This window comes from Pseudomonas sp. URMO17WK12:I12, assembly GCF_000514395.1.
In the GTDB taxonomy this organism is placed as follows: domain Bacteria; phylum Pseudomonadota; class Gammaproteobacteria; order Pseudomonadales; family Pseudomonadaceae; genus Aquipseudomonas; species Aquipseudomonas mucoides.
Genome location: NZ_AZVV01000011.1, coordinates 114,574 through 228,205 on the forward strand (window position 1 = coordinate 114,574; position 113,632 = coordinate 228,205).

At 60.2% G+C, this 113,632-nt stretch carries 107 protein-coding genes and 1 pseudogene (1 of these 108 cut by a window edge); 51 read left to right on the forward strand and 57 right to left on the reverse strand.

The window, feature by feature from the left end:
- Positions 1–21: 21 nt before the first annotated feature.
- Positions 22–798 (reverse strand): ferredoxin--NADP reductase, encoded by a 777-nt coding sequence (locus D882_RS0116295; protein ID WP_027924226.1) that lies wholly within the window; start codon positions 796–798, stop codon positions 22–24.
- A gap of 343 nt (positions 799–1,141) precedes the next feature.
- Here D882_RS0116295 and D882_RS0116300 point away from each other — a divergent pair, with 343 nt between their 5' ends.
- Together D882_RS0116300 and D882_RS0116305 are read left to right on the forward strand one after the other, a co-directional pair.
- Positions 1,142–1,852: an autoinducer binding domain-containing protein gene (locus D882_RS0116300; protein WP_027924227.1), complete on the forward strand. Its 711-nt coding sequence runs from the start codon at positions 1,142–1,144 to the stop codon at positions 1,850–1,852.
- A gap of 177 nt (positions 1,853–2,029) precedes the next feature.
- On the forward strand, positions 2,030–3,154 hold the full coding sequence (locus D882_RS0116305) for a class I SAM-dependent methyltransferase (RefSeq protein ID WP_027924228.1): 1,125 nt from the start codon (positions 2,030–2,032) through the stop codon (positions 3,152–3,154).
- Positions 3,155–3,225: 71 nt separating this feature from the next.
- Here D882_RS0116305 and D882_RS1000000132100 read toward each other — a convergent pair whose 3' ends face one another.
- From D882_RS1000000132100 to D882_RS0116320, 3 genes are all read right to left on the reverse strand, one after another.
- Positions 3,226–3,393, reverse strand: a complete 168-nt coding sequence (locus D882_RS1000000132100) for a DUF2474 domain-containing protein (RefSeq protein ID WP_081743969.1) — start codon at positions 3,391–3,393, stop codon at positions 3,226–3,228.
- 70 nt (positions 3,394–3,463) lie between these two features.
- Entirely contained in the window at positions 3,464–4,471 is a 1,008-nt protein-coding gene (gene cydB, locus D882_RS0116315) for a cytochrome d ubiquinol oxidase subunit II (RefSeq protein ID WP_027924229.1), read from the reverse strand.
- Between the two features lie 3 nt (positions 4,472–4,474).
- A complete protein-coding gene (locus D882_RS0116320) occupies positions 4,475–5,911 on the reverse strand; it encodes a cytochrome ubiquinol oxidase subunit I (RefSeq protein WP_027924230.1) in 1,437 nt (478 codons plus the stop codon).
- Between the two features lie 484 nt (positions 5,912–6,395).
- Between D882_RS0116320 and D882_RS0116325 the strand changes: the two genes are divergently transcribed.
- The 3 genes and pseudogenes from D882_RS0116325 to D882_RS0116330 all read left to right on the forward strand — a co-directional run bounded on the left by D882_RS0116325 (position 6,396) and on the right by D882_RS0116330 (position 8,299).
- Positions 6,396–7,634, forward strand: a complete 1,239-nt coding sequence (locus tag D882_RS0116325) for an MFS transporter (protein ID WP_027924231.1) — start codon at positions 6,396–6,398, stop codon at positions 7,632–7,634.
- 84 nt (positions 7,635–7,718) lie between these two features.
- A pseudogene (locus D882_RS1000000132105) lies at positions 7,719–7,998 on the forward strand (type II toxin-antitoxin system RelE/ParE family toxin).
- 13 nt (positions 7,999–8,011) lie between these two features.
- Positions 8,012–8,299, forward strand: a complete 288-nt coding sequence (locus tag D882_RS0116330) for a HigA family addiction module antitoxin (RefSeq protein WP_027924232.1) — start codon at positions 8,012–8,014, stop codon at positions 8,297–8,299.
- A gap of 7 nt (positions 8,300–8,306) precedes the next feature.
- Here the strand turns inward: D882_RS0116330 and D882_RS0116335 are convergent, their stop codons facing one another.
- Positions 8,307–8,858 carry a DJ-1 family glyoxalase III gene (locus D882_RS0116335; protein WP_027924233.1) on the reverse strand — a complete coding sequence of 184 codons (552 nt, stop codon included), beginning with the start codon at positions 8,856–8,858 and terminating at the stop codon, positions 8,307–8,309.
- Between the two features lie 67 nt (positions 8,859–8,925).
- On the reverse strand, positions 8,926–9,384 hold the full coding sequence (locus D882_RS0116340) for a DUF4879 domain-containing protein (RefSeq protein WP_027924234.1): 459 nt from the start codon (positions 9,382–9,384) through the stop codon (positions 8,926–8,928).
- Between the two features lie 214 nt (positions 9,385–9,598).
- On the opposite strand from D882_RS0116340, the gene D882_RS0116345 reads away from it, so the two are divergent.
- Together D882_RS0116345 and trmA are read left to right on the forward strand one after the other, a co-directional pair.
- On the forward strand, positions 9,599–10,894 hold the full coding sequence (locus tag D882_RS0116345; protein WP_027924235.1) for an NCS2 family permease: 1,296 nt from the start codon (positions 9,599–9,601) through the stop codon (positions 10,892–10,894).
- Positions 10,891–11,970 carry a tRNA (uridine(54)-C5)-methyltransferase TrmA gene (gene trmA / locus D882_RS0116350; RefSeq protein WP_027924236.1) on the forward strand — a complete coding sequence of 360 codons (1,080 nt, stop codon included), beginning with the start codon at positions 10,891–10,893 and terminating at the stop codon, positions 11,968–11,970. The genes D882_RS0116345 and trmA overlap by 4 nt, the downstream gene beginning before the upstream one ends.
- Before the next feature lie 54 nt (positions 11,971–12,024).
- Here trmA and D882_RS0116355 read toward each other — a convergent pair whose 3' ends face one another.
- On the reverse strand, positions 12,025–12,471 hold the full coding sequence (locus D882_RS0116355; protein ID WP_027924237.1) for a DUF2442 domain-containing protein: 447 nt from the start codon (positions 12,469–12,471) through the stop codon (positions 12,025–12,027).
- Positions 12,468–12,896: a hypothetical protein gene (locus D882_RS0116360; protein ID WP_027924238.1), complete on the reverse strand. Its 429-nt coding sequence runs from the start codon at positions 12,894–12,896 to the stop codon at positions 12,468–12,470. The genes D882_RS0116355 and D882_RS0116360 overlap by 4 nt, the downstream gene beginning before the upstream one ends.
- A 267-nt stretch (positions 12,897–13,163) precedes the next feature.
- On the opposite strand from D882_RS0116360, the gene D882_RS0116365 reads away from it, so the two are divergent.
- The 3 genes from D882_RS0116365 (at position 13,164) to D882_RS0116375 (ending at position 15,517) form a co-directional block, all read left to right on the forward strand.
- Positions 13,164–14,075, forward strand: a complete 912-nt coding sequence (locus D882_RS0116365) for a LysR family transcriptional regulator (RefSeq protein WP_027924239.1) — start codon at positions 13,164–13,166, stop codon at positions 14,073–14,075.
- Positions 14,076–14,216: 141 nt separating this feature from the next.
- A complete protein-coding gene (gene aroQ / locus D882_RS0116370; RefSeq protein ID WP_027924240.1) occupies positions 14,217–14,657 on the forward strand; it encodes a type II 3-dehydroquinate dehydratase in 441 nt (146 codons plus the stop codon).
- 5 nt (positions 14,658–14,662) lie between these two features.
- Positions 14,663–15,517, forward strand: a complete 855-nt coding sequence (locus D882_RS0116375) for a shikimate dehydrogenase (RefSeq protein WP_027924241.1) — start codon at positions 14,663–14,665, stop codon at positions 15,515–15,517.
- Positions 15,518–15,566: 49 nt separating this feature from the next.
- On the opposite strand, the gene D882_RS0116380 is transcribed toward D882_RS0116375, so the two are convergent.
- The gene (locus tag D882_RS0116380; RefSeq protein WP_027924242.1) at positions 15,567–16,244 is read right to left on the reverse strand and encodes a TetR/AcrR family transcriptional regulator; all 678 of its coding nucleotides are present in this window, start codon (positions 16,242–16,244) and stop codon (positions 15,567–15,569) included.
- A gap of 102 nt (positions 16,245–16,346) precedes the next feature.
- Positions 16,347–18,248: a 3-dehydroshikimate dehydratase QuiC gene (quiC, locus tag D882_RS0116385; RefSeq protein WP_027924243.1), complete on the reverse strand. Its 1,902-nt coding sequence runs from the start codon at positions 18,246–18,248 to the stop codon at positions 16,347–16,349.
- A gap of 339 nt (positions 18,249–18,587) precedes the next feature.
- Between quiC and D882_RS0116390 the strand changes: the two genes are divergently transcribed.
- Positions 18,588–19,904, forward strand: coding sequence for an MFS transporter (locus D882_RS0116390; RefSeq protein WP_228758936.1), 1,317 nt, complete (start codon positions 18,588–18,590; stop codon positions 19,902–19,904).
- A gap of 49 nt (positions 19,905–19,953) precedes the next feature.
- Here D882_RS0116390 and D882_RS0116395 read toward each other — a convergent pair whose 3' ends face one another.
- Positions 19,954–20,832: a DMT family transporter gene (locus tag D882_RS0116395; RefSeq protein WP_027924245.1), complete on the reverse strand. Its 879-nt coding sequence runs from the start codon at positions 20,830–20,832 to the stop codon at positions 19,954–19,956.
- Between the two features lie 119 nt (positions 20,833–20,951).
- Positions 20,952–21,728: an IclR family transcriptional regulator gene (locus tag D882_RS0116400; protein WP_027924246.1), complete on the reverse strand. Its 777-nt coding sequence runs from the start codon at positions 21,726–21,728 to the stop codon at positions 20,952–20,954.
- A 251-nt stretch (positions 21,729–21,979) separates the two neighbouring features.
- Here D882_RS0116400 and D882_RS0116405 point away from each other — a divergent pair, with 251 nt between their 5' ends.
- Both D882_RS0116405 and D882_RS0116410 read left to right on the forward strand, forming a co-directional pair.
- Positions 21,980–22,873, forward strand: coding sequence for a neutral zinc metallopeptidase (locus tag D882_RS0116405; RefSeq protein WP_027924247.1), 894 nt, complete (start codon positions 21,980–21,982; stop codon positions 22,871–22,873).
- Positions 22,874–23,833 (forward strand): hypothetical protein, encoded by a 960-nt coding sequence (locus D882_RS0116410; protein ID WP_027924248.1) that lies wholly within the window; start codon positions 22,874–22,876, stop codon positions 23,831–23,833.
- Positions 23,834–23,960: 127 nt separating this feature from the next.
- On the opposite strand, the gene D882_RS0116415 is transcribed toward D882_RS0116410, so the two are convergent.
- The 3 genes from D882_RS0116415 to D882_RS0116425 all read right to left on the reverse strand — a co-directional run bounded on the left by D882_RS0116415 (position 23,961) and on the right by D882_RS0116425 (position 26,099).
- On the reverse strand, positions 23,961–24,554 hold the full coding sequence (locus D882_RS0116415) for an HAD family hydrolase (protein ID WP_027924249.1): 594 nt from the start codon (positions 24,552–24,554) through the stop codon (positions 23,961–23,963).
- A complete protein-coding gene (tesB, locus tag D882_RS0116420) occupies positions 24,551–25,420 on the reverse strand; it encodes an acyl-CoA thioesterase II (RefSeq protein ID WP_027924250.1) in 870 nt (289 codons plus the stop codon). The genes D882_RS0116415 and tesB overlap by 4 nt, the downstream gene beginning before the upstream one ends.
- 109 nt (positions 25,421–25,529) lie before the next feature.
- On the reverse strand, positions 25,530–26,099 hold the full coding sequence (locus tag D882_RS0116425; protein WP_027924251.1) for a GNAT family N-acetyltransferase: 570 nt from the start codon (positions 26,097–26,099) through the stop codon (positions 25,530–25,532).
- 74 nt (positions 26,100–26,173) lie between these two features.
- Between D882_RS0116425 and D882_RS0116430 the strand changes: the two genes are divergently transcribed.
- Both D882_RS0116430 and D882_RS0116435 read left to right on the forward strand, forming a co-directional pair.
- On the forward strand, positions 26,174–27,094 hold the full coding sequence (locus tag D882_RS0116430) for a histone deacetylase (RefSeq protein ID WP_027924252.1): 921 nt from the start codon (positions 26,174–26,176) through the stop codon (positions 27,092–27,094).
- Positions 27,095–27,374: 280 nt separating this feature from the next.
- The gene (locus tag D882_RS0116435) at positions 27,375–28,622 is read left to right on the forward strand and encodes a TIGR03862 family flavoprotein (protein WP_177327615.1); all 1,248 of its coding nucleotides are present in this window, start codon (positions 27,375–27,377) and stop codon (positions 28,620–28,622) included.
- Between the two features lie 62 nt (positions 28,623–28,684).
- Here the strand turns inward: D882_RS0116435 and D882_RS0116440 are convergent, their stop codons facing one another.
- Positions 28,685–30,019 (reverse strand): DEAD/DEAH box helicase, encoded by a 1,335-nt coding sequence (locus D882_RS0116440; RefSeq protein ID WP_027924254.1) that lies wholly within the window; start codon positions 30,017–30,019, stop codon positions 28,685–28,687.
- Positions 30,020–30,097: 78 nt separating this feature from the next.
- Positions 30,098–31,024, reverse strand: a complete 927-nt coding sequence (yedA, locus tag D882_RS0116445; protein WP_027924255.1) for a drug/metabolite exporter YedA — start codon at positions 31,022–31,024, stop codon at positions 30,098–30,100.
- A gap of 163 nt (positions 31,025–31,187) precedes the next feature.
- Between yedA and D882_RS0116450 the strand changes: the two genes are divergently transcribed.
- Entirely contained in the window at positions 31,188–31,646 is a 459-nt protein-coding gene (locus tag D882_RS0116450) for an Lrp/AsnC family transcriptional regulator (RefSeq protein WP_027924256.1), read from the forward strand.
- A 123-nt stretch (positions 31,647–31,769) separates the two neighbouring features.
- Here D882_RS0116450 and D882_RS0116455 read toward each other — a convergent pair whose 3' ends face one another.
- The 3 genes from D882_RS0116455 to D882_RS0116465 all read right to left on the reverse strand — a co-directional run bounded on the left by D882_RS0116455 (position 31,770) and on the right by D882_RS0116465 (position 33,786).
- A complete protein-coding gene (locus tag D882_RS0116455) occupies positions 31,770–32,381 on the reverse strand; it encodes a PolC-type DNA polymerase III (protein WP_027924257.1) in 612 nt (203 codons plus the stop codon).
- 22 nt (positions 32,382–32,403) lie between these two features.
- Positions 32,404–32,883: an NYN domain-containing protein gene (locus D882_RS0116460; protein WP_007990686.1), complete on the reverse strand. Its 480-nt coding sequence runs from the start codon at positions 32,881–32,883 to the stop codon at positions 32,404–32,406.
- 138 nt (positions 32,884–33,021) lie between these two features.
- On the reverse strand, positions 33,022–33,786 hold the full coding sequence (locus D882_RS0116465) for a DUF2076 domain-containing protein (protein ID WP_027924258.1): 765 nt from the start codon (positions 33,784–33,786) through the stop codon (positions 33,022–33,024).
- 179 nt (positions 33,787–33,965) lie between these two features.
- Here D882_RS0116465 and D882_RS0116470 point away from each other — a divergent pair, with 179 nt between their 5' ends.
- Together D882_RS0116470 and D882_RS0116475 are read left to right on the forward strand one after the other, a co-directional pair.
- Complete coding sequence (locus D882_RS0116470) at positions 33,966–34,640, forward strand: YciC family protein (protein WP_027924259.1); 675 nt, start codon at positions 33,966–33,968, stop codon at positions 34,638–34,640.
- A 66-nt stretch (positions 34,641–34,706) separates the two neighbouring features.
- On the forward strand, positions 34,707–35,783 hold the full coding sequence (locus D882_RS0116475) for an endonuclease/exonuclease/phosphatase family protein (protein ID WP_027924260.1): 1,077 nt from the start codon (positions 34,707–34,709) through the stop codon (positions 35,781–35,783).
- Positions 35,784–35,905: 122 nt separating this feature from the next.
- Here the strand turns inward: D882_RS0116475 and D882_RS0116480 are convergent, their stop codons facing one another.
- From D882_RS0116480 to D882_RS0116500, 5 genes are all read right to left on the reverse strand, one after another.
- Positions 35,906–36,742 carry an ABC transporter ATP-binding protein gene (locus D882_RS0116480; protein ID WP_027924261.1) on the reverse strand — a complete coding sequence of 279 codons (837 nt, stop codon included), beginning with the start codon at positions 36,740–36,742 and terminating at the stop codon, positions 35,906–35,908.
- The gene (locus D882_RS0116485; protein ID WP_027924262.1) at positions 36,730–37,533 is read right to left on the reverse strand and encodes an ABC transporter permease; all 804 of its coding nucleotides are present in this window, start codon (positions 37,531–37,533) and stop codon (positions 36,730–36,732) included. The genes D882_RS0116480 and D882_RS0116485 overlap by 13 nt, the downstream gene beginning before the upstream one ends.
- A gap of 9 nt (positions 37,534–37,542) precedes the next feature.
- Positions 37,543–38,529 carry an ABC transporter substrate-binding protein gene (locus D882_RS0116490; RefSeq protein WP_027924263.1) on the reverse strand — a complete coding sequence of 329 codons (987 nt, stop codon included), beginning with the start codon at positions 38,527–38,529 and terminating at the stop codon, positions 37,543–37,545.
- A 394-nt stretch (positions 38,530–38,923) separates the two neighbouring features.
- Positions 38,924–40,294 (reverse strand): aspartate aminotransferase family protein, encoded by a 1,371-nt coding sequence (locus tag D882_RS0116495; protein ID WP_027924264.1) that lies wholly within the window; start codon positions 40,292–40,294, stop codon positions 38,924–38,926.
- 31 nt (positions 40,295–40,325) lie between these two features.
- On the reverse strand, positions 40,326–41,819 hold the full coding sequence (locus tag D882_RS0116500) for an aldehyde dehydrogenase (RefSeq protein ID WP_027924265.1): 1,494 nt from the start codon (positions 41,817–41,819) through the stop codon (positions 40,326–40,328).
- Positions 41,820–42,044: 225 nt separating this feature from the next.
- On the opposite strand from D882_RS0116500, the gene D882_RS0116505 reads away from it, so the two are divergent.
- Positions 42,045–42,965 (forward strand): LysR substrate-binding domain-containing protein, encoded by a 921-nt coding sequence (locus D882_RS0116505; RefSeq protein WP_027924266.1) that lies wholly within the window; start codon positions 42,045–42,047, stop codon positions 42,963–42,965.
- A gap of 170 nt (positions 42,966–43,135) precedes the next feature.
- Here D882_RS0116505 and hrpB read toward each other — a convergent pair whose 3' ends face one another.
- Complete coding sequence (gene hrpB / locus D882_RS0116510; RefSeq protein ID WP_027924267.1) at positions 43,136–45,652, reverse strand: ATP-dependent helicase HrpB; 2,517 nt, start codon at positions 45,650–45,652, stop codon at positions 43,136–43,138.
- 361 nt (positions 45,653–46,013) lie between these two features.
- Between hrpB and D882_RS0116515 the strand changes: the two genes are divergently transcribed.
- Together D882_RS0116515 and D882_RS0116520 are read left to right on the forward strand one after the other, a co-directional pair.
- Positions 46,014–46,433, forward strand: a complete 420-nt coding sequence (locus D882_RS0116515; RefSeq protein ID WP_027924268.1) for a hypothetical protein — start codon at positions 46,014–46,016, stop codon at positions 46,431–46,433.
- A gap of 29 nt (positions 46,434–46,462) precedes the next feature.
- The gene (locus tag D882_RS0116520; RefSeq protein ID WP_027924269.1) at positions 46,463–47,368 is read left to right on the forward strand and encodes a cation diffusion facilitator family transporter; all 906 of its coding nucleotides are present in this window, start codon (positions 46,463–46,465) and stop codon (positions 47,366–47,368) included.
- Here the strand turns inward: D882_RS0116520 and D882_RS0116525 are convergent.
- Positions 47,353–48,417, reverse strand: coding sequence for a DUF6515 family protein (locus tag D882_RS0116525; RefSeq protein WP_027924270.1), 1,065 nt, complete (start codon positions 48,415–48,417; stop codon positions 47,353–47,355). The genes D882_RS0116520 and D882_RS0116525 overlap by 16 nt on opposite strands.
- A gap of 435 nt (positions 48,418–48,852) precedes the next feature.
- On the opposite strand from D882_RS0116525, the gene D882_RS0116530 reads away from it, so the two are divergent.
- Positions 48,853–49,332: an Lrp/AsnC family transcriptional regulator gene (locus D882_RS0116530; RefSeq protein WP_007894448.1), complete on the forward strand. Its 480-nt coding sequence runs from the start codon at positions 48,853–48,855 to the stop codon at positions 49,330–49,332.
- A 200-nt stretch (positions 49,333–49,532) separates the two neighbouring features.
- Positions 49,533–49,742 (forward strand): DUF2788 domain-containing protein, encoded by a 210-nt coding sequence (locus D882_RS0116535; protein ID WP_027924271.1) that lies wholly within the window; start codon positions 49,533–49,535, stop codon positions 49,740–49,742.
- On the opposite strand, the gene D882_RS0116540 is transcribed toward D882_RS0116535, so the two are convergent.
- The 4 genes from D882_RS0116540 to D882_RS0116555 all read right to left on the reverse strand — a co-directional run bounded on the left by D882_RS0116540 (position 49,737) and on the right by D882_RS0116555 (position 56,153).
- A complete protein-coding gene (locus tag D882_RS0116540) occupies positions 49,737–50,372 on the reverse strand; it encodes a pseudouridine synthase (RefSeq protein WP_027924272.1) in 636 nt (211 codons plus the stop codon). The two genes, D882_RS0116535 and D882_RS0116540, sit on opposite strands and share 6 nt — an antisense overlap.
- Before the next feature lie 68 nt (positions 50,373–50,440).
- Positions 50,441–51,940, reverse strand: a complete 1,500-nt coding sequence (gene amn, locus D882_RS0116545) for an AMP nucleosidase (RefSeq protein ID WP_172825928.1) — start codon at positions 51,938–51,940, stop codon at positions 50,441–50,443.
- A 104-nt stretch (positions 51,941–52,044) separates the two neighbouring features.
- Positions 52,045–53,694, reverse strand: a complete 1,650-nt coding sequence (locus D882_RS0116550; protein WP_027924274.1) for an acyl-CoA dehydrogenase family protein — start codon at positions 53,692–53,694, stop codon at positions 52,045–52,047.
- A gap of 74 nt (positions 53,695–53,768) precedes the next feature.
- Positions 53,769–56,153, reverse strand: coding sequence for a hybrid sensor histidine kinase/response regulator (locus D882_RS0116555; protein WP_027924275.1), 2,385 nt, complete (start codon positions 56,151–56,153; stop codon positions 53,769–53,771).
- A gap of 325 nt (positions 56,154–56,478) precedes the next feature.
- Here D882_RS0116555 and D882_RS0116560 point away from each other — a divergent pair, with 325 nt between their 5' ends.
- The 4 genes from D882_RS0116560 (at position 56,479) to D882_RS0116575 (ending at position 60,011) form a co-directional block, all read left to right on the forward strand.
- The gene (locus D882_RS0116560; RefSeq protein ID WP_027924276.1) at positions 56,479–57,276 is read left to right on the forward strand and encodes a hydroxymethylpyrimidine/phosphomethylpyrimidine kinase; all 798 of its coding nucleotides are present in this window, start codon (positions 56,479–56,481) and stop codon (positions 57,274–57,276) included.
- Between the two features lie 32 nt (positions 57,277–57,308).
- Entirely contained in the window at positions 57,309–57,932 is a 624-nt protein-coding gene (gene thiE, locus D882_RS0116565) for a thiamine phosphate synthase (RefSeq protein WP_027924277.1), read from the forward strand.
- Positions 57,933–57,947: 15 nt separating this feature from the next.
- The gene (gene hemL / locus D882_RS0116570) at positions 57,948–59,231 is read left to right on the forward strand and encodes a glutamate-1-semialdehyde 2,1-aminomutase (protein WP_027924278.1); all 1,284 of its coding nucleotides are present in this window, start codon (positions 57,948–57,950) and stop codon (positions 59,229–59,231) included.
- Positions 59,232–59,456: 225 nt separating this feature from the next.
- Complete coding sequence (locus D882_RS0116575; RefSeq protein ID WP_027924279.1) at positions 59,457–60,011, forward strand: tetratricopeptide repeat protein; 555 nt, start codon at positions 59,457–59,459, stop codon at positions 60,009–60,011.
- Positions 60,012–60,075: 64 nt separating this feature from the next.
- Here the strand turns inward: D882_RS0116575 and D882_RS0116580 are convergent, their stop codons facing one another.
- Positions 60,076–60,405 (reverse strand): DUF1820 family protein, encoded by a 330-nt coding sequence (locus D882_RS0116580; protein WP_007894425.1) that lies wholly within the window; start codon positions 60,403–60,405, stop codon positions 60,076–60,078.
- 134 nt (positions 60,406–60,539) lie between these two features.
- Here D882_RS0116580 and miaB point away from each other — a divergent pair, with 134 nt between their 5' ends.
- The 5 genes from miaB to lnt all read left to right on the forward strand — a co-directional run bounded on the left by miaB (position 60,540) and on the right by lnt (position 65,880).
- A complete protein-coding gene (gene miaB / locus D882_RS0116585) occupies positions 60,540–61,868 on the forward strand; it encodes a tRNA (N6-isopentenyl adenosine(37)-C2)-methylthiotransferase MiaB (protein ID WP_032833561.1) in 1,329 nt (442 codons plus the stop codon).
- Positions 61,869–62,011: 143 nt separating this feature from the next.
- Positions 62,012–63,016 (forward strand): PhoH family protein, encoded by a 1,005-nt coding sequence (locus tag D882_RS0116590; protein ID WP_027924281.1) that lies wholly within the window; start codon positions 62,012–62,014, stop codon positions 63,014–63,016.
- A complete protein-coding gene (gene ybeY, locus D882_RS0116595) occupies positions 63,009–63,503 on the forward strand; it encodes an rRNA maturation RNase YbeY (protein WP_027924282.1) in 495 nt (164 codons plus the stop codon). Before D882_RS0116590 ends, ybeY begins: the two co-directional genes overlap by 8 nt.
- A gap of 5 nt (positions 63,504–63,508) precedes the next feature.
- Positions 63,509–64,348, forward strand: coding sequence for an HlyC/CorC family transporter (locus D882_RS0116600; protein WP_027924283.1), 840 nt, complete (start codon positions 63,509–63,511; stop codon positions 64,346–64,348).
- Positions 64,349–64,356: 8 nt separating this feature from the next.
- Entirely contained in the window at positions 64,357–65,880 is a 1,524-nt protein-coding gene (gene lnt / locus D882_RS0116605) for an apolipoprotein N-acyltransferase (RefSeq protein WP_027924284.1), read from the forward strand.
- 40 nt (positions 65,881–65,920) lie between these two features.
- Here the strand turns inward: lnt and D882_RS0116610 are convergent, their stop codons facing one another.
- Together D882_RS0116610 and D882_RS0116615 are read right to left on the reverse strand one after the other, a co-directional pair.
- A complete protein-coding gene (locus D882_RS0116610) occupies positions 65,921–66,682 on the reverse strand; it encodes a YdcF family protein (RefSeq protein ID WP_027924285.1) in 762 nt (253 codons plus the stop codon).
- 116 nt (positions 66,683–66,798) lie between these two features.
- Positions 66,799–67,119, reverse strand: coding sequence for a hypothetical protein (locus D882_RS0116615; protein WP_027924286.1), 321 nt, complete (start codon positions 67,117–67,119; stop codon positions 66,799–66,801).
- 279 nt (positions 67,120–67,398) lie between these two features.
- On the opposite strand from D882_RS0116615, the gene leuS reads away from it, so the two are divergent.
- The 5 genes from leuS (at position 67,399) to D882_RS0116640 (ending at position 73,465) form a co-directional block, all read left to right on the forward strand.
- Entirely contained in the window at positions 67,399–70,005 is a 2,607-nt protein-coding gene (gene leuS / locus D882_RS0116620) for a leucine--tRNA ligase (protein ID WP_027924287.1), read from the forward strand.
- A gap of 88 nt (positions 70,006–70,093) precedes the next feature.
- The gene (gene lptE / locus D882_RS0116625) at positions 70,094–70,699 is read left to right on the forward strand and encodes an LPS assembly lipoprotein LptE (protein ID WP_027924288.1); all 606 of its coding nucleotides are present in this window, start codon (positions 70,094–70,096) and stop codon (positions 70,697–70,699) included.
- A gap of 39 nt (positions 70,700–70,738) precedes the next feature.
- A complete protein-coding gene (gene holA, locus D882_RS0116630; RefSeq protein WP_027924289.1) occupies positions 70,739–71,776 on the forward strand; it encodes a DNA polymerase III subunit delta in 1,038 nt (345 codons plus the stop codon).
- 140 nt (positions 71,777–71,916) lie between these two features.
- On the forward strand, positions 71,917–72,081 hold the full coding sequence (arfA, locus tag D882_RS0116635) for an alternative ribosome rescue factor ArfA (RefSeq protein WP_003176285.1): 165 nt from the start codon (positions 71,917–71,919) through the stop codon (positions 72,079–72,081).
- A gap of 61 nt (positions 72,082–72,142) precedes the next feature.
- The gene (locus tag D882_RS0116640; RefSeq protein ID WP_027924290.1) at positions 72,143–73,465 is read left to right on the forward strand and encodes a lytic murein transglycosylase; all 1,323 of its coding nucleotides are present in this window, start codon (positions 72,143–72,145) and stop codon (positions 73,463–73,465) included.
- 130 nt (positions 73,466–73,595) lie between these two features.
- On the opposite strand, the gene D882_RS0116645 is transcribed toward D882_RS0116640, so the two are convergent.
- The 13 genes from D882_RS0116645 to D882_RS0116705 all read right to left on the reverse strand — a co-directional run bounded on the left by D882_RS0116645 (position 73,596) and on the right by D882_RS0116705 (position 86,326).
- Positions 73,596–74,546 carry an LD-carboxypeptidase gene (locus tag D882_RS0116645; protein ID WP_027924291.1) on the reverse strand — a complete coding sequence of 317 codons (951 nt, stop codon included), beginning with the start codon at positions 74,544–74,546 and terminating at the stop codon, positions 73,596–73,598.
- 175 nt (positions 74,547–74,721) lie between these two features.
- The gene (gene lipA, locus D882_RS0116650; RefSeq protein WP_027924292.1) at positions 74,722–75,747 is read right to left on the reverse strand and encodes a lipoyl synthase; all 1,026 of its coding nucleotides are present in this window, start codon (positions 75,745–75,747) and stop codon (positions 74,722–74,724) included.
- 1 nt (position 75,748) lies between these two features.
- Positions 75,749–76,396, reverse strand: coding sequence for a lipoyl(octanoyl) transferase LipB (gene lipB, locus D882_RS0116655; protein WP_027924293.1), 648 nt, complete (start codon positions 76,394–76,396; stop codon positions 75,749–75,751).
- Positions 76,396–76,671: a DUF493 domain-containing protein gene (locus D882_RS0116660; protein ID WP_027924294.1), complete on the reverse strand. Its 276-nt coding sequence runs from the start codon at positions 76,669–76,671 to the stop codon at positions 76,396–76,398. The genes lipB and D882_RS0116660 overlap by 1 nt, the downstream gene beginning before the upstream one ends.
- Positions 76,672–76,758: 87 nt before the next feature.
- On the reverse strand, positions 76,759–77,916 hold the full coding sequence (locus tag D882_RS0116665; protein ID WP_027924295.1) for a D-alanyl-D-alanine carboxypeptidase family protein: 1,158 nt from the start codon (positions 77,914–77,916) through the stop codon (positions 76,759–76,761).
- A 322-nt stretch (positions 77,917–78,238) separates the two neighbouring features.
- Entirely contained in the window at positions 78,239–79,252 is a 1,014-nt protein-coding gene (locus D882_RS0116670; protein WP_027924296.1) for a septal ring lytic transglycosylase RlpA family protein, read from the reverse strand.
- Positions 79,252–80,262 carry a lytic murein transglycosylase B gene (gene mltB, locus D882_RS0116675; RefSeq protein WP_027924297.1) on the reverse strand — a complete coding sequence of 337 codons (1,011 nt, stop codon included), beginning with the start codon at positions 80,260–80,262 and terminating at the stop codon, positions 79,252–79,254. Before mltB ends, D882_RS0116670 begins: the two co-directional genes overlap by 1 nt.
- 17 nt (positions 80,263–80,279) lie before the next feature.
- Entirely contained in the window at positions 80,280–81,383 is a 1,104-nt protein-coding gene (gene rodA, locus D882_RS0116680) for a rod shape-determining protein RodA (RefSeq protein ID WP_050590204.1), read from the reverse strand.
- 31 nt (positions 81,384–81,414) lie between these two features.
- Positions 81,415–83,310 (reverse strand): penicillin-binding protein 2, encoded by a 1,896-nt coding sequence (gene mrdA / locus D882_RS0116685; protein WP_027924299.1) that lies wholly within the window; start codon positions 83,308–83,310, stop codon positions 81,415–81,417.
- 10 nt (positions 83,311–83,320) lie between these two features.
- Entirely contained in the window at positions 83,321–83,788 is a 468-nt protein-coding gene (gene rlmH / locus D882_RS0116690) for a 23S rRNA (pseudouridine(1915)-N(3))-methyltransferase RlmH (RefSeq protein WP_007937439.1), read from the reverse strand.
- 9 nt (positions 83,789–83,797) lie between these two features.
- Positions 83,798–84,292 carry a ribosome silencing factor gene (rsfS, locus tag D882_RS0116695; RefSeq protein ID WP_027924300.1) on the reverse strand — a complete coding sequence of 165 codons (495 nt, stop codon included), beginning with the start codon at positions 84,290–84,292 and terminating at the stop codon, positions 83,798–83,800.
- Between the two features lie 71 nt (positions 84,293–84,363).
- Complete coding sequence (gene nadD / locus D882_RS0116700) at positions 84,364–85,053, reverse strand: nicotinate-nucleotide adenylyltransferase (RefSeq protein ID WP_027924301.1); 690 nt, start codon at positions 85,051–85,053, stop codon at positions 84,364–84,366.
- Between the two features lies 1 nt (position 85,054).
- Positions 85,055–86,326 carry a glutamate-5-semialdehyde dehydrogenase gene (locus D882_RS0116705; protein ID WP_027924302.1) on the reverse strand — a complete coding sequence of 424 codons (1,272 nt, stop codon included), beginning with the start codon at positions 86,324–86,326 and terminating at the stop codon, positions 85,055–85,057.
- Positions 86,327–86,515: 189 nt separating this feature from the next.
- Between D882_RS0116705 and D882_RS0116710 the strand changes: the two genes are divergently transcribed.
- Complete coding sequence (locus D882_RS0116710; RefSeq protein WP_027924303.1) at positions 86,516–87,214, forward strand: DNA-3-methyladenine glycosylase; 699 nt, start codon at positions 86,516–86,518, stop codon at positions 87,212–87,214.
- A gap of 179 nt (positions 87,215–87,393) precedes the next feature.
- Positions 87,394–88,710: a bifunctional DedA family/phosphatase PAP2 family protein gene (locus D882_RS0116715; RefSeq protein ID WP_027924304.1), complete on the forward strand. Its 1,317-nt coding sequence runs from the start codon at positions 87,394–87,396 to the stop codon at positions 88,708–88,710.
- A 41-nt stretch (positions 88,711–88,751) separates the two neighbouring features.
- Here the strand turns inward: D882_RS0116715 and D882_RS0116720 are convergent, their stop codons facing one another.
- Genes D882_RS0116720 through D882_RS0116730 form a run of 3 tightly spaced genes read right to left on the reverse strand, consistent with a single transcriptional unit; the run spans position 88,752 to position 90,428 of the window.
- Positions 88,752–89,342 carry an LON peptidase substrate-binding domain-containing protein gene (locus tag D882_RS0116720; protein ID WP_027924305.1) on the reverse strand — a complete coding sequence of 197 codons (591 nt, stop codon included), beginning with the start codon at positions 89,340–89,342 and terminating at the stop codon, positions 88,752–88,754.
- A 10-nt stretch (positions 89,343–89,352) separates the two neighbouring features.
- Entirely contained in the window at positions 89,353–90,063 is a 711-nt protein-coding gene (locus tag D882_RS0116725) for an LrgB family protein (protein ID WP_172825967.1), read from the reverse strand.
- Positions 90,064–90,065: 2 nt separating this feature from the next.
- Complete coding sequence (locus D882_RS0116730) at positions 90,066–90,428, reverse strand: CidA/LrgA family protein (protein WP_027924307.1); 363 nt, start codon at positions 90,426–90,428, stop codon at positions 90,066–90,068.
- A gap of 195 nt (positions 90,429–90,623) precedes the next feature.
- Here D882_RS0116730 and D882_RS0116735 point away from each other — a divergent pair, with 195 nt between their 5' ends.
- The 3 genes from D882_RS0116735 (at position 90,624) to D882_RS0116745 (ending at position 93,568) form a co-directional block, all read left to right on the forward strand.
- Positions 90,624–91,079 carry a MaoC family dehydratase gene (locus D882_RS0116735; protein ID WP_027924308.1) on the forward strand — a complete coding sequence of 152 codons (456 nt, stop codon included), beginning with the start codon at positions 90,624–90,626 and terminating at the stop codon, positions 91,077–91,079.
- Between the two features lie 101 nt (positions 91,080–91,180).
- Positions 91,181–92,899, forward strand: coding sequence for a C13 family peptidase (locus tag D882_RS0116740; protein ID WP_027924309.1), 1,719 nt, complete (start codon positions 91,181–91,183; stop codon positions 92,897–92,899).
- 27 nt (positions 92,900–92,926) lie between these two features.
- The gene (locus D882_RS0116745; protein ID WP_027924310.1) at positions 92,927–93,568 is read left to right on the forward strand and encodes an oxidoreductase; all 642 of its coding nucleotides are present in this window, start codon (positions 92,927–92,929) and stop codon (positions 93,566–93,568) included.
- Between the two features lie 39 nt (positions 93,569–93,607).
- On the opposite strand, the gene D882_RS0116750 is transcribed toward D882_RS0116745, so the two are convergent.
- The 4 genes from D882_RS0116750 to D882_RS0116765 all read right to left on the reverse strand — a co-directional run bounded on the left by D882_RS0116750 (position 93,608) and on the right by D882_RS0116765 (position 97,965).
- Positions 93,608–93,892 carry a YceK/YidQ family lipoprotein gene (locus D882_RS0116750; RefSeq protein ID WP_027924311.1) on the reverse strand — a complete coding sequence of 95 codons (285 nt, stop codon included), beginning with the start codon at positions 93,890–93,892 and terminating at the stop codon, positions 93,608–93,610.
- Positions 93,885–94,517: a flavin prenyltransferase UbiX gene (ubiX, locus tag D882_RS0116755; RefSeq protein WP_027924312.1), complete on the reverse strand. Its 633-nt coding sequence runs from the start codon at positions 94,515–94,517 to the stop codon at positions 93,885–93,887. Before ubiX ends, D882_RS0116750 begins: the two co-directional genes overlap by 8 nt.
- Positions 94,514–95,863 (reverse strand): UDP-N-acetylmuramate:L-alanyl-gamma-D-glutamyl-meso-diaminopimelate ligase, encoded by a 1,350-nt coding sequence (mpl, locus tag D882_RS0116760; protein WP_027924313.1) that lies wholly within the window; start codon positions 95,861–95,863, stop codon positions 94,514–94,516. The genes ubiX and mpl overlap by 4 nt, the downstream gene beginning before the upstream one ends.
- A 188-nt stretch (positions 95,864–96,051) precedes the next feature.
- Positions 96,052–97,965 carry a sigma-54-dependent Fis family transcriptional regulator gene (locus tag D882_RS0116765; protein ID WP_027924314.1) on the reverse strand — a complete coding sequence of 638 codons (1,914 nt, stop codon included), beginning with the start codon at positions 97,963–97,965 and terminating at the stop codon, positions 96,052–96,054.
- A gap of 423 nt (positions 97,966–98,388) precedes the next feature.
- On the opposite strand from D882_RS0116765, the gene D882_RS0116770 reads away from it, so the two are divergent.
- From D882_RS0116770 to D882_RS0116810, 9 genes are all read left to right on the forward strand, one after another.
- Complete coding sequence (locus D882_RS0116770; protein WP_027924315.1) at positions 98,389–99,909, forward strand: aldehyde dehydrogenase family protein; 1,521 nt, start codon at positions 98,389–98,391, stop codon at positions 99,907–99,909.
- A gap of 265 nt (positions 99,910–100,174) precedes the next feature.
- Positions 100,175–101,545, forward strand: a complete 1,371-nt coding sequence (gene eat / locus D882_RS0116775) for an ethanolamine permease (protein ID WP_027924316.1) — start codon at positions 100,175–100,177, stop codon at positions 101,543–101,545.
- A gap of 137 nt (positions 101,546–101,682) precedes the next feature.
- Positions 101,683–103,077: an ethanolamine ammonia-lyase subunit EutB gene (locus D882_RS0116780; RefSeq protein ID WP_027924317.1), complete on the forward strand. Its 1,395-nt coding sequence runs from the start codon at positions 101,683–101,685 to the stop codon at positions 103,075–103,077.
- Positions 103,078–103,085: 8 nt separating this feature from the next.
- Complete coding sequence (eutC, locus tag D882_RS0116785; RefSeq protein WP_177327617.1) at positions 103,086–103,910, forward strand: ethanolamine ammonia-lyase subunit EutC; 825 nt, start codon at positions 103,086–103,088, stop codon at positions 103,908–103,910.
- A 115-nt stretch (positions 103,911–104,025) separates the two neighbouring features.
- Positions 104,026–104,487, forward strand: a complete 462-nt coding sequence (locus tag D882_RS0116790; RefSeq protein WP_027924319.1) for an N-acetyltransferase — start codon at positions 104,026–104,028, stop codon at positions 104,485–104,487.
- 223 nt (positions 104,488–104,710) lie between these two features.
- Complete coding sequence (locus tag D882_RS0116795; protein WP_027924320.1) at positions 104,711–105,367, forward strand: DedA family protein; 657 nt, start codon at positions 104,711–104,713, stop codon at positions 105,365–105,367.
- Positions 105,368–105,373: 6 nt separating this feature from the next.
- A complete protein-coding gene (locus D882_RS0116800; protein ID WP_027924321.1) occupies positions 105,374–106,186 on the forward strand; it encodes a zinc-dependent peptidase in 813 nt (270 codons plus the stop codon).
- Between the two features lie 113 nt (positions 106,187–106,299).
- Positions 106,300–106,827: an inorganic diphosphatase gene (gene ppa / locus D882_RS0116805; RefSeq protein ID WP_027924322.1), complete on the forward strand. Its 528-nt coding sequence runs from the start codon at positions 106,300–106,302 to the stop codon at positions 106,825–106,827.
- 229 nt (positions 106,828–107,056) lie between these two features.
- Positions 107,057–107,803, forward strand: a complete 747-nt coding sequence (locus D882_RS0116810) for a S24 family peptidase (protein WP_027924323.1) — start codon at positions 107,057–107,059, stop codon at positions 107,801–107,803.
- Positions 107,804–108,184: 381 nt separating this feature from the next.
- Here D882_RS0116810 and D882_RS0116815 read toward each other — a convergent pair whose 3' ends face one another.
- The 3 genes in view from D882_RS0116815 to D882_RS01000000131175 are tightly spaced (at most 3 nt apart) and all read right to left on the reverse strand, a layout consistent with a single transcriptional unit that may run on beyond the window.
- Entirely contained in the window at positions 108,185–109,000 is an 816-nt protein-coding gene (locus tag D882_RS0116815; RefSeq protein WP_027924324.1) for a YfaP family protein, read from the reverse strand.
- A gap of 3 nt (positions 109,001–109,003) precedes the next feature.
- A complete protein-coding gene (locus tag D882_RS0116820; RefSeq protein WP_027924325.1) occupies positions 109,004–110,623 on the reverse strand; it encodes a DUF2300 domain-containing protein in 1,620 nt (539 codons plus the stop codon).
- A gap of 1 nt (position 110,624) precedes the next feature.
- Positions 110,625–113,632: the 3' portion of an alpha-2-macroglobulin gene (locus D882_RS01000000131175; protein ID WP_032833559.1), read on the reverse strand. 1,558 nt of this gene lie beyond the right edge of the window; only the last 3,008 of its 4,566 coding nucleotides appear in the window; its start codon lies off the right edge, out of view; the stop codon is at positions 110,625–110,627.

The following is a 113,632-nucleotide window of genomic DNA, read 5'->3' on the forward strand; positions in this document are numbered from 1 at the left end:
CGCCCTTGAGGCGCCGTTTTTTTACCAGAAGTTTTCCACCGCCACCTGGCCTGGGCGTCGGCTGAGGCTCAGGTGCATGTCCCGCTGCTTGAGCAGCTTGCGCGTGTCATCAATCATCTGCGGATTACCGCAGAGCATGACCCGCGAATGCTCGGGCGTCAGCGCCACGCCTGCTGCCCGCTCCAGTTCGCCATTTTCAATCAGCGTGGTGATTCGTCCGTTCAGGGCGCCTGGGTGTTGTTCGCGAGTGACGGTGGCGATGAACTGCAATTTGTGAGCGTTTTCGGCCAGATAATCGCGCTGTCCCAACTCGGCGATCAACGCCTGATACGCCAATTCCCGGGCCTCACGCACGCTGTAGACGAGGATAATGCGTTCGTATTTCTCCCACACTTCGAAGTCCTGCAGGATCGACAGGAACGGGGCAATGCCGGTGCCTGTGGATAACAACCAGAGGTCACGTCCATCGACAAAGCGGTCCGGGGTCAAATAACCAAAGGCCTGGCGGTCCACCAGCAACGTATCACCCACCTTCAGTCGACTCAGCTCGCTGGTGAACTCACCGCCTGGCACCACGATGGAGAAGAACTCGAGAAATTCGTCATGGGGTGACGACACCATTGAATAGGCTCGCCAGACCGTAGTGCCATCGGCCTTGGTGACACCTAGCCGGGCGAACTGCCCGGCCCTGAAGCGAAAGCCCGGATCTCTCGTGGCTCGCAGCGTAAACAGGTTTGGGGTCAACGGCTGGACGTCGAGCAAGGTTTGGCGAGTGTATTTTTCGGCACTGGCGGTCATGGGACGCTCCATTGAACTGATATCACCAGTGTCGCGCAAAGCAGGCGATGTAAACACCGACGATTTGTAGTGTCTTTGGTATTAGATCCATCGTTAGTTGTACAGCTGCTTTTATATTGTCGATGACATGACTAAAACTTGTACAAAAAACAATGCATAGAATGATATACGCCCCGCGAAAAGAGTTTCATGAGCCTGAGCAGCTAAGAACCAGATATGCACTTTCGATAATGTTAAAGAGCAAAAAAATTGCAGCACATTTGTAGGATTACTCCTACACTCTGGGCGTGTTGGATCCTGGATCCAATTTGCACCCCCAAGATAGCCGCATGGAGTTGCTGCAATGAAGATGTGGAAGGAGTCACAGCTAAAACAGATACTTGAAGCCAAGGAAGTTAAGCCCGCCTATGAGACTTCGCTCATACTGGCTCAGGATCTTGGCTTCAATTTCTGTGCTTTTTCAATTACATCCCCCGCAGTTTTGCTTAATCATGACACGGTAAGTTTTAACAATTACCCCGTCGATTGGAACACGGCATATGAACATGACCAATTAGGTGACACAGACCCAATACTGGCTCATTGCAATCATTCAGAGTTGCCAATTCTTTGGGAGGATGAGCTCTTCTCAAAGGTCCCTCAGCTGAGGCAGGCGCAAAAACAACAAGGCTTGCAGTATGGTTGGTCACAATCGATTCATGACGACAGCGGTTTGCGCAGCATGTTTAGCCTGGCCAGAAGCAACAGCCCGATCACTGCCGATGAATGGTATGCACATCTGGCCTACGCCATTTTAATCAACCGCCATTTGCATGGGCTCGTGGCAAAAAAGCTGGATCACCGCCTGGCGATTGCATGCACACCCCGGTTGTCGACGCGTGAAATCGAAATCATGAAATTGTCGGCCGACGGCAAGACGGCCTATGAATGTTCCAAAATCCTGAGCATCAGTGAACGCACCATCAATTATCATGTGCAAAGCTGCATCCATAAATTTGGGGTGAACAACAAGATTGCAGCCGTGATAAAGGCTGTGAGGGTCGGCGCTATCTGAATCCATTCAGTACGAAGAAAACCCACGGGTAATCCAGCCGAAAAAAACGTACCATTTGCGGCCCCCTGAGTGATGTCGTATATAACTTCACGACGCCGTGCACTCGGCCGGTCCCGCCAGCTACAACGCCTCCGGCCGTGGGACACCACACCCGTTGACTACCCAGAGCCCCGCCTCATGCCCCTGCTCGAAACACCCTTCGCCCAACTCGACCTGATCCGTCAGCCAGAACAGCAGAACGAACCGCTGCAAGCGTTCGATGCCGCCGACGAATACCTGCTCAACCACCTGGCCGAACAACAGCCCTCGGCCGAAACTCGGGTACTGGTGTTGAACGACAGTTTTGGTGCATTGGCCGCCAGCCTCGCGGGCAAGGTCCGGGTGATCAGCAGTGGTGATTCGTTCCTCGCCTTTCAGGGACTGGAAAAAAATCTGATCCGTAACGGCCAGGCGTTTGACGCCGTACCGAGCGTGCCCGCCAGCGACGTGTTCAGCGGCCCGTTTGACCGGGTATTGATCCGGGTGCCGAAAACCCTGGCGTTGCTGGAAGAACAACTGATTCGCCTGCAAGGCCAACTGGCGCCAGGCGCGCAGGTGATTGCCGCGGCGATGATCAAGCACCTGCCACGTGCTGCCGGTGATCTGCTGGAACGCTACGTCGGCCCGGTACAGGCCTCCCTGGCAGTGAAAAAGGCCCGGCTATTGATCGCCACACCTGAAGCAAAAGACCCGGTCGTGTCCCCCTACCCTTCGCGCTATCAGCTTGATGAGCCGGCCATTGAACTGCTGAACCACGCCAATGTGTTCTGCCGCGAAGGGCTGGACATCGGCACCCGGGCCTTTCTGCCGCACCTGCCAAAAAACCTCGGCACCGCGCGAGTCGCCGATCTCGGTTGCGGTAACGGCGTGTTGGCCATTGCCAGTGCGCTGCAAAACCCCGAGGCGCAGTACACGCTGGTGGACGAGTCGTTCATGGCGGTTCAATCGGCTGCCGAAAACTGGCGCGCGGCGCTGGGCGACAGAGCGGTCATTGTGCGGGCCGGCGACGGGCTGGCCGGGCAGGAAGCTCAATCCCTGGACGTGGTGTTGTGCAATCCGCCGTTCCATCAACAACAGGTCGTCGGCGACTTTCTCGCCTGGCGCATGTTCCAGCAGGCCCGCGAGGCGCTAGTGGTGGGTGGCGCGCTGTATATCGTCGGCAATCGTCACCTGGGTTACCACAGCAAGCTCGCACGGCTGTTCCGCGGCGTCGAACAAGTGGCTGCCACGCCAAAATTCGTGATTCTCAAAGCCCGCAAATAAACCGGGGCAAAAAAAACCCTCCGCGCAGGAGGGTTGTGAATCCGTGCCTCCAAGGCGACGGGATGGGATCTTCAGTGTGTAGTCAGGCCTGCCGCATTCATGAACATGCGCATCAGACTGGCCACGATAAACAGGGCGCCGACGCTACCGACCCAGATCAGGACCAGCCATCCAAGCCGCTGCAACAGCGGTTTTTTTTCGGCTTCTTCAATGTCGTGCAGGGAATGTTTACCGGTCATTACAACAATCCTCAGGTAGATCGATGGCGCCAGTGAGGGCGCCATCGCGAGCACGCTCGCTCCTACAGTGTCAGTGATAACCGTCTTCGTGGGTGACCTTGCCGCGGAACACGTAGTAGCTCCAGAAGGTGTAGCCCAGGATGAACGGGATGATGAACAGCGTGCCCACCAGCATGAAGCCCTGACTTTGCGGCGGTGCGGCGGCGTCCCAGATCGAGATCGACGGTGGCACGATGTTCGGCCACAGGCTGATGCCCAGACCGCTATAGCCGAGGAAGATCAGCACCAGCGTCAGCAGGAACGGCGTGTAGTGCGCATTGCGGGCGACGGCGCGGATCAAGCCATACATGGTCACCAGCACCAGAATCGGCACCGGCATGAACCAGAACAGATTGGGCAGCGTGAACCAGCGGGCGGCGATTTCAGCGTGGGCCAAGGGTGTCCAGATGCTGACAATACCGATCACCGCCAACACCACGAAGGCCAGCGGCCGTGCCAGGTTGTGCATTTGCTCTTGCAGCTTGCCCTCGGTCTTCATGATCAACCACGTGCAACCAAGCAGTGCATACGCCACCACCAGTGCCACGCCGCAGAACAGAGTGAACGGTGTCAGCCAGTCCAGCGAACCACCGGCAAACTGGCGATTGACCACCGGCAATCCATCAATGAAGGCGCCCAACGCCACCCCCTGAAAGAAGGTCGCGGTGAGGGAGCCTCCGATGAAAGCCTTGTCCCAGAGGTGGCGCTTGTGGTCCTTGGCCTTGAAGCGAAACTCAAAAGCCACGCCCCGGAAGATCAGCCCGATCAGCATCAGGATCAGCGGCAGGTACAACGCCGAAAGCACCACCGAATAGGCCAGCGGGAAGGCACCAAACAACGCGGCGCCGCCCAGTACCAGCCAGGTTTCGTTACCGTCCCAGACCGGGGCGACCGTGTTCATCATCACATCACGGTCGGTCTTGCCCGGGATGAACGGGAAGAGAATCCCGATCCCCAGGTCGAAGCCGTCCATGACCACGTACATCATGATGCCGAAGATGATAATCACGGCCCAGATCAGCGGAAGATCAATACCCATGACTCAAATCTCCTTGGTCAGGCTGTGGTCACTGTCGGCGTCATCATCGTCAGCGGCGGACAGCGGACGGGCCGGTGTGCGTTTCTTGCCAGGCCCACCTTCGCTGGTTTCCTTGCCTTCGTCGATCTTCGGCCCTTTGCGCACTAGGCGCATCATGTAGCCCAGGCCGGCACCGAACAGCGCGAAATACACCACCACAAACAGAATCAACGTGATGCTCATCTGCATGAAACTATGGTTGGAAGAAGCATCCGCCGTGCGCATCAGTCCGTAGACCACCCACGGCTGACGGCCGATTTCAGTGGTAAACCAACCCGCGAGGATCGCGATCAGGCCCGACGGCCCCATCCACAACGCCAGGTAAAGGAACGGTCGCGAGGTATAGAGCTTGTCGCGCTTGCGCAGCCACAGGCTCCACAACCCGGTGAATATCATCAGGAAACCCAGGCCGACCATGATCCGGAACGACCAGAACACGATGGTCGAATTGGGCCGGTCTTCAGGCGGGAATTCCTTGAGCGCAGGGACTTGTTTGTCCAGCGAGTGGGTGAGGATCAGGCTGCCCAGATACGGAATCTCGACGGCAAATCGGGTTTTCTCGGCTTTCATGTCCGGCCAGCCGAACAGGATCAACGGGGTCGGTTCGTCGCCGATGTTTTCCCAATGACCTTCGATCGCGGCAATTTTCGCCGGCTGATGCTTGAGCGTGTTGAGGCCGTGGAAGTCACCGATGACCGCCTGAATCGGCGCAACGATCAAGGCCATCCACATGGCCATCGACAACATGGTGCGGATCGCCGGGTTGTCCTTGCCGCGCAGCAAGTGCCAGGCCGCCGAAGAGCCGACGAAGAAGGCGGTGGCAACGAACGCCGCCGTCGCCATGTGCATCAGGCGGTACGGGAACGAAGGGTTGAAGATCACCGCCAGCCAGTCGGTGGGGATCACCTGACCGTTAACGATTTCGAAACCCTGCGGCGTCTGCATCCAGCTGTTCGAGGCGAGGATCCAGAAGGTCGAGATCAGCGTGCCAATAGCCACCATGACCGTGGCAAAGAAGTGCAGCTTGCGCCCGACCTTGTTCCAGCCAAACAGCATGACCCCAAGGAAACCGGCTTCGAGGAAGAACGCCGTCAACACCTCGTAGGTCAGCAACGGCCCGGTAACCGATCCGGCAAAGTCCGAAAAACGGCTCCAGTTGGTGCCGAACTGATACGCCATCACCAGCCCGGAGACCACCCCCATGCCGAAATTGACGGCAAAGATCTTCGACCAGAAGTGATACAGGTCGCGGTAGGTGTCGTTATGGGTTTTCAGCCACAGACCTTCGAGTACCGCCAGGTAACTCGCCAGGCCAATGGTGATGGCCGGGAACAGGATGTGAAACGAGATGGTAAACGCGAACTGCATTCGGGCGAGATCAAGTGCCTCTAAACCGAACATAAGTCTTCCTCTGTCAGTTAATACGGCTGCTGGCTGGAAGCCTGCACCCAACGGCCCCCACGGGTATGGAGTGCGGCGAATTCGAATTCGTTCTTTTTATTGAAAGCCTCACAACGCAGGGAAGTCTGGCCTGATGGCCGCCGGATCAATTCCTGGTGGGGTTTTGATCTGGATCAATCAACGTTGAAAGAGTAGTCCCATTTCCGGGGATGAACCGCGTGGTCTTTTGCCGCGTGACAAGTTGCCTCATGGCTATCGTTACAGGCAGATACATTTCCCCTGCGGGAGCGAGCTTGCTCGCGAAGCGCGTGTGCCAGGCAGCTCGGTATCGAGGGATAGGCCGCCATCGCGAGCAGCCTGCTCCCACAGAGGAATCAGGTGTTTTTACGATCGATGTCTAGCTAAGTATATTTTCTGCGGCTGCAACTTCTGGTTACAGGTTGGTGATAACCTCGCCCTTCCCCTCTCCCAGATTTCCCCGCAGATGCCCAGCCAAGAGCCCTTGCTGTTACGTCATCACCGCCCCTTCATCGCGTTCTGGCTGGCTCGGGTGTTTACCGCCAGCGGTTTTCAGATGCTCACCGTGGCCATTGGCTGGAACCTGTACCAGTTAACCGGCAACGTGCTCGATCTGGGCCTGGTGGGGTTGGTGGAATTTGCCCCGCGCGTGCTGTTCATGCTGCACACGGGGCACGTCGCGGACCGCTATGACCGGCGCAAAGTCGCGGCGATCTGCCAGTCGCTGCAAGCGTTGATCGCCCTGTCGCTGGCCATCGGCAGCGCCACCGATCATGTCACCCGGGAAATGATCTTCATCCTCGCGTTCTTGCTCGGTGCTGCGCGCTCCTTCGAAATGCCCACCACTCAAGCCCTGTTGCCGAGCATCGTGCCCAGCGCGCTGTTTCCCCGTGCGGTGGCCGCCGCGCAATCCGCGCAGCAGTCAGCCACTATCGTCGCCCCGGCGCTCGGCGGTTTGCTCTACGCCTTCGGCAGCGTCTGGGTGTATGGCCCGACCGTAATCCTCTACATCGTTGCCTGCGGGTTGATGCTCAACTTGCCGGCCCGGCAAACGCCGTTGAACAAGGGCAAGGCGACGCTGGATTCGCTGCTGGCGGGTATCCGCTTCATTCGCAGTCGCCCGGACATTCTCGGGGCAATTTCTCTGGACCTGTTTGCGGTCTTGCTCGGCGGCGCGACGGCGCTGCTGCCGGTGTTTGCCAAGGACATCCTGCTGACCGGCCCGTGGGGGCTTGGCCTGCTGCGGTCTGCGCCGGCCGTCGGCGCGCTGTTGATGTCGCTGTTCCTGGCGCGGTTTGCGGTTGAGCGCAACGTCGGACGGGTGATGTTCACCGCCGTCGGTGTGTTCGGCGTCGCCACCATCGCCTTCGGCCTGTCGACCTCGTTCTGGTTCTCGCTTGCAGTGCTGGTGGTGCTGGGCGCGGCCGACATGATCAGCATGGTGATCCGCGCCTCGTTCGTGCAGCTGGAAACCCCGGACGAAATGCGCGGCCGGGTCAGCGCCGTGAACGGCCTGTTCATCGGTGCGTCAAATCAGTTGGGCGAATTCGAATCCGGGCTGACCGCCCACTGGTTCGGTACCGTGCCGGCGGTGGTCATGGGCGGGATCGGCACGCTGGTGGTAACCGGGGCCTGGGTGAAACTGTTCCCGACCTTGGCCAATCGCGACCGCATGCATGTGCCGCTGGAGGAAGTGAAGGTCTGAAGCAGGTGCCTGGCACAAATTTGCCGACCAGGTGCACTATATAGATACCGCAACAGGTGTAATGTATCGCCTTACACTTGCCCCATGATCAAATCCTTTCGGCACAAGGGCCTTCGTGGCCTCTATGAAACAGGTTCGACTCGAGGGATTCGTGTAGACCATGCAAAGCGTCTGTCTCGGATACTTCAGTTCATGGACCGCGCAACGCTACCCGGCGATCTAGACCTTCCGGGATGGCGACTGCATCCACTCAGAGGAGAGTTGGCCGAATTCTGGTCGCTGAGTTGTTTCAGGGAACTGGCGAGTTGTTTTTCGGTTTATCGGTTCAGATATCGAACTGGTCGACTATCTGGACTACCACTGACAGGAGGCAGGCAATGCCCATGCACAACCCGCCACACCCTGGCGAAACACTCTTGATGGATGTGTTACCCGAACTCGGCATCAGCGTCACGGAACTCGCCCGCCATCTGGGTTTTGCACGACCGCACCTTTCTCGGGTTCTGCATGGCCACGCCCCGATCAGTCCGGATCTGGCCGTGCGTCTGGAGCGGGCGGGGATTGGCAAGGCTCGCATGTGGCTAGGGATTCAGACTGATTACGATCTCTGGCAAGCAGAACAGCGCGAACAGCCGGCGATCAAGCCCATCGCCATCCACGCCTGACATATCCTCACGCCAGCATCTCCCCCGCCACCGCCATGCGCGTGGCCTTGCCGCAGAGTTGTTCCACCAGCGTCAGGGCAAATGCCAAAGCGGCCCCGGAACCCTGGGCGGTCACGCAGTTGCCGTCGACCACCACCGGTTGGTCGATGAAGTTGCAACCTGACAACTGATGACTGGCGGAGGGCAGGCAGGTCATGCGTCGCTGACGCAATACGCCGAAGTGCTGCAGCGCGACCGCCGGGGCTTCAGCGATGCCGGCGAACAGGCGCCCGGCGGCGGCCTGATCCTTGATCAGTTGTTGCAGGGGTTGATGGGCCGCCAGGTGTTGCGCGCCCACGGCGCCGCCCGGAAGGGCGATCAGGTCGAACGGCTGGGCCAGCAAGTCCACCAGCATGGCATCGGCCGTCAGCCGGGTTCCACGGGCGCAGGTGAGCATGCGCCGCCCCTCGATGCTGGCCACCACCACTTCAACGTTGGCGCGGCGCAACACATCGATCAGGGTCACTGTTTGCAGGTCGTCGATGCCCTCGGCGAGGGTAATCAAAGCTCTAAAGGTCATGGGGACAGTCCACAGGGTGATCTTTAAAGCGTAGTCAGCTTTCCTGACGCTTGTTCGAGTGCAGCCGTTACTTGATGTAAAGCTGGGTCGACATCTTATCGCTCGGCGCATTAATCGAGGTGTTGCTGAACGTGAAGGTCCCGTCCTGCTTGCCCGCAAGATTGAAGATATACAGATAACCGACCGTTTTTGCCCCGGGTGTGCAATCAGTCAGGTTGCCGGTCTGAAAGGCACATACCGGCGACCGGGTGCCGTCCACTTCAAAACCATCCAGCGCGACATGTGGACTATTACTGCCGTAACCGATTTCCAGCACATAGACCTTGATGCTCGGACCACTATGATCGCAACGCGTCTCGGTCTGCCCTTCGGCAATGTTTTCAAAGCCACAGACCGGCGATTCAACCTTAACCACTTTCAACTGGCTCAATCGCGGCGCCATCGCAGCCGAGGCGTTTTGTGCCCCCAGCAACAAGGCCATCACGACGCCAATGACGGCAATCACACGCGTTTTCATGCAATACATAACGACCCCCAAAACCAGCGCGCAGTATGGCTCACTTCGCTTGACGGCAAAACATCGACGACGATCGCAGCCATCAGCAGCCATAACCCCACGCGGCTGGTATGATGCGCGGCTTTTTCCGGCCCACAGTAATTTCCCAGGCGCGTTCAGTGGTCTGTGCTTTGCTGTTGAGGTCGATACATTCACGGCGCCGGGCGCGCCACGGGGAGCAGACATGCTGGAAAGGCTGTTTCAACTCAAGGCACACAACACCAACGTGCGGACCGAGATTCTGGCGGGCGTCACGACTTTCTTGGCCATGGCCTACATTCTGTTCGTCAACCCGAGCATTCTCGGCGAAACCGGCATGGACAAGGGCGCGGTGTTCGTCGCCACCTGTCTGGCCGCGGCGATTGGTTCCACGATCATGGGCCTGATCGCCAACTACCCGATCGCGCTGGCGCCGGGCATGGGCTTGAACGCCTTCTTCACCTATACCGTGGTCCTGCACATGGGCCACACCTGGCAAGTGGCGCTGGGTGCGGTGTTTATCTCGGCGGTGTGCTTCTTCATGCTGTCGATCTTCCGTATCCGTGAATGGATCATCAACAGCATCCCGCTGCCGTTGCGCTCGGCGATTGCCGCCGGTATCGGCCTGTTCCTGGCGCTGATTGCCCTGCACAACGCCGGCATCGTGGTCAGCAACCCGGCGACCATGGTCGGCCTCGGTGATCTGAAACAACCAGCCCCGATCCTCGCGACCCTGGGTTTTGCCCTGATCGTTGCCCTCGAAGCCCTGGCCGTACGCGGCGCCGTGCTGATCGGCATTCTGGCGGTGACCATCATTTCGATCTTGATGGGCTTCACCCCTTTCGGCGGCGTGATGTCGATGCCACCGTCGCTGGCCCCAACCTTCATGCAACTGGACATCAAAGGCGCACTGGACATCGGTCTGGTCAGCGTGATTTTCGCTTTCCTGTTTGTCGATCTGTTCGACAACTCCGGCACTCTGATCGGCGTCGCCAAACGCGCCGGCCTGATGGACAAGAACGGCCACATGCCGAAAATGGGTCGCGCCCTGATCGCCGACAGCACCGCGGCCATGGCCGGTTCGCTGCTGGGCACCTCGACCACCACCAGCTACATCGAGTCCGCAGCCGGCGTGAGTGCGGGCGGCCGCACCGGCCTGACCGCCGTCGTGGTGGCGATCCTGTTCCTGCTGGCACTGTTTTTCTCGCCATTGGCGTCCAGCGTCCCGGCCTTCGCCACGGCACCGGCACTGCTGTTCGTCGCCGTACTGATGACCTCCGGCCTGGCCGAAATAGACTGGGACGACATCACCGTTGCCGCACCGGTGGTGATCACCGCGCTGGCCATGCCGTTCACTTATTCGATCGCTAATGGCATCGCCTTCGGTTTCATTTCCTGGACCGCCATCAAGCTGATGTCCGGTCGTGGCCGTGAGCTGAACCCGGCGCTGGTGATCCTGTCGATTCTGTTCGTGATCAAGTTGGGTTGGTTCAACGCATGACTTTTGATTCCCAGGCCTACGCCGTTCAGCTCGAAGAAAAGGTCACGCGCCTGCGTGACCTCCTGGCCCCGTTCGATGCGCCAGAACCTGCGGTGTACGACTCTCCGCTGCAAAACTTCCGCCTGCGCGCTGAATTCCGCCTGTGGCGTGAAGGTGGTGAGCGGCACTACGCGATGTTTTCCCAGGAAGACAAACGTACGCCGATCCTGATCGAAGAGTTTCCGATCGCCAGCCTGCGCATCAACGAACTGATGCCGAAGCTCAAAGCCGCCTGGAAAGCCAGTGCGGCCCTGAGCCACAAGTTGTTCCAGGTGGAGTTCCTGACCACCCTGGCCGGCGATGCGATGATCACCCTGTGCTATCACCGCCCGCTGGACGAGCACTGGCATGCAGCGGCCACGAAACTGGCCACGGACCTGAACGTGAGCATCATCGGTCGCTCAAAAGGCAAACGCGAAGTGATCGGTCACGATTACGTGGTTGAGCAGCTCGAAGTCGGCGGCCGTACTTTCAGCTATCGCCAGCCGGAAGGCGCATTCACCCAGCCCAACGGCACCGTGAACCGGAAGATGCTCAACTGGGCTTACGACGCTTTGGGTGATCGCCCGGACGACTTGCTCGAACTGTACTGCGGCAACGGCAACTTCACCCTGCCGCTCGCGACCCGCGTACGCAAAGTGCTGGCCACCGAAATCAGCAAGACCTCGGTCAATGCAGCGCTGAGCAACCTCAGCGAAAACGCGGTGGATAACGTCACCCTGGTGCGACTCTCCGCCGAAGAGCTGACCGAAGCGCTGAACGAAGTCCGCCCGTTCCGCCGCCTGCATGGTATCGACCTCAAGAGCTACGAGTTCGGTAGCGTGTTCGTCGACCCGCCCCGCGCCGGCATGGACCCGGACACCTGCGAGCTGACCCGACGTTTCGACAACATCCTCTACATTTCCTGCAACCCGGAAACACTGGCGGCGAACATCGCCCAGTTGCACGACACGCATCGCATCACTCAGTGCGCGATGTTTGACCAGTTCCCGTGGACCCATCACATGGAATCCGGGGTGTTGTTGACCCGTCGTTGAGAGCTGTTGCCGATACAAATGAGCCGTCATGACGACGGCTTTTTTGTAGGCGAATCAAAGTGCCGCATCTACCTTGCGCGGTCGCCCCCCCTTTTTGCCATTGGCCCGCGCAGCCTCGGCCTTGGCGACGCTGCTCTGGCGCCCATTGCGTGAGGCGATGACTGAAGACGCCATGTCCATCAATGGCTTGCTCGCTGAAATCAGGCCGGCGATTGACACCTGCAAATCACTGCCTTCATGGCAGAGCGCGGTTCCCGCAAAGCCAACCCTCAAGTCGGCGAAATCCTCATCGTCAAAGCCATCAAACTCCGGGTAGTTCTTCGCCGGCAGGAGCACGCCACTACCGTCCTCAAAACTGATGACCAGGCAATGTCCGGTCCAGCTCACGGCTCTCGCATTCAAACCGCTGCGACGGCTCAACTCGCCTCGCTCAATGGCCTGTTCCAATGTTTCTTCGGTGACGGGGCGATCCGCCTGAATGCTCGCCTGTATGGTTTTCATAATTCGATTTCCACTCCCTCGGCAGCCCCCGTCAGGGATAACAGCGTCTTGTTAACTTCGGGCTCGTAACTGGCCGAGCCAATCAGGTAAGTCGTGCTGGCGAGTCGTTTCATCACGACCACTTCATTGCTCTCCCAATCCCACAACTGATTATCGAGGCAGGCGGTGCACAATTTTCGCCACCAGAGGCCACGCGCTCGCTGTAAATGCGCCGGTTGCCGCAGCGCCTGGCGCAATCCTTCCAGCACTGCTGAAGGGGGGCGCTGCGGATGAGGAACGACGTCCCAAAGCTCCACGCCGTTGTGCCAGAAACTGAATTTGAAGCGTGCGCTCCATGTCTGTGCATCGACATGGACATGCGGCGGGCAATGTTGATCGCGCAACATGATGACCAATGAAAAGTCCTTAAAGCGACATACGTTCATGCAACCCATCCGTTAGGTTATAGAGTGCAAAGATTCTCCATTCCTTGAAGAACCCGGCAATTGGCGATTGATCCGTTTGACGATCGACTCGGTTTTGAGCCTAGCCCTTGAACGTTTTTTGACTCGCCTATGACGGCGGCAAAATAGTAAGCAATCCTTTCACTGCTCTCACAAAAAAAAGCCGCCTACGCCGGTCAAGCACTGCCACGGCGATTTCATCTACAGTGACGCCATTCAGTCCTCATTTGATCCCCGGTGTAATCAATCATGCAGCGTGTCTTCGATGATCTTCAGTTGGGCAGCATCGAGCTGTTTTGCCTCGCCGCCGAGGCCGGCAGCTTTACGGCCGCCGCACTGGTGGCGGGCGTGACACCAGCCGCGGTCAGCCGCTCGGTATCGCGCATGGAAGAGCGTCTGGGCGTGCGGCTGTTTGCGCGTACCACCCGCAGTGTGAAGTTGACCGACAGCGGTCGTCGTTACTACGAAGAATGTCGTCAGGCTCTGGCGCAGCTGGTCGAGGCTCAGCGCGAGGTCATGGGCCAGCAGCAGCAACCGTCTGGCACCTTGCGCATCAGCATTCCCACGACGTATGCGCACCACCGGATCTTGCCGTTGCTGCCAGCCTTTCGGGCGCGTTTTCCCGACGTGAAGGTCGAGTCGCACATCAGCAATCGCAATATTGATTTCGTCGGCGAAGGTTACGACATGGCGATTCGCGTACGGGCCATTCCGGACTCCGGCCTGATCGCCCGGCATCTGGAGGACGCCGCGCTGGTGATGATTGCCAGTCCCGATTACCTCAAGCGTGCAGGTGTCCCCCAAACACTCGAAGACTTGGCGCAGCACGAATGCATCCAATACGAACTGCCCAGCAGCGGTCGGCGGATCGCCTGGCTGTTCAATGACAACGGCACACCTCGGGAGATTCTGGCCGAGGGCAGTCTCAGTTGCTCTGACGATGTGCTGGGTGGCGTGACCCTGGCCAAACACGGGGCGGGGTTGTTTCAGACGTACCGGTTTATCGTCGAAAACGAACTGGCCGATGGCTCGCTGGTGGAAGTATTGAAGCCTTACAGCGGCCGCTCGCGACCGTTCACGTTGCTGTATCCCCAAAGCCGTCATGTGCCCCTGAGGTTGCGCGCCTTTATCGATTTCCTGGTGGAGCATCTGCCGCGATAAACAGCGAAATCGTCCGATCACCGCACACAAATCCCCTTCGAGACGTCTCTTCAATTGACCTAATTAACCAGCTAGTACAATTTGTCTCCACAGGCTGAAACCTAGAGCCGATTCCAAAAATAATAAGTGGAGAGACCCTCGATGCCCCCTATCGTTCTGGTGCTCAACGGCCCGAACCTGAACCTGCTCGGCACCCGTGAACCGGCGACTTATGGCCACGAAACCCTGGCAGACATTTCGGCGCTGTGCGCACGCTCTGCTGAAGAATTCGGCCTGGCCGTGGAGTTCCGCCAGACCAACCACGAAGGTGAATTGCTCGACTGGATTCACGCCGCTCGCGGTCGTTGCGCCGGGATTGTCATCAATCCAGCCGCGTGGACCCACACCTCGGTGGCGATTCGCGACGCCCTCGTCGCCAGCGAACTGCCCGTGATCGAAGTCCACCTGTCGAACGTCCATGCTCGCGAGCCTTTCCGGCATCACTCGTTTGTCTCGGCCATCGCCACCGCGGTGATGGCCGGTTTCGGCAGCCACGGCTATCGCCTGGCGCTGGAACATTTCAGTCTGAAATTGAAGGGGTGAGCACGATGGCTCAGCACAACACTGTATTGGCCGGGCTGATCGGCGCCGGGATTCAAGCCTCGCGCACACCGGCGCTGCACGAGCACGAAGGCGAAGCGCAGGGCATGCGCTACCTCTATCGCCTGATCGACCTGGATCAATTGAAGCTCGACAGCAGTGCCCTGCCCGACCTGTTGATGGCGGCCGAACGAATGAACTTCACCGGGCTGAACATCACCTTCCCGTGCAAGCAGGCGATCATCCCGTTGCTTGACGAACTGTCGCCGGAAGCCCGCGGCATCGGCGCGGTGAACACGGTGGTGTTGAAGGACGGTAAACGCATCGGCCATAACACCGATTGCCTGGGTTTTGCCGAAGGATTTCGCCGTGGCTTGAAGGACGCTGCCCGTGAGCGCGTCGTACAAATGGGCGCTGGTGGCGCCGGCGCGGCAGTGGCCCACGCGTTGTTGAGCGAAGGCGTACAACTGCTGAGTATTTTTGACGTGGAGCCAAGCCGCGCGCAGGCGCTGGCAGACAATCTCAATCAACACTTCGGGGCTGGCCGGGCGGTGGCCGGGCACGATCTGCCGAGCACGTTGAGCCTGGCTGATGGTTTGGTAAACACCACGCCCATGGGCATGAAAAAACTGCCGGGCATGCCAGTGCCGGTCGAGTTGCTTCGCTCAACCTTGTGGGTGGCGGAGATCGTTTACTTCCCGCTGGAAACCGAACTGCTGCGCAACGCCCGCGCGCTCGGTTGCCGCACGCTGGACGGCGGCAACATGGCGGTGTTTCAGGCGGTGAAGGCGTTTGAATTGTTCAGCAACGTGGTGCCGGATGCGCAGCGAATGCTCGCGCACTTTCAGAGCATGAACGACTGAGGGGATGCGGTGAGGGGCTGCAGTGAAGGGAAAGCCCCCTCACCTGATATCAGGCTTGCAAGTAACGCAACACCGACTCGCAAATCATCGCACGATGCCTCTGCTTGATGGCTTCGTCCGGCAAATCGATCTGGAAGATCTCCCCGAAGGTATGACGGTTCGACACGCGATAGAAGCAGAACGAACTGATCAGCAGATGCACATCCAGCGCCACTAGCCCTGCACGGAACAAACCCTCCTCGGCACCGCGACGCAGAATTTCGCCCAGTGCGTCGAGAATCGTATTGTTCATGGCCTTGATCGCATCGGAGCGCTTCACGTATTCGGCATTGTGAATGTTCTCGATGCTGACGATACGCACGAAATCGACGTTGTGATCGTGGTGGTCGAAGGTGAACTCCACCAGGCGACGAATCGCCTCCACCGGCCCCAGTTCGGTCAGGTGCAAGCGGTTTTCAGTGTTGCGAATATCACCGTAGAGCTTTTCCAGCACCTCGACGTAGAGCTGTTCCTTACTGCCGAAGTAGTAATAGATCATGCGTTTGGAGGTGTGGATACGCTCGGCGATTGCATCGACTCGAGCACCGGAAAGCCCCTGTTGGACGAACTCGACAATCGCCTCTTGAAGGATATTCTCGCGGGTCTTTTCCGGGTTGTTTTTGCGGCTCTTGCGGGGCTCGGCGATCAGTTCGGCGGGCACTGCGGAGCGTTCTGAAGTCATTGTCATTGCGGGCTCACGGCCATCACTGCACAAGCTGGCGATTATGGGCCGCTGCGCACAGTGAAGGAAGCCGCGCGGCAGCGGTTTGTCCCGGCGTTTACGATTTTGCTACAACTTGGCCTGACGAATGGCACCGCTGCGGGATTTGGCCATCGCTGCCAGTCGAACCGCGACGTTGGCCGCGCCATAACCGGCATAGCCGTTTTTGCGCTGAATGATTTCAAAGAAAAACCGCCCTTCGAACGGCTCGGTGTACACATGAAACAGTTCGCCACCCAGCGCATCGCGGTCGTACAGCACGTTGAAATACGCCAGCTCGCTGAGGAACTCGTCATCGAAGTCGAACCGCGCGGCGAGGTCATCGTAGTAATTGAGCGGGATGTCCAGCAACGGCACGCCCGCCTCTTTCGCACGGCTGACTTGCGCAAAGATGTCATCGCAATCAAACGCGATGTGATGCACACCGGAGCCGCGATAACTCGACAGCGCGTGTGAGATCGCGGTGTTGCGGTTCTCGGAAATGTTCAACGGCAAGCGAATAGAACTGTCGCGGCTGCGCAGTGCGCGGCTTTTTACCAGGCCATACGGGTCGGGCAGAACCACTTCGTCATCGGCTTCGAAATCCAGCAGGCTCTTATAGAACAGCACCCAACTGTCGAGGCTGTCGGCCGGCAATGCCATGGCCATGTGGTCGATACGCTTGAGGCCACCGCTGGCCACCGCCGCTGGGTTCAGATTGAAGTCGGTGCCGTAGACGTCGGCCTGCTGATCCACCAAATAGATCAGGCTACCGTCCGGTGCGCGCACCGCCGCCAATTCCAGTTCATTGGGCCCGACCAGCCCACGATACGGCTGGCCTTTATAAGCCACAGCTCGGGCTAGCGCGCTGCTGCTGTCCTTGACCCGCACGGCGGTGGCGCACAGCGAGGGGCCATGCGCTTCGAAAAAACTGTGGGCAAACGAATACGGTTCGGAGTTGAGGATCAGGTTGATATCGCCCTGACGCAGCAGGCTTACGCTCTTGGAGCGATGCTGCCCGGCCTTGACGAAACCCAGCCGCTCAAGCCAATGGGAGAGCTTGGCGCCGAGGCTTTCATCCACGGCAAATTCGAGAAATTCGATGCCGTTGTATTCGCTGGCCGTGGGTGTCTCGAACAGGATGTCGAGGCTGGGTGCCGGTTGAGCTTCCTGCGCCAGGCGTTGGCGGGTTTTCTCTTCCAGGTACAGCAACGAACGCAAACCGTCGGCGGCGTTGGCCCGGGGTGGCGCGGCACGGAAACCGTCGTTGAAGATTTCCAGCGACAGCGGGCCGGTGTAGCCACTCTTGATAATCGGCGCGAGGAACCCCGACAGATCAAATTCGCCCTGGCCCGGGAAGCAGCGGAAATGCCGGCTCCACTCCAGCACGTCCATGGCGAGGATCGGTGCGTCGGCCATTTGCACGAAGAAGATCTTGTCGCCCGGAATCTCGGCGATGGCGCTCGGATCGCCCTTGAGCGACAGGGTGTGAAAGCTATCGAGCAAGACACCGAGGCTCGGATGATCGGCTTGGCGGACGATGTTCCACACCTGTTGATAAGTGTTCACATGCCGGCCCCAGGCCAGCGCTTCATAACCGATTCGCAGACCGCGCGCACCGGCGTTTTCGGCCAGCAGGCGCAGGTCATCGACGAGGATTTGTTCATCACCGATGGAATCGGCAGATGCATTGCTGCAGACCAGCACCAGGTCAGTGCCCAGTTCCTGCATCAAGTCAAATTTGCGCTCGGCGCGTTCCAGATTGCGCGAAAGCCGATCACGGCGGCATCCCTCAAAATCCCGGAAGGGTTGGAACAGCGTGATCGCGATCCCGAGATCGGCGCACATCTGTTTGATTTCCCGTGGGCTACCGTCGTAGTAGAGAAGGTCGTTCTCGAAAATCTCCACCCCGTCAAAACCGGCGGCGGCAATGGCTTCGAGTTTTTCCGGCAGGGTACCGCTCAAGGACACGGTGGCAATGGAACGCTGCATGTTTCGACTCCCGGTGGTGGAGACAGTCTTGTTATCGAGATCGCACGCTTCGCTTTATGTCGCCGCAGGCTTCGCCAGCTGCTACAGGGTCTGCGTTTAGCTTGTGGGGAATTATTGGCTGGACGAACTCGCACAGCAATTTAAAGTGTACTACCCGGTTAGTTTTGTGTTCGATTATCGAACACAATGGCCATTGGTGAATTGACGATTTTTTGTCCACTGCGCAACATCGACTCCACATTGAGACCGGTCATGCATCGTCGGGCTCGGTTACCAAAGACACAGAACACCACATAAAAATAATCGGTGGACTACATGACTCCTTCTCAAAGTTCTCCCATGGAGCACGCCTCCATGACTCCTGCCAGCGGCGGCATCGGCGACAAGATCCGCGGCGCCATGGCGGTCGGCAAAACCCGTTGGGGCATGCTGGCGCTGGTGTTTTTCGCGACAACCCTGAACTACATCGATCGCGCCGCCCTCGGCGTCATGCAGCCCATCCTCGCCAAGGAAATGAGCTGGACGGCGATGGACTACGCCAACATCAACTTCTGGTTTCAGGTCGGCTACGCGATCGGTTTCGTGCTGCAAGGCCGGTTGATCGACCGGGTCGGCGTCAAGCGCGTGTTCTTCTGCGCCGTGCTGCTCTGGAGCATCGCTACCGGTGCCCACGGCCTCGCGACGTCGGCGGTAGGCTTCATGGTCTGCCGATTCATCCTTGGCTTGACCGAAGCCGCCAACTACCCGGCCTGCGTGAAGACCACGCGGCTGTGGTTCCCGGCCGGCGAACGCGCCGTGGCCACCGGCATCTTCAACGCCGGGACCAACGTCGGCGCGATGTTCACCCCGATGTTGCTGCCACTGATCCTGCACGTATGGGGCTGGCAGGCCGCGTTCCTGTGCATGTCGGCACTGGGCGGGATCTGGTTGCTGTTCTGGGGTTTGAAATACTTCAACCCGGAAGATCATCCGAGCGTCAAACAATCGGAACTGGACTACATCCAGAACGAAGTCGAACCGGAACAAGCCCGCGTGCCGTTCTCGAAAATCCTGCGCATGCGCGGCACCTGGGCCTTCGCCCTCGCCTACTCAATGACCGCGCCGGTGTTCTGGTTCTACTTGTACTGGTTGCCGCCATTCCTCAATCAGCAATACAACCTGGGGATCAACGTGACCCAGATGGGGATTCCGCTGATCATCATCTACCTGACCGCCGACTTCGGCAGCGTCGGTGGCGGGATCCTCTCCTCGTTCCTGATCGGTCGCGGGGTCAATCCGATCAAGGCGCGGCTGATGTCGATGTTCCTGTTTGCCTGCTGCATCGTCGGCGTGATCATGGCGGCGGGTTCGAGCAGTCTGTGGGTCGCGGTGTTCGCCATCTCCCTGGCCATCGGCGCGCACCAGGCCTGGACCGCGAACATCTGGAGCCTGGTCATGGACTACACGCCTAAACACATGATGAGCACAGTGTTCGGTTTTGGCGGCATGTGCGCAGCCATCGGCGGGATGTTCATGACGCAGTTGGTCGGCCACATCCTGACCGTCACCCACAACAACTACACCGTGCTGTTCACCCTGATTCCGGCGATGTACTTCATTGCCCTCACCTGGATGTACTTCATGGCACCGCGCAAGATTCCTGCCGTCACCGAGTAATTGCCCTTCCCCCGGCAGGCCTGATTCCAGGCCTGCCTTTTTGTTTGTCCTACCGACGACTCTGTTGCCACGCCGCCGCCAACCCGCTGCAGCAAATCACCGCGATCCCGACCACCGTGGTCAGGGTCGGCGTGTGGGCAAACAGCAGCCAGCCCAGCAGACCGGCAAACACAATCTGGCAATAACCGAACGGCGCCAGCAACGCCGGCGCGGCGTAGCGAAACGCCTGAGTCAGAAACAAGTGAGCCGTCATCCCGCACGCGCCCAGCGCCACCATCATCAGTCCATGCCCAAGGCTCGGCACTTGCCAGAAGAACGGCACCAGCGCGCTCATCACCAGGGTGTTGCACAGGCCGGCGAAAAAGTTGCTGGTGGTCGGGCTGTCGATGTTGCTGAGCTTGCGGGTGAGCAATTGATAGAAGCAGAAAAACAACGCTGAGCAGAGCGGCAGCAGCACCGCGGGTGTGAACAGATCACCGCCGGGGTGGACGATGATCAACACGCCGGCAAATCCGCAAATCACCGCGATCCATTGGCCACGGGTGACGTGTTCCTTCAGCAACGGCACCGACAGCGCCGTGACCAGCACCGGCGCAAGAAAGTTGACCGCCGTGGCTTCAGCCAAGGGGATGTATTGCAAACCCGTGGTGAAAAACAGACTGGTGCCCAACAGGCACAACGCCCGCATCACTTGCAGCCATGGCCGTTTGGTTCGCAGCACGCGCAATCCGGATTGCGGCAGGAAAATTCCCGCCATCAACAAGGTGTGAACCACATAGCGAGCCCAGACCACCATGACGATCGGATAGAAACCGGAGAGGTATTTGGACAGGGCATCGTGACTGGAGAAAAGAAAGGTGGCGACGACGATCAGCAAAATCCCTTTGAAGGGCTGGTTTACGCCGGAGAGCGGAGTGCTGACGGTCATGGGGTTCCCTTGTGCCTGGCGAATTCCAATAATTTAGAACCTGGTTCCAGATTCCCATACAAGCATAGGCCGAAAGTGTTCGAACATCGCACGGTTTCCGGACGAACAGACATCCCAAATCAGCTGAACAACTCTGAAGCAAGGCTCGCCGCCGACAACTCTTCGGCATACCTCAACAACAGCGGCGCCAATTCATGCAACCGTGCGCCCGGCATACGCGCACTGGGCCCGGCGATGCTCAGCACCCCCATCACCCGCCCCTCGCTCGGGTGCCGCACTACGGCAGCGATCGCCGAGGTGCCCACCGCCGAACTCTCTTCAACCCAGGCATAACCCTGCTCGCGCGCCAGACGCAAACGCTCCAGCAGTTCAATGTTGGATCGCGGCGCATTCGGCCCCAGGTCTTTGGGCCGCTCACCGCCCTGGCGTTCGACCAGCGACAACGCCTCGGCATCGCTCATGCACGCCAGCCACGCGTGGCCCGACGCGGTGTAGAACAAGGGCGCATCGCGGCCCATGTCCGGGTCGTAACGCAGGCCGGACCGGGCACCTTGCGACTTGGCGATCCAGACCTGCCGCTCGCCTTCAATGACGCCAAGGCGCACCAGTTCGCCGGTCTCCTGCGCGAGGCGATCCAGCACTGGCTGCACGATATCGGCGCCGCTGCCCGAGAGATAACGAAACCCCATCGCCACCAGTTTGGTGGTCAGGTGATAGCGCAGGTTCTCTGGATTTTGTCGCACATAGCCCAGCCGTATCAGCTCGGCAAGCAAGCGGTGGGTCGCGCTTTTCGGGATGTCCAGTTGTTCCGCCAGCGCCTGCATCGGCACACCGCGAGGGTCACTGGTAAGGCTTTCCAGCACACTGAAAACACGTTCGATCTGACTGCCGGCCATGGGAGGTTCCACACACAATTTGCCTGATTCTAGAAGACGAACCCGGTAATGCGAAATCTGGAACTCGACGATAGACAGGTTGATTCGATAAAAACCCGGCGCCTGACGGAATTCGATAGGGAGTCCACGTTCATACAAGTCTGGAATACGGCTGGCGATTGCCGGCAATAGCCGAAACCCGGACGATCGGACTGGCGCCGCTCCGCCACACCAGCAACACTCATTCCCACGGACAATCAGAGGATTCCCACATGCTATGGAAAAAAGGCCGACGCAGCGACAACGTGGTGGACGCCCGTGGTGATGATGTCGGCGGCGGTGGCGGCGGGATGCGTTTTGGTGGCGGCAAGGGCCTGAGCCTGACCGCGATCATCCTGATTGTCGGGATTGGCTGGATCACCGGCCAGGATCCGATGCAGATCCTCGGACAACTCACCGGCCAAATGAGCGAGCAGTCGGCGCCCGCCACTAATCAAACGCGCAAGGCGCCACCGGCCAATGATGAAGGTGCCGAATTCGTGCGCTCGATCCTCGGCGATACCGAAGACACCTGGGGCCAGATTTTCCAGCAGGCCGGTAAGCAATATAAGAACCCGACCCTGGTGCTGTTCAGCAATCGCGTCAATTCCGCCTGCGGTCTGGCAACGTCGGCGACCGGTCCGTTCTATTGCCCGGCCGACCAGAAAGTCTACCTGGACATGGCATTCTTCCAGGAAATGTCACAACGTTTCTCCGCCGCCGGTGACTTCGCCCAGGCCTACGTGATCGCTCACGAAGTCGGACACCACGTTCAGACTTTACTCGGCGTATCGGCGAAAATTCAGACCGCTCGCGCCCAAGGCCGCCAAATGGAAGGCGACGGGGGGTTACTCGTGCGTCAGGAACTTCAGGCCGATTGCCTGGCCGGAGTCTGGGCCAACAATGCACAAAAGCGTCTGAACTGGCTGGAACCAGGCGACATCGAAGAAGCCCTGAACGCCGCCAATGCCATCGGCGACGACCGCTTGCAACAGCAAGGTCAGGGGCGCGTGGTACCGGACTCGTTTACCCATGGAACGTCAGCGCAAAGGGTGCGCTGGTTTAAAACCGGATTTGCACAAGGCCAGGTGGGCCAGTGCGATACCTTTGCGGCGAAAAACCTGTAAATGAATAAGTGGCTGTTAGCTGTACTGTTTACCTGCGCAAGTACCCAAGCCGCCGAACATGCGGTCAAAGAACTCAGCCCCGGCCGGCTGTTGCTCAAAGAAGGCGAGATGGCGGTGAGCCTCGGCGCCGCGCCGGCCAAAATCGAACGCGTGCTGATCATCATCCACGGCCGTCTGCGCAACGCTGGAACCTACCGCCAGAGCGCCGAGCAGGCGGCTGAACTGGCAGGACAAAGCCAGACCACGCTGGTCATCGCCCCACAGTTTCTCAATGAAACCGATGTCGCCCTGCACCCCGTGGCGGACAGCGTCTTGCGCTGGCAGGGCGACGACTGGATGGCCGGCGGTTTATCCACAGCCCCGTTTGCACTGAGTTCCTTTGGGGCGCTGGATCAGATCATTGCGAGAGTCAGCGACCGCCAACAGTTTCCGGACGTGAAACAAATCGTCATCGCCGGTCACTCCGGGGGGGCCCAGGTGGTTCAACGCTATGCCTTGCTGGCTCACGATCAACCCGCGCTTAGCGCTGCCGGCGTGAAAGTCCTTTATGTGGTCGCCAACCCCTCCTCGTACGCGTATTTCGATGAGCGACGGCCCGTGGCGTTCGATCACGCGAAATGCCCTGGTTTCAACCGCTGGAAATATGGCCTGACGGATTTGCCCCTTTATGCCAGTGGGCAAACGGCACCACAGATTGAAGGCAACTATGTCAAACGTGACGTGACGTATCTGCTCGGGCAGCAAGACACCGACCCGCAGCAACCGGCGCTGGACAAGGGGTGCGAGGCTGAAGCCCAGGGCACTAACCGGCTGGCTCGCGGGCATTTTTACTTTGATTATTTGCTGCGTCGTAATCCGCGAGGGGTGAACCAGCGGCTGGTGGAAGTGCCGGGGGTTGGGCATAACGGGCAGGGGATGTTGACGTCGCCGGAGGGGCAGAAGGCTTTGTTTGGGCAGTGAGTTTTTTGATGCCTGAACGGACGCTTTCGCGAGCAGGCTAACTCCTACAGTAGATCTCTAGCGGACACAGTTTTTTTGTATTCCATAGCGATCCCCTGTGGGAGTGAGCCTGCTCGCGAAGGGGCCCTCAAGCCAACAACATTTCCCGCAATGCCACACAGTCCGCCGCATGCCAATCCGTCAGTTCCGGCCACGGGTTATCCGGTAAATTCACCAACACCGTTCGCGCCCCCGCCGCGCGACCACAATCCAGATCAAAGCGGTAATCACCGACCATCACCATCTCGCTCGCTGGCACGTTCCAGGCCTCTGCCAATTTCAGCAAGCCACCGGGATGCGGCTTGGGCGGTGCTTCATCACGCCCCAGCACATCCTCCACGGCGAAACAGTCGGCCAGGCCGATGGCCTCCAGCGTCACATGCGCCAGCTCCCGGGCATTGCGCGTGAGAATGCCCAGGCGATAACCGCGCCCGGCCAACTCACGCACCAGCTCTACCGCACCGGGTGCCGGTTTCGACCCCAGTGCCAGATCACGTTCGTGCTCCAGCAGCCACGCATGTTTAGCCGCCGCTTCATCGGCCGGCAATGCGGCGAGGTGGGTCAGGATGTCGTCTTCGGCCGGGATCGCCAATGCCACGCGAATCGCCGCAAAGTCGTGCACAGCCACCGTCAGGGTGCCGTCCATGTCGAACACCCAATGACGCACCTCGGCCAGGCTCATGCCCAATCCTTGCGATGACGAATCAGGCCTTCCTGAGTGACCGAGGCCACCAGTTGTCCAGCACGGTTGAACACGCTGCCACGGTTAAAACCACGGGAATTACCGGCCCAAGGGCTGTCCATCGCATAGAGCAACCAGTCATCGGCGCGCAGATCCTGATGGAACCACAGCGCGTGATCGAGGCTGGCGACCTGCATGTCCTTGTTCCAGACCGTTTTGCCATGGGGCTGCATCGAAGTCACCAGCAGACCGAAGTCGGACGCATAGGCCAGCAAGTATTTGTGCAGCGCCGGCGAGTCGGCCAGGGCACCGTCGGCACGAAACCAGACGTACTTGACCGGGTCAGAGGGCAGCGGGTTGTAGGGATCTTTTTCGGTCACCGGGCGGAATTCGATCGGTTTCGGGCACAGCAGTTTTTCGCGCATGTGCTCAGGGATCAGGTGCGCATGCTGCTGGGTGAGTTCCAGTTCCGAAGGCAGGTTTTCCGGTCCGACCACAACCGGCATTTGGGCCTGGTGTTCAAAGCCTTTTTCGTCGTACTGGAACGAGGCGCTGCAGGTAAAAATCGGATTGCCCTTCTGGATCGCCGTCACCCGTCGCGTGCTGAAACTGCCGCCGTCGCGCACCCGATCCACCTGATAAACCACAGGCAATGCTGAATCGCCCGGACGCAGGAAATACCCGTGCATGGAATGCACATGCCGCGCTTCTTCTACCGTCTGACTGGCTGCCGACAGCGACTGACCGATCACCTGACCGCCGAACAACTGGCGAAAACCCAGGTCCTGGCTGCGGCCACGGAACAGGTTTTCTTCGATCGGTTCCAGGGTCAACAGGTCGACCAGATCATCCAACACTTGGCTCATTCAGGCTCTCCTCACGCAAAACATTGCCGCGCAGTCTTGGCTGCGACGGTCGATTCAGTTTCTGGCCAGGGCCAATAAGATGGGGGCCATTGTAAACGTCCGCGGCGGCTTATCCATGCAAGGTTTGCAGCCATTGTTCACGGGTGATGCGGTACAGCACATGGTGACGCAGGGGATGGCCGGCGGCGAGCTTCGGATGCTCGAAGTCATCGGCTGAATCATGGTGCATGCCGATCGCCTGCATGACTTTCTCGGAAGGCGTGTTGGATTGCGTGGTGAAGGACACGACTTCGGTCAGCCCCAACCGGTCAAACCCGCAACGCAGAGCGGTCCACGCGGCTTCACTGGCATACCCCAGGCCCCAATGCTCGCGGGCCAGGCGCCAGCCGATTTCGGTCGCCGGGGTGAATGGCGCATCGAAGCCCACCACACCCAGCCCGGTAAACCCGATGAACTGGCCGGTGTCCTTGCGTTGCAGCGCCCAGAGGCCGAAACCATGCTCGGCAAAATGCCCGCGAATGCGCCCGATCAGCGAGGCACTTTCCAGACGACTCAACGGCGCCGGAAAATAACGCATCACCTGTGGATCGGCACACATCGCCGCAAATTCCGGCAAATCCTCGTCGCGCCACTGCCGCAACAGCAGTCGCGCACTTTCGAGTTGCAGTATTGGCTCCATTGCGTTCCCCCGTTTCCATGCCGCAAGTCTACATCGCTGGTAGGATCCTTCTCTCATTCCTACATGAAATCATCATGCCGCTGCCGCTGATTTATCACGAAGACTACAGCCCCGAGTTTCCGGCGGACCACCGCTTCCCCATGGACAAGTTTCGCCTGTTGCGCGATCACCTGGTGGACAGCGGCCTGACCCGGGACGCCGATCTGCTGCGCCCGGAGCTCTGCCCCCCGGAGATTCTCGCCCTCGCCCATGACGCTGCCTATATCGAACGTTATATGAGTGGCGAGTTGTCCCGTGAAGACCAGCGGCGTCTCGGCCTGCCCTGGAGCGAAGCCCTGGCCCGGCGCACGGTGCGCGCGGTCGGCGGGTCGTTGCTGGCGGCGGAGCAGGCGCTGCAACACGGTTTGGCCTGTCACCTGGCCGGCGGCACCCATCACGCGCATTACGACTACCCGGCGGGCTTCTGCATCTTCAATGACCTGGCCGTGATCAGCCATTACCTGCTGGAAAGTGGCCGGGTGAATCGGGTGTTGATCTTCGATTGCGACGTGCATCAGGGCGACGGGACTGCGCGGATCCTGCACAACACCCCGGACGCGGTGACCGTTTCCCTGCACTGCGAAAAGAATTTTCCTGCACGCAAAGCCGAAAGTGACTGGGACATCCCGTTGCCCAAGGGCATGGGCGACACCGACTACCTGAAAGTGGTCGACGATGCGCTCAACTATTTGCTGCCGCTCTATCAACCGGACCTGGTGTTGTATGACGCCGGGGTCGATGTGCACAAGGACGACGCCCTGGGTTACTTGAAACTGACGGACGAAGGCGTGGCGGCGCGTGATGAAAGCGTGATGCGCCATTGCCTGGGCCGGGATATTCCAGTGGTCGGGGTGATTGGCGGCGGTTACAGCAAGGACCGCAAGGCGTTGGCGCGGCGGCACGGGATTCTGCATCACAGCGCGCAACGGGTGTGGCAGTCATCAGGTTGTCATTGAACCGTGAGTGTTTACCCACAATGCCTGTGGAACTGCCTGTGGATAACCTGAGTGAAACGGCCTACAGCCCTTACGGCGCATAGCCTACACTGCGGTGGTTGTTTTTTAACCAGGTCCTGAACACATAACAAATCCCCTCTGGGAGCGAGCTTGCTCGCGATAGCGGATTATCAGTAAACACTACGCTGACTGACCCATCGCTATCGCGAGCAAGCTCGCTCCCACAGGGATCTGTGCTGGTAGAATGCGCCGCTTATCCCGCCAAACCGCAGCGCACTCCATGACCCGATCCTCCACCGCCCTCCCCCCTCACGTCGCCATCATCGGTGGTGGCCCCGCCGGCCTGATGGCGGCTGAAGTGTTGAGCCAGGCCGGGATCAAGGTCGACCTGTACGACGGCATGCCCTCGGTGGGCCGCAAATTCCTGCTGGCCGGGGTTGGCGGCATGAACATCACCCACTCCGAAGCCTACCCGGCGTTTCTCTCGCGTTACGCCGAGCGCGCGCCACAGATTGCACCGCTACTGCGCGCCTTTGGCGCCGACGCGCTGTGCCAGTGGATTCATGACCTGGGCATCGAAACTTTTGTCGGCAGTTCCGGCCGGGTGTTCCCGACCGACATGAAAGCCGCGCCCTTGCTGCGTGCCTGGCTCAAACGCCTGCGCGACGCTGGCGTAGTTATCCACACCCGCCACCGCTGGCTCGGCTGGAATGCCGACGGCAGCCTGAAACTGTCGAGCCCCGACGGTGAAAAAAGCCTGACACCGGACGCCACCCTGCTGGCCCTCGGCGGCGGCAGTTGGTCGCGGCTCGGTTCGGATGGCGCGTGGAGGCTGCCGCTGGAACAACGCGGTGTAGGACTTGCGCCGTTGCAACCGAGTAATTGCGGCTTCGAGGTGCAGGCCTGGAGCGAATTGATGGTCAGTAAATTCGCCGGCGCGCCGCTGAAAAACATCGCTATCGGCCTCAATGACGGCGTGCCGCGGCTCGGGGAATGCGTGATCACCGCGACCGGGATTGAAGGCAGTCTGATTTACGCCTTGTCGGCTCCGATCCGTGAGGCGATCAACCTCAACGGTTCCGCGACCATTCATCTGGACCTGCTGCCGGGCAAGCCTGTGGATAAAGTGCAGGCCGCGCTGAGCAAACCTCGCGGTTCACGCTCGATGTCCAAACACCTGCACAGTCAGCTGGGCCTTGATGGCGTGAAAGCCGCGTTGCTGCGCGAGCTGACACCGGCCGATTGCTTCAGCGACCCGGCGTTGCTGGCCAAAGCGATCAAGGCACTGCCGCTGACGCTGGTGAAAACCCGCCCGCTGGACGAAGCCATCAGCAGCGCCGGTGGTGTGACGTTCGAGTCGATGGATGAACGCTTGATGCTCAAGCAATTGCCTGGCGTGTTTTGCGCGGGGGAGATGCTGGATTGGGAAGCGCCGACGGGCGGCTATCTGCTGACCGCGTGTTTCGCCAGTGGGCGTGCGGCGGGGATGGGGATGGTGGAATGGCTCAGAAGCAGCGCCAAGTTTTAGCTACAAGCTGCAAGTTAATGGCTTTTAACTTGCAGCTTGTAGCTTGCAACTTATAGCTGCTGTTAAGGCTTACGCTTGCGCGGTCCAGTGTTGAACACCGGCACTTTACGCACTGGCTTGATCGAAGGCTCCGGCGCCGAAGCATCCCCGCTCTCGACCCACTTGCCCAAATTGCGTTTACCGCCACTGGAAGTCTTCGGTTTCTTCGGCTTTTTCGGTTTTTTCACCACCTGACCGCTGGCATCGGTGTCCGGCACGCGGTGCTCAGGTTCGAAGTCATGCTCCATCTGCCGAGGCAAAGTCTGACGGGTCAACGTCTCGATGGCCGACAGCAGATTCACTTCATCGGCGCACACCAGCGAAATCGCCTGCCCGGTGTTACCCGCACGGCCGGTACGCCCGATGCGGTGGATGTAATCCTCGGCCACGATCGGCAGGTCGAAGTTGACCACCAGCGGCAAATCTTCGATGTCCAGACCACGGGCCGCGACGTCAGTGGCGACCAGGATCTGCACTTCACTGGCCTTGAAACGGTCCAGTGCGCGCTGACGCGTCGCCTGCGGTTTGTCGCCGTGGATGCCGTCGGCATTGATGCCCAGGCCCTGGAGTTTTTCCACCAGCGCGTCGACACCGTTGCGGGTCTTGGCGAACACCAGCACCTGCTTCCATTTGCTTTTACGCAGCAAGTGAACGAACAGTTCCGGCTTGCGCTTCTTGTCGACCGTCACTACCCACTGCTTAACCGTGTTGGCCGCCACGTTACGCGGGCTGACTTCGATGCTCAGCGGATCGTTGAGCATCTGCCCGGCCAGGGTGCGGATCGCATCGGAGAACGTCGCCGAGAACAACAGCGTCTGGCGCTTCTTCGGCAGCGCCTTGTAAATGTTGCCCAGTTCCTCGGAAAAGCCCAGGTCGAGCATACGATCGGCTTCGTCGAGCACCAGGGTTTGCAGCTGATTGAACTTGAGCGCGTTCTGGCGAAACAGGTCGAGCAAACGGCCCGGCGTGGCCACCAGCAGGTCGACGCCTTTGCGCAGCTTCATCATTTGCGGGTTGATGCTGACGCCGCCGTACACCGCATAAGTGCTCAGTGGCAGGTTCTCGGCGTACTGACGCACGGCTTCGTGGACTTGCTCCGCCAGTTCGCGGGTCGGCACCAGAATCAGTGCGCGCACCGAGTTGGCGGTGACTTTCGGCCCTTCCATGGCCAGCAATTGCAGGAGCGGCAACGCGAAACCGGCGGTCTTGCCAGTGCCGGTCTGGGCCGCAGCCATCAGGTCGCGACCGGCCAGCACCGCCGGAATGGCTTGCGCCTGAACCGGCGTCGGGGTCTGGTAGCCGAGCGTCTCGAGAGAGCGCAGCAAGGGTTCGATCAGGCCAAGGGTGGCGAAAGTCATGGGATTACCGTAGGAAAATTCAGCGCGGGTTTTTCAAAACAAGTGTGCAAAACAAGATGCAATGGCGCGCAGTTTACCCTAATTCACACGGGATTCTGTCGGCGCGACTACAGCCGTCTGCACAGGCGCCCGACGCCACTGTGGCAATCCGATCAACACCACAGCGCTGATGATCACCAGCATCGCCAGCCCTTCTTCGATTCCTATGGTCTCGCCCACAAACACGATCCCCAGCAATACCGCGACGGCCGGGTTGACGTAGGCATAACTGGTCGCCGCCGCGGGACGCACGTTTTTCAACAGGTACATGTAAGCGTTGAACGCGATGATCGAGCCGAAAAACGTCAGATACGCCAGGGCTGCCCAGCCTTCAATCGGCGGCATGGCTTGCAGATGCTCGCCGCTCACGGCACTGCCGATCAGCAGCGCCACGCCGCCGACCAGCATTTCCACTGCGCTGGCCATCGCCCCCGCTGGCAACGGCACGTGTTTGCTCCAGACCGAACCGAACGCCCAGGAGGCCGCCGCGAACACCAGCAACAGCGCGCCCAACGGGCTCGACTGCAGGTTCGAACCGAGATTCAACATGGCAATGCCGATCAGCCCGAGCGCAATCCCGGCCCATTCGAGACGGGTATTTCGCGCCCCCCAGAAATAGCCGAACAACAAAGTAAACAAGGGCACCGTCGCCACCGCCAATGCCGCCACACCGGAGGCCACCCCCATGTGTTCGGCGACACTGACGCCGCCGTTACCGCAGGCGAGCAACAAGATCCCGATCATGCCGGCCGCTTTCCACTGCGCCCACGTCGGTGCCGGCGCCCCACGCCAGCGCAGGAAGGCGTACATCAACGTCCCGGCGAGCACAAAACGGATTCCGGCGAGCAGCAACGGCGGCCAGTACTCAACGCCGATGCGGATCACCAGATAGGTCGAGCCCCAAATCACGTACAACGCGAAAAAGGCAGCGATCAAGGGTAAGGGAAAACGACGTAAGCCAGGCATGGGCAGCTCGATGACAGAACAATGTGAACAGCTATTCTAGAAAGGCCAAACGCTAAAAATAAGTTACAAAACCTGTTTATAGCGCCAGTACACTTTTCAAAACACGGAGATCAGCGCTATAAACCATGCTTTCGAAAGTCAGTCATTTTCAAGGTGTACGCCGATGGATAAATACGACCGCATGCTCCTCAGCGCCCTGCTGGAAAACGGTCGTGCGTCCTACGCCGACCTCGCGCGCAAGGTCAACCTGTCCGCCCCGGCCGTGGCCGAACGCGTGGCCAAGCTGGAAGCCAGCGGCGTGATTACCGGTTACCAGGCGAAAGTCGACATGGCCAAGCTCGGTTTGCCAATCCAGTGCGTGATCGAACTGCGCCTGAACCAGCACGGCAATCAAAAGGCCTACGACGACTTGATCAAAATCCCGCAATTGACCGAATGCCACCGGGTGACCGGCGATCCGTGCGTGATCATGCAAGCGGCAGTGGGCTCGATGCCGGAGCTGGAGGAGTTGATCAACCGGATTGCCAAGTTCGGGTTCAGCAAGACGTCGATTGTGCTGTCGAGTGCGATAGAGAAGCGCGTGCCGTTGGGGCACATCGAAGGCAATGGCAAAACAATCTAAAGCTGCAGGAGATCCCTTCCAGGAGCGAGCCTGCTCGCGATGGCGTCGTGTCAGCCGACATCAATGTAGCTGGAACACCGCAATCGGGAGCAGGCTCATTCCTACAGAGGGTTTGCGGTGGTATTAGAACCCGCGATGGCGCTTGAGGTGTTCGTTGATCTTCGCCGCCGGCACTTTCTGCAAGCCGCACAGCAAATCATGGGACAACTCGCGCAAGCCATGCTTGCGCCGCAACTCTTCCATCAAATGCGTCGTCAGATTCGCCGCCATCTCCGCGTCAGCCATCGCCCGGTGAGCCTTGCCGGTATCGGGCAAGTTGGCGAACGTGGTGAGGGTGCCGAGTTTGTGGTTCGGCGCGGCGGGCATCAGGCGGCGGGCCAGTAGCAGCGAGCAGGCGAAGTTCTGCAAACGCGTGCGCTTGATCCGCCCCAGCTCAAAGTCCCAGAACTTCTGGTCGAACGCCGCGTTGTGCGCCAGCAACGGCGTGATGCCGACGAACTCATTAACCTCGTTCATCACCTGCTCGGCCGACGGCGCGGTGCGCAGCATGGCATTGCTGATGCCGGTGAGTTGCTCGATGAAAGCCGGCACGCGCACGCCGGCGTTCATCAGGCTTTGGTAACGCTCGACGATGCGCCCCTGTTCAAGAATCACCACGGCAATTTCCGTGGCCCGGCAGCTGCTGCTCGGGGAGATCCCGGTGGTTTCAAAGTCGATGACTGCTATGCGTTCCAAACCTGTTTCAACTCCGTAAAAATCAATTCTTGAGCAGCAACGCGCCTTCGATCGGCACGTAGCGGCTGGCGGCGCGGATCAGCGAGTTGGCCGTGAGGCCCGGCACGCCGTAAGCCACCGCTTGCACCCCGTGCTTGCTGATGATGCGTTCCAGCAACATGTCGAAATCACCGTCACCGGAGGCCAGCACGATTTCGTCGACGTGATCGGCGGCGTCCATGATGTCGAGGGTGATGCCCACGTCCCAGTCGCCCTTGGCCGAACCGTCGCTGCGCTGGATGTAGGGCTTGAGCTTCACGGTGAAGCCGAGGTTGCGCAGGATCTGCTGAAACTGCTGCTGTTTGCTGTCGCCACGATCGATCGCATAGGCGTAGGCCTCGACGATCTCGCCCTGTTTGCTGATGTCAGCCCACAGCGCGGCGTAGTTGAAGTGGCAACCATAGGCCTGACGCACGGTGTAATAGAGGTTTTGGACATCGGCGAACACTGCGATTTTTTTCACCGCGGGTTTCCTCTTGGCGCACAGGCGCGCAGGCGAGATCAGGCACCTGGCCCGAAAAGTCGCCCAGTATGCCAGCCCGAAGGATTGTTCCGCGAATAATCGCCCCGGGGCACGGTCGCGCCCCGGACGAATGGCGTCTTAGACGAAGGAATCGTCGTCATCGCCGCCGAAAAATGACGAGCTGTCATCGCTGTAATCAGTGTCGGCAAAACCGCCCTGATCATTGGTGCTGTTGTCAGCCATACGCTGGTCATCGCCCCAACCGCCGTTGCTCTGGTCATTGACCTGCGCCGGCTCTTCCTTGATCACTTCAACCACTTCCGGCTGTTGATTGTGATGGAACAGGCTGCTGATGCCTTGTGCCAGCATCACGCCACCCGCGACACCGGCCGCGGTCTTCAACGCGCCACCGAGAAAACTGCTGCCCGCCGCCGGAGCTTGTTGCTGCGGGGCGTAGTTTTGTTGGGGCGGCGCGGCACCAAAATTCTGCTGCGGTGGCTGTGAATTGAACGATGGCCGTGCCGGTTCACGCCAGCCGCCCGTGGACGATGGGGCGCTCTGGGTCGGTGCGGGCTGTGGATCGCGGGCACTGCCACCGAAGATGCTCGACAAAAAGCCACCACCGCTTGGCGCCGGGGCCGCTGTCTGCGCCTTGGCCGCTTGCAGTTCGGCCTGCAATTGCTGCACTTGCTGGGTCAGTTGCTTGTTCTGTTCGTCAAGGCTCTTGATGGCAGCTTCCTGAACCAGGATCGCCTGGGTCATGAAATAGCCGGCCGCAGGCTGGCGAGTCAGGTGTTCCTTGATCCGCGCCTCAGCCAGGGCATCGCGCGGGGCTGAGTCCGTTTCGGCCTGTTGCAGCCGGGAAAACAGTCCATCGATCAGGGTTTGTTCTTCGCTGTTCATGGCGACCTCGTAGATTGCCGGGGAAAATCGTTGTCCTTTTCCAAAGAGGATAAGGTGCTCGACCTTAATGGAGGCTGAAACAAGTTGTTTCAATGAGCTTTACCTAACGTTTACGTTTGCGCCCCCAAGGGTTTGATCGGTTAAAGTGGACCACTGCTTCCAACCTGCGATACCGACTGATGAATCCGTTCGATGTACTGCGTGACTCCTTGTATTTCTTCAAACGCAATCTGGGGCAGATCGTGCAACTGTGCCTGCCGCTGGTGATCTTCGAGGCGCTGCTGCAACAAATTGTCGACCACTCCACCGAGCCGGACAGTTTCCCCGGCGTCAGTGTCATCGTCGGCTTGCTGGTTTATCCGCTGTACACCGCGGCCCTGATCCTGTTTCTCGACGCCCGCAGCCGCGGTGAATCGCCGCGCAACCGTGACCTGCTGACACGTTCGGCGTACCTGTGGCCGCGCTTCGCCCTGCTCACGGCACTTAACACCCTGTTGATCCTGCTCGGTCTGTCGCTGTACTTCCTGCCCGGTATCTATCTGATGGTGACCCTGGCCTTCGGCGAGTACCTGCTGGTATTGCGTGGCATGGCCCCATTGGCGGCCATGAAAGAAAGCCTGCGCCTGACCCGCGGCCATTTCATGCGCATTCTGGTGTGCATCCTGTGTGTGATGGGTCCGCTGTGGGTGCTCAAGGGCGCCACCCTCGCGGTGTACCCGGACCCGCAAAACCCGGTGATTTCCCTGCTGATCGACAGCGCCCACAGCTTCCTGCAACTGTTCACCAGCGTGGTGTTGTTCCGCTTGTTCATGCTGATCGGCGATACGCCCGAGAAGATTGAGGGGCCGCTCTGACCGTGGGCTTCGGCTCCGGTCTCGGTTATGCTCGGGGCCACCTTTTGTAACGCTATAAGCCGAGCCATGACCCGTCTACTGCGCTACACCCTGCTGAGCCTGTTGATCGTGACCGGCGTGATCGCATTGCTGATTTACAACCTGACCTGGCGCCCCGCCCCCAAGGAAGTGCTGCCGGTCAGTTGCACGACTCAAGCGCCCACCCTGGTACCCGGTCAGGCATTAAAAGTGATGACCTGGAACGTTCAGTACCTGGCGGGTAAACGCTATGTGTTCTGGAACGACCTCGCGCAGGGCGCCGATGAAAACCCCACCCCCGAAGACATGGCCTTCAGCCTCGACGAAGTGGCGCGGGTGATACGCGACGAAAACCCTGACATCGTGTTGTTGCAGGAGCTCGATGACAACGCCAAGACCAGCGATTACCAACACCAGTTCAAACTGCTGCAAGAGCGGGTCGCCGACCTGTATCCGTGCAGCGCTTACGCATTCGACTGGAAGGCAGACTTCGTGCCGGATCCGCATATCTTCGGTAGCGTCGGCCGGCAACTGGCGACGCTCAGCCGCTACCAGATCGAACATGCCGAACGCCTGCAATTGCCGGTCGCGCCGGCCAACCTGATCAGCCGCCAGTTCAAACCGAAAAACGCCTTGTTGGTGTCTTACCTGCCGTTCAACGACGGCGGTCAGATGGCGGTACTCAACACCCACCTGGACCGCCTCATCCAGCCCGACGAAACCCTGCAAGCCCAAGTAACGGCTGTTGCCAAGGTCCTCGACAAATTCGAAGGCCGTGGCACGCCGTGGTTGATCGGTGGCGATTTCAATCTGTTGCCGCTCGGGCAGTTTCGCCGACTGCCCGAGGAACAACGCACGCCCTACTCGGCCGACAGCGCGCTGCATGTGCTGTGGGACAAGTACCCGATGATCCCGACCAACAACGAAGCCAGCGGCGCTGATCGGGCCCAGTGGTTGACGCATTACCCGAATGACCCCGGCTTGAGCGGCCCGGACCGCACGGTTGATTACCTGTTCTACAGCCCGCGCCTCAAGCGGGTCGAGGCGATGGTGAGGCAGGACGATACGTTGCGCATCTCTGATCACTTGCCGGTGATTGCGCGGTTCCTGCTACCTGCCAACTGACAATACGAAACCTGTGAGAGCGAGCTTGCTCGCGATGACGTCGTGTCAGTCGAGATCAATGTAGCTGGAACACCGCAATCGCGAGCAGGCTCACTCCTACAGGGATGGGTGCAGGGCCGGCGTTAATGCACCTCTTCCAGGTCGTCATGCAATAGCCCGAAGATCTTGCGCTTCATGTCGATGAACGAGCGCTCCATGACCATGTCCAGGGTCCGTGGGCGTTCGATCGGCACATCCAGAATCTGCTTGATCCGCCCAGGCCTGGCGCCCATCACGTAGACCCGATCGCCGAGCAAAACCGCCTCGTCGATATCGTGGGTCACGAACAACACGGTCTTCTTGCTGTTGCCCCAGACCCGCAACAACAGCTGTTGCATTTGCAGGCGCGTCTGGCTGTCGAGCGCACCGAAAGGTTCGTCCATCAGCAGGATCTGCGGATCATTGGCCAGCGCGCGGGCAATCGCCACACGCTGCATCATGCCGCCGGACAGCTGCTTGGCGTAGTTATCGGCAAACCCGCTCAGGCCCACTTCATTGACGTAGTAGTCAACGATCTCCTTGCGCTGGGCAGCCGCCATGCCGCGACGCTTGAGGCCGAATTCGACGTTCTGGCGCACGGTCAGCCAAGGGAACAGCGTATAGCTCTGGAACACCATGCCGCGGTCAGCACCCGGCCCCTGCACTTGCTGGCCACCGACGTAGATCTCGCCCTCGGTGGGTTCGTTGAGGCCGGCGGTGAGGTACAGCAAACTCGACTTGCCGCACCCCGAAGGTCCGACCAGTACGGCGAATTGTTGGTCCGGCACCTCGAACGACACCTGCTCCAGCGCAGTGAACATGCCGCCGTCAGGTTTCTGATAGCGCAGGCTGACCTTGTCCACTTGCAGCCTTGGAGCGGCCTGCACCGGGGCGGCCGAGGGTGTGACGAAGCGAGGGTTGACGGCGCTTACTGAGCCCATGCGGCGATCCTCAGACGTAGGAAACGGAACAGCTGATCGGTGACCAGGCCCAACAGGCCGATGATCGCGATTGCCAGGAAAATCACATCCACTTGAAAGCCACGCATGGCTTTAAGGCTCAAGTAACCCAGGCCACTGGAAGCGGCGACCAGTTCGGCAACCACCAGGTAGGTCCAGGCCCAGCCCATGGTTACGCGCAAGGTGTCGAGCACACCCGGTAAAGAGGCCGGGGCGATCACATGCAGCACCGCGTCGCGACGGGTCGAGCCCAAGGTGTAGGACGCGTTGATCAAATCCTTGGAGATGCCTTTGGACACGTCCGCGATCATCACCAGTTGCTGGAAGAACACACCGAAGATGATCACCGAGACCCGCTGCTCCAGGCCGATCCCGATCCACAGAATGAACAGCGGCACGAACGAGGTGACCGGCAGGTAGCGGATGAAATTGACCATCGGCTCAAGGAACGCCTGGACGATACGGAAGCTGCCCATCAGCAACCCCAGCGGCACCGCCACCAGCGACGAGACAATGAAACCGACCATCACCACTTCGAGACTGGCCCACACATGCAGGCCAAGGGTGCCGTCGCGGCCCAGGCGTACGGCGGCTTCGGCCACCGCACCCGGTGTCGGCAGGAACATGCCCGGTACCACACCGCCATAGGACAATCCCGCCCACAGGCCGATCAACAATACCCAGGCCAAGCCGCTTGCGCTCCAGATCACCTGCACCGGCAGGCCGGTCTTGGGCGTGATGCAGCGGCTCAGCCATGAATTGCGCTTGAACATGCAAACCTCCTACAGCGGGGTGACGAAACGGTTGTCGATCAAATCGTCATTGCTGACGTTGTAGGGTTTGCCCTGCAATTCACTGGCGGTTTCATTGGCCAGTTTGATCAGCGGTTCGCTGTCGCCCGGCTTGCCTGGCGAGCCGAGGAGTTTTTCGCTCATGGCCTGATCGTAGAAGCGCACGCCTTGCGCGGCGGCGGCCAGTTCCTTCGGATCGGCGAGGTAACCACCAACGCCTTTGGCCATGATTTTGTAGGCTTCCTGCGGATGGTCCTTGGTGTACTGGACCGCTTTGTACAGACCGGCGACCAGGGCCTTGACGTCTTCCGGCTGCTTTTCGATGACGGCGCAGTTGAGTGCGACCACATCGACAATCACGCCCGGCGTGCTGCTACTGTCGATCAGCACCTTGCCCTGTTTCTTGTCACGCACCATCGACAGATGCGGCTCCCATGTCACGGCGGCCGGCACCCGACCGGCGATGAACGCGGTAGCCGCGTCGTCGGCTGTCATGTTCTGTACGGTGATGTCGCTCATGGTCATGCCGTGTTTCTTCAGCAAATACGACAACCAGAACTGCGAGGTCGACCCTTCGTTCACCGCCACCGCTTTGCCTTTGAGCTCCTGCAGACTCTTGACGTCCTTGCCCACCAGCACGCCGTCGCCACCATGGCTGTCATCCAGCGCGGCCACAGCCTTGAAGCAGAATTGCGGACGGTATTTCAGCACTTCGTCGATGGTCGACGCCGAGCCCGACAACTCGCCCGAGGCCTGCGCGGCCATGTACATCGAAGCCTCTTCGACGACGGGCAATTCGACGGTCAAGCCGTTTTCCTTGAAGTAGCCCAGGTCCTGAGCCAGGTAGAGGGTGCCGTAGCCGACCCAGGTGGTGTGACCGATAGAGAGGGTGCCGGCCTGGGCGCTGGTGGCGACCGTGGCGGCGATGGCGGTGATCGCCAATGGATGAGCGATGCGGGTTAGCAAGGACTTGATCATGGAGCACTCCCAAAGCTGTTGATTTAGTTTTGATGGGCAGTACGGCCAGCGGCCCTGGACATCAGCTGTCACCTCAGGTCTCTGATGGACCTTGTGGCGGGCAGCATCGGGCTGACTGGCGAAGTCGATGTTGGCCCAGTGCGGGGAGAAGGAAAATTAGGAAATATGTCGAGGCGAATGATGAAAAAGCTGTGTAGCGCGCACCGCGAAAGAGCGCTGTGGGCGGGGATGCCCGAGGTGGGTGCACGATTGGAAAACGGTGGTGAATGGACGATAGCTATCGCGGGCAAGCCCGCGCCCACAGGTCCCGTGTCATGCCCGGATTACGAGGCCGACACAATTCCTGTGGGAACGGGCTTGCCCGCGATAAGGTCCGAAGGACCTTCCGACACTCTTAGAGTCGGCCGTATTCCTGAGCAGTACGATCCACTGCTTTCAGGGTCTTGCCCACCAGCTCATCAATCTCCTCACGACTGGCAATCAACGCCGGCGCCATGATCATCCGCCCCAGCGTCGAACGAATAATCACCCCCTCTTCAAAGCCAATCGTGCGGCAACGCCACGCAATGTCGTTCTCGTTGGCAAAGCGCTTGCGGCTGGTTTTGTCCTCGGCCAATTGCAGCGCCGCGACCATGCCGACACCCTGAATATCCCCCACCAACGGGTGATTGCCGAACACCTCGCGCAAGCACTGTTGCAGGTACGGGCCGATTTCATCCTTGACTCGCGTCACCACGCCCTCATCACGCAACGCCTTGAGGTTGGCAATCGCCACCGCCGCCGCTACCGGGTGCCCGGAATACGTCAGGCCGTGGGCAAACACCCCGCCTTGTTCCACCAGCACGGTGGCCATTTTCTTCGACAGAATCAGCCCGCCCATCGGGATGTAACCGGAGGTCAAACCCTTGGCAATCGACAGCGTGTCCGGCTCGAAACCGAAGTATTCGTGGGCGAACCATTCGCCAGTGCGACCGAAGCCGCCGATCACTTCATCAGCGCACAGCAGCACGTCGTACTTGCGGCAGATGCGCTGGATTTGCGGCCAGTAACTCTCTGGCGGAAAGATCATCCCGCCCGCCCCCTGGAACGGTTCGGCAATGAAGCCGGCGACCTTGTCCGCGCCCAGTTCGAGAATCTTTGCTTCCAGTTGCTGCGCTGCCCGCAGGCCAAATTCGGCCGGGGTCAGGTCGCCTTCGTGGGCGAAAAAGTACGGCTCGTCGATGTGCTCGATATCGGGAATCATGCCGCCCATTTCGTGCATGAACTTCATGCCACCGAGCGCCGTCGCGGCCAGGGTCGAGCCGTGGTAACCGTTCCAGCGACCGATCATGATTTTCTTCTCGGGCTTGCCGAGAATCGTCCAGTAACGCCGCACGGTGCGGATCAGCACCTCATTGGCCTCAGACCCGGAGTTGGTGTAGATCGCGTGGCTGTAGTGCCCCGGCAGCAGGCTGAACAACAGCTCCGACAGCTCAATCACCTGCGGGTGAGTGGTGTGGAAAAACATGTTGTAGTACGGCAGTTGCTCAAGTTGCCGAGTCGCTGCCGCCGCCAGGTCTTTGCGACCGTAACCGAGGTTGGTGCACCACAACCCGGACATGCCGTCGAGGTAGCGCCGACCGTCGTTGTCCCACAGATGCAGGCGTTCGCCACGAACCATCACCCGGGGTCCTTCGTCATTGAGTGCCTTCTGATCGACGAATGCATGGATGTGGTGCGCAGCGTCGGCGGCCTGGTAGTCGCGGGTTTCACGTGGTGTGGTCATCGCCAGTTCTCCGTTTTGTTGTTAGCGGCTGTTATGAGCGCAGCTGAAACCAGGTGGTCTTCAACTGGGTGTATTTATCGAATGAATGCAGCGACAAGTCACGGCCGAAACCGGACTGTTTGCCGCCGCCGAAAGGCACGGTCACGTCGAGTGCATCAACGCTGTTGACCGATACGGTCCCCGCTCGCAATTGCCGCGCCACACGGTGGGCGCGATTGAGGTCATCGGTCCACAGCGACGCAGCCAAACCGTAGACGCTGTCGTTGGCCAGTTGCAAAGCGTTGGCCTCGTCATCGAATGCGGTAACCGCCAGCACCGGGCCGAATACTTCGTCGCGAAACAGCGGCATGTCCGGGGTCACGCCGGTGAAAATCGTCGGCTGAATGAAGTTGTCAGAGCCGTTGAAAATCGACTGCCGGCCACCGCACACTTTTGTCGCGCCCTGGCGTTCCGCTTGCTGGATGAACTTCATGATGCGCGCGGTCTGGCGGCTGTCGACAATCGCCCCGGCGCCGCTCGACGGGTCCAGTGGATCGCCCGGCAGCCAGCGTTCCGCGTGCGCCATGAGGCGTTCGACGAACTCGTCATGAATCGAGCGTTGCACCAGCAATCGCGAATTCGCCGAGCAGACTTCGCCCTGATTGAAGAAGATCCCGAACGCGGCTTTTTCAGCGGCCAGATCGAGGTCCTGACAATCGGCGAACACCAGGTTCGCGCTCTTGCCGCCGCACTCCAGCCATACCTGCTTGAGGTTCGACTGCGCAGAATATTGCATGAAGTATTTGCCGACTTCGGTAGAGCCGGTGAACACCAGACAATCCACATCCGGGTGCAAACCGAGGGCTTTGCCGGTCTGCTCGCCGAGGCCCGGCAGCACGTTCAATACACCTGCTGGCAAACCCGCTTCCAGCGCCAGTTCAGCCAGACGCAGGGCGGAAAACGGTGATTGTTCGGCGGGCTTCAGAATCACCGAGTTGCCGGCGGCCAGGGCCGGTGCGAGTTTCCACGCGGCCATGTCCAGCGGGAAATTCCACGGCACCACGGCCGCGACCACACCGAGGGCTTCACGGGTGATGGTCGCCAGTACGTTTTGCGCGCTGGGGGCGATCTGGTCGTAGAGTTTGTCGAGGCTTTCGGCGTACCAGCGAAACACCCCGGCCGCGCCCGGCACGTCGATGTTGTAGGCGTCCATCACCGGTTTGCCCATGTTCAGCGAATCAAGCAGAGCCAGTTCTTCACGATTGGCCATGATCAGGTCAGCCAGGCGCAGTAGCACCTGTTTGCGCTCACCGGGCGAACGCGCCGACCAGGTGCCGGCTTCAAATACCTGCCGCGCATTGCTGACGGCAGCGTTGACCTCTTCATCGCCACACGCGGTCACGTTGGCCAGGCATTGCCCGGTGGCCGGGTTGATCGCGGCGAATGTCTGGCCGGACTGCGCCGAACGGCGTTTACCGTCGATCACGGCCTGGTCGGGAAACTGCAGCGCTGCGGCTTTGTTTTGCCAATATGCAAGCTCGAACACGTTCAGATGCTCCAAGGGCTTTTCTTGTGATTGGATGGTGGCCCAGCCCCGTGTCCACGAAAAATAGTAAAAATGTTTTCGCAGACCATGAAAAAACTGGGCAGCCAACCTCCCCCGTGGCGCGGTATGTGGTTATTGTTCAAGCACAACAACACCGTCGTCAGAACGGACGCAGTCGGCGCGAATATTGCCTGGATGTCTGGATCATCCACCCCGAGGTTTGCCGTGGCTGCCTACAACTTGCGTCAACTGAAATACTTCATCACCACCGTCGAATGCGGCAGCGTCGCCGAGGCTTCGCGCAAGCTGTACATCGCCCAGCCGGCGATTTCCACGGCGATCAAAGGCCTGGAAGACAGCTTCGGCGTGCAACTGCTGATCCGTCATCACGCCCAAGGCGTGTCCTTGACGCCGAGCGGCGCGCGCTTCTACCGCAAGGCCCAGGAGCTGTTGCGCATGGCCAAGGAGTTCGAACAGAACGCCTTGGCCGACAATGACGTGGTGTCGGGACAGATCGACATCGGCTGCTTCGAAACGGTCGCGCCGCTGTACTTGCCGCAATTGATTGCCGGATTCTCGGCGCTGTATCCGGGGGTGAAAATCCGCATTCGCGACGGCGAGCAACAAGAGCTGGTGCAAGGCCTGACGTCGGGCACCTTCGACCTGGCGATCCTGTACGAACACGACCTCGACGCCACCATCCAGACCGAACCGTTGATGCCGGCGCAGCGACCCTATGCGTTGCTGCCGGCAGACCATCGCTTTGCCCAACTCAAGCAGGTATCGCTGCGCGACCTGTGCCTGGAGCCGATGATTCTGCTGGACGTGCAACCGAGCCGGACGTACTTCGTCAGCCTGTTCGAGGAATTGAACCTGTCGCCGAACATTGCCTTCAGCTCACCGTCGATCGAGATGGTGCGGGGGATGGTCGGGCAAGGGTTCGGCTTTTCGATCCTGGTCACGCGGCCGCATTCGGAATGCACTTACGACGGGCAGAAAGTGGTGTGCGTGGATATCGTCGAAGAGGTCACTGGTTCGGGATTGGTGGCGGCATGGTTGAAGCGCGGGCAACTGACCAAACCCGCGCAGTTGTTTGCCGACTATTGCCGGGAGCAACTCACTGCCAAGGCCGGGGCAAGCACATGAGCCAAGTGAAATCCTGTGGCGAGGGAGCTTGCTCCCGTTCGACTGCGCAGCAGTCGCATCTCCATTGCATGCGGTGTATCTGACACATTCAGGCGGCCGACTATGGGGCCGCTTCGTGGCCCAACGGGAGCAAGCTCCCTCGCCACAGTTTTTGTGTTCTACCCCAAGAGTTACTTGCGCGGTTTGATCCGAGCGGTGGCTTCGGCCACCAACGGATCATCCGGCCAATAATGCTTCGGGTACCGCCCCTTCAAATCCTTCTTCACCTCGGCATAGGTGCTGCGCCAGAAGCTCGCCAGGTCCTGAGTTACCTGTACCGGCCGCCGCGCAGGTGACAGCAGATGCAGCTTGACCACTTGCCGGCCACCGGCAATGCGCGGGGTCTCGGCCAGGCCGAACAGTTCCTGCAAACGCACCGCCAGAATCGGCGGCTGCTCGCTGTAATCCAGACGAATCGACGACCCCGACGGCACGCTCAGATGATGCGGCGCCAGCTCATCGAGCCGTTGCGGCAGCGGCCACGGCAGCAAGTTATGGACGATGCTCGACAGGTCCAGGTTGGCAAAGTGGCTGAGCCGCGAGACTTTGCCCAGATACGGCATCAGCCAATGTTCAAGGCTTTTGAGCAGCGCAGCATCGCTGACGTCCGGCCATTCACTGTCGCCCTTCCCGGCCATATCCAACTGACGCAACAAGGCCACCCGCGCCTGCCACTGACGCAACTCCGGAGTCCACGGCAACAGCTCCAGCCCTTTACGCCGGACCAGATTGACCAAGGCCTGACTGCGCGCAGTTTCATCGAGACCGGTCAACGGTTCGCGGCTCAGGATCAGTTCACCGACCTTGCGCTGACGTTCGGCGCGCAACACACCTTCGCGCTCATCCCAATCCAGTTGATCGACGATGCGCACTTGCTCGGCGAGCACCGAGTCGAACAGCGCCGGATCGAAATCCGCCGCCAGATAAATCCTTTCCTCCCGCTGGCCCTGACGACTGCCGAGATCGGCAATCACCAGCCATGCCTGTTTCATCAGGCTGTCAGCCTCGGCGAACAACGCGGCGCGGCCGTTGGCCAAGCGGTATTCCGCCCCCCCGGCACGGCGCTGCTGGGCAACACGGTCGGGATAAGCCAGCGCCAGCAGTGCGCCGAGCCAGCGCGGATGATCCGGATCGCTGACCGGCTCCGAGGCTTTGCCACGCAGATAACCACGATATTGCCGCGCCAGTTGCCGGGCCCGTTGAACGCCACCTTGAGCACCGCGCGCGGCACGTTCTTCGCCGGACAACAGCACCAAGCGACTGTGCAGATCGGCACCCGCGCCGCGCAAGATATCGCGTTCACCGAGCAATGCCGCGACATCGCAGGCCATGTCGGCCAAGCCGAGCGCCTGGCCGCGTAACAACAAATGCGCGATACGCGGATGCGCCGGCAGTTCGGCCATGGCCTGACCGTGTCGGGTCAGCGCTTCACCGTCCAATGCGCCCAGTCGATCCAGCAAGTCCTGAGCCTGGGCATAGGCGGCGGCCGGCGGGACATCCAGCCAAACCAACTGACCCGGCGTCACGCCCCAGCGACCGAGTTGCAACGCCAGGCCGGCGAGGTCCGCCGAGAGAATTTCCGCACTGGCGTAGGCCGCCAGTTGTTCATGCTGATCCTGTGACCACAAGCGATAACACACCCCCGGCTCCAAGCGCCCTGCCCGGCCCGCGCGTTGCGTGGCGCTGGCCTTGGAGATGCGTTGGGTGTCGAGGCGGGTCATGCCGCTGCCGGGGTCGAAACGCGGTACCCGCGCCAACCCCGCGTCGATCACCACGCGCACGCCATCGATGGTCAGGCTGGTCTCGGCGATGTTGGTCGCCAGCACCACTTTGCGAAAGCCTGCCGGCGCTGGATCAATCGCCGCGCGTTGGGCATTCAGGTCCAGTTCGCCGTGCAGCGGGCACAGCAGCACCTGCGGGCTATCGCCCAAGGCATCAGCCAATTGTTGATGGACCCGACGGATTTCCGCTTGTCCCGGCAGGAACACCAGAAGGCTGCCGGTTTCATCGTTCAAGGCCTCAAGGATGGTCTGCACCACTCGCGGCTCGATGAACTCACCGGGCTGGAACGGCCGCCCCCAGCGCATCGCCACCGGGTACATGCGACCTTCGCTGCGCAGAATTGGCGCATCGTCGAGCAACCCGGCCAGGCGTTCGCCCTCCAGGGTTGCCGACATCAGCAGGATTTTCAGCGGTTGATCGTCGCGAAACAGCTCCCGGCCATTCAGGCTAAGGGCCAACGCCAGGTCGGCGTCGAGGCTGCGCTCGTGGAATTCATCGAAGATCAGCAGGCCAACGCCTTCCAGCGCCGGGTCGTCCTGCAAGCGCCGCGTGAGGATGCCTTCGGTGACCACTTCGATACGGGTCTTGGGCCCGACTTTGCTGTCGAGGCGAATGCGATACCCGACCGTTTCGCCAACCTTCTCACCCAATTCACTGGCCAGCCGCTCCGCCGCCGCCCGCGCTGCCAACCGGCGCGGTTCAAGCATCAGAATGGTCTGCCCGGCCAGCCAGGCCTCGTTGAGCAAGGCCAATGGAACACGGGTGGTCTTACCGGCGCCGGGCGGTGCTTCGAGCACGGCTTCGTGGCGTATCGCCAAGGCGTCACGCAGCGCGGGTAAAACTTCATCAATCGGCAAAGAAATCATGCTGGCTCCCCAGGGCGTGCCCACAGTAAATTGTGAGTCACGTTGAAGCTGTGGACGTTCCAGGCAAGGCGCGGGACGCAGGTAAAGGTCGTTTCCTTGCCAAGTCCCGCAACGCAGCATGGCGCGTCCACAGCTTCAGCCCGGAGGGCCGAACCCCGAAAAACTTCATCAGCCGTTGCGCGTTGCCGATCTGAAAAAAACAACATCAATCCTCAACTATCCCAATGGGGGTGAGACGCGGCCGCAATTTACTGTGGGCACGCCCTGCCGGCGCGAGTATAACGGCGAACTGCCAGGCGTTCGTAAGGGTCCTAATTCATACCGACGCCTTTTCGTTTTGAAATTACCCAGGAGATTTCATATGCGTGTTCCCTTTCGCCTGATTGGCGGTGTGTTGGTTGCAACCCTGCTCACCCAAGTGACCGCTTGCGGCTCGATTTTCTACCCCGACCGCCGTGGGCAAATCGACGGCAAGATTGACCCGGCCATCGCCGCGCTGGATGCCGTGGGCCTGTTGTTCTACATCATCCCCGGCCTGATCGCGTTTGCGGTCGACTTCGCCACCGGCGCGATTTACTTCGAGCCTGGCAAGACGGCTCAGGTCGATCCGGAGAAGCTCAAGGAAGCGATCGGAGCGGACGGCAAGGTCGATAACCACAAGTTGCAGACTATTCTCGAAACTGAACTGGGCCGCAGCTTCCCGCTGGACGACCCACGCCTGATCCAACACAAAGGCAGCACCCAGCAACTGGCCCTGCTCGGCCTGCAACCCGCCGCGTAATCGGTGCACCAAAAGGAAAAGCTGCCCCTATGATTTCCAGCTCCGAACATGCCCGCCTGCTGCGGCTGGCGACCCGTGCCTCGGTGGCGGTGGCGTGTACGCTGATCGTCGCCAAGGCCATCGCCTGGTGGTTGAGCGGCTCGGTGAGCATGCTCGCCGGGTTGACCGACTCGACGCTCGACGGCGTCACGTCGCTGCTCAACCTGCTGGCAGTGCATTACGCCTTGCGCCCGGCCGATGACGACCATCGTTACGGGCATGGCAAGGCCGAGTCGCTGGCGGGCATGGCCCAGGCGTTGTTCATTGGCGGCAGTGCGGTGTTGATTTCCATGCAGGCGATTGACCGGCTGCAACACCCGGAGCCGGTCGGCGCGCCGTGGATCAGCATCGGGGTGATCGTGTTTTCCCTGGTGCTGACGCTGGCGTTGCTGATGGTGCAGCATCGCGTGGTCAAGGCCACCGGCTCCAACGCGGTGCGTGCAGACTCGCTGCATTACCGCTCGGACCTGCTGCTCAATGGCAGCATTCTGGTGGCGCTGGTGCTGGCCGGGTTTGGCTGGCATCAGGTCGACCCGTGGTTCGGTCTGGGGATTGCCGCGTACATTCTCTGGAGCGCGATTCAGATCGCTCGGGAAAGCTTCACGGTGTTGATGGATGCAGAACTGCCACCGGATGTCAGTCAGCACATGCTGGAACTGGCGTGCAGCGTGCCGGGTGTTCTGGGGGCGCATGATTTGCGTACACGGATTTCCGGTAACCAGTGGTTCGTGCAACTGCACCTGGAATTGCCGGGGGATTTGACGCTTTCAGTTGCCCACGGCATCAGCGATCAAGCCGCCGATGCCATCCACGCCGCCTACCCGCGAGCCGAAGTGCTGGTGCACGCCGACCCGCAGGAAGTGGCGTTGGCCACCAGGACTCAGAAAGAAACCTGATAGCCGCGACTACTGAGGCAATTGCCCTGGGCCTGGCGGTAGGCTTGCACCACCGAAGGATCCGGTTGGTAGGTGGCGGTTCTTGGATCGAAGCCGCTTTGCTGCACCGCGTATTGATAGCACTCGTAGCCGTCCTGACTGACTTGCTCCGGTGACTGACCGTTGGCGGGATAGGCCGTGACGTCATAACCATTGCTCGTCGGCTGAGGCTGCGCTTGCACGGGCGGTTCGACCACGACGTAGTCCTGAGTGCTTTCCTGATAGGCGTAATACGAGCCTGCGGCCAGGAACAACAACGCTCCGCCAATCCATACTTCACGGGCGTAATCGGGCAAGTAACTCACACGAATCCCGCGCGGCGGCTGCACCACCACGTAACGCGGGCCTTGCGGGCGATACCAGTAGCCGCCGGAATAGAAGTAATCCCGACCGCCGTAAGGCACGCGGTAATCGCGATCCGGGAAACGATCGATCACCTGACCGGGCCGATACTGCGGACCGGGTCCCCAACCGTTGCCGTGACCATTCGGGCGCCCTGCCCAGTAATGATCATTGGGGTGTGCGCCCATACCGCCGGTTTGCCACTGCTGGTTGTATCCGTTGTTGCGCGGATTGTCCTGATAGTACCCACGCTGCGGCTGCTGGGTCTGGCGCACGGTATCGGGCCGGCCCTGAATCGGCAGGTCATTGGCGGGTAATTGCGGCGGCGGTGGCGGCGAGCGAACCGGGTTGTTGTAGTCGTGCTGCGGTCGTGGCTGGTTCTGGTTCTGCCATTGACCGTTGTTTTGGTTTTGGCCGTTATGTTCAAACTGGCGGCTGTTTTCGCCACGAATGATCTCGTTGTTCTGCGGACGGGGCTGATTATTCTGCTCATTGTTCTGCGGGCGTTGCTGATTGTTGCCATGCCCCTGACCGTTGCCCTGATGGCCATCCGGCCCATGCTGCCCGCCATCGTTTCCACGGTTTTGCTGATCATCGGCCAGCGATTGTGCAGCGACACCAACACACAGCAAACCAACACCGGCCAAACGCCAGATGCGCGACTTCATGCTTTTCCTCACTGCGGGTTAGGGCCTGTACGTAAGACTGGAAAAGCACAGACCGGTTCTGCAACAGGTTATCAGTCGCGAAACTTATTTATTGAGGGCAGAAGAGAAATCGCGGGCAAAAGAAAAGGGAGACCCGTCGGCCTCCCTTTGAGAACTTCGTCCGTGCTCGACGCTTATGACGCCGGCTCACCTCACGCCGTCTTCTGGACAGTGTGTAGCTCGGGGGCCGGCACATCCCCGGTGGGGGTGGCGGCCGCGACTGGCCTGATTGGGCGAGTCGCTGTGGACTGTTTGTCCGAGCAGTGATTCTGGTGATAAGAATAGGCCTGAGGCGCCGGCAGAGGATTGCTAAGATTGCTCAAATAAACATCACTTGCGCAATTTTTAACCCTGGATAGATAATCTGCCGCAATAGTTACGACAAAGGCCTGATTGATGAGCAAACTCGACCGATACGACCTGAGCATTTTGGCGGAATTGCAGCGTGACGCGCGCATCTCCAACCAGGAACTGGCCGAACGCATTGGCCTGTCGCCTTCGCCATGCTCGCGCCGGGTCAAGCAGCTGGAAGACGACGGCTACATCACCCGTCAGGTCGCCCTGCTCGACCGCAAAATGCTCGGTTTGAGCCTGACGGCCTACGTGCTGATCGGCATGGACCGACACACACCCGAGCGGTTCGAAAACTTTGAAGCGGCGATTCGTACCTTGCCGCAGGTGCTGGAATGCAGCCTGGTGACGGGGATGGATGCGGATTATCAGTTGAAGGTGGTGGTGCCCGATATGGATCACTATCAGAAACTGCTGCTGGGGCACCTGACCCGGATTGAAGGGGTGACGAGTGTGCGGTCGAGTTTTGTATTGAATCAGGTGCTCAATAGCACTGAATTACCGCTGACTCATTTGCGCAGCTGAGGACGCCATCGCGAGCAAGCTCGCTCCCACACTGGATCTTCTGAGCACCAAAGATCCCCTGTGGGAGCGAGCTTGCTCGCGATAGGGCCGGCACAAGCGACGAATGACTGCGACACACCGACGCAGGTCAATACATCGCCAATCCCCCGTGGCGTATACTCGCCGCGCCCTTTTAGCCGCGCCTGCGCTGGAGATGTTCGATGGATCCTGCAGTATTTGAAGAGTGGATGATGACGGGCCTTGTCAGCATCCTGATCATTTTCATGGGTTTCATCGTCTGGGATCTGGCGAAGAAGTCCAAGGCCGGGCGCTTTGGCTCGATGATTCTGTTCTTTGTGCTGGGTCTGGGCGTGGCCGCGTTCGTGATCAAAAGCGTGGTGATCGGCCTGATCGAATCCGGCACGTTATAAACGCGCCGGTACTTCTTTCCACTGGCCCTGATCGAGCCCTTCGATCGTCCAGTCGCCGATTCTGACCCGCACCAGCCGCAATGTCGGCAAGCCGACCGCCGCCGTCATGCGCCGCACCTGACGGTTTCGCCCCTCACGAATCACCAATTCCAGCCAACTCGTGGGTACGCTTTTGCGAAAGCGCACCGGCGGGTTGCGTGGCCACAGCTCCGGTTCTTCAAGCTGCCGCGCCTCGGCCGGCAGCGTCATGCCGTCGTTCAGTTCAACGCCATCACGCAAACGCTGCAATTGCTCGGCACTCGGCTCGCCTTCCACCTGCACCCAATAGGTCTTGGCCAGTTTGTGTTTCGGGTCGGCGATCCGCGCCTGGAGCTGGCCATCGTTGGTCAGCAGCAGCAAGCCTTCACTGTCGCGGTCCAGCCGTCCTGCCGGGTAGATTCCGGGAATCTCGATGTAATCCTTGAGCGTCGCCCGCCCTTCGCCGTCGCTGAATTGGGTCAACACGTCGAACGGTTTGTTGAACAGGATCAGCTTCGGCTCGGCCGGCGGCGCCTTGGCGACACGGCGCGGGGCTGAGGATGGTGTATTCGCGCCAGGACGGCGAGGAGCGGGACGTGGTGGACGGGGCATGGGGAAAGAAACATCTAACGGTCAGGGCTGCTAATGCTAGTGCTCTGACCGTTAAATGACCATGACTGTTAGCGGAACGGTGGCTCGTCGAAGCTGCGCAGTTTGCGCGAATGCAGCGAGTTGAGTTCGGTGCGCAACAGGTCCACCGCTTCGATGCCGATCTTCAAGTGCTGGCTGACCGCGCGCTCATAGAAGGCGTTGGCCGAGCCCGGCAGCTTGATTTCGCTGTGCAACGGTTTGTCCGAGACACACAGCAACGTGCCGTAAGGCACCCGCAAACGATAGCCCTGGGCGGCGATAGTGCCGCTTTCCATGTCCACTGCGACAGCGCGCGACAGGTTGATCAACGGACGCTCCTGCGCCCAGCGCAATTCCCAGTTACGGTCGTCATACGTCAATACCGTGCCGGTACGCAGGCGTTTCTTCAGCTCGTCGCCTTTTTCGCCGGTGATGTTGGCCGCCGCTTGCTGCAACGCCATCTGCACTTCAGCCAGGGCCGGAATCGGAATGTTCGGCGGCACGACCCGGTCGAGAATCCCGTCGCGGCGCATATAAGCGTGCGCCAGCACGTAGTCGCCAATGGTCTGGGACTGACGCAAGCCACCGCAGTGGCCGATCATCAGCCAGCAATGCGGACGCAACACCGCCAGGTGGTCGGTGATGTTCTTGGCGTTGGACGGGCCGACGCCGATGTTCACCAGCGTCACGCCGTGGCCATCGCTGGCGATCAGGTGATAGGCCGGCATTTGGTAACGGTGCCAGACCACGCCCGCAGCAATCGCCGAGGCTTCGCCGTGGTCCATGCTTTTTTCGATGATGACGTTGCCGGGCAAAATCATGCGCACAAAACGCGGGTCGCTGCGCAATTGCTCCAGGCCATGGACGATGAACTGGTCAACGTAGCGGTGGTAGTTGGTCAGCAGGATCCACGGCTGCACATGACGCCAGTCACTGCCGGTGTAATGCACCAGTCGACGCAGGGAAAAGTCCACCCGCGCGGCGTCGAACAGCGCCAGCGGCAGCGGGTCGGTGTTTTCCCAATCGTACAAACCATCGGCAATGCCATCGGTGGCGGCCGACAAATCGGTGCTCGGGAACACCCGCGCCAGCACCGCAGCGGTCACGCCGGAGCCGGCCAGTTCATCGCCCTGCTCGACCACGTACGGATAAGGAATGTTTTGCTGGCTGACGCCGACTTCGACGGTCACGGTGAAGTCGTGCATCAATGGCACGAGTTGTTCCAGCAGGTATTTACGGAAAGCGGCCGGATGGGTGACGGTGACGCTGTAGGTCCCCGGCAGTTGAACCTTGGCGTAGGCACGCGTGGTCTGCGGGACTTCGCCTTGGCAGTGATAGGTCAGACGCAGTTCAGGATAACGAAACATCGCACGCTGTTCGGCGTCCGGCTCGACACGATCCTTGAGGTAACGCTTGAGCGCCTGGTTCAGCGCGGTGGTTGCACGATTGTGCAAGAGCGCAAGCCGGTCCACGGCTTGCTCGGCGGTTTGAACGACAATAAAAGCTTCGGTCACGATCAGCATCCTGTGTTCTGACTTGCAGACCTTCATCTTGCCTGCATCGTCGCTTCACGGGAACAGTGGAATGTTGCCAGTACAGCAATTCTCAGACACCACTGAACCTGTGGGAGCGGGCTCAGTGGTGTTCATCGCGCTCAGAAACCTTGCGGGGTTGCGCGGGCGACAATCGCTTCCACTTCCAGCCCTCGCGGCAACGCGCCATACACCCGCCCGGCCGAGCCTAGCCGACTGGCAATAAACGCATCACTGACCGCCGAATTGCCGGCCTCCAGCAACAGTTTGGCCTGGAGCCCCAATGCAATATCTTCGGTGAGTTGCCGCGCGCGGTACTGAATGTCGCTGGTGTCCTTGAATGCCGCCTGCAACTGGCTGATGTGCGCGGCCAGGCGTTTGTCGCCATGACCATCGCCCAGTTCGCTGAACAACACATCCAGCACACCCGGTTCCTTCGACAAGGCGCGCAACACATCCAGGCACTGCACGTTGCCGGAACCTTCCCACGTCGAATTGACCGGCGCCTCTCTATACAGGCGCGGCAGGATGCTTTCTTCGACATACCCGGCGCCGCCCATGCATTCGGCGGCTTCATTGATCATCGCGGGCGCTCGTTTGCAGATCCAGTATTTACCCACTGCCGTTACCAGTCGGGCGAATTTCGCTTCATGGCTGTCGTCCAGATGATCCAGCGCCTTGCCCATGCGCAGGCTCAACGCGAGGGCGGCTTCGCTTTCCAGCGCCAGATCGGCGAGCACGTTTTGCATCAACGGTTGTTCGCTGAGCCGCTTGCCGCCAACGCTGCGGTGCGCGCAGTGATGGCTGGCCTGGGTCAGCGCCTGACGCATCAGCGCGCTGGAACCGACCATGCAATCGAAGCGGGTCATGGCAACCATCTCGATGATGGTCGGCACGCCACGTCCTTCTTCGCCGATCATCCACGCCAGTGCCCCACGGAATTCCACTTCGCTGGAGGCGTTCGAGCAATTGCCCAGTTTGTTTTTCAGGCGCTGGATGTAGAACTGATTGCGCGTGTCGTCGGGGCGATGGCGCGGCAGCAGGAAACAGGTCAAACCCTTATCGGTCTGCGCCAGGGTCAGGAACGCATCGCACATCGGCGCCGAACAGAACCACTTGTGTCCCACCAGTTCGTAAGCCTGGCCCGGGCCGCTGGCGCCGACCGGATAGGCCTTGGTGGTGTTAGCGCGCACATCGGTGCCGCCCTGCTTCTCAGTCATGGCCATGCCGATGGTCACACCGGCCTTGTGGGCCATGCCGACATTGCGCGGGTCGTATTCGGTCGAGAGGATTTTCGGCAGCCACTGCTCGGCCAGATCCGGTTGCAGGCGCATCGCCGGGACGCTGGCGAAGGTCATGGTCAATGGGCAACCGCTGCCGGCCTCGGCCTGGCTGTGCAAGTAACTCATGGACGCGCGGGCCACATGGGCACCGGACTGTGGATGCGCCCAGGGCAACGACGTCAGCCCGTGCTCGACGGCAGTGCGCATCAATTGGTGATAGGCCGGGTGGAATTCCACCAGATCGATGCGATGGCCATAACGGTCATGGCTGACGAATACCGGTTTGTTCTGATTGGCGAGGAACCCGGCCTCCATCAGCGACCCGCCGGCCAGTGCGCCATAGGCGTCGATCCGCGACTCGGCCCAACCGGCCCCGAACCGTCGCGACCACTCCTGCAGCGGCAGGTCGATGCGGTAGAGGTTAGTGCCGTCCAGCGACGGTGGCTGGTTGGTGACTTCGTGGGTTTCGGCGAACTGATGCAGGTTCATGACGGGGCTCCTTTGGGTCAGCCAAGGGATTCAGTTAAGCACTGCCCCGAGGCTGAACAAAGTGGCATATCCGCCTAACTGTCGGCGCTTTCGCCTTGCCTTGGGCACAACACCCGCCGATACAGGGCGGCCTGCAAATCTTCGAATTTCACCGGTTTGTTCAGGTAATCGATCATGTCGCCGGTCGGGCAGCGTTCGCGATCGACGCTGAGTGCGACCACAAACACCGGCAACTCGGCGCAACCCGGCAAGTCGCGGATCTGGCAGCACAACGAGAGGCCATTCAGAGACGGCAGCTGGCAGTCGAGCAGCACCGCGTCAAAGGTTTCACGCTGCAACTGATCGAGCGCGGCCGCGCCGTTGTCCGCAGAACGCACCCGAAACCCGAGCTTGAGCAACATGCCGCGCATCACCAACTGGTTGACGCTGTTGTCGTCGACCAGCAGCACGCTGCAATCCTGAGGCAGGCGCAAACGCGCTGGATCACCACTCATCAACGGCACGTGCGGGCGCTCTACCACGGGCACTTCAAAGTCGACATCCAGCTGGAACCGGCTGCCACTGCCCGGCTCCGAACGGTGTGTCAGGCGGCCACCGAGCAATTCGACCAGTTGCCGGCAAATCGCCAGGCCTACGCCCAGGCCGCCGTACTCGCGAGTCATCGAACCGTCGAGCTGGAAGAAACGCTGATACATCGTCGCCTCCCCCAGATCGGTGAAGCCGATGCCGGTGTCGATCACCGCAAACGACAACGACAGCCGCCCGTTTTCCACCGGTTTGCCGGTCACCCGCAGCGCAAGCCCGCCGACCCGGGTGAACTTGATCGCGTTGTCCAGCAGGCATTCCAGGCACTGCGCCAGCTTGGTGCTGTCGCCGTGCAAGCGGTCCGGCAGCCCCGACGTGACGTCGACTTTGAAGTCCAGCGACTTGCTCGAGGCATTGCCCTCGAACTGCGCCCGCAAGGCATCGACCACACCGCGCAAGCTGAACGTTGCCGGCGTGGCCTTGAGCTTGCCGGCCTGCAATTCGGTCAGGGTCAGGATGCCGTTGACCATGCGCATCATGTCCCGCGCGGAACCGGCGGCGGTCTGCTGGTATTGCTCCAGTTCCGGGTCCATCTCGACGGTCTGCATCAACTCCAAAGAACCGATCACACCGTTCATGGGGGTGCGCAATTCGTGGGTCAGGGTGGCGAGGAATTCGTCCTTGAGCTTGTTACTGTGGGCCAGTTGCTGGTTCAGCACTTCAAGTTTTTGGCCGGCATCAAACAACGTTTGCGCCTGCTGCTCGCGCATGGCGTTGATGCGGTCGGCCAGGGCCAGCGACAGCAAGGCGACTTCAATCGCCGAACCGATCTGGCTCGAATACATGGTCAGGAACACGTTGGGCAGGTAACCCAGCACCATCAGCGTGTTGACGATGCCGCCGAGCAAAAACGCCGACCAGGCAATGATGAAGTAGCGCGCCACCCGCAGGCCGCGAAGCCAGGCGCACAACCCGGCGGCGAAAATCACCACGGTGAAGGTCAAGGCCAACGCTGTGGCCAGGCGCAGGGCCAGGGCGTAACTGGCCATCAATGACAACCCGATCACCACCGCGCCGAATGCAATCAATGCCAGCAACAAGCGGTCGAGCCAGCGACCGTAGGACCCGGTCTGCAGGAAGCTGCGGGCGAACTGGCTGCCGAACAGCCCGGCACAGCCGATGAAGAACGGCGTGGCCGCGTTGGCCCACCAGGGATTATTCGGCCAGAAATACTCCACGGCCGCGCCGTTGACTGACAGCTGATACAGGCCAAACGAGGCAATGTAGAAGATGTAATAGAGGTAACTGGTGTCTCGCACGCTGAGGTAGATGAACAGGTTGTACACCAACATCCCCAGCAACACGCCGTAGATCAGCCCCAAAACGTAGAGGCGCACCGGTTGTTCTTCAAGAAACGCGGTGCTCGACCACAAGGTCACCGGCGCCTGAATCGAGCCTTCACTTTGCAGGCGCAAGTAGACGGTTTGCGCCTGGTCTGGGGTGAAATTCAAATCGAACAGGTAGTTGTTCTGGCGGATCTCGCGAGTGGCAAACGGCAAGGCATCACCGGTCTGCCGCACCAATTGATAGCTGCCGGTTGCATCGGGCAAGTACAGATCAAGGTGATCGAGGGGCGGATAGGCCAGCTCGAGCAACCAGGTGCGCTGCGCCGCGGGGTTGGTCGGGCGGTAATGCAGATCGATTTTTAGCCAGAACACCGAACGCGAGTACCCGGCGTTGAGCGTGGCTTTGTCGTGGGGTTTGAAGTTTCCGGCCGCAGCCTGCGCACGAACATCAGCGATGGTCGCCTGACCACCCGCGTCTTCGTACACCTGCATGACTCGGCCCAGGGGAAGGCTCTGGGTGAATTCGTCGAACTCGACGGCGCTCGCCATGAGGGGCAAGCAAAGCAGCAACATCAGCAAATAGCGCATTTAAGCCCCAGCGTGGCCTGTCCGGTTATCTCAGGAAGCCCCTCATTCCCTTTGAGTAGACGTAAAACCGGCATTACCTGTTATTGGTTTGGATCCACTCTAGCATAGCCGCTGGTGGCCATTGAACACCATTGAAAAATTTACTGCAGAGGCTCTAGTACGGGCGTTCCAGCGACAAATTTTGCGCAAAATCAGCGTGGTTGGTCAGGTTCTATCAATGCATCGGCCGTTTTACATATCCCTGTAGCAGCCGGACGCAGGCTTCGCCAGCCGCTACAAGTCCGTCTCATGACTCGCTGGTCGACTGGTGGTAAGCTCGCGCACCATGAATATCTACAGCTCTCGCCCCGTTGTCCTCTGTCTCTCCGGCCACGACCCAAGTGGTGGCGCCGGCTTGCAGGCAGATATCGAAGCCCTGCTCGCCCAGGGTTGCCATGCGGCTCCGGCCGTCACTGCCCTGACCGTGCAAGACACGGTCAACGTCACTGACTTTCGCGTCCTCGACCGTGAGTGGGTGTTGGCCCAGGCCAATGCCGTGCTCAACGATTCCGAAGTCGCTGCGGTCAAACTGGGCATGCTCGGTTCCCTGGAGATGGTCGACACCGTTGTCGAACTGCTCTCGGCGCACCCGCATTTGCCGGTGGTCTGCGACCCGGTGCTGCGCGCCGGCGGTGGCGGACGACTGGGCAAGGACGAAGTCGGCTACGCCATGCGCGAACGCCTGCTGCCCCTGTCCATCATCGCCACCCCTAACCTTCCCGAAGCGCGCATCCTCGCCGAACTGCCAGAAGGCACGGCCGACGAATGCGCCGAAAAACTGTTGCCGTTCGTCAAACACCTGCTGATCACTGGCGGCCATGGCGACGAACACGAAATCCACAACCGCCTCTACAGCCGCGACGGTCGCCGCGAAACCTTTACCTGCCAGCGCTTGCCCGGCAGCTATCACGGTTCCGGTTGCACGCTGGCCAGCGCCTTGGCCGGTCGTCTGGCCCAGGGTGAAAACCTCGCCAGTGCGGTACAGACCGCGCTTAACTACACATGGCGAACCCTGCGTGATGCAGAGCAGCTGGGCAAAGGCCAGTTCGTGCCGCGCCGTCTGCCCCTGGATTTCTGCTCGTAACTATTGAAGCGTAAAGCGCCGAGGCTTGTCCGATGAAACTACGTGGCCTGTACGCCATTACCGATAGCCAGTTGCTGGCCGGTAAATTTCTTTCGTACGTGGAGGCGGCGCTGGAAGGCGGCGTCACCCTGCTGCAATACCGCGACAAGAGCAGCGACGAGGCACGGCGTCTGCGTGAGGCTGAGGCGCTGCGTGATTTGTGCGAACGCTACAAGACTCACCTGATCATCAACGACGATGCCGAGCTCGCTGCGCGCCTGAACGTTGGCGTGCACCTGGGCCAGACCGACGGCCCACTGACCCCGGCCCGCGCCCTGCTCGGTCGCCAAGCCATCATCGGTTCGACTTGCCACGCGCAACTCGAACTCGCCGAACAGGCTGCAAAAGAAGGCGCCAGTTACGTCGCCTTCGGCCGTTTCTTCAACTCCAACACCAAACCCGGCGCACCGACCTGCAGCCTCGACTTGCTCGATCAGGCCCGCAGCACACTGCACCTGCCAATCTGCGCGATTGGGGGCATCACCCTGGAAAATGCCGCGCCATTGGTGGCCCACGGAGTTGATCTGCTGGCGGTTGTCCACGGTCTGTTTGGCGCCGAGAGCGCAGCCGAAGTGACCCGCCGCGCTCGCGCGTTTAACGAATTACTTAAAGTCTGATTTGAGAGCCCGACCATGTCTCGTTCCGAAACCCTGTTTGCCAATGCCCAGAAACACATTCCCGGTGGCGTGAACTCGCCTGTACGCGCGTTCAAAAGCGTCGGCGGCACCCCGTTGTTTTTCAAACACGCTGAAGGCGCCTACGTCACCGACGAAGACGACAAGCGTTATGTGGATTACGTCGGTTCCTGGGGCCCGATGATCCTCGGCCACAGCCATCCGGACGTGCTGGACGCGGTGCGTAAACAGCTGGAACACGGTCTGTCCTACGGCGCCCCGACCGCGATGGAAACCGAAATGGCGGACCTGGTTTGCTCGATCGTGCCGTCGATGGAAATGGTGCGCATGGTCAGCTCCGGCACCGAAGCGACCATGAGCGCGATCCGTCTGGCCCGTGGTTTCACCGGCCGCGACAGCATCATCAAGTTCGAAGGCTGCTACCACGGTCATTCCGACAGTCTGCTGGTCAAGGCTGGCTCCGGCGCGCTGACCCAGGGCGTACCGAGCTCGGCCGGCGTGCCGGCGGACTTCGCCAAACACACCCTGACCCTGCCATTCAATGACATCGACGCGGTGGAAACCATGCTCGCCGAAGTCGGCCAGGACGTGGCGTGCATCATCGTCGAGCCCGTGGCTGGCAACATGAACTGCGTACCGCCGGCGCCAGGTTTCCTCGAAGGCCTGCGGACCCTGTGCGACAAGCACGGTGTGGTGCTGATTTTCGACGAAGTGATGACCGGTTTCCGCGTCGCCCTCGGCGGCGCACAAGCGCATTTCGGCGTAACGCCGGACCTGAGCACCTTCGGCAAGATTATCGGCGGTGGCATGCCGGTCGGCTGCTTCGGCGGTAAACGCGAAATCATGTCGCACATCGCGCCACTGGGTCCGGTATACCAGGCAGGCACGTTGTCGGGTAACCCGCTGGCCATGGCCGCTGGCCTGACCACCCTGCGCCTGATCAGCCGTCCAGGCTTCCATGCCGAGCTGAGCGACTACACCAGTCGCCTGCTCGATGGCCTGCAACAACGCGCCGATGCGGCGGGTATTCCGTTCGTGACCACGCAGGCGGGCGGCATGTTCGGCCTGTATTTCAGTGGCGCCGACGACATCGTGACCTTCGATGACGTAATGGCCAGCGACGCGGCGCTGTTCGGTCGCTTCTTCCATCTGATGCTTGAAGGTGGCGTTTACCTGGCGCCGAGCGCATTCGAAGCCGGCTTTACCTCGATCGCCCATGGCGACGCCGAGTTGAAACTGACGCTGGATGCCGCTGAGCGTGCATTCGCCGCATTGAAATAATCGCTCTGCCGCTGACGTTGGCGACTGCCAGCGTCAGCTTTTACCTGCATTCACACCCTTATTCCTACGCTTCTGCCAATAATCTCCCGCAAATTGGGCGATATATTCCCCGCGCAGCAGAAAAACGAGTAAAGACTTTGTAAGGTTGGCCCTGCTTATTTCATAATGCGCGCTTATTGGATCCCTCGATGGGTCCGCGCGCCCTTCAGAGGTAAGTCGATTCTCATGAACCGCACCGGCCGCGCCCTTGCACTGGGCTGCCTGTTGCTCCTTCAGCCCCTGCTCGCGCACGCACAAGCAGGCGGCAACTCGTTGTTAATCCCAGCGATGGGTCGCTGCACCCTCAATACTCAGCCGCAAGACCTGACGCAAGCGCTCGCCGCCTGCCAGAAAGCGTCGGATGAAGGGGATGCACAAGCGCAATACGAGTTGGGTGAGTTCTACTACGAAGGCAAAAACGCGCCTCGCGACCTCAATCAAGCCCTCAGCTATTTCGAAAAAGCCTCGCTGCAAGGCCACGCCCAGGCGCAATTCAAACTGGGCACCATGTTCTTCCATGGCGAAGGTGTTCAGGCCAATAACGTTCAGGCTTACATTCTGCTGAAAATGGCTGCGGTCAACGGTGCTGAAGATGCGCTGGACACCGCCGACGAAGTCACCGAGAAAATGCCGCGCGAAGAGCTGGAAGTGGCGACTCAGGTGCTGGGGCAAATCTTTCGTAAATACCTGATGGAATTGCAGAATGCGGATGGGCGAACGCCTTTTGCACCGCTACCCTGATTTCTGCGGCGAAATGACAGGCCCCTTCGCGAGCAAGTCGAATGGGGCGACTCGGTTTTAAGGCTTACTTTTCAGGCATCGGCATCGGAAACGGCATGACATTGCCGACCGCGCCACGGGCTTCGCTGATTTTCGGCGTACCCAGGCGCTCGACCTCGTCGATGCGCACAATCGAATGCATCGGCACAAAACTGCGTACCACGCCTTCGAACTGAGCCTTGAGCTTCTCTTCGCTCGGATCGACGACCACTTGCGTGCGCTCGCCAAAGACGAACTCTTCCACTTCCAGAAAGCCCCACAGATCACTTTGATAGATCTGCTTGGCATACATTTCGTACACCTGGCCCTGGTTGAGGAAAATCACCTTGTAGATTGGAGCTTCACGTTTGGTCATGGTGGGCGAGCAACACATTTGGGATAAAAATGAGGGCGCGAACTATAGCATAGCCACCGGACGCACAGCGGTAGGAACCTTGGGACATGTTCCCTATAATGCGCGGTTCTTTGAATCACGTGATGACTCTGTCCATGGCCAAGAAGCTTTACATCGAAACCCACGGTTGTCAGATGAACGAGTACGACAGCTCGCGCATGGTCGACTTGCTGGGCGAACACCAGGCCCTGGAAGTCACCGCCCGCGCTGAAGACGCCGACGTGATCCTGCTCAACACCTGCTCCATTCGCGAGCGCGCCCAGGACCGGGTGTATTCCCAGTTAGGCCGCTGGCGTGAACTGAAACTCGCCAACCCGGACATGGTGATCGCCGTCGGCGGTTGCGTGGCCAGTCAGGAAGGCGCAGCCATTCGTGATCGCGCGCCGTATGTCGACGTGGTCTTCGGCCCGCAAACCTTGCACCGCCTGCCGGAAATGATCGACGCCGCACGCGCCACCAAGCTGCCGCAAGTTGACGTCTCGTTCCCTGAAATTGAAAAGTTCGACCATTTGCCCGAACCGCGCATCGATGGCCCAAGCGCTTATGTGTCGGTGATGGAAGGCTGCAGCAAGTACTGCACCTTCTGCGTGGTGCCGTACACCCGTGGCGAAGAAGTCAGCCGGCCGTTCGACGATGTGATTGCCGAGATCATCCACCTGGCTGAAAACGGCGTGCGCGAAGTGACACTGCTGGGTCAGAACGTCAACGGTTATCGCGGCACCACGCATGACGGTCGCCTCGCCGATCTGGCCGAGCTGATTCGTGTCGTGGCCGCCGTCGATGGCATCGACCGGATTCGCTACACCACGTCGCACCCGCTGGAGTTCTCCGACAGCCTGATCCAGGCCCACGCCGATGTGCCGGAACTGGTCAAACACCTGCATTTGCCGGTGCAGTCGGGTTCGGACCGAATTCTCTCGGCGATGAAGCGCAACCACACCGCGCTGGAATACAAATCCAAACTGCGCAAGCTGCGGGCCGCCGTGCCGGGCATTTGCATCAGTTCGGACTTCATCGTCGGCTTCCCGGGCGAGACCGAAAAAGACTTCGAACAAACCATGAAGCTGATCGAAGACGTCGGTTTCGACTTCTCCTACTCGTTCGTCTACAGCCAGCGCCCGGGCACCCCGGCGGCCGACCTGGTCGACGAGACGCCGGAAGCGTTGAAGAAAGAGCGCCTGAACGCCCTGCAACATCGCCTGAACCAGCAAGGTTTCGAAATCAGCCGACAAATGGTCGGTTCGATCCAGCGGATCCTGGTCACCGATTACTCGAAAAAAGACCCCGGCGAACTGCAAGGCCGGACCGAGAATAACCGTATCGTCAACTTCCGCTGCGACACGCCAACCTTGATTGGCCAATTCGCCGACGTGCACATCGATGCCGCACAACCGCACTCGCTGCGGGGCTCGCTGATCCAGTAACACTGAGTAACCCTGTGGTAGCGAGCCTGCTCGCTCCCATAGGGGTCCGTGTTTGAGGCTGGAATATTAAGAGCTTTCGCACCCAGCCCACTGGCGTTATCCTTGATTTCATCTTAATTGCCCCAGGGCGGCTAAATACGACCTTGAACGCACCCATAGAACCGCATCGTTTCATCCTCGAGCCCTTTGAGGCTCGCCGCTTCGCCAATCTGTGCGGGCAATTCGACGAGCATTTACGCTTGATCGAACAGCGCCTGACGATCGAGATCCGCAACCGCGGAAACCAGTTCGAATTGATCGGCGAACCTAAACACACCACCTCCGCGGAAAACCTCCTGCGCCGTCTGTACCGGGAAACCAAGGGTACCGAGCTGTCGCCGGACATGGTTCACCTGTTCCTGCAGGAATCGGCCGTCGAGGAACTGGACAACGTCTCCCCCTCCGAACCTTCCGTCGCATTGCGCACCAAGAAAGGCATGATTCGCCCTCGAGGCTTGAATCAGCTGCGCTATGTGAAAGAAATTCTCGGTAATGACATCAACTTCGGCATCGGCCCTGCCGGTACCGGCAAGACGTATCTGGCCGTGGCTTGCGCCGTAGACGCGCTGGAACGCGAGCAGATTCGTCGCATCCTGCTGGTTCGTCCAGCGGTTGAAGCCGGCGAGAAGCTCGGCTTCCTGCCCGGCGATTTGTCGCAGAAGATCGACCCGTACCTGCGCCCGCTCTATGACGCGCTCTACGAAATGCTCGGCTTCGAACACGTCGCCAAGCTGATCGAGCGCCAGGTCATCGAAGTGGCACCGCTGGCTTACATGCGCGGTCGCACGCTGAACAACAGTTTCATTATTCTCGACGAGAGCCAGAACACCACCGTCGAGCAAATGAAGATGTTCCTGACCCGTATCGGCTTTGGCTCCACCGCGGTCATCACCGGTGACATTACCCAGGTCGACCTGCCGAAAGGCACCAAGTCCGGGCTGCACCATGTGATCGAGGTGCTCAAGGACGTGCCGGGCATCAGCTTCACCCATTTCATGCCCAAGGACGTTGTGCGCCATCCACTGGTGCAGCGCATTGTCGAAGCCTACGAGCGCTTCGAAAATCGCGTGACCGAAGAAGCACCCAAGGACAACCGCCGCGATGCTTGAGCTTGATCTGCAACTGGCTACACAAGCGTCCGCCCCCAGCGAAGCCGAGTTCCGCCAATGGTGCGAACTCGCCCTGCGCCAGCGCACTGCCGACTCCGAAATGACCATCCGCCTGGTCGACGAAGCAGAAGGCCGCGAGCTGAATCACACCTGGCGGCAAAAGGATTACGCCACTAACGTTCTGTCGTTCCCCGCCGACGTGCCCGACGAGTTCCTTGATATCCCGCTGCTGGGCGATCTGGTGATCTGCGTGGCCGTGGTCGAGCGTGAAGCCGCCGAACAAGGCAAGGAATTGAAGGCCCACTGGGCTCATCTGGTCATTCACGGCTGCTTGCATCTGTTGGGTTACGACCATATAGATGACGACGAAGCCGAAGAAATGGAAGCACTGGAACGAACGTTGCTTGCAGAGTTGGGTTATCCCGACCCGTATGCGGACGACGAAACCGAAACATCCCCTATCGTTACAACAAAGGATTCAGAGTAATCGCTATGAGCGAAGATCGATCGAGCAACGGGCAGAAGTCTTGGCTGGGTAAGCTCACCCAGGCTTTTGCCCACGAGCCGAAAAACCGTCAGGAGCTGCTGGAGCTCCTGCGCGATGCACACCAGAACAAACTGTTGGACAGCGAAGCGCTGGCCATCGTCGAAGGCGCCATCCAGGTTGCAGACCTGCAAGTACGGGACATCATGGTCCCGCGCTCGCAAATGGTCAGCATCAAGGCGACCCAGACCCCTCGCGAGTTTCTGCCCGCCGTGGTTGACTCGGCCCACTCCCGCTACCCGGTGATCGGCGAAAGCCACGATGACGTGATGGGCGTGTTGCTGGCCAAGGACTTGCTGCCGTTGATCCTCAAGGAGAACGGCGACAGCTTCAACATCAAGGACCTGCTGCGCCCGGCCACGTTCGTGCCCGAGTCCAAGCGTCTGAATGTGCTGCTGCGCGAATTTCGCGCCAACCACAACCACATGGCCATCGTCATTGACGAATACGGCGGCGTGGCTGGCCTGGTGACCATCGAAGACGTGCTGGAACAAATCGTCGGCGACATCGAAGACGAGCACGACGTAGAGGAAGACAGCTACATCAAGCCGTTGCCCAGCGGTGACTTCCTGATCAAGGCCCTGACACCGATCGAAAACTTCAATGAGTTTTTCGACAGCGAATTCTCCGACGACGAGTTCGATACCGTCGGCGGCCTGGTGATGAGCGCGTTCGGGCACTTGCCCAAACGCAACGAGATCACTGAAATCGGCCCTTATCGCTTCCGCATCCTGAACGCCGACAGCCGTCGGATTCATCTGCTGCGCCTGACTCCAATTGCCCGTTAAGGACTGACATGCACCGTCTCACCCGTCCCGGCTGGCCCGGTAATCTGCTGGCCGTGGCGGCCGGTGCACTCACCACCCTGGCGCTGGCGCCGTTCGATATCTGGCCACTGGCATTGCTGGCGGTCGGCTTCTTTTACGCCGGTTTGCGCGAACTGAGCCCACGTCAGGCCCTGGGCCGTGGCTGGTGTTTCGGTTTTGGCCTGTTCGGCGCCGGCACCAGCTGGATCTACTACAGCATTCACAACTTCGGTGGTGCCTCGGTGTTGCTGGCGGGCTTGCTGATGCTGGCGTTCACCGCAGCGATTGCCTGGTTCTTTGCCCTGCCGGCCTGGATTTGGGCGCGCTGGCTACGTCGCAACGAAGCACCGCTGGCAGATGCCTTGGCGTTTGCAGCGTTGTGGGTCGGCCAGGAGGCATTTCGCGGCTGGTTCCTCACCGGTTTCCCGTGGCTCTATTCCGGCTACAGTCAGCTTAACGGTCCATTGGCCGGGCTCGCGCCATTAGGCGGAATGTGGTTGATTTCCTTCACTCTCGCCCTGACGGCCGCACTGATCTACAACGCGTTGCGACTGGTGCGCACCGGGCGTAGAGGGTTTATTGCAGCGGGCGCGTTGTTGCTGGTCGGCCCGTGGGTGGCCGGCCTGGCCCTGAAAGAACATGCCTGGACCAGCCCGGCGGGCCCTGCGCTCAGCGTCGCGGCGATTCAAGGCAACATCGAACAAAGCATGAAGTGGGACCCGGCGCAGCTCAACGCGCAATTGGAGCTGTACCGCGACATGAGCTTCAGCTCCAAACGCGTCGACCTGCTGATCTGGCCCGAAACCGCCGTACCGGTGCTCAAGTCGTCCGCCGAGGGCTACCTGACCATGATGGGCAACTTCGCCGCCGAGCGTAATTCGGCGTTGATTACCGGCGTACCGATCCGTCAGGAAGTGCGTCACGAGAAACGCTTCTTCAACGGTATTACAGTCGTCGGCGAAGGCGATGGCACTTACCTCAAGCAAAAACTGGTGCCGTTCGGCGAATACGTGCCGTTGCAGGATGTACTGCGCGGACTGATCGCGTTCTTCGACCTGCCGATGTCCGATTTCGCCCGTGGACCGGCCGACCAGCCGATGTTGCAGGCCAAGGGGTATCAGGTTGCGCCGTTCATTTGCTACGAAGTGGTCTACCCGGAATTCGCCGCCAGCCTTGCAGCGCGCAGTGATTTGCTGCTGACCATCAGTAACGACACCTGGTTCGGCACCTCCATCGGCCCACTGCAACATTTGCAGATGGCACAGATGCGCGCACTGGAGGCGGGCCGATGGATGATCCGCGCCACCAACAATGGCGTATCCGGGCTGATTAACCCGTTTGGCCAGATTACCGCGCAGATCCCGCAGTTCGAACGCGGCATCCTCTACGGCGAAGTGGTGCCGATGCACAACCTGACGCCGTACCTGCAATGGCGCTCGTGGCCGTTGATCATCGTTTGCGTGTTGTTGTTTGGTTGGGCGTTGATTGCTAGCCGGATGGCAAAAACCGTCTGACCCCATCTGATCGTTCTCACGCTCAGCGTGGGAACGATCATCAGCGATAGAAAAGCGAATACCCGACCTGTCCCACCGCCTCGTTCATCAATTGTCCGGATTGCCAGATCGACTTGAATTCCGGCATCCAGCCGCCCAGCGGTCGGGCATTGTCGACGCCTAAAAAGCCCACCGGCGCAGGCACAACGTCAAACCCTGCCTTCTGGAAACTCCAGACAGACCGCGGCATGTGCCAGGCCTGGGTCACGACCACTACCCGCTTGATACCCTGAGGCAACAACACCTCGGCACTGAACTTCGCGTTCTCCCACGTCGTGAGGCTACGCCCTTCCTGCCAGCGTACCGTCACGCCAAAATCATCGAGCAGCGAGTCCGCCATCAACTTCGCTTCGGTGGGTGGCGTACCGTAATGCAGGCCACCGCTGGTCAGCACAGGCAAACCGGAAGCTTTGGCCAGACGCGCCGCATATCGCTCACGCTCCAACCCTATGCCAGTCGGCTGGTCGGTGCCCCAGGCAATGTCGCCGCGCTCACGCCCGGAACCCAACACCACGATGGCGTCCGCGCGCTGGCCCAGGGTCGCCCATTCGTCGCGTGACAACGGCGGATCACGCTCAAGCGCTTTGGCACTCCACTGCACTACCACGGGCAAGCTCATCAACCAGAAACCACCGACACCCAGAACAAAGCACGCACCCGCAAGCCTTGGCCTTGAGCGGCGCAACCACCACGCAAGGACCAAAAGCAGCAAAAGAATACCGGGAGGTAACAGCAGTTGTTTCACAAAATATCGAAAAGGCATCGAGCATCTCCAGAGATGCCCGAAGCCTAAGTTGGTTGACGCAATGCGACAACAGATATGGAAGGACTATGCTTCAAAAGAGTAAAAAAGAAGCCGGGCCATGACCTCAAGTGCCCTTACTTGAATTGCAGAGACCGGACCTTTACCGCGTCCCTGCCGGGTACTTTGTCCTTGAGCCAGATGATTTTGGCCGAACGTGGTGCATCGAGTTGCTTCACTGCTGCTGACAAGCATCCGTGTGTTTCACGTTCACAGCGATCCAGATAGGCTTTGACCAATTCAAACTCTGCGGGGCTAAGGCCGCGCAGTTCCAGCTCCAGGGGACGCTCATCGCGCAGCCGGCCAGCAGTTTTTGCAGCGTCCAGGGCCATTCCCAAACGATCGATCAGTCTTTCGTACAGTTCCGGTTTTGTGGCTTTTTGCTGTGATTCAACCATCCCTCACCTCATTGAAGATAAGACTCACTCCCCATTTAGAGCTTAGCTTCCATGAACAAACCGGCTGAACACTGCGACCAACGGCCCTCGCAGCCGTTTTTGCGAGACGCGCGAGCGTAATCAGGGTTTCCCTCGGTAGAGTGCGGTCATGTATGCTACGGCGCTTCCTGTAACTCCACTTCCAGCTCGTCTGGGCACCGAAACGCCGATTTGGCGTGCTCACCGTCCAGCGTCGCATTGAAGAGGATTAGGCCACCCCTATTCAGTTCAAAAGTAGCCATGCACGAACAATATCAGCCCCGTGAAATCGAAGCCGCCGCCCAGTCGTTCTGGGACGAGCAAAAGTCCTTTGAAGTCAGTGAACAGCCAGGCAAGGAGACTTTCTACTGCCTGTCGATGTTCCCTTACCCCAGCGGCAAGCTACACATGGGGCACGTGCGCAACTACACCATCGGCGACGTGATCTCCCGCTACCAGCGCATGCAAGGCAAGAACGTTCTGCAACCCATGGGTTGGGACGCCTTCGGCATGCCGGCGGAAAACGCCGCGATGAAGAACAACGTAGCGCCCGCCAAGTGGACCTACGAAAACATCGCCTACATGAAAACCCAGCTGCGCAGCCTGGGCCTGGCGGTGGACTGGTCCCGCGAAGTGACCACCTGCAAGCCGGATTACTACCGTTGGGAACAATGGCTGTTCACTCGCCTGTTCGAAAAAGGGGTGATCTACAAGAAAAGCGGCACCGTGAACTGGGACCCGGTCGACCAGACCGTTCTGGCCAACGAGCAGGTAATCGACGGTCGCGGCTGGCGTTCCGGCGCGCTGATCGAAAAGCGCGAAATCCCGATGTACTACTTCAAGATCACCGCGTACGCGGATGAGCTGCTGGAGAGTCTCGACGAACTGACGGGCTGGCCTGAACAGGTCAAGACCATGCAGCGCAACTGGATCGGCAAGTCCCGCGGCATGGAAGTGCAGTTCCCGTACAACGTCGATTCCATCGGCCAAGCCGGCGCGCTGAAAGTATTCACCACCCGTCCGGACACCCTGATGGGTGCGACCTACGTTGCCGTGGCCGCCGAACACCCGCTGGCCACCCTGGCCGCGCAGAACAGTCCTGAGCTGCAAGCGTTCATCGCTGAATGCAAGGGCGGCAGCGTCGCTGAAGCCGACGTCGCCACCCAGGAGAAGAAAGGCCTGCCGACCTCGCTGTTCGTCGAGCACCCGCTGACCGGCGAGAAACTGCCGGTGTGGGTCGCCAACTATGTGCTGATGCATTACGGCGATGGCGCGGTCATGGCTGTCCCGGCGCACGACGAACGTGATTTCGAGTTCGCCACCAAGTACAACCTGCCGATCAAGTCCGTGGTGCGCACAAGCTCGGGTGACACCAACCCGGCTCCGTGGCAGGACGCGTATGGCGAGCACGGCACGCTGATCAATTCCGGCGAGTTCGACGGCCTCGATTTCGCCGGCGCGTTTGACGCCATTGAAGTCGCGCTGATCAAGAAAAACCTTGGTGCCTCGCGCACCCAGTTCCGTCTGCGTGACTGGGGTATCAGCCGCCAGCGCTATTGGGGTTGCCCGATCCCGATCATCCACTGCACTAGCTGCGGTGACGTGCCGGTGCCGGAAGACCAGTTGCCTGTTGTGCTGCCGGAAGACGTCGTACCCGACGGCGCCGGTTCGCCACTGGCTCGCATGCCCGAGTTCTACGAGTGCAGCTGCCCTAAATGTGGCCAGCCTGCCAAGCGTGAAACCGACACCATGGACACCTTCGTCGAGTCCTCGTGGTACTACGCCCGCTACGCCTCGCCCCACTATGAAGGCGGCCTGGTGGAAAAATCCGCGGCCGACCATTGGTTGCCGGTGGATCAGTACATCGGCGGTATCGAACACGCCATTCTTCACCTGCTGTACGCGCGCTTCTTCCACAAGCTGATGCGTGACGAAGGCCTGGTGAGCTCCAACGAGCCGTTCAAGAACCTGCTGACCCAAGGCATGGTGATCGCCGAGACGTACTATCGCCGTGAGGCCAATGGCGCCTACACCTGGTTCAACCCGGCGGACGTGGAACTCGAGCGTGACAGCAAGGCCAAGGTCATCAGCGCCAAGCTGATCGCGGACGGCCTGCCGGTGGAAATCGGCGGCACCGAGAAGATGGCCAAGTCGAAGAACAACGGCGTTGACCCACAGTCGATGATTGACCAGTTCGGCGCCGACACCTGCCGCCTGTTCATGATGTTCGCCTCGCCACCCGACATGAGCGCGGAATGGTCCGACTCGGGCGTGGAAGGTTCGCACCGCTTCCTCAAGCGCGTCTGGCGCCTGGCTCAAGCCCACGTCACTCAGGGCCTGCCGGGCAAACTGGACGTCGCCGGCCTGAACGACGAACAGAAAGTCATTCGCCGCTCGATCCACCAGGCCATCAAGCAAGCCAGCCACGACGTCGGCCAGAACCACAAATTCAACACGGCCATCGCCCAGGTGATGACGCTGATGAACGTGCTGGAAAAAGCCCCGCAAGGCACCGAACAGGATCGCGCACTGGTTCAGGAAGGTCTGGAAACCGTGACGCTGCTACTGGCGCCAATCACCCCGCACATCAGCCACGAGCTGTGGAATCGACTGGGTCACGCTGCCCCGGTGATCGACGCCGCCTGGCCGGTGCTGGACGAGAACGCATTGGTGCAGGACAGCCTGACGCTGGTCATCCAGGTCAACGGCAAGCTGCGCGGTCAGATCGAAATGCCGGCCAGCGCAACGCGCGAAGAAGTCGAAGCCGCGGCCCGTATCAACGAGAACGTGCTGCGCTTTGTCGACGGCCTGACTATTCGCAAAGTGATCGTCGTGCCCGGGAAACTGGTCAACATCGTCGCCAGCTAATTGGATCAGGCGCCGGGCCATGCCCGGCGCCGAGTAAAACCTTTCGGGCCGCAAGATCGGCCCACATGGTTTCAAGGGGAGCAACAAAATGATCAAACGCAATCTGCTGGTGATGGGCCTTGCGGTCCTGTTGAGCGCCTGCGGTTTCCAGCTGCGCGGCACCGGCACCACTGAACTGGCGATCAAGGAACTCGACCTGAGCGCCCGTAACGCCTACGGCGAGACCGTGAAGCAAATGCGTCAGGTGCTGGAAGGCAGTGGCGTCAAGGTCTACACCGGCGCACCTTACAAGCTGGTGCTGACCAATGAGCAGGAAAGCCAGCGCATCATCAGCTACGCAGGTGGCGGCCATACTGGCGAGTATCAGATCACCACTGTTCTGAACTACGACATTCGTGGCGCACATGATCTGCAACTGATCAGCGACAAGCTCGAAGTGCAAAAGATCTTCATGCATGACGGCAACAACCTGGCGGGGTCCGACCAGGACGCCGACACTGCCCGTGCAGAAACTCGTCGCGAGCTGATTCAGCGCATGATGCTGCGCCTGCAACAGATCACCCCGACCCAATTGGATCAGCTGCAGCAGACCGCCGAAGCCAAGGCCAAGGCCGAAGCCCAGGCGCTGGAAGCCGCACAGAAGGCTGAAGCGAATACTCCGCGCCAGTCGCCTGTCCAGATCCCGCAACAGTAAGACTTTCGGGGCGCTCCGGCGCCCCGATGGCCCTTTCTTATGAAACTCGCCCCCGCCCAACTCGGTAAACACCTGCAAGGTGCCCTCGCGCCGGTCTACATCATCAGCGGCGATGACCCGTTGCTGTGTCAGGAAGCGGCCGATGCCATTCGTGCCGCCGCCCGCCAACAAGGCTTCGATGAACGCCAGGTCTTCGCCGCCGACGCCAGTTTCGACTGGGGCACGTTGTTGCAGGCGGGTGCGAGCATGTCATTGTTCGCCGAAAAGCGCCTGCTGGAACTGCGCCTGCCCTCCGGCAAACCCGGCGACAAGGGCGCTGCCGCCTTCATCGAATACTGCTCGCGCCCGGCCGAAGACACGATATTGCTGATCAGCTTGCCCAAGCTCGATGGCAGTGCGCAGAAGACCAAGTGGGGCAAGGCGCTGGTCGAAGGTCAGCACACGCAGTTTGTGCAAATCTGGCCAGTGGATGCCAACCAGCTGCCAAGCTGGATTCGCCAGCGTCTGTCTCAAGCAGGGTTGTCGGCCAGCCAGGACGCGGTCGAACTGATTGCCGCGCGCGTCGAGGGCAATCTGCTCGCCGCCGCGCAGGAAATCGAAAAGCTCAAATTGATGGCCGAAGGTGGGCAGATCACCGTCGAAACCGTACAGGCCGCTGTGGCCGACAGTGCACGTTTCGATGTATTCGGTCTGACCGACGCCATCCTGAATGGCGAGGCGGCCCACGCGTTGCGCATGCTTGAAGGACTGCGCGGTGAAGGTGTCGAACCTCCGGTCATTCTCTGGGCGCTGGCCCGGGAACTGCGTCTGCTGGCCAACCTGTCGTTGCAATACAGCCAGGGCGTGCCACTGGACAAAGCCTTCAGCTCAGCCCGCCCACCGGTCTGGGACAAACGAAAACCCTTGATGAGCAAAGCCCTGCAACGTTACTCGGCGCAACGCTGGGCGCAGTTGTTGCTGGAAGCGCAGCGCATTGACGCGCAGATCAAGGGTCAGGCGGCCGGCTCGCCGTGGATGAGCCTTAGTCGATTGTCATTGTTGATGGCCGGTCAACGCCTGACATTGCCCGCCGAATAAACGCACCCTTGTAGCAGGCTTCGCCAGCTGGTACAGGTTTTGCGATCGGCGAAAGGTCCTACAACCTGTGGGGACTAGACAGAACCCCAACTTCAGCCGATGATTTGCCCTGCAAAAACCACTCACTCGCGAGAATCATCATGAGCAAAAAGCCATCAAAGCATGGCCCGAACAAGGCCAAATCCATTATCGCCCAGCCACTGTTCCGCAGCCGTCAGGAGCGAGCCGGCAAGGGCAAAGGCAGCTACCGCCGCGAAGCCTTCCAGTCTAATAGCTGGGAGGCTTCTTACTTTCTGGCTGCGTAAAGCAGAACACCCCTTCGACATGTTAAGGTCTGTACCTGATTCGTATCTTCTGGACCTGTGCATGCCCCTTCGTCTTTCCCGTCGTTGGCCCGTTCGCCAACTGATCGCTGCCTCCAGCCTCATTTTGCTTGTCGCCTGCGCGGAAAAACCAACCGCCGCCGACGCCCAGCCACTGCAAACCCTTCCCGTCGCGACAGCCCCTGCGGTCATTCCGCCCGTGGTGCCGGCCGGAGAAAACCTCGACATCCAGCCCACCCAGACGTTCGCCGAATGGCAAGCAGGTTTCCGCAAAGACGCACTGACCGCCGGTATCCGCGCCGATCTGTTCGACCACGCCTTTGCCAATGTCAGTTTCGACCCCAGCGTAATCCGTGCGGATCGCAGCCAACCGGAATTTTCCCGTCCAGTGTGGGAATACCTCGACGGCGCCCTTTCTCCACTGCGAGTACGTAAAGGCCAAGCGCTGATCAGCGAAAACGCGGCCCTCCTGCAAAGCATCGAACAGCGTTATGGCGTCGACCGCCAGGCACTCGTGTCGGTGTGGGGCATGGAAAGTAACTTCGGTCAGTTCCAGGGCAGCAAGTCGGTCATCAACTCCCTGGCGACCCTGGCGTACGAAGGCCGGCGCCCCGGCTTTGCCCACGATCAACTGATCGCCGCCCTGCAAATCCTGCAACAGGGGGATATCACACCCGATAAGATGCTCGGTTCCTGGGCCGGCGCCATGGGCCAGACCCAATTCATCCCGACGACTTACAACACCCACGCTGTCGACTTCGATGGTGACGGTCGCCGTGACATCTGGAACAGCCCCGCCGACGCCCTGGCCTCGACCGCGCATTACCTGCAAAGCTCCGGCTGGCAGAACGGCCAGCCGTGGGGCTTTGAAGTGCAACTGCCAAGCAGTTTCAACTACGTCCTGGCCGATGGCACAATTCGCAAAAGCGTCGCCGAATGGTTGCAACTGGGGGTTTCTCTGCCCGCTGGCGCTCGGATTCCGCCAGGCTCGGAACACCTCTCCGCAGCCCTGCTGCTGCCGGCCGGTTACCGTGGCCCGGCATTCCTGGTGCTCGACAACTTCCGCGCGATTCTCAAGTACAACAACTCGTCGTCCTATGCGTTGGCGGTGAGTCTGTTGTCCGAACGCTTCAATGGTTCGGGGCTGATCAGCGGCACCTGGCCGAAAGATGATTTGCCGTTGAGCCGTACCGAGCGCATGGAATTGCAGAGCCTGTTGAGTGCCCAGAATTACGACGCGGGCATCCCGGATGGCATTATCGGCGCCAATACACGCAAAGCGATCCGCAGTGCACAGCAGTCGTTTGGCTGGCCGGCGGATGGATATCCGACGCACAAGTTGCTGGAAGGTTTGCGTAACCGCTAGAAGCATCGTCGGAACGCCGCCCGGAACAAGCCCGCTCCCACATTGGTTCTGTGTACGACACAAAACCTGTGGGAGCGACGGCGCGACGATTCGACTTGCTCGCGATGACGGACTATCAGGCGACGAAGCTCTAAGCCTTGACCACCACATCCTGCTCCAGCACCAACTCCTTCTTCCCCGCATCCAATCGAACCAAAGCCCCCATCGGCAACGTCAGGTTCGGATCACAATGCCCGCTACGCCAACCAGCCAGCACCGGAATCCGCAACGGCTCGAAGGTCTGCTTGAGCAACCGCTCCAGCGCGACCGCATCAACCCCCGCCACATCCCCTACCAAAACCCCGCGCAGCTTGCCCAGCGCACCCGCCAACCGCAAATGGGTCAGCAGCCGGTCTATGCGATACAGCGGCTCGTTGACGTCCTCGATCAACAGGATCACGCCCTCGGCTTCCAATTCGTAGGGCGTGCCCATGGTCGCGGCAATCATCGACAGGTTACCGCCAAGCAAACGCCCGTGAGCGATGCCTGGCTCAATCGTGGTCAACGGCCAGGCCACCGGGTGCGAAATGACGCTACCGGCCTTCACCTGGCCTCTGAGCATGTTGAAAAACGATGACTCGGTAGGTTTCTGCTTGTCGCCCAGCAGATCGGCATTGAGCAACGGACCATGGAAGGTCACGAAACCGGCATAACGACTGATCGCCAGATGCAGCGCCGTGATGTCGCTGTAGCCGATGAACGGTTTGGCGTTGTTTTGCAGCAGTTCGAAATCGATACGGTCAAGCAAACGCGGCGTGCCATAACCACCGCGCAGGCAGATGATGGCATCCACCTCGGGATCCGCGAACGCCGCGTGCAGATCATTGAGCCGCACCTCGTCACTGCCGGCCAGATAACCCTCCTTCTCGTACACCCCGGGAAATACCCGCAGCGCATAGCCGCGAGCGCGCATCCAGGCGATGGCCTTGTCAGTGTCCAGCCCGGCAGGGCCGGCGGGTGCAATCACGCCGATCAACCCTTCCAACGGCAAGGCTGGAACAGGTTTATGCGGATACAGCGTGTGGGTCGGTCGAACGGTCATCCATGAATCTCCCTGCGCGAAAATCTTCAGCACACAGTAGTCAGGAACGGGGACAAACAGAAGAGGCTCAGTCGCCCGCCGGTTACAGGAAAAAACACTGGCTGGCGCTGGCCAGGCAAAAAAACGCCCGCAAGGCCTGAAAAGCCATGCGGGCGCCTTTTATGTCATCGCCAAATTACAGGGACGAGATCAGCTCGGCTTTGACCAGCTTCGCCTGCTCATCGGCATGGTACGAGGAACGTACCAGCGGGCCGGAAGCGACGTTCTTGAAGCCCATCTTGTAACCTTCCTCGGCGAACCAGGCAAAGGTGTCCGGGTGCACAAAACGCTGCACCGGCAAGTGGCTGCGGGACGGTTGCAGGTACTGGCCCAGAGTCAGCATGTCGATGTCGTGTTCGCGCATGCGCTTCATGACTTCGATGACTTCTTCGTCGGTTTCGCCCAGGCCCAGCATCAGGCCGGACTTGGTTGGAATGTGCGGCATCATCTGCTTGAAGCGTTGCAGCAGGGTCAGCGACCACTGGTAATCCGACCCCGGACGCGCAGCCTTGTACAGGCGCGGCACGGTTTCCAGGTTGTGGTTGAACACATCTGGCGGCTCGGCCGCGGTGATTTCCAGCGCCACGTCCATACGGCCACGGTAATCCGGGACCAGGGTTTCGAGCTGCACGTTAGGCGACAGCTTGCGGATCTCACGGATGCAGTCGGCAAAGTGCTGGGCACCACCGTCACGCAGGTCGTCGCGATCAACCGAGGTGATCACCACGTACTTGAGTTTCAGGTCGGCGATGGCGATGGCCAGGCTTTGCGGCTCATTGACGTCCAGTGGTTTCGGACGGCCGTGGCCGACGTCGCAGAACGGGCAGCGACGGGTGCAGATGTCGCCCATGATCATGAACGTCGCGGTGCCGCCGGAGAAGCACTCGCCCAGGTTCGGGCAGGACGCTTCTTCGCACACGCTGTGCAGCTTGTGTTTGCGCAGCAGGGCCTTGATGCGGTCGACTTCCGGGGAAACCGGGATGCGCACGCGAATCCAGTCGGGTTTCTTCGGCAGTTCGGTGGTCGGAATGATCTTCACCGGGATACGTGCAACCTTCTCGGCGCCGCGCAGCTTGACGCCGGCTTCAACCTTGGCACGCGGGGCCGGACGCTCGGTGACATCGAGCGTCGGGATCATGGTTTGCACTGCATCAGTAGTCATATCAGTCGATTCCGCCCGTTAGGGTCGTCTGCTCAGCATAGTCGAGGTGTTTGACGAGCTGCGCGCGCAGCCGGGCACTTACCTCGGCAAATTCAATCGGTCCTGCGTGATCGCTCAGCTGGGTCATCGCCAGCCCGGCGTAGCCGCAGGGATTAATTCGTCGAAACGGTTCCAGGTTCATGTCCACGTTCAGGGCAAGGCCATGAAAGGAACAACCGTGGCGGATCCGCAGCCCCAGGGACGCGATTTTCGCCCCGTCGACATAGACACCCGGTGCGTCCGGCTTGGCGGCGGCAGTGACGCCGTAACTCGCCAGCAGTTCGATCAGGCACAGTTCCATGCGGGTGACCAGGTCACGCACACCAAACCCGAGTTTGCGTACGTCCAGCAGCAGATAAGCCACCAGTTGGCCGGGCCCGTGATAAGTCACCTGCCCGCCCCGGTCGACCTGTACCACCGGAATATCTCCCGGCAGCAACAAGTGCTCGGCCTTGCCAGCCTGCCCCTGGGTAAACACTGGCGGGTGCTCGACCAGCCAGATTTCGTCGGCAGCCTCGGTGCCGCGTTCGTTGGTGAAGCGTTGCATGGCATGCCAGACCGGCTCGTAAGCCATCTGGCCGAGCTCACGAAAGCCCAGCGTGCCAGACATCACAACACCATGTGCACGAAGCCGGTAGCCCGCAGTTCGCTGTTGATGTTGTACAGCTGGTCCTGATCGGTGGCGACGATGTGCAACTGAATCGTGGTGTATTTGCCATTGGTGCTTTGACGCTCGTCGATGCGGTCATCATTGATGGTCGCATGCTTCTTGACGATGTCGATAATCTTGTCTTTGTTGCCCACGCCAGTATCGCTGATCACCTTAACCGGGTAATCAACGTTGGGAAATTCGATCTTTGGCGCCTTTACTTCGGTATCGGTCATGGCGTAACGGCCTCGTAAGCGTAAGCCGTGGCGACGGGCATGACCCCGCGCCGGATCAGCGCGAAGTCATGCAGGTGCACACTGTATTCAGTTGAAGATGCTGTAGAAGAATAGACGGATGCTATCCCACATGCGGCGGAAGATACCACCTTCCTCGACAGCGTCCAGAGCGATCAGGTCGGCGCTGTGCACCACTTTGTCGTCCAGTTTCACTTCGACTTTACCGATCACGTCGCCCTTGGCGATTGGCGCAACCAGTTGCGGGTTCATGGTCATGCTGGCGGCGAGCTTTTTCAGCTGGCCTTTTGGCAGGGTCATGGTCAGGTCTTCAGCCAGGCCGGCTTTGACTTGATTGGTCGCGCCTTTCCAGACAGGAGCCTGAGCCAGCTCGGCGCCTTTCTGATAGAAGGTCTGGGTTTCGAAGAAGCGGAAACCGTAAGTCAGCAGTTTCTGGGTTTCGGCGGCGCGAGCCACTTCGCTGTTGGTGCCGAACACCACGGCGATCAGGCGCATGCCATCACGTACGGCCGAAGACACCATGCAGTAGCCGGCTTCGTCGGTGTGACCGGTCTTCAGACCGTCGACCGTCTTGTCGCGCCACAGCAGCAGGTTGCGGTTAGGCTGCTTGATGCCGTTCCAGAAGAACTCTTTCTGCGAGTAGATCGCGTAGTGAGCAGGGTCTTCGTGGATGATCGCGCGAGCCAGCACGGCCATGTCGTGAGCCGACGAGTAGTGCTCAGGGTTTGGCAGACCGGTCGGGTTCATGAAGTGGGTGTTGGTCATGCCCAGGTCAGCCACGGTTTTGTTCATCACGTCGGCGAAAGCGTCTTCGCTGCCGGCGATGTGCTCGGAGAGCGCAACACTGGCGTCGTTACCCGACTGGATGATGATGCCGTGCAGCAGGTCGCTGACGGTGACCTGCGAGCCCACCTTGATGAACATCCGCGAACCGCCGGTTCGCCAGGCGTTTTCGCTGACGGTCACCGGGTCGTTTTCGCCGATCTGGCCACGACGGATTTCCAGGGTCGCGATGTACGCGGTCATCAGCTTGGTCAGGCTGGCCGGCGGCAGACGCTGATCACCATTGTTCTCGACCAGCACGTTGCCGCTGCTGGCATCCATGAGCACATAGGCCTTGGCGGCCAGTTGTGGGGGTGATGGCATCACCTCGACCGCGAACGCGGCGGGCGAGAGGAGCAGCGGGACTAACAGGAACAGGCGTTTGGCAAAGGTGGTGATGTTCATCCGTCTCTCGAAATCGCTAATGGAAACTGCCCAGGGGCAAAACTATTCAGACAACCTTCAGGCTTTGTCCAAAACTGCCTGCGCGACGATCATGCGGCGTTAAAAACAGCCTCGGAATGCTCATGTAGGTCCCCTACACTCCGCTTCCTCACCTGTTTTTGCCTTGCCTGATCGCCGCTCGGCGAGTTTTCGGACAAACCCTACGGGTCATCGCGTGTTCAGTTGTTCACTCAGAACCCTTGCCGGGCTTTTGTTCTTTAACGAGCCAACAACCAGGTCCGCCCCCCAAACTGCAAGCGAACCTTCAATCAAGTACTACGTATTACTCGGCGGTAACCAGACTCGGCGAACCGAGATTGGCCATGCGCACGCTGTTCTGCACTTGCTGGATTTCACCCGGAGAACCGATCGGCCCCAGACGCACCCGATGCAGTGTCTGTTGGTTGCGCACGATCGAGCTGATGAACACCGGAGCGCTCACCATCCCGCTGAGCTTCGATCTCAGGAGTTCTGCAGCGTCCGGGTTGGCGAACGCGCCCACCTGCAGATACTGGCCAGAGGCTGGTACAGAAGCGTTTTTTTTTGCATCAAGCTGAACAGGCACGACGGCCGCGGCGTGTTGCTGCGGTGGCGGCGTCCATTGCTCGACGGTGCCGGCCGAGGCCGTAATCACCGGCGCGCTATTTTGCGCAACTTGCGGCTCGTTGAGCATCAAAGGCGCCGGACGGCCTTTTTGTGCCCACCACTGTTGCGGGTCGATCCCCTCGACCTTGACCCGCGCCGTGCCGATTTCGGCATAACCGAGCTTTTTGGCGGCGGCATAGGACAAGTCGATGATGCGGTCCGAATAGAACGGCCCACGGTCGTTGACCCGCAGGATCACGCTCTTGTTGTTGTCCAGGTTGGTCACCCGAACGTAACTTGGCAGTGGCAATGTCTTGTGTGCGGCACTCATGCCGTACAGGTCATACACCTCGCCATTGGCGGTGTTCTGGCCGTGAAACTTGGTGCCATACCAGGACGCCGTGCCCGAGGCGACGTAGGTCTTGGATTCTTGCAACGGGAAATAGGTCTTGCCCAGCACCGTGTACGGGTTGGCCTTGTAAGGACCGGTGTGCAGGGTCGGCGTGGCATCCGGGATGCGCGATACGTCGACATCCCACCATGGCGCGCCATCTTTGTGGGCGCGGTTGATGTCCAGCCCCGGCGTAGCACGCACGGCGGTGGACGAGGACTTCTGAGCCGGCGCGCGACTGGTCGAGCAACTGGCAAGCAGCACCGCCAATGCGGCGAAAGCCATGAGCTTCAGGGGTTTATTCATAGGCAATGCCCGCATTACTTGACGCCCCGTGCTTGGACCAGCTGTTCAGACAGTTGATGTACGGCCATGGCGTACATCACGCTGCGGTTATAACGCGTGATCGCGTAGAAATTCTTCAGGCCCATCCAGTACTCGGGGCCATTGTCACCTTCCAGGCGGAAAGCCGTGACCGGCATATCATCGCGCAGCGCATCATGACTTGACCACCCCAGCGCCCGCAACTCCCCTACGGTTTTAACCGGCTCGATACCCGTGGTCAAACCTTCGTCGACCTGTTCACCCCGAACATCGGCGCGGCTGACCACCGGCTCGCCGGCCTCCCACCCGTGACGCTTGAAGTAACTGGCAACGCTGCCAATGGCATCGTCCGGGTTGTTCCAGATATTGATGTGGCCGTCGCCGTCGAAGTCCACGGCATACGCGCGAAAACTGCTCGGCATGAACTGCGGCAAGCCCATGGCGCCGGCGTATGAGCCCTTGAGGGTCAACGGATCGACCTGCTCTTCCCGGGCCAGCAGCAAGAACTCACGCAGTTCCTTGCGGAAAAACTCGGCACGGGGAGGATAGTCGAAACCCAGGGTCGACAACGCGTCGATCACCCGGTAATTACCGGTATTACGCCCGAAAAAGGTTTCAACGCCGATGATCGAGACAATCACCTGCGCCGGTACGCCGTATTCCTGCTCGGCACGCGCCAGCACTGCTTCGTGCTGACGCCAGAAGTCCACACCACGGGCGATGCGCGCGTCAGTGATAAACATCGGCCGGTATTCGTTCCACTGCTTGACCCGTTCGGCGGGCTTCGAGATCGCGTCCAGAATCGACTGCTTGCGCTCGGCTTCGCGGAACACGCCCATGAGCTGTTCACCGGCGAAACCGTAGTCGCGGGTCATTTCACCGACGAATTCGGCCACCTGGGGTGAGCCTTCGTAATCGCCGGCCAACGCGTCCTGCGTTGTGCCAAGGATGCTTACCAGGCCGACCCATGGCGCGTATCGAGTCACCCAGCCACGCATTACTTGCATTGAACTCTTCACCTTATTCAAACCTGAGCGATCCACTTACGATGGGTATGGATCGACATCAAAACCCCAAACGCTGACAGCAGCGTCACCAGCGAAGTTCCTCCGTAGCTAATGAACGGCAACGGCACCCCCACAACCGGCAACAGGCCACTGACCATACCGATGTTGACGAAAACGTAAACAAAAAACGTCATGGTCAGGCTGCCCGCGAGCAATTTGCCGAACAATGTCTGCGCCTGGGCGGTAATCACCAAACCCCGTCCGATCAGCAGCAGGTAGATCAGCAGCAACGCGCAAATACCCACCAGGCCGAACTCTTCGCCCAACACCGCAATAATGAAGTCGGTGTGGCTTTCCGGCAGGAAGTCCAGGTGCGACTGGGTGCCCAGCAGCCAGCCCTTGCCGAACACACCACCGGAACCGATGGCGGCTTTCGACTGAATGATGTTCCAGCCAGTGCCCAGCGGATCACTCTCCGGATCGAGGAACGTCAGGATTCGCTGCTTCTGGTAGTCGTGCATGATGAAAAACCACATCGCCACGGCCACAGGCACGGCCGCCGCCAGCACGCTGATGATCCAGCGCCACTTCAAGCCCCCCATAAACAGCACAAACGCACCGCCTGCCAGGATCAGCAGCGATGTCCCCAGGTCCGGTTGCCGCACGATCAGGATGAACGGCAAGCCGATCAGGAACAGACTGACCGCTACGTGCTTGAGTTGCGGCGGCAAAGTGCGCTTGGACAGGTACCAGGCGATGGTCGCCGGCATCAGGATCTTCATGAACTCCGAGGGCTGGAAGCGGATCACACCGGGGATGTTGATCCAGCGCGTGGCGCCCATGGCGTTGTGGCCCATGACGTCCACCACCACCAGCAACAACACGCCAAGTACATAACCGACCGGCACCCAACGCGCCATGAATCGCGGCTCGAACTGTGCGATGACGATCATCGACACCAGGCCGATGCCGAATGACGTGGCTTGCTTGGCCAGCAGGTCCCAGCTCTTTCCGCTGGCCGAATACAGCACGAACAGGCTGCCGGCGGCGAGGGTCAGCAGCAGAATCAACAACGGGCCATCGATATGCAGGCGCTGCAACAGCGTGGCACGACGACGCATCACATCCTCACTGGAGAGCATGCGATCAAAATTATTCATCACGGGCTGTAGCCTCTGCGCTGATAGGGCTGGCGTACTCGGCTTTAAGTCGGCCGTCCTGGTCCAGGAGCCAGGCGTCCATGACTTGACGCACCACTGGCGCGGCGACCCCGGAACCGGACTCACCGTTCTCGACCATCACCGACACCACGATTTGCGGGTTGTCGGCCGGCGCGAAGCCGACAAACAAGGCGTGGTCGCGGTGGCGTTCCTGAACCTTGGAGCGATCGTACTTCTCGCCCTGCTTGATCGCGACCACCTGGGCCGTACCACTTTTGCCGGCGATCCGGTATTGCGCGCCAATCGATGCCTTGCGCGCGGTACCACGAGCGCCGTGCATTACCTGCTGCATCCCGTGGTTGACCTTGGTCCAGTCCGACGGATCGCGCAGGACGATGTCCGGCATCGGGTTTTCATCTTTCGGCTTCTCGCCTTCGACGGTCTTGGCCAGGTGCGGACGGTTCCACACACCTTTGTTAGCCACCAGCGCCGTGGCCTGGGCCAGTTGCAGCGGCGTGGACTGCATGTAGCCCTGGCCGATTCCGAGAATCAGGGTTTCACCCGGGAACCAGGCCTGGCGACGGGTCGCACGCTTCCATTCGCGGGACGGCATCAGGCCCGGTGATTCTTCGAACATGTCCAGCGAGACCTTCTGGCCAATGCCGAATTTGCCCAGATACGCCGACAAGCGATCGATTCCCAGCTTGTGGGCCAGATCATAGAAGTAGGTGTCGTTGGACCGCATGATCGCCGTGTCCAGATCCACGTAGCCGTCGCCGGTACGGTTCCAGTTACGGTATTTGTGATCGTAGTTGGGCAGTTGGTAATAACCGGGATCGAACACGCGGGTCGATGCGGTGACCACCCCCGAATCCAGACCGGCAATCGCCACCGCCGGCTTGATGGTCGAGCCCGGCGGGTACAGTCCGCGCAGCACGCGGTTGAACAAAGGCCGGTCGATCGAGTCGCGCAGTTCGGAATAGGCCTTGAAGCTGATGCCGGTCACGAACAGGTTCGGGTCGAAACTCGGCTGACTGACCATCGCCAGCACTTCGCCGGTTTTCGGGTCCAGCGCAACGACTGCACCACGGCGACCGCCGAGTGCGGCTTCGGCGGCTTCCTGCAATTTGATGTCCAGGCTCAGGACGATGTCCTTGCCGGGAATCGGATCGGTACGCTTGAGCACACGCAAAACGCGGCCCCGTGCGTTGGTTTCGACTTCCTCGTAACCCACCTGACCGTGCAGCTCAGGCTCGTAAAAGCGCTCGATGCCGGTCTTGCCGATGTGGTGGGTGCCGCTGTAATTGACCGGATCGAGGGATTTCAGCTCTTTCTCGTTGATCCGCCCCATGTACCCGACCGAGTGCGCAAAATGCGCGCCCTGCGGGTAGTGACGCACCAACTGCGCCACCACTTCCACGCCAGGCAGACGGAACTGATTCACCGCGATCCGGGCGATTTGCTCTTCGGTCAGTTCGAACAGGATCGGCACCGGCTCGAACGGCCGGCGCCCCTGACGCATGCGTTTCTCGAAGATCACCCGGTCCTCGGGCGTCAGCTCCAGCACTTCGACGATCACGTCGAGCACTTGCTGCCAGTCGCCGGAGCGCTCGCGGGTCATGCTCAGGCTGAAGCTGGGCCGGTTATCGGCCACCACCACGCCATTGCGGTCAAAGATCAGTCCGCGCGTCGGCGGAATCGGCTGCACATGGACACGGTTGTTTTCCGACAGGGTCGAGTGGTACTCGTACTGGATGACCTGAAGGAAATACAGCCGCGCAATCAGCACACAAATAAGCGTCACGACCGCAATGGCACCGAACACGACACGGCCACGCACCAGACGGGCGTCTTTTTCGTGGTCCTTGATACGGATCGGCTGAGACATGAGGGCAGAACTACTTGTGGTAAGGGTGACCGGACAAGACTGTCCAGGCACGATACAGCTGTTCGCCGATCAGAATACGCACCAGCGGGTGCGGCAACGTCAACGGCGACAATGACCAGCGCTGATCGGCTCGGGCACAGACTTCCGGCGCCAGCCCTTCGGGACCGCCGACCATGAAATTCACCGTGCGCGAGTCCAGGCGCCAGCGATCGAGTTCGACCGCCAGCTGCTCGGTGCTCCAGGGCTTGCCGTGGACTTCGAGGGTGACAACACGCTCATTCGGCCCGACCTTGGCCAGCATGGCTTCGCCTTCCTGACGGATGAAGCGCGCCACGTCGGCGTTCTTGCCACGGGTATTGAGCGGAATTTCCACCAGTTCCAGCGCCAGCTCGGACGGAAGACGCTTGGCATATTCATGCCAGCCTTCTTCCACCCACTTGGGCATCCGTGAACCGACGGCGATCAGTCGCAGTCGCACAGCGGGCCCTTATTGCTGGTCTTTGTTGAGCTTGATGAAATGCTCGTGGGTGTTTTCCGGGCTGTGGTGCGCGGCGCTGCCGGCACGGCTCTGCTCGGCACCCTGCCACAACCGCTCCAGGTCATAGAACTGACGAGCGCTGGCCGTCATCATGTGTACGATGACATCGTCCATATCCAGCAACACCCAGTCGCTGTCACCCTTGCCTTCTTCACCCAATGGCTTGACGCCCTGGGCTTTGACGGCTTCGCGAACCTTGTCCAGCATCGCGCCGATCTGGCGGTTGGAAGTACCGGTAGCGATGATCATGAAGTCAGTGATGCTCTGCTTTTCACGAACGTCGATCACCAGAATGTCCTGGGCCTTGACGTCTTCCAGGGCGGCTTCGGCAACCTTGACCAGTTCTTCACCGCGCAGCTCCGGCCCGGTTGGCGCCTCTACTGGCAGTGGAGCGCTTTTGAATGTGCCTTTGCGCTTTACTTTAGCTACGTCTTTGTCAGTCATATAAAACTCGTTTTGCTCGTATGTTCGGGGGCTTCGATACACGTGATCACGTGCTTGAAGCGCGCCTCTTTTCAGTTCGACGCACGGTAAAGTCCGTGCGCATCGATGTAGGCCAGGACCGCGTCGGGCACCAGGAAACGTACCGACTTACCGCTGGCCAGCAGTTGACGGATCTGGGTGGCGGATACCGCGAGCGGTGTCTGCCAGACGAATGCAATCTGTCCGCTCGGCCCTTTGAGGGCCAGCGGGTCGCTCACCGAGCGCGCTGCCAGCAGGTTGCGCAAGGCATCCGGCGGTTCGCTGTCGGCATCCGGGCGTTGCAGCACCAGGATGTGGCAATGCTGGAGCAACTCTTCCCAGCGGTGCCAAGTGGGCAGGCCGCAAAATGCGTCCCAGCCCAAAAGTAGAAAAACCTGGGTCTGGGCGGCCAGTTCGGCGCGCATCAGTTCCAGGGTATCGATAGTGTAGGACGGTTTGTCCCGCTGCAATTCGCGGGCATCCACCACTAACGGTGCCACACCGGCCACCGCGCACTCGACCATCGCCAGACGGTCTTTTGCCGACACCTGCGGCGTACCGCGATGCGGCGGCCTGGCACTGGGTGTCAGACGCAATTCATCGAACGCCAACGACTCGGCGACTTCCAGCGCACCGCGCAGATGGCCGATGTGCACCGGGTCGAACGTGCCGCCCAGCATGCCAATGCGCCGAGGTTGAGGCTCGTTTGCGGTGGCTGGGGCTGTCGGGTCGAGGTCGCCCAAGTCAGACCGACGCCTGGCCGCGCAACTGGCCATCACCGACCACGATGTACTTCTCGCAGGTCAGACCTTCGAGGCCCACCGGGCCGCGGGCGTGCAGCTTATCAGTAGAAATGCCAATCTCGGCACCCAATCCGTATTCAAAGCCATCGGCGAAGCACGTCGGGGTGTTGATCATTACCGACGATGAATCGACTTGCGCGACGAAACGCCGCGTATCGGCGAGGTTTTCGCTGACAATCGAGTCGGTGTGATGGGAGCCGTACTTATTAATATGCTCGATGGCCTGGTCCAGCCCGTCGACCACGCGGATCGACAGAATCGGCGCCAGGTATTCGGTGGTCCAGTCTTCTTCAGTAACCGTGACCGCATCGATGATCGCCCGCGTGCGTTCGCAGCCGCGCAGTTCAACGCCTTTTTCGCGGAACTGGGCAGCCATCGACGGCAGGAAATCCTTGGCAACGGTTTGGTCCACCAGCAGCGTTTCCATCGCGCCACAGATGCCATAACGGTATGTCTTGGCGTTGAACGCGATGCGCTGGGCTTTCGCCAGGTCGGCATGCTCACTCACGTAAACGTGGCAGATCCCGTCCAGGTGCTTGATCACCGGCACGCGGGCGTCACGACTGACGCGTTCGATCAGGCCACGGCCACCACGGGGCACGATGACGTCGACGTATTCCGGCATGCTGATCAGCGCGCCAACGGCGGCACGGTCGGTGGTTTCAACCACTTGCACCACGGCGGCCGGCAGTTCGGCTTCGGCCAGTCCGCGCTGGATGCAGGCGGCGATGGCACGGTTGGAATGAATGGCTTCGGAACCGCCACGCAGGATCGTCGCGTTACCGGACTTCAGGCACAGGCTGGCGGCGTCGATGGTCACGTTCGGCCGGGATTCGTAGATGATCCCGATCACGCCCAACGGCACACGCATCTTGCCAACCTGAATACCCGACGGGCGAAAGCTCATGTCACGAATCGCGCCGACCGGGTCCGGCAATGCGGCCACCTGGCGCAAGCCGACGATCATGCCGTCGATGCGTTCCGGGGTCAGCGCCAGACGCTCCAGCAAGGCAGGTTCAAGACCATTAGCGCGACCCGCGGCCAAATCCAGTTCGTTGGCAGCCGTCAGCTCAGCGCGTGCAGCGTCCAGCGCATTGGCAGCGGCCTGCAAGGCGCGGTTTTTCTGCGCGGTGCTGGCGCAGCCGATGACGCGAGAAGCCTCGCGGGCAGCGCGACCCAGGCGGGTCATGTAGTCAAGAACGGACTCAGTCATGGTCTGTGGTGGTCTTTGCTAAGGTCTTGGTAAAGAGTAAAGCGGCAGATTATAGCTGTCGCGTCCCGGGACTAACAGCGGTGACGGGCGGATGGTCGAAATCGAGGGCAATTTGCCGACGTTCAGCCGGGATTAAGCTGCAAATTGTTATCATCACCGCTCAATCAGCCCTGATAAACGCCGTTCATCATGTCCAACCTGACTGTTCGAGCGTCCGCTTCGAGCCTGCCCACGGGGCTCCCGGATGCGTTTTTCGACCGCGACGCACAAACACTGGCCCGGGATTTACTCGGCAAAATCATCCGTCACCGGGTTGGTGACCTGTGGCTCAGCGCCCGGATTATCGAAACCGAAGCCTATTACTTCGAAGAAAAAGGCAGCCACGCCTCCCTCGGCTACACAGAAAAGCGTAAGGCTTTGTTTCTGGATGGCGGTCACATCTATATGTATTACGCCCGTGGCGGCGACTCCTTGAACTTCAGCGCTCAGGGCCCGGGCAACGCGGTACTGATCAAATCCGCCTATCCGTGGGTCGACGAATTGAGCGGGCCGGCAAGCCTGGCGCAGATGCTGTTGAACAACCCCGACACCCAAGGCCGCCCTCGCCCGACGCAAAAGCTGTGCGCCGGACAGACATTGCTGTGCAAGGCGCTGGGTTTGAAGGTGCCGGTCTGGGATGCCAAGCGATTTGACCATGAGGTGTTGCTGGTTGAGGACGTCGGTCCGGCGCCAGCCCACGTCATTCAAACCACGCGCCTGGGGATCCCCCATGGGCGCGATGAACACTTGATGTACCGCTTCGTCGATGCTGCTTATGCACCGTATTGCACACGGAACCCGCTGCGACGGGGGCAGGTCGAAGGTCGCGATTATTTTCTACTGTCTTGATTTGATGACCAGAAACCTGCAGGAGCGAGCCTGCTCGCGATAGCGGAGTATCAGGCGACATCTATGTCGACTGGCAGTCAGCTATCGCGAACAGGCTCACGCCTACAAGGGATCTGAAGTGTCTGGAAGATTGCGTTCGTCCCCCATGGGACCAATGAACATTTGATGGAGTTGTTTTTATGGGCCCATGGCTCGATAGCGTGACCGGTTGGTTGACGGTCAACCCGCAATGGCTGGCGGCGGCGGTGTTCATCGTGGCCTTTGTCGAATGCCTGGCGATTGCCGGTCTGATCGTGCCCGGTACGGTTATGTTGTTTGCCGTGGCGGTACTGGCTGGCAGCGGCGCGCTGTCGCTGAGTGAAACGTTGCTGTTAGGGTTCTTCGCTGGCGTACTGGGCGATGTCGTGTCCTACTTCATCGGTCGACATTTCCATCAAAACATTCGGCGCCTGCCGGGTTTGCGCCATCATCCGGAATGGATTGCCGGGGCCGAGGCGTATTTCCAGCGCTATGGTATTGCCAGCCTGTTGGTCGGGCGCTTCATCGGCCCCCTGCGTCCGATGCTGCCGATGGTCGCCGGCATGTTCGACATGCCCTTCCCGCGATTTTTCGCCGTCAGTCTGTTGGCTGCCGCTGGCTGGAGTGTGGCGTACCTGCTGCCCGGCTGGGCCACGGGCGCGGCGATTCGTTTGCCGTTGCCGGAAGGCTTCTGGCCGGAGGCGGGTGTTGTCGCTGGCGCCATTGCGGCCATGGTCGGCCTGAGCATCACCAGCAGCATGCGCCGCCATCGCAAGGCGACGATGTTGATTGCCGGGATGAGCTTTCTGATTCTGCTGGGACTGTTTATTGGCTATCCGCACCTGACCGCGCTCGATCAGGGCGTCATGACCCTGGTACAGGAACACCGCAGCCCGATGCTCGATGAAGTGGCCGTGCTCTTCACGCTGATCGGTGAGTTCCGCAACATGCTGGTGTTCAGTGGCTTGCTGGTCGCGCTTCTGCTGATCGCTCGGCAATGGCGACAGGCGATTTTCGCTGGCAGCACCCTGCTTGTCACCGCTCTAGGCAACACGTTCACCAAGCAATTTTTCGCCCGTATACGCCCGGAAGTGCTGAGCGATCCGCTGACCAGCTACAGCATGCCAAGCGGTCATGCCTCCGGCGCCTTCGCGTTATTCCTGACCCTCGCCGTACTGGCCGGTCGCGGCCAACCGCCGCGAATGCGCCTGACCTGGTTGCTGCTGGGATGTTTGCCCGCGCTGGCGATTGCCCTGTCGCGGGTGTACCTGGGCGCGCATTGGCCGACGGATGTACTGGCCGGCGCGATGCTGGCGGCGTGCGTGTGTGCAGCGAGCTTGTGGGTGAGCCAGCGTCAGGCGCCGCTAAACGCCATGCCGCCTAAAGTCTGGTGGCTGGTGCTGCCAGCGCTGATGGTTTTGTTTGCGTTCTTCGCGTTACGGCATTTACCGCATGCGATGTTGCGGTATGCGTACTGAAGTAGCAGCCTCGCAGGCTCGGCAGTTGCTACAGGTGCGATTCAAGCAAACAGCTCGCCTTGCAACTCATCCAATAGCGCCTGGATCGCATCCAGTCGCTGCTGCGGGTCATCGAGTTGCAGCAGATCGATCTTGTCCACCTCGGCAAACGGCAGTAGATAAGCGAGCTGATTGGCCAGCGACTGTTGCCCGGTCGCTTCGGTGCCCATGTTCAACGCTTCGACCATCGGATGTTCGGCCAACGCCTTGAGCAGCGCCACCAGATCCGCGTCTTCATCCTGCAGCGGTTGCTCAGGTTCATCCTCCAGCCACTCGACATCAGCGACGGTCAACTGATCACGCTGCACCTCGGTGCGCAAGACATGGAACCGCCGCCCGCCCTGCACCCGAATCCCCAGCAAGCCGTTGTCCTGCTGTTTGAAATCGGTGATCAGCGCTTCACAGCCCACCAGCGCATAACCTGCCGGCGCAATGCCGACTTCTTCGCCATCAAGGATGCACACCACGCCAAAGCCGCCGCCCTGTTTCATGCAGCGGCTGATCATGTCCAGGTAGCGCGCCTCGAAGATCTGCAAGTCGAGGATGCAGCCAGGAAACAGCACTGTGTTCAGCGGGAAAAGCGGCAAACTCATAGACATTTCCTTACACCATCATCGATACCACCAACGGCAGGAACACCGCTGTGGCCACGCCCATCAGACTCATCGCCAGCGCCGCAAAGGCGCCGCACTCTTCACTTTCTTGCAAGGCCACCGAAGTGCCGACCGCATGGGCGGTCATGCCCAGTGCCATGCCACGCGCCTCGGGGCTGTGGACACCCAGCCGGGTCAACAGGCTCGGGCCGAAGATCGCACCGATCACGCCGGTGATCAACACGAACACCGCGGCCAGCGCTGCGACACCGCCGATCTGCTCGGCCACCAGCATGGCAATCGGAGACGTCACCGACTTGGGTGCCATGGTCATCAGGATCATGTGTTCGGCACCGAACCACCAGCCCAGCAACACGCCCATGCCCGTGGCGACCACGCCACCTATCACCAGCGTAGTAAATATCGGCCAGAACAACTGCCGAATCCGTCGCAGATTAAGGTACAGCGGTACCGCCAGCGCCACCGTCGCAGGCCCGAGCAAGATGCTGAGGATCTCGGTGCTCTTGCGGTACTCGGCGTAGGTCAGGCCGCAGGTCACCAGAACACCGATCACCACCAGCATCGAGACCAACACCGGTTGCAGGAAGATCCAGCGGGTTTTCTCGAAAGCGGCCAACACCAACTGATAAGCGCCCAACGTGATGCCGATGCCGAACAACGGATGATGAATCACCGAGTCGAGCGCGCCGTGCCAATCCAGGATCATTGGTCATCTCCGCGAGGGGCGTGGCGCTTGACCATGCGTTGCATCAACACTCCGGCAAACGCCATGGACAGCACCAGCGACAACACCAAGGCGCCGACGATGGCCCAGAAGTCCGCGGCTATGTCCTTGAAGTACACCATCACGCCCACGGCCGGCGGCACCAGCAGCAACGGCAAGTAACGCAGCAGACTGCTGGCCGCCAGGCTCAGCGGCTCGCCGACTTGTCCGCGTGAAATCAGGTACACCAGCAACAACAGCAAACCGATAATCGGCCCCGGTAGCACCGGTAAAAACAGGTGATTGATGGCTGTGCCCAGCAATTGGAACAGCACCAGCCAGGTCAGGCCACGTAACAACATCCGGCATCTCCCGCACTCGCCCCCCCAAGCAGGGGCCGAGCATTATAAGCACGTCAGCGCTATGGATCGGCATTCGCCAAAAGCATGGACAGTTGACCGGAGCCATTTGCCATGTTGATCTAAAGTGGTTCACAGGGAGGTCAAATCCCCCCACTCGAAAAACTATAAATCCGATGAAACCCAAGGAGAGTCTCAATGCCCCATGTTCCCGTTGCAGAGCTCAAAGATTATGTCGGCAAGGAACTCGGACGTTCCGAATGGCTCACCATCGATCAGGAGCGCATCAACCTGTTCGCAGAAGCCACAGGTGATTATCAGTTTATTCATGTCGACCCGGTCAAAGCCGCGCAAACGCCATTTGGCAGCACCATCGCCCATGGATTCCTGTCGCTGTCACTGATCCCGAAACTGATCGAAGACATCCTCATCCTCCCCCAAGGCGCGAAGATGGTGGTCAATTACGGTCTCGACAGCGTGCGTTTCATTCAACCGGTCAAGGTCGATTCGAAAGTACGGCTCAAGGTCGACCTCAGCGACGCCACCGAGAAAAAACCCGGTCAATGGCTGCTCAAGGCCATCTGCACCCTTGAGATAGAAGGCTCGGAAAAACCGGCCTATATCGCTGAATCACTTTCCCTCTGCTTCGTGTAAACCTCCCGGATGCGAAGCAGCTCACGCTGTTTCGCGACCCTCTCTATATATACGACACATAGCTGCGGCATACTCGGTCGCCTAATTGCCCGGATCCCGCTATGCGCTCACTTGCACTCCTTGCCTTGACCCTGTTGCTCACCGCTTGCGGCGATGGCGAATCGCTGCTGCCTCCCGATGCCCGGCTGCCGGACGGTGGGCGCTATCGCGGTGATCTGGTCAACGGCTTGCTGCAAGGTCAGGGTCGCATCGACTACCCGAACGGCAGCTGGTACGCCGGCGAATTCGACAAGGGTCAATGGCATGGCCAGGGCGAATGGCATGGCAGCAACGGCGAGGTCTATCGCGGGAATTTCAATCAGGGCCTGTTCGACGGCCAGGGCACGCTGACCACACCGGGCAGCAGCTACACCGGCGGTTTCAAACTCGGTCGGCGCGAGGGTGAAGGCACGCTCAAAGAAAACGGCATGACCTATCGCGGCGAATTCAAGGCCGATCAATATTCAGGGCTCGGTCATCTCGAACTCGATGACGGCAGCTCGTACCAGGGCCAGTTCGCCCATGGCAAACCCAACGGTGAAGGCCAGCGCGGCGACGCCAGCGGCAATCAGTTCACCGGGCATTTCGTCGATGGGCAACTGGAAGGCAACGGGACCTTCAACAGCGCCGACGGTGACATCTACGCGGGCGGTTTCAAGAATAATCAATTGCACGGCAAGGGTCGCTACGAGAATGCCGACGGCGATGTCTGGCTCGGTCAGTTCAAGGAAGGCTCGCTGAACGGCAAGGGCGAGTTGATCGGTGCGGATGGCAGCCACTACATCGGCCAGTTCAGCGACTGGCGCTTCACCGGCCAGGGCCGTTTGAATCTGCCCGATGGCAGCTTTTATACCGGCCAGTTCGACGGTGACAGCTATTCAGGTCGAGGCACGCTGGTGCTGACTGACGGCACCGTGCAAAGTGGCACGTGGAACAATGGCCAGCGTGTGCGTGACGCCGATGGCAAGTTGCTGCCCGACAGCCTGGAGCTTGGCTTGCTGGCTCAGGGTCGCTTGCTCGACGACGCCCTGCTCAACGTGCCGACCTCGACGCCGGCCGTCGAGCTGTACACCCTGACCGTGGGCGGTGACGGCAAACAAAGCGTGTTCCTGCGCGAATCCGATTACGTCAGCAACATGCTCAGCAGCCGCTTCGGTGCAATTGGGCAAATCCGGCTGGTGAATCATCGCGACCACCTCGTCGACCGGCCCATGGCCACCCGGGAAAACCTGCGCCGTGCGGCATTAACCCTGGCCGAGCGCAGCGGCCCGGAAGACCTGATCTTCATTTACCTGACCAGCCACGGCACCGCCGAACACGAACTGGTGCTCGACCAGCCGCGCATGGAGCTGTCCGACCTGCCGGCCGATGAACTCGCCGCGGTGCTGGCGCCGTTGAAGAATCGCGACAAGGTCATCGTGATTTCCTCCTGCTATTCCGGTGGATTCATTCCGGCATTGAAAGACGAACGCACGCTCATCATGACGGCCACGCGGGCAGACCGCGTGTCCTTTGGCTGCTCCGAGGAAGCCAACTTCACCTACTTCGGCGACGCGCTGTTTGCTCAGGCGCTGAACCAGACCGACGACCTGGAGCAAGCCTTCAAACTGGCCAAGGCCACCGTCGCCGAACGCGAACTGGCGGACAGCTTCGAAGCCTCTGAACCGCAGCTCTGGGCCCCGAAAACGGTCATCTCGCACTGGCAGTTGCTACGCAAGCAGCAGGCACGAAAAGCGCTACAAAGTGTCTCTATCGACAGCAAGGATGCAAAGAGCAACTAAGCTGAACAGTATCAAGGGGGAAACACTATGTACTTGACGCCTCAGCATGTATTGCTTGCCGGAGCTACCGGGTTGACCGGTGAACATCTGCTTGATCGCCTGCTCAACGAGCCTACGATTTCAAGGGTATTGGCCCCCTCACGCCGTCCACTCGCCAAACACCCACACCTGGAAAACCCGGTTGGCGACCCGGCAGTGTTTCTGCCGCAGCTCAACGGTCGTGTCGATATTGCCTACTGCTGCCTGGGCACCACGATCAAACAGGCCGGCTCCGAAGAAGCGTTTCGTGCAGTGGACCTGGACATGGTCGTGGCGTTTGCCAAACGTGCGCGGGAAATGGGCGCACGCCACCTGATCGTAATCAGTGCCCTGGGCGCTGATCGCAGGTCCTCGATTTTCTACAACCGGGTCAAAGGCGAGATGGAACACGCATTGCGCGCGCAGGACTGGCCGCAACTGACCATTTGCCGCCCGTCGCTGTTACTGGGCGATCGCATCGAGCCACGCATGGGCGAGAAAGTCGCCGGCCCGCTGTCACGCCTGATCCCGGGCAAATACCACGGCATCGAAGCCTGCCAACTGGCCCGGGCGATGTGGCGGTTGGCGCTGGAAGAACAGGATGGGGTTCGGATTGTCGAGTCGGATGAGTTGCGTAAGCTAGGCAAGTAACCTGTGGCGAGGGGCTTGGCCCCTCACCACAACGTTCTCCTACAACCCACCCGTCGCCTGAAAACTCACCCCGATCACCGTCAGCAATGACAACGGCAACAGCAGCGTGTCAAGCAGCGCACTGGCTGGCAGGTCCAAGCCAGGGTAACTCGGCGCCTCGGCACCAAAGTGGTCCTTGGCGCAGCACCCGCCGTTCATGGCATACAAATCCAGACGCGTCCCCGCATACACCAGCGGCGCCCCGGGCTTGGCGGCATCAAGGGTGCGCGCCGTGGCGCAGCCGGTCAGTTGCAAGACCAGCAGAAGAATCAGTAGCTTATTCATCGCTGCTCAAATGGTGCTCACCCCAGCGCGGCAGCATGTCTTGCGGGATGTTCAACAGATTGAGAATCCGCGCCACGACAAAATCGATCAGGTCATCGATGGTTTGCGGCTGATGATAGAAACCTGGCGAAGCCGGCAAGATCGTCACGCCCATGTTCGACAGCTTGAGCATGTGTTCCAGATGGATACTCGAATACGGCGCCTCACGCGGCACCAGAATCAACTGGCGACGTTCCTTCAAGGTCACGTCGGCCGCACGTTCGATCAGGTTGTTGCAGGCGCCGGTCGCGATGGCCGACAGCGTCCCCGTCGAACACGGCACCACCACCATCGCCGCGGGCGCACCGGAGCCAGAAGCCACCGGCGACATCCAGTCTTCCTTGCCATACACCTTGATTTGCCCGGCCGCAGCACCGGTGTATTCCGTGAGGAAGGCCTGCATCATCTGCGGTTTTGGCGGCAGCGTGACGTCAGTCTCGGTGGCCATCACCAGTTGTGCCGCCTTGGAAATCAGGAAGTGCACTTCGCGATCTTCACGCACCAGGCAATCGAGCAAACGCAAACCGTACTGAGCGCCGGAAGCGCCGGTCATGGCCAGCGTGATGCGATCCGGGCCGCTGCTCATTGCAGCGCCTCGGCGAGTTTGCCGTGCAGGCCGCCGAAGCCGCCATTGCTCATGATCACCACGTGGGTACCGGGCTGGGCCTGGCACTTCACGCGCTCGATAATGCCTTCCAGCGAATCGCTGACAATCGACGGCACGGTACACCGCGCGGCGGTTCCGGCCAGGTCCCAACCGAGGTTGGCTGGCGCGTACCAGATCACCTGATCAGCATCGACCACGCTTTCCGGCAAGCCGTCGCGGTGCGCGCCGAGCTTCATGGAGTTGGAGCGCGGCTCGATGATCGCGATCAACGGCGCATCGCCGATGTGTTTGCGCAGGCCGTCGAGGGTCGTCGCAATGGCAGTCGGGTGGTGCGCGAAGTCGTCATAAATGGTGATGCCGCGCACTTCGGCGACTTTTTCCATCCGGCGCTTCACGCTTTTGAACGCGCTCAACGCGGCGATGCCCATGGAAGGCACCACGCCGACATGGCGCGCGGCCGCCAATGTAGCCAAGGCATTGGCCACGTTGTGCTGACCGGTCATGTCCCACTCGACCACGCCCTGAGCGACACCTTCAAACATCACTTCAAACTTCGAACCGTCTTCGCTCAACAGTTTGACTTGCCACTGCCCGCCCGCTCCGGTGGTCTGCACCGGGGTCCAGCAGCCCATTTCGATGACGCGCTGCAACGCCGGCTCAGTGGTCGGGTGGATCACCAGGCCTTCGCTTGGAATGGTCCGCACCAGATGGTGGAATTGCCGCTCGATGGCTGGCAAATCGGGGAAGATGTCTGCGTGATCGAACTCAAGGTTGTTCAGGATCGCCGTGCGCGGACGGTAGTGAACGAACTTGGAGCGTTTGTCGAAGAACGCACTGTCGTATTCGTCGGCTTCGATCACGAAGAACGGCGTGCCGCCCAAGCGAGCGGAGACCGAGAAGTTCTGCGGTACGCCACCGATCAAGAAGCCCGGGCTCATGCCGGCATGCTCAAGCACCCAGGCGAGCATGCTGCTGGTGGTGGTTTTGCCGTGAGTGCCGGCGACAGCCAGCACCCAGCGACCTTGCAGCACGTGATCCGCCAGCCATTGCGGGCCGGAAACGTACGGCAGGCCTTTGTTCAACACGTATTCGACGGCGGGGTTGCCGCGCGACATGGCATTGCCGATGACCACCAGGTCCGGGGCCGGATCGAGCTGGGAAGGGTCGTAGCCTTGGGTCAACTCAATGCCCTGAGCCTCAAGCTGAGTGCTCATTGGCGGATAGACGTTGGCGTCGGAACCCGTCACGTGATGGCCCAGTTCCTTGGCCAGAACCGCCATCGAACCCATGAAGGTGCCGCAGATACCCAGAATATGAATGTGCATTAGTCGACCTCGTAAAACATGGCCGCAGGTTAGCGTAGGGAGGGGAAAATCGCACCTTGTGTTTCGGATTTGAAGACGCCTTCGCGAGCAGGCTCGCTCCCACAGGGGTTCAGCGGTGCTCACATAATGTGTGTCCGCTGAAGATCAAATGCGGGAGCGAGCCTGCTCGCGAATGGCCGCGACGCGGTCTAGCGCTCGATACCGTGCTTACGCAGCTTTCTATAAAGCGTATTACGGCTGACACCCAACTGCTCGGCGGTATGGGTCATATGCCAACGCGTATGCTCCAGCGCATTCAACAACGCTAGCCGCTCGGCATCGTCCAACGGATGCTCGGACGGCGCTTCGACCGTCGATGAAACCGCCGGCCGCGCCTGACGAATCATCGCTGGCAAATCCTCCAGCCCGATTCGCCCGCCGTCACACAACGCCGCCAACGTACGCAGCACATTGCGCAGCTGCCGCACGTTGCCCGGCCAGGCAAACCCCAACAAGGCTTCCCGCGCCGGCCCGTCGATCAAAACCGTTTCCCCACCCGCCTCTTCCGCCAGCAAAAAATCGAGCAACCGGGATTTATCACTGCGATCACGCAACGCCGGCAACGCGACTTCCAGCCCGTTGAGCCGGTAATACAAGTCCTCACGGAAGCTGCCGTCCTGCACCCGATCCAGCAGATTACGGTGAGTCGCGCTGATGATTCGAACGTTGACCGCCTCCGGCTCGCCGCCAATCGGCACCACCTGTCGGTCCTCCAGCACCCTTAACAGCCGGGTCTGCAAGGCCAAGGGCATGTCGCCGATTTCGTCGAGAAACAGGGTCCCGCCATCGGCCTGCTGCAACTTGCCCCGCATGCCTTCCTTGCGCGCGCCGGTGAAGCTGCCGCCGCGATAACCGAACAGTTCGCTTTCGATCAGGCTTTCAGGAATGGCCGCGCAGTTAAGGGCGACGAAGGCTTTTTCCGCCCGTTGACTGGCCTGATGCACGGCTTTGGCGAAGGCTTCTTTGCCGGAACCGGTTTCGCCGTTGATCAGTAGCGGTACATCGCGCTCGAACACCCGCAGCGACTTGCGAAAATCTTCCTGCAGCGCAGCATCACCGATGCAGATGCCCGACAGCCTTGGACGCTCGGCAATCGCCGGGCGTTGCACCACCGGAACCGGGATACTGCGGGGCTGTCCACGTAATACGGCAAACAGACTGCGACCGTCACGGGTGCGCAGCGGCCAACTGGCGCTGGCATTCACACTGGCGCGACCGAGCAACTCATCCAGCGAGCAATCGAAAAACGCTTCCACCGGTTTGCCCAGCAGGCCGCCGCGAATGTGCCCGAGCAGGTTCAGCGCACTTTGATTGACCGCACAGATCCGCCCTTCCCCGTCGAACGCCAGCAGCCCTTCGCTGAACAGCCCGACGGACTCGGCCTGCAAGTGAAAACGCAGCAACCATTGATTGTCGAAGTAGCGCAGGAAATAGCAGCTCTCGATCATCTTCGCCGACAGATTGACCAGGGCCATGGTGTGGAATTGACTCTGGCGCGAGACATCGTGGCGCGCCGATGACACGTCGAGCACCGCCAGCAATTCGCCATGGGGGTCGAACACCGGGCTCGCCGAGCAGGTCAGGCCGGTGTGGCGACCGCGAAAATGTTCGTCTTGATGGATGGTCAGAGACTGGCGCTCCACCAGGCAGGTGCCGATGCCGTTGGTGCCTTCGCAGGCCTCGCTCCAGTCAGCGCCAAGCCAGAGGCCGGCACGCTCGAAAATCTTCCGTTCGGCGGGGGCGGTGACGCAATTGAGGATCACGCCACGGGCATCTGTCAGCAGCACGGCGTGGCCGGCGCCGGAAAGTTGTTGATGGAGGCTGGTCATTTCATTGCCGGCGATCTGCAGCACTTGCTGCAAGCGTTCGCGGCTCTCCAGCACTCGGCCATGTTCCAGCACCGTGGGCGCGATGGTCAGGGCCGGGTCGAGGTGATAGTCCTCAAGACAGCGCAGCCAGGACCGGGCGATGGAAGGATCGCTGCCGGGGCCATGCAGGTGCGATTTGCCCTGGGTGACGGTCAGGACCTGCCGGGCATGGCGACTCAAATGGTTGTCGTGCATTTCTTATTATTCTCTCCACAAGGTCTGGCTCGCCCCGTGTAGCAGCTGCCGAAGGCTGCGTCCGGCTGCGAAGCAGTCGTAAAACCTGTGTCCCGTGTGCAGGGCCGAAAACGAGGCAAGCGCTGCGCTCTCGGACGCAGCCTTCGGCAGCTGCTACAGGAAGCGCGTGTCCGAGCATCCTCCAGCCTGGCCCGCATTGCAATGCTGGCAAGACCCGCCAGTCACACCCTGTGCCACAAGCGGTACAAAGTGTCACGGGCGCCGTACCGAAAGCGTCACAGCGCGCCTCCGCCGGTCCGACAAAAACTGCGCAAGGCCTTGATTTACCTGCCCTGCAAGGCGGTGGCCCGACCTTTGCTCTACGCTTATACAAGCGCACATGCGCTCTCCCTTATAAGCACAAAAGCCAAGGAGAACCCCACCATGCGTTACGCTCACCCCGGTACTGAAGGCGCTATCGTTTCGTTCAAGAGCAAATACGGTAACTACATCGGCGGCGAGTTCGTCGCGCCTGTCAAAGGTCAGTACTTCACCAATACCTCGCCAGTGAATGGCCAACCGATTGCCGAATTCCCACGCTCCACCGCCGAAGACATCGACAAGGCCCTGGACGCGGCCCACGCCGCCGCCGATGCCTGGGGCGCCACGTCCGCCCAGGCTCGCTCGCTGGTGCTGCTGAAAATCGCCGACCGCATCGAGCAGAACCTGGAACTGCTGGCAATCACCGAATCCTGGGACAATGGCAAAGCCGTCCGCGAAACCCTCAACGCCGACATCCCGCTGGCGGCTGACCACTTCCGCTACTTCGCCGGCTGCATCCGCGCGCAGGAAGGCAGCGCCGCCGAGATCGACGGCAACACCGTGGCTTATCACATACACGAACCGCTGGGCGTGGTCGGGCAGATCATCCCGTGGAACTTCCCGATCCTGATGGCCGCCTGGAAACTCGCCCCGGCCCTGGCCGCCGGTAACTGCGTGGTGCTCAAGCCTGCCGAGCAGACGCCGCTGGGCATTACCGTGCTGATGGAGCTGATCGGCGACCTGCTGCCGCCGGGCGTGCTGAACGTGGTGCAAGGCTTCGGCAAAGAAGCCGGCGAAGCCCTCGCCACCAGTAAACGTATCGCCAAGATTGCCTTCACCGGTTCGACCCCGGTCGGCTCGCATATCATGAAATGCGCCGCCGAAAACATCATCCCGTCCACCGTGGAGCTGGGTGGCAAGTCGCCGAACATCTTCTTCGAAGACATCATGCAAGCCGAGCCGACCTTCATCGAGAAAGCCGCTGAAGGCCTGGTGCTGGCGTTCTTCAACCAGGGCGAAGTCTGCACCTGCCCGTCGCGCGCGCTGGTGCAAGAGTCGATCTACGACGACTTCATGAAAGTCGTTATGAAAAAAGTCCTGTCGATCAAACGTGGCGACCCGCTGGACACCGACACCATGGTCGGCGCCCAGGCGTCCGAGCAGCAATTCGACAAAATCCTTTCGTACCTGGAAATCGCCAAGGGCGAAGGCGCCGAGCTGCTGACCGGCGGGAAAATCGAAAAACTCGAGGGCAACCTGGCGACCGGGTATTACATCCAGCCGACCCTGCTCAAGGGCACCAACAAAATGCGGGTGTTCCAGGAAGAAATCTTTGGCCCGGTGGTGAGCATCACCACCTTCAAGGACGAAGCCGAAGCCCTGGCCATCGCCAACGACACCGAGTTCGGCCTCGGCGCCGGCCTCTGGACCCGCGACATCAACCGCGCCTATCGCATGGGCCGCGCCATCAAGGCCGGCCGCGTGTGGACCAACTGCTACCACCTGTACCCGGCGCACGCCGCGTTCGGCGGTTACAAAAAGTCCGGCGTCGGCCGTGAAACCCACAAAATGATGCTCGACCACTATCAGCAGACCAAAAACCTGCTGGTGAGCTACGACATCAATCCGTTGGGCTTCTTCTAAAACCGGGGGCGATACAGGTATTCCTGTGTCGCCCTTCAGAATGCCATCGCGGGCAAGCCCGCTCCCACAGTGATTTGTGGTTATCCCCAAAATATTGGTTTACCCCAATACCCTGTGGGAGCGGGCTTGCCCGCGATGGCGCCCTTAACGACAACATCAAAACATCGCCCTGCCCCACTGGCACGGGCCTTGCGTGCCCGCTCCACACCCAAACGTCGTACCGCAAGTCCAAAAGATCAAACAATAAAAAAGACAGCGAGGACTTATGACTTCTTCCACACAGCTCAAACCCACACTCGGCACCCTGCACCTATGGGGTATTGCCGTCGGCCTGGTGATTTCCGGCGAGTACTTCGGCTGGAGTTACGGCTGGGGCACCGCAGGCACATTGGGCTTTCTCGTCACCGCCCTGATGGTAGCGACGATGTACACCTGCTTCATCTTCAGCTTCACCGAATTGACGACCGCGATCCCCCACGCTGGAGGGCCGTTTGCCTACAGCCGGCGGGCGTTTGGCGAGAAAGGCGGACTGATCGCCGGCATCGCCACCCTGATCGAATTCGTGTTTGCCCCCCCGGCCATTGCGATGGCGATTGGTGCCTACCTCAACGTGCAGTACCCGGAACTTGACCCCAAGATCGCAGCGGTTGGCGCGTATTTCGTGTTCATGGGCCTGAATATCCTCGGCGTCAGCATCGCGGCCACCTTCGAACTGGTGGTCACCGTGCTGGCGGTCGCCGAGTTGCTGGTGTTCATGGGCGTCGTGGCTCCGGGCTTCAGCTTCAGTAATTTCGTGCTCAATGGCTGGTCGGGTTCCAATGAATTCACCATCGCTTCCATTCCCGGCATCTTTGCCGCCATTCCCTTCGCGATCTGGTTTTTTCTCGCGATCGAAGGCGCGGCGATGGCCGCTGAAGAAGCCAAGGACCCGAAACGCACGATTCCCAAGGCTTACGTCAGCGGCATTCTGACCCTGGTGTTCCTGGCCATCGGCGTGATGGTGATGGCCGGCGGCGTCGGCGACTGGCGCCAGCTGTCGAACATCAACGATCCGCTGCCTCAAGCGATGAAAGCCGTGGTCGGCAACAACTCTAGCTGGATGCACATGCTGGTCTGGATCGGTCTGTTCGGCCTGGTGGCGAGCTTTCACGGGATCATCCTCGGCTACTCGCGGCAGTTCTTCGCCCTGGCGCGGGCCGGTTACCTGCCGAGTGGCCTGGCCAAACTCTCGCGTTTCCAGACCCCGCACCGCGCCATTCTGGCCGGCGGCGTGATCGGCATCGCGGCGATTTACAGCGATGGCCTGGTCAACCTGCAAGGCATGACCCTGACGGCGGCGATGATCACCATGTCGGTATTCGGTGCCATCGTGATGTACATCATCAGTATGCTGAGCCTGTTCAAACTGCGTAAAACCGAACCGAACCTGGAACGCACCTTCCGCGCACCGGGCTACCCGATTGTTCCGGGGATCGCGCTGTTCCTGGCGGTGGTGTGCCTGGTGGCGATGGCGTGGTTCAACACGCTGATTGGCTGTGTGTTCCTTGGCTTCATGGCCGCCGGTTACCTGTATTTCCAGCTGACCGCCAAGCAACGCGCCGACGCGCCGGCCGATGCGATGCTCGAAGGCATTTAAGTTGCACCGGCGCCGGGCTTGCAGCCTGGCGCCTGCGTTATTGAAGTGCATGCAAGCCCCTGTGGGAGCGAGCAAGCTCGCTCCCACAGGGAATGTCACTGTTATTGAGACTTGTCCAAAACTGGAGAAATCGCCCCATGGCCGCATTTGCCCACTCCGTCGGCGCTCAGACCTACCGCTTCGAGAGCCTCAAGGACGTCATGGCCAAGGCCAGTCCGGCGCGCTCCGGGGATTTCCTGGCGGGCGTCGCCGCGCTCAACGATGGCGAGCGTGTGGCCGCGCAAATGGCCCTGGCTGACATCCCGCTGAGCCACTTCCTGCAGGAAGTACTGATTCCCTATGAGTCCGATGAAGTCACCCGACTGATCATCGACACGCACGACACACACGCCTTCGCCGTGGTCAGCCACCTTACCGTTGGCGGGTTCCGCGACTGGCTGCTCAGCGATGCCGCCGATGAACATAGCCTGCGCGCGCTCGCCCCCGGCCTGACCCCGGAAATGGTCGCCGCCGTGTCGAAGATCATGCGCGTCCAGGACCTGGTGCTGGTAGCGCAGAAAATCCGCGTGGTCACGAAGTTTCGCGGCACCATGGGCTTGCGCGGACGCTTATCCACGCGCCTGCAACCCAATCACCCCACCGACGAACCCGCCGGTATCGCGGCGAGCATCCTCGACGGCCTGCTCTACGGAAACGGCGATGCGATGATCGGCATCAACCCGGCTACCGACAGCATCGCCTCGATCTGCGCCATGCTGGACATGCTCGACGCGATCATCCAGCGCTATGAAATCCCGACTCAGGCCTGTGTGCTGACCCACGTCACCACCTCGATCGAGGCAATTAATCGCGGTGTTCCGCTGGACCTGGTGTTCCAGTCGATTGCCGGCACCGAAGCGGCCAACGCCAGTTTTGGCATCAACCTGAATGTGTTGAAGGAAGGTTACGACGCCGGTTTGAGCCTGAATCGCGGCACGCTGGGCCAGAACCTGATGTATTTCGAAACCGGCCAAGGCAGTGCGCTGTCCGCCAACGCCCACCACGGTATCGATCAGCAAACCTGCGAAACCCGCGCCTACGCCGTGGCGCGCCACTTCAAGCCGTTTTTGGTGAACACGGTGGTCGGTTTCATCGGCCCGGAATACCTCTACAACGGCAAACAGATCATTCGCGCCGGCCTCGAAGACCACTTCTGCGGCAAGTTGCTGGGCGTGCCAATGGGCTGTGACATCTGCTACACCAACCACGCCGAAGCCGACCAGGACGACATGGACACCCTGCTGACCTTGCTGGGCGTCGCCGGGATCAACTTCATCATGGGTATCCCCGGTTCCGACGACATCATGCTCAACTACCAGACCACCTCGTTCCACGACGCCCTCTACGCCCGTCAGACGCTGGGCCTGAAACCCGCGCCGGAATTCGAGCAGTGGCTGACGAAAATGGGCATCTTTACCCAGACGGACGGCAAAATTCACTTCGGCGACAGCCTGCCCCCGGCTTTCCGCCAGGCGATGGCGCAATTGGGATGAGTGCATTCATGGATAAACCACCCGTTGATCCGCAGAACCCGCTGCTGGAGTTGCGCCGGCTGACACCCGCGCGGATTGCCTTGGGGCGCACAGGCACCAGCATGCCGACCAGCGCCCAACTGGACTTCCAGTACGCCCATGCGCAGGCACGGGATGCGGTGCATTTGCCGTTCGACTCGGCGGGGCTCAGCGCTCAACTGACCGAGATCGGGCGCGACAGTTTGTTGCTGCACAGCGCCGCCACGAACCGGGACAGCTATTTGCAGCGCCCTGATCTGGGGCGCAAGTTGAGCGATGAATCCGCGCATACCCTGCGCACGTATGCGGCGGCCAATCCCGGCGGCATCGATCTGGTGATTGTGGTGGCCGACGGACTGTCGGCACTGGCCGTGCATCGCCATACCCTGCCGTTTCTCTCACGCCTGGAAGAACAGGTGCTGGCTGAAGGCTGGTCTGTGGCACCGGTGATGCTGGTGGAACAGGGCCGCGTCGCGGTGGCCGACGAGATCGGTGAACTGATGGGGGCGAAAATGACGGTCATCCTGATCGGTGAACGCCCCGGGCTCAGCTCCCCCGATAGTCTGGGTTTATATTTCACTTACAATCCAAAGGTTGGCCTGACGGATGCTTATCGCAATTGCATCTCCAACGTTCGGCTCGAAGGCCTGAGTTACGGCATGGCCGCACACCGTTTGCTGTATTTGATGCGAGAGGCCTGTCGTAGACAGCTGTCGGGGGTCAATCTCAAGGACGAAGCGCAGCTTCAGACGCTGGAATCGGACGCCGGAGCGGACATGAAACGAAACTTCCTGTTGGGACAGTCAGATGCCTGAACCGTTTCCGCATTGCGTTTGGGAATGGGTTTCAGGCAGGATCGACGAACGGCCGCCACGGGTTTCCCATCGCCGTCAACGCACGTAAGACAGCCACTTGAAGACGAGACCTACCATGCGGATTATTCAAGCGACCCTCGAACACCTGGACCTATTGGCGCCAATGTTCGTCAAATATCGTGAATTTTATGGATCCCTGCCGTACCCGGACTCGTCCCGAGCGTTCCTCGAAAAACGCCTGCGCCGCAAAGAGTCGGTGATTTATCTGGCATTGTCCGATGACGATAGCAACAAACTGATGGGTTTCTGCCAGTTGTACCCGAGCTTTTCGTCCCTTTCGCTGAAACGTGTATGGATCCTCAACGACATTTATGTCGCCGAAGACGCCCGCCGCCAATTGGTGGCTGACAACCTGATCCGTACCGCAAAAAAAATGGCCAAGGAAACCAATGCCGTGCGCATGCGCGTTTCCACCAGCAGCAACAACGAAGTCGCGCGTAAAACCTATGAATCCATCGGGTTCAAGGAAGACACCGAGTTCAAGAACTACGTCTTGCCGATCAGCGACGAGCTCTGAGCCCCGACCGTCGATTGTGGGAGCGAGCTCGCTCCCACAGAAAACCTGCCTGGACCATCGGTCTAATGCGACATCCCCCGCTACAAACTGAACGCTCTTTTCACTTTTCAGTCCGTATAATCCCGATCTTTCCGACTTGTAAGAAAAACTACACCCCCGTGTAGTCTTATACGCAGTCATCCGCACAGGCCTGCTGAGTCGGGCCGTCACCACAGGTGCCCCCATGGATTTCAACCCGATCGATATTGTTCTGCATCTCGACGTTTACCTCGACATGCTGGTGACCAACTATGGGACCTGGATTTACGCCATCCTGTTTCTGGTGATTTTCTGTGAAACCGGTCTGGTGGTCATGCCGTTCTTGCCGGGCGACTCGCTGTTGTTCATCGCCGGTGCCGTGGCGGCCGGTGGCGGCATGGATCCGGTATTGCTGGGCGGCCTGTTGATGCTCGCGGCGATTCTCGGCGACAGCACCAACTACCTGATTGGTCGAACGGCCGGCGAAAAACTGTTCAGTAACCCGGACTCGAAGATCTTCCGCCGTGACTACCTGCAACAAACCCACGATTTCTACGACAAGCACGGCGGTAAAACCGTGACCCTGGCGCGGTTCCTGCCGATCATTCGTACCTTTGCACCGTTCGTCGCCGGTGTCGGCAAGATGCCTTACCCGCGGTTCTTTTTCTTCAGCGTGCTCGGCACGATCCTCTGGGTCGGCGGCCTGGTGACCCTCGGTTACTTCTTCGGCAACGTGCCGTTCATCAAGAAAAACCTGTCGTTGCTGGTGGTCGGCATCATCCTGCTGTCGCTGGTGCCGATGATCATCAGCATGGTCCGCAGCCGCCTCGGCAACGCCGCGTCCAAAGCCCAATCGCGCTGACAGGCGATGTGGTCACTTAGCGCCTGGCGTCGCCAGCGCACCCTGGCCAAGCACCCGATTGCCGACGACATGTGGCAGCGGGTGCGCCATCACCTGAGCTTCCTCGATGGCATCAGCGCCACTGAAGAGCAGTGGTTGCGCGAAGCCAGTGTGTTGTTCCTCGAAGACAAACACCTGACCGCCCTGCCCGGCGTCGAACTGCACCAGGAGCAGCGCCTGCTGCTGGCCGTGCAAGCGCAATTGCCGCTGCTGAACCTGGGCGATTTGAACTGGTACCAGGGTTTCCACGAAATCATCCTCTACCCCGACGACTTCCTCAGCCCCCAGCGCCATCGCGATGCCAGCGGCGTTGAGCACGAGTGGGACGGCGAACACAGTGGCGAGGCGTGGCAGCAAGGCCCGATCATCCTCGCCTGGCCGGGCGTGATGGCCAGTGGTGGCTGGGAAGGCTACAACCTGGTCATCCACGAACTCGCGCACAAACTCGACATGCTCAACGGCGTCGCCAACGGCCTGCCGCCGCTGCACCCGGACATGCGGGTCAGCGATTGGGCCAAGGTGATGCAAGAGGCCTACGACGACCTCGACCGGCAACTGGAGCGCAGTCCGGACGCCGAAACCGCGATCGATCCGTATGCGGCGGAAAACCCTGCCGAGTTTTTCGCCGTCACCAGCGAATACTTCTTCAGTGCCCCGGATTTGCTGCATGAGGCTTATCCAAAGGTGTATGAACAGCTAAAGTTGTTTTACCGACAGGACCCGCTGAGCCGGTTGCAGCAACTTCTGGCCGAGGACCCGGTCTATCAGGCACGCGACTAAGGTCTACACGACTTCTGGCACATGGCGTCATCGGCGGAATATGCCTATAATCGCCGCCACTTTTTGGTCAATCCGGCCAAGTGTTTTTGGTCAACTAACGGGGGCACCGCCCAATGAGCTACAGCAAGATTCCGGCTGGCAAAGACCTGCCGAACGACATCTACGTCGCGATCGAGATCCCGGCCAACCACGCGCCGATCAAATACGAAATCGACAAAGACAGCGATTGCCTGTTCGTTGACCGTTTCATGGCCACCCCGATGTTCTACCCGGCCAACTACGGTTACATCCCGAACACCCTGGCTGACGACGGTGATCCCCTCGACGTGCTGGTTGTAACCCCTTACCCGGTTGCTCCAGGCTCGGTCATCCGCGCTCGTCCAGTCGGCATCCTGAACATGACCGACGACGGCGGCGGCGATGCCAAAGTCATCGCAGTCCCACACGACAAGCTGTCCCAGCTGTACGTCGACGTGAAGGAATACACCGACCTGCCTCCACTGCTGATCCAGCAGATCGAGCACTTCTTCGCGAACTACAAAGATCTCGAAAAAGGCAAATGGGTGAAGATCGAAGGCTGGGCCGGCGCTGATGCCGCCCGCGAAGCGATCACCAAGTCGGCTGCCGCCTACAAAGGCTAAGACGCCATTGGCCTTGCGCCACTGACGACTTGAAAAAAACCCCGGTTGATCCGGGGTTTTTTGTGGGCGCTCATAAAGGGCTTTAAACAGCGTGTTTATCTTTTCGCCACTGCGGTTTTTTTCTGTTTAATTTGTTCCAAATACGTCTTACATCCGGTCGTAAATTTCCCTCGAAATTTGAACGGTTCGTTTATTCAAAGCCCCGCCCTGCGCCCGTAGACTCGTGTTTATGAAAAAGAACACTAGCGGCCCACGGTTCAAAGCATTGCTCGAAAAAGCCAAGATCACGACGACAGGATTTGCCGCTTTTTTCGACACGGAAGCTCAAAACATCCACAACTGGTACACCCGCGGTGTGCCCGCTTACCGCATGGAAGAGGTCTCCAGATTACTCTCGGTCAACAGCCACTGGCTCAAAACCGGCGAAGGCCCGGAAGACGCCAAACACCTGCGCCTGCTCGACGAGTCCGGCAACACCTTCGACGCCCAGGCGATTCGTGGCATCTACACGGTGATCGAGCCGACCGACGTCGAACTGCCCCTCTACAAAGAAACACCCATCGCCCCGGGGTCTCACAAAACCCACATCGTGGAAGACACCGGCCAATTCATCCGCCTGCCCAAAAGCCATCTCGACTCCCTGGAAATCAACCATGCCGATGCGATCTGTATTCACATGCTCGGCAATAGCATGGGCGCAAGGATTGAGGACGGCTCTATCCTCGCCATCGACCGTGGGCTGACCAAAGTAATTGATGGGGAGATTTACGCCCTCGACCATGACGGGATGCTGCGCATCAAATACCTGCACCGGATGCCCGGGAATGCGCTGCGGTTACGCAGCTACAACAAAACCGAGCACCCGGACGAGATTTTCAGTGCCGAGCAGATTGATAAGCAGAACATCAGGGTGCTGGGGTGGGTGTTCTGGTGGTCGACGCTCAACAAACGGCGACCGGCGGTGCCGTTCCTGTAAACACACGTCGTCGCGCCCACATTGGAATGCGATCAAATGTGGGAGCGAGCCTGCTCGCGATGGCGGCTGAACATTCACCCTACAAACCCGGACGAGTGACTGAACTCAATGCACCAATCGCTCTACACCACACTCCACGCTGGGAATTTCCTCAAATAATCAGTATGCTGCGCCCCACATTTGCGCATCGACCCGCCCCGCGGCTCAGATCGCACCGACAAGGCAGATGATTTTCTCGCCGAGTCCCACAGCCGGACGCAGATCCGGGTGTACGTTTTGAAGGCTGGCGCGGTTTACCAAAAATGAACCAAGCCAGTCCCCGAGAAGCCGGCCACAAGCCGGCTTTTTAATGCCTGCGTTTTGAGGAACCGTCATACAACTTCACGGATAACTAAACGACTTAACCAACGTCAACTCCCCCACCGCCCGCATCGGCACCAGAAACGTCTCCATCTTCTCGCTCGGCGTCCCTTCCTCGGTAATCACCGTCACCTGCGCAGTCGTCAGCGGCTGAACCGCGTCCTCCTGCCCTTCCTCATCACGGCTATACCCACCGCCAAAGTAATTCACATACACCAGATACTGCCCCTTGATCGGCGCTGGCATGGCAAAGATCTCCGGCCCATACCCGGTCGTCACGTCAACATCCAGCGCCGCACCATTGGGCGCAACCCGATCGCCGTACCAGATATGCGCCCCATCCGGCGTAATCAAATGCAGGTCGAGGTCCGTGCCGTCACTGTCCCACGACAACAACACCCGCAACTTGGCCGGCGTGGCACCACCACTGGCATTGAGGAACTGCGTGCGATGCCGCTGTTGTCCATCAGGGCTGCGCACTTCGACGCTGTTGCTGCCATTGGGAAACGAGAACGGGCGATCAAAGCGGCCGGCGGGATCGATCTTCAGCGGCATGCTCACGCCGTTGACGATCAAACGACCAGGCTCCTTTGATTTGGGCGTGGATTTGATCTGGCCGCTGATGCGCGCGGTGTTGGCCTGCCCTACCGGGGTGTTCACCGATGAAGCGGGATAGTTGACGGTCTGGCGGAAGTTTTCACCTTCGCCTTCAACCGCGCCCGTGCGCCAGCCTCCGACGGGGGTGTCGAGTTTGACGGCGGCGTCTGCGGCGAACATCGTCGGCATCGCGCAAAGAGTACAAAGGAACAGGAAGACCTGTGGATAACGGAGTTTCATGGCCTATTCCAGCAAGAGGTGGCGGGCGAGCCCTTCGATGTAGGTTTCATCCTGGCCGTTGGGGTGTGCTTCGAAGGCCAGGTGCAGGTATTCGTGGGTCAGGTCGAGGCGGTCTTGCAGCGACAGCACGCCGCGCACGTAGATGCGCTGGCGTTCACGGTCGACATAGGGGCGGCCGAAGGCCAGGCGGCAGACGGCGAAGGTGCTGACTTCGTTGTAGCCAACCTCGCTTTCCAGCCGCGCACGCCAGCCGCGGCGTTGGGTTTGCAGCCAGTCTTGCGCGGAGGGCAGTGCTTCGCAGGAGGCGACGGGATTGTCCCAGCGGCTGAGGCTGGCGCGTGGGTAGGCGTGCAGCAGAATGGCGTCGTAGCGCTGGCCGGCGTTGGCCTGTTCGACGGCTTGCTGCCAGGCGAGTTTGTCCGGGCCGGGTTGGTCGGAATGGTAGGTGACGGTGCTGCCGGCCAATACGAGGTCGCTGGTCCATGCGGCGATATGGCGTGATTCGCTGGTGGCCGGGCGCGGGGCGACGCGTTGACGGCTGCTGCTGTCGTCGATGCTCAGGCAGTCGCCGTGGCGCGTGGCGTTTTGCAGGAGGTAGGTGCGGATGGCGATGGCCAGGGCTTTGGCGGCTTCGACGGGCTCAGGTTTGGCTTCGCGCTGGAGGACGCGGGCGACGTATTCTTCGCGGTCCAGACGGGCGACAAGCTGATCCTTGAGCAAGAAGAGTTCGCCGTCACTGTGGATATCGAGTTGGTTGCCGTTGCTGAATTCGACTCGATAGTCGCCCTGCAATGGGCCGGAAGAAACAACACGATCCCCCGCCAGAACCCGCTCAATCGGATAGCGAGAAAACAGTCCGACTTCGACGCAGCGTCCCGTGTCCGCGGGCCAATCAACCGGCAGCACTGCGGCCAACGCTTCAGCGTAATGACGCAGCACCCTCTGACTGGTCCCGCGCCCACCCGCCCAGATCGGCGTGCCGTCCACCATCCAACCGGCAAAACCGCCCTGACGCGACGACGGATCCTGATCCCCCAGCCAGCTCCAGGTTTTCACCCGCAACCGACCACCGAGTTCGCCCACGACATTGCCGTCGGCGGCATTAAGCACCACGTCCAGCAACACCCGCCGCGCCTGATCCTGCGCCGGCATCACGGCCAACACCTTGAGCAATTCAGCGACGGACACTCGCGTAGAGGGCTTTAACGACGGCAAGTCCAGCAACCACTCCGGCGCCTGTCGCGCCTGCCAATACGTACGCCAGTCAGTGGCAGTGATGCCCAAGCGTGCCGGTTCAAAATACAAACCGCACGATTTCACCAATGCCTGATCACGCTCGATCTTGCCGCCGGCGGTGCAGCAATAAACTTCATCTTTCGACTGCCCGCGACATTCATACGCAGGTTCACGGGCGCCGGTATCCACCAGCCAACCGTACACAAACAACTTCCACAAACTGCCCAACGGCGCCTGCACATCAGCAGGCAAGGGCTCGCGTGAAATCACCTGAGTCCGGTTCAACGAAATCAGTTCACCCTTGAAGCCCAGCCGCAGCGGTTCGTCCTGCGCTGTCGCCAGCGCAGGAATCAAACACAGCAGCAACCAGACCAGAGGCCGGGTCATGTCAGTTGACCGTGACCCGACCGAGGGCCGGTTTCTGTTCCTGCGCCTGATGTTGCGGCGCATAGACCTGCGTGAAGCGCACCGGCGGCAGATTGAACTGACCCTTCTGCGAGAAGCGCACCAAATGTCGCAGGCGCAACTCACCGCTCAAGGCATCCACCGGAATCGCATAAGCCATCTGACCCGGCTCAAAACGCGCCTTCTCCAGCGCGGTCGGTTCGGTGCCGGCCTTGCCCATCAATTTGATGCCCCACGTCGTGCGTTCGACATCGGCGCCCGGCGGCAGCGGCACTTCGAGCATGCCGTAGCGCAACGGTTTCGCGGCTTTGCTGGTGATGATCACTTCATCCAGATACAGGCTGTCGCTGGACAACGGCTGGGTGCCGACCGCTTCGAGTTTGAAGGTGAAGGCTTCATCACCCGGCACCAAGCGCGACAGGCGACGAGTGATGGTCACGGCCATCGGATCAATCGCAGGTTGTTTGGTCTGGAAGCTCAACACGGCACGCAATGGCCGCTCCTGCGTCCCGGCCAAGGACAACACCGCTGGCACGGGCGCAGCACCCTGCCACGTCCAGTACATCTCACCGGTATCGCCGTACTGTTTCTTCCAGCCTTCACCCGGCGCCAGGGCGATGGTCGGCGAAGCTTGTTCAATACTGCGTTGCAGCCAGGTCAACGCCAGGGCGCGCTCCAGCGTCGATTGCTGGGGCAGCAAGCGTTGCAGCAAGGCTTGCGCGTGTGCCTGATCGAAGGGTTGCAGCGACAGGTTCAGCGCTTCGGCGAACGGCCGCGAGCTGACCGCCAGACGCTGTTGCGCATCCGCCAGTTGACGATTGAAAGCCTCCGGCAGCGTCACCTTGGACTGACGCGCCAGCGATGCCGTCAACACACGGGCAGCGGCCAGGCCGAGCGCCGAATCCGGATCGCTCATGACGATGCTGTCTTCGCCATCTTCCATCAGGTTCGCGGCATTACCCTCGCCCGCTTTCGCCAGGTCGTCCATCAACCCGCTGAGCAAGGTGTTCACCGGCAATTGCATCTGTTTGGCGAACGACAGGATCAGCGCACGCTGCAACAACGGCGTGTTCTGGGCCTGTTTCGAATACACCTCCAGCACCCGCTGCCAATGCTCCGGCGGCAAGCTCAAGTCCAATACTTTGCTGGCGTTCCAGTCGGCGTAATAGGCGTAAGCGGTGAGGAAGGCATCCGGCTCGCCATCCATGCCCCACCAGGTGAAGCTCGCGGAAGGCCCGGCCATTTGCACCAGTCGCAGGCGGCTGTTTTGCATGATCAGGCGCAAGCGATCGCGGATCTGCGGGTTCGAGGCCAGCGTCGGATAGGCGATGCTCAGCGGCAGCAAACGGCTGGCGGTCTGCTCGACGCCGCCGTACGGATAGCTCAGCAGATCATCCAGCGCCGAACGGAACAGCGCTTGCGGACTGTCATCCAGACGCAGGCGGATATCCGTCGCATCGGCCGGCACGCTCAGCGGCGTATCACCACTGGCCACGTCCAGACTTTGGCTTTGCGTGACCTGCCAGCCTTCGCCGGTGGCGGTCAGGCGCACGGCCAGCGCGTCAGCGGTTTTGCCGTCCTGCACCAGTTCGGCGGTCCACTCGCCACTGGCCAACGAGAACTCCGGCAGCGCGATGTAGTTGATGCCGTTGTTCAGGGTCACAGGCACTCGCTGATCGGCGCCGCCGAAATGAATCACCAGTTCCGCCTTGACCGGTTTCTCGGCCTGACTGAAGGCGAACACCCCGAGACTCGGCTTGTCGCCACTGCGGAATTTAGTCGGCCCGCTCCATTTCAGGTACAGCGGTTTTTCCGAACGCACGAACTGCTTCTTCTGCCCGACTTGCCCGTCATCGGCGATGGCCCGGGCGGTGATGCGCCAGCGGGTCAGCGAGTCCGGCATCTTGAAGGTGAAACGGGTTTTGCCGTTGGCATCAGTCACCAGTTCCGGCTGCCACGCGGCGGTGTCGACGTCTTCACGACGCGGCCGTTCCAGCACTTTCACCCCGCGCTCGCTGCGGTTGGCTTTGCCCGGCGCGCCGGGGCTGCCCGGCAGTGCCACGTCATAGCTGATGAACGACAGGCTGGCGCTGGTGCGCACGTTGTTGCGGCGCGGGTGGTAGAAGAATTGGTCGATGCTCGGCGCGACTTCCGGTTGCAACGCGTAGACCATTTCGTCGACCACGCTGACGGTCAGGTGCGCCGGAATCGGCTTGCCGGCGAACTGTGTGGTCAGGTCGACCGACACGGTTTCACCGGGTTGATACGTCTCTTTATCGGTGGCGATGGCCACGTCGATCTGCGGCGCAATCACCTTGATCCCGGCGTTCTGGAAGCTGTATTGACCGCCCTTGGTGTAGAGCACGGAGAAAGTCAGGTTCGGGGCGAAATTGTCTTTCACCGGGATGCGTGCGCGGTATTGGGTGTCGCTGAGTTTCTCCATCTTCAGCCAGTCACCGCCCTTGGACAGCAGCGCGGTGGCCTCGACTTTGTCGCGCTCCAGCGACAGCAATGCATCGCTGATCGGCTCCGGGAACGTGATCAGTGCGAGGGCTTCATCACCGGCCTTGTACTCGGGTTTATCGAGGACGATTTCCACGGTGCCTGGCACGGCTTTTACGCCGTCGCCGGTGACCGAATGACCGGTCGCACCAATGACTCGGCCATGGTCATCTTTCAACGTCAGGTTGTAGGTGCCGGGACGCTCGAAGGCCACGGTGAAACCTTTGTCTTTGGCGGCCAGTTTGCCGTCGCCGGAGGTCTGGTCTTCCAGACGCACCCAGCTGTAGCTGCTCGGCGTCACGGTTTTGCTCTGCTCGCTGGCGCCCTCATTGACAAAGCTGAACGCAACCTTGTCGCCCACCGCACTGAATCGCTGCGGTGCGCGCAAACTGAAACTTGCCGCGCCACGGTCGATGAGGATTTCCTTGGTGGTCTTGACCCGATACGCCGCGCCATCGCTGGCAAACACGGTGAGCATGTAGCGGCTCG

What these genes read in the sequence shown, in the direction of transcription:
- quiC (WP_027924243.1), bottom strand. Translation starts at nt 18,248, where the DNA reads ATGCAGCGTTCCATTGCCACCGTGTCCTTGAGCGGTACCCTGCCGGAA.
- D882_RS0116530 (WP_007894448.1), top strand. Translation starts at nt 48,853, where the DNA reads ATGAGCAAACTCGACCGATACGACCTGAGCATTTTGGCGGAATTGCAG.
- D882_RS0116730 (WP_027924307.1), bottom strand. Translation starts at nt 90,428, where the DNA reads ATGTTGTTACGTGGCCTGACCTGGCTGGTGCTGTTCCAATTGCTGGGC.
- D882_RS0116780 (WP_027924317.1), top strand. Translation starts at nt 101,683, where the DNA reads ATGGCCGCATTTGCCCACTCCGTCGGCGCTCAGACCTACCGCTTCGAG.
- rodA (WP_050590204.1), bottom strand. Translation starts at nt 81,383, where the DNA reads ATGCGTCGTCGTGCCACGCTGTTGCAGCGCCTGCATATCGATGGCCCG.
- leuS (WP_027924287.1), top strand. Translation starts at nt 67,399, where the DNA reads ATGCACGAACAATATCAGCCCCGTGAAATCGAAGCCGCCGCCCAGTCG.
- D882_RS0116665 (WP_027924295.1), bottom strand. Translation starts at nt 77,916, where the DNA reads ATGAACATCACCACCTTTGCCAAACGCCTGTTCCTGTTAGTCCCGCTG.
- D882_RS0116440 (WP_027924254.1), bottom strand. Translation starts at nt 30,019, where the DNA reads ATGACTTTCGCCACCCTTGGCCTGATCGAACCCTTGCTGCGCTCTCTC.
- lnt (WP_027924284.1), top strand. Translation starts at nt 64,357, where the DNA reads ATGCACCGTCTCACCCGTCCCGGCTGGCCCGGTAATCTGCTGGCCGTG.
- D882_RS0116345 (WP_027924235.1), top strand. Translation starts at nt 9,599, where the DNA reads ATGCTGGAAAGGCTGTTTCAACTCAAGGCACACAACACCAACGTGCGG.
- trmA (WP_027924236.1), top strand. Translation starts at nt 10,891, where the DNA reads ATGACTTTTGATTCCCAGGCCTACGCCGTTCAGCTCGAAGAAAAGGTC.
- D882_RS0116770 (WP_027924315.1), top strand. Translation starts at nt 98,389, where the DNA reads ATGCGTTACGCTCACCCCGGTACTGAAGGCGCTATCGTTTCGTTCAAG.
- D882_RS0116640 (WP_027924290.1), top strand. Translation starts at nt 72,143, where the DNA reads ATGCCCCTTCGTCTTTCCCGTCGTTGGCCCGTTCGCCAACTGATCGCT.
- D882_RS0116525 (WP_027924270.1), bottom strand. Translation starts at nt 48,417, where the DNA reads ATGAAGTCGCGCATCTGGCGTTTGGCCGGTGTTGGTTTGCTGTGTGTT.
- D882_RS0116475 (WP_027924260.1), top strand. Translation starts at nt 34,707, where the DNA reads ATGACCCGTCTACTGCGCTACACCCTGCTGAGCCTGTTGATCGTGACC.
- lipA (WP_027924292.1), bottom strand. Translation starts at nt 75,747, where the DNA reads ATGACTACTGATGCAGTGCAAACCATGATCCCGACGCTCGATGTCACC.
- D882_RS0116360 (WP_027924238.1), bottom strand. Translation starts at nt 12,896, where the DNA reads ATGAACGTATGTCGCTTTAAGGACTTTTCATTGGTCATCATGTTGCGC.
- D882_RS0116660 (WP_027924294.1), bottom strand. Translation starts at nt 76,671, where the DNA reads ATGACCGATACCGAAGTAAAGGCGCCAAAGATCGAATTTCCCAACGTT.
- D882_RS0116335 (WP_027924233.1), bottom strand. Translation starts at nt 8,858, where the DNA reads ATGACCTTTAGAGCTTTGATTACCCTCGCCGAGGGCATCGACGACCTG.
- D882_RS0116580 (WP_007894425.1), bottom strand. Translation starts at nt 60,405, where the DNA reads ATGACCAAACGTGAAGCTCCAATCTACAAGGTGATTTTCCTCAACCAG.
- D882_RS0116820 (WP_027924325.1), bottom strand. Translation starts at nt 110,623, where the DNA reads ATGACCCGGCCTCTGGTCTGGTTGCTGCTGTGTTTGATTCCTGCGCTG.
- D882_RS0116400 (WP_027924246.1), bottom strand. Translation starts at nt 21,728, where the DNA reads ATGGCCGGCAGTCAGATCGAACGTGTTTTCAGTGTGCTGGAAAGCCTT.
- D882_RS0116425 (WP_027924251.1), bottom strand. Translation starts at nt 26,099, where the DNA reads ATGGAGCCAATACTGCAACTCGAAAGTGCGCGACTGCTGTTGCGGCAG.
- D882_RS0116715 (WP_027924304.1), top strand. Translation starts at nt 87,394, where the DNA reads ATGGGCCCATGGCTCGATAGCGTGACCGGTTGGTTGACGGTCAACCCG.
- D882_RS0116520 (WP_027924269.1), top strand. Translation starts at nt 46,463, where the DNA reads ATGATTTCCAGCTCCGAACATGCCCGCCTGCTGCGGCTGGCGACCCGT.
- D882_RS0116450 (WP_027924256.1), top strand. Translation starts at nt 31,188, where the DNA reads ATGGATAAATACGACCGCATGCTCCTCAGCGCCCTGCTGGAAAACGGT.
- eat (WP_027924316.1), top strand. Translation starts at nt 100,175, where the DNA reads ATGACTTCTTCCACACAGCTCAAACCCACACTCGGCACCCTGCACCTA.
- D882_RS0116560 (WP_027924276.1), top strand. Translation starts at nt 56,479, where the DNA reads ATGAATATCTACAGCTCTCGCCCCGTTGTCCTCTGTCTCTCCGGCCAC.
- mpl (WP_027924313.1), bottom strand. Translation starts at nt 95,863, where the DNA reads ATGCACATTCATATTCTGGGTATCTGCGGCACCTTCATGGGTTCGATG.
- D882_RS0116710 (WP_027924303.1), top strand. Translation starts at nt 86,516, where the DNA reads ATGTCCAACCTGACTGTTCGAGCGTCCGCTTCGAGCCTGCCCACGGGG.
- D882_RS0116550 (WP_027924274.1), bottom strand. Translation starts at nt 53,694, where the DNA reads ATGAACCTGCATCAGTTCGCCGAAACCCACGAAGTCACCAACCAGCCA.
- mrdA (WP_027924299.1), bottom strand. Translation starts at nt 83,310, where the DNA reads ATGTCTCAGCCGATCCGTATCAAGGACCACGAAAAAGACGCCCGTCTG.
- D882_RS0116485 (WP_027924262.1), bottom strand. Translation starts at nt 37,533, where the DNA reads ATGTTCAAGCGCAATTCATGGCTGAGCCGCTGCATCACGCCCAAGACC.
- D882_RS0116490 (WP_027924263.1), bottom strand. Translation starts at nt 38,529, where the DNA reads ATGATCAAGTCCTTGCTAACCCGCATCGCTCATCCATTGGCGATCACC.
- D882_RS0116600 (WP_027924283.1), top strand. Translation starts at nt 63,509, where the DNA reads ATGAGCGAAGATCGATCGAGCAACGGGCAGAAGTCTTGGCTGGGTAAG.
- D882_RS0116430 (WP_027924252.1), top strand. Translation starts at nt 26,174, where the DNA reads ATGCCGCTGCCGCTGATTTATCACGAAGACTACAGCCCCGAGTTTCCG.
- D882_RS0116380 (WP_027924242.1), bottom strand. Translation starts at nt 16,244, where the DNA reads ATGACAATGACTTCAGAACGCTCCGCAGTGCCCGCCGAACTGATCGCC.
- D882_RS0116535 (WP_027924271.1), top strand. Translation starts at nt 49,533, where the DNA reads ATGGATCCTGCAGTATTTGAAGAGTGGATGATGACGGGCCTTGTCAGC.
- D882_RS0116705 (WP_027924302.1), bottom strand. Translation starts at nt 86,326, where the DNA reads ATGACTGAGTCCGTTCTTGACTACATGACCCGCCTGGGTCGCGCTGCC.
- yedA (WP_027924255.1), bottom strand. Translation starts at nt 31,024, where the DNA reads ATGCCTGGCTTACGTCGTTTTCCCTTACCCTTGATCGCTGCCTTTTTC.
- eutC (WP_177327617.1), top strand. Translation starts at nt 103,086, where the DNA reads ATGGATAAACCACCCGTTGATCCGCAGAACCCGCTGCTGGAGTTGCGC.
- D882_RS0116465 (WP_027924258.1), bottom strand. Translation starts at nt 33,786, where the DNA reads ATGAACAGCGAAGAACAAACCCTGATCGATGGACTGTTTTCCCGGCTG.
- D882_RS0116555 (WP_027924275.1), bottom strand. Translation starts at nt 56,153, where the DNA reads ATGCGCTATTTGCTGATGTTGCTGCTTTGCTTGCCCCTCATGGCGAGC.
- tesB (WP_027924250.1), bottom strand. Translation starts at nt 25,420, where the DNA reads ATGAGCCAAGTGTTGGATGATCTGGTCGACCTGTTGACCCTGGAACCG.
- D882_RS0116735 (WP_027924308.1), top strand. Translation starts at nt 90,624, where the DNA reads ATGCCCCATGTTCCCGTTGCAGAGCTCAAAGATTATGTCGGCAAGGAA.
- ppa (WP_027924322.1), top strand. Translation starts at nt 106,300, where the DNA reads ATGAGCTACAGCAAGATTCCGGCTGGCAAAGACCTGCCGAACGACATC.
- thiE (WP_027924277.1), top strand. Translation starts at nt 57,309, where the DNA reads ATGAAACTACGTGGCCTGTACGCCATTACCGATAGCCAGTTGCTGGCC.
- miaB (WP_032833561.1), top strand. Translation starts at nt 60,540, where the DNA reads ATGGCCAAGAAGCTTTACATCGAAACCCACGGTTGTCAGATGAACGAG.
- hrpB (WP_027924267.1), bottom strand. Translation starts at nt 45,652, where the DNA reads ATGATTTCTTTGCCGATTGATGAAGTTTTACCCGCGCTGCGTGACGCC.
- D882_RS0116800 (WP_027924321.1), top strand. Translation starts at nt 105,374, where the DNA reads ATGTGGTCACTTAGCGCCTGGCGTCGCCAGCGCACCCTGGCCAAGCAC.
- D882_RS0116750 (WP_027924311.1), bottom strand. Translation starts at nt 93,892, where the DNA reads ATGAATAAGCTACTGATTCTTCTGCTGGTCTTGCAACTGACCGGCTGC.
- D882_RS0116480 (WP_027924261.1), bottom strand. Translation starts at nt 36,742, where the DNA reads ATGGGCTCAGTAAGCGCCGTCAACCCTCGCTTCGTCACACCCTCGGCC.
- amn (WP_172825928.1), bottom strand. Translation starts at nt 51,940, where the DNA reads ATGAAGGTCTGCAAGTCAGAACACAGGATGCTGATCGTGACCGAAGCT.
- aroQ (WP_027924240.1), top strand. Translation starts at nt 14,217, where the DNA reads ATGCCCCCTATCGTTCTGGTGCTCAACGGCCCGAACCTGAACCTGCTC.
- holA (WP_027924289.1), top strand. Translation starts at nt 70,739, where the DNA reads ATGAAACTCGCCCCCGCCCAACTCGGTAAACACCTGCAAGGTGCCCTC.
- D882_RS0116395 (WP_027924245.1), bottom strand. Translation starts at nt 20,832, where the DNA reads ATGACCGTCAGCACTCCGCTCTCCGGCGTAAACCAGCCCTTCAAAGGG.
- D882_RS0116815 (WP_027924324.1), bottom strand. Translation starts at nt 109,000, where the DNA reads ATGAAACTCCGTTATCCACAGGTCTTCCTGTTCCTTTGTACTCTTTGC.
- D882_RS0116610 (WP_027924285.1), bottom strand. Translation starts at nt 66,682, where the DNA reads ATGCCTTTTCGATATTTTGTGAAACAACTGCTGTTACCTCCCGGTATT.
- D882_RS0116325 (WP_027924231.1), top strand. Translation starts at nt 6,396, where the DNA reads ATGCCCAGCCAAGAGCCCTTGCTGTTACGTCATCACCGCCCCTTCATC.
- lipB (WP_027924293.1), bottom strand. Translation starts at nt 76,396, where the DNA reads ATGTCTGGCACGCTGGGCTTTCGTGAGCTCGGCCAGATGGCTTACGAG.
- D882_RS0116435 (WP_177327615.1), top strand. Translation starts at nt 27,375, where the DNA reads ATGACCCGATCCTCCACCGCCCTCCCCCCTCACGTCGCCATCATCGGT.
- D882_RS0116615 (WP_027924286.1), bottom strand. Translation starts at nt 67,119, where the DNA reads ATGGTTGAATCACAGCAAAAAGCCACAAAACCGGAACTGTACGAAAGA.
- D882_RS0116375 (WP_027924241.1), top strand. Translation starts at nt 14,663, where the DNA reads ATGGCTCAGCACAACACTGTATTGGCCGGGCTGATCGGCGCCGGGATT.
- ubiX (WP_027924312.1), bottom strand. Translation starts at nt 94,517, where the DNA reads ATGAGCAGCGGCCCGGATCGCATCACGCTGGCCATGACCGGCGCTTCC.
- D882_RS0116540 (WP_027924272.1), bottom strand. Translation starts at nt 50,372, where the DNA reads ATGCCCCGTCCACCACGTCCCGCTCCTCGCCGTCCTGGCGCGAATACA.
- D882_RS0116320 (WP_027924230.1), bottom strand. Translation starts at nt 5,911, where the DNA reads ATGTTCGGTTTAGAGGCACTTGATCTCGCCCGAATGCAGTTCGCGTTT.
- D882_RS0116355 (WP_027924237.1), bottom strand. Translation starts at nt 12,471, where the DNA reads ATGAAAACCATACAGGCGAGCATTCAGGCGGATCGCCCCGTCACCGAA.
- D882_RS0116300 (WP_027924227.1), top strand. Translation starts at nt 1,142, where the DNA reads ATGAAGATGTGGAAGGAGTCACAGCTAAAACAGATACTTGAAGCCAAG.
- mltB (WP_027924297.1), bottom strand. Translation starts at nt 80,262, where the DNA reads ATGCAAGTAATGCGTGGCTGGGTGACTCGATACGCGCCATGGGTCGGC.
- D882_RS0116415 (WP_027924249.1), bottom strand. Translation starts at nt 24,554, where the DNA reads ATGAGCCTGGCCGAGGTGCGTCATTGGGTGTTCGACATGGACGGCACC.
- D882_RS0116810 (WP_027924323.1), top strand. Translation starts at nt 107,057, where the DNA reads ATGAAAAAGAACACTAGCGGCCCACGGTTCAAAGCATTGCTCGAAAAA.
- D882_RS0116390 (WP_228758936.1), top strand. Translation starts at nt 18,588, where the DNA reads ATGGAGCACGCCTCCATGACTCCTGCCAGCGGCGGCATCGGCGACAAG.
- D882_RS0116470 (WP_027924259.1), top strand. Translation starts at nt 33,966, where the DNA reads ATGAATCCGTTCGATGTACTGCGTGACTCCTTGTATTTCTTCAAACGC.
- D882_RS0116740 (WP_027924309.1), top strand. Translation starts at nt 91,181, where the DNA reads ATGCGCTCACTTGCACTCCTTGCCTTGACCCTGTTGCTCACCGCTTGC.
- D882_RS0116410 (WP_027924248.1), top strand. Translation starts at nt 22,874, where the DNA reads ATGAATAAGTGGCTGTTAGCTGTACTGTTTACCTGCGCAAGTACCCAA.
- D882_RS0116790 (WP_027924319.1), top strand. Translation starts at nt 104,026, where the DNA reads ATGCGGATTATTCAAGCGACCCTCGAACACCTGGACCTATTGGCGCCA.
- ybeY (WP_027924282.1), top strand. Translation starts at nt 63,009, where the DNA reads ATGCTTGAGCTTGATCTGCAACTGGCTACACAAGCGTCCGCCCCCAGC.
- D882_RS1000000132100 (WP_081743969.1), bottom strand. Translation starts at nt 3,393, where the DNA reads ATGACCGGTAAACATTCCCTGCACGACATTGAAGAAGCCGAAAAAAAA.
- cydB (WP_027924229.1), bottom strand. Translation starts at nt 4,471, where the DNA reads ATGGGTATTGATCTTCCGCTGATCTGGGCCGTGATTATCATCTTCGGC.
- D882_RS0116330 (WP_027924232.1), top strand. Translation starts at nt 8,012, where the DNA reads ATGCCCATGCACAACCCGCCACACCCTGGCGAAACACTCTTGATGGAT.
- arfA (WP_003176285.1), top strand. Translation starts at nt 71,917, where the DNA reads ATGAGCAAAAAGCCATCAAAGCATGGCCCGAACAAGGCCAAATCCATT.
- rsfS (WP_027924300.1), bottom strand. Translation starts at nt 84,292, where the DNA reads ATGACTGACAAAGACGTAGCTAAAGTAAAGCGCAAAGGCACATTCAAA.
- D882_RS0116575 (WP_027924279.1), top strand. Translation starts at nt 59,457, where the DNA reads ATGAACCGCACCGGCCGCGCCCTTGCACTGGGCTGCCTGTTGCTCCTT.
- D882_RS0116405 (WP_027924247.1), top strand. Translation starts at nt 21,980, where the DNA reads ATGCTATGGAAAAAAGGCCGACGCAGCGACAACGTGGTGGACGCCCGT.
- D882_RS0116720 (WP_027924305.1), bottom strand. Translation starts at nt 89,342, where the DNA reads ATGAGTTTGCCGCTTTTCCCGCTGAACACAGTGCTGTTTCCTGGCTGC.
- D882_RS0116365 (WP_027924239.1), top strand. Translation starts at nt 13,164, where the DNA reads ATGCAGCGTGTCTTCGATGATCTTCAGTTGGGCAGCATCGAGCTGTTT.
- D882_RS0116305 (WP_027924228.1), top strand. Translation starts at nt 2,030, where the DNA reads ATGCCCCTGCTCGAAACACCCTTCGCCCAACTCGACCTGATCCGTCAG.
- hemL (WP_027924278.1), top strand. Translation starts at nt 57,948, where the DNA reads ATGTCTCGTTCCGAAACCCTGTTTGCCAATGCCCAGAAACACATTCCC.
- D882_RS0116515 (WP_027924268.1), top strand. Translation starts at nt 46,014, where the DNA reads ATGCGTGTTCCCTTTCGCCTGATTGGCGGTGTGTTGGTTGCAACCCTG.
- D882_RS0116295 (WP_027924226.1), bottom strand. Translation starts at nt 798, where the DNA reads ATGACCGCCAGTGCCGAAAAATACACTCGCCAAACCTTGCTCGACGTC.
- D882_RS0116340 (WP_027924234.1), bottom strand. Translation starts at nt 9,384, where the DNA reads ATGTATTGCATGAAAACGCGTGTGATTGCCGTCATTGGCGTCGTGATG.
- D882_RS0116795 (WP_027924320.1), top strand. Translation starts at nt 104,711, where the DNA reads ATGGATTTCAACCCGATCGATATTGTTCTGCATCTCGACGTTTACCTC.
- D882_RS0116645 (WP_027924291.1), bottom strand. Translation starts at nt 74,546, where the DNA reads ATGACCGTTCGACCGACCCACACGCTGTATCCGCATAAACCTGTTCCA.
- D882_RS0116745 (WP_027924310.1), top strand. Translation starts at nt 92,927, where the DNA reads ATGTACTTGACGCCTCAGCATGTATTGCTTGCCGGAGCTACCGGGTTG.
- D882_RS0116495 (WP_027924264.1), bottom strand. Translation starts at nt 40,294, where the DNA reads ATGACCACACCACGTGAAACCCGCGACTACCAGGCCGCCGACGCTGCG.
- D882_RS0116765 (WP_027924314.1), bottom strand. Translation starts at nt 97,965, where the DNA reads ATGCACGACAACCATTTGAGTCGCCATGCCCGGCAGGTCCTGACCGTC.
- D882_RS0116670 (WP_027924296.1), bottom strand. Translation starts at nt 79,252, where the DNA reads ATGCGGGCATTGCCTATGAATAAACCCCTGAAGCTCATGGCTTTCGCC.
- lptE (WP_027924288.1), top strand. Translation starts at nt 70,094, where the DNA reads ATGATCAAACGCAATCTGCTGGTGATGGGCCTTGCGGTCCTGTTGAGC.